This is a genomic window from Pseudomonas sp. ADAK7, from assembly GCF_012935675.1.
Lineage (GTDB): Bacteria > Pseudomonadota > Gammaproteobacteria > Pseudomonadales > Pseudomonadaceae > Aquipseudomonas.
The window spans coordinates 5,150,986-5,265,168 of sequence record NZ_CP052861.1 but is presented as its reverse complement, the minus strand read 5'-3'; the positions used below and the strand labels follow the sequence as shown (position 1 = coordinate 5,265,168).

General features: G+C 57.9%; 111 protein-coding genes, 6 tRNA genes and 3 rRNA genes (2 of these 120 cut by a window edge). 37 read left to right on the top strand and 83 right to left on the bottom strand.

What is annotated here, in order from left to right; translation table 11 throughout:
• A protein-coding gene (locus HKK53_RS24180) for a mechanosensitive ion channel family protein (RefSeq protein WP_169372863.1) crosses the window boundary here: on the bottom strand, positions 1-1,981 show its 5' portion. It extends 140 nt beyond the left edge of the window; only the first 1,981 of its 2,121 coding nucleotides appear in the window; the start codon lies at positions 1,979-1,981; its stop codon lies off the left edge, out of view.
• Positions 1,982-2,251: 270 nt separating this feature from the next.
• Between HKK53_RS24180 and HKK53_RS24175 the strand changes: the two genes are divergently transcribed.
• The 5 genes from HKK53_RS24175 (at position 2,252) to HKK53_RS24155 (ending at position 7,634) form a co-directional block, all read left to right on the top strand.
• Complete coding sequence (locus HKK53_RS24175) at positions 2,252-3,454, top strand: MFS transporter (RefSeq protein ID WP_169372862.1); 1,203 nt, start codon at positions 2,252-2,254, stop codon at positions 3,452-3,454.
• Positions 3,455-3,651: 197 nt separating this feature from the next.
• On the top strand, positions 3,652-4,578 hold the full coding sequence (locus HKK53_RS24170) for a DUF72 domain-containing protein (protein ID WP_169372861.1): 927 nt from the start codon (positions 3,652-3,654) through the stop codon (positions 4,576-4,578).
• Entirely contained in the window at positions 4,575-5,372 is a 798-nt protein-coding gene (locus HKK53_RS24165; RefSeq protein ID WP_169372860.1) for an endonuclease/exonuclease/phosphatase family protein, read from the top strand. Before HKK53_RS24170 ends, HKK53_RS24165 begins: the two co-directional genes overlap by 4 nt.
• Complete coding sequence (gene clsB, locus HKK53_RS24160; RefSeq protein ID WP_169372859.1) at positions 5,369-6,661, top strand: cardiolipin synthase ClsB; 1,293 nt, start codon at positions 5,369-5,371, stop codon at positions 6,659-6,661. Before HKK53_RS24165 ends, clsB begins: the two co-directional genes overlap by 4 nt.
• Positions 6,648-7,634: a lysylphosphatidylglycerol synthase domain-containing protein gene (locus HKK53_RS24155; protein WP_169372858.1), complete on the top strand. Its 987-nt coding sequence runs from the start codon at positions 6,648-6,650 to the stop codon at positions 7,632-7,634. The genes clsB and HKK53_RS24155 overlap by 14 nt, the downstream gene beginning before the upstream one ends.
• A 138-nt stretch (positions 7,635-7,772) precedes the next feature.
• Here HKK53_RS24155 and HKK53_RS24150 read toward each other — a convergent pair whose 3' ends face one another.
• From HKK53_RS24150 to HKK53_RS24140, 3 genes are all read right to left on the bottom strand, one after another.
• Positions 7,773-8,531 carry an alpha/beta hydrolase family protein gene (locus HKK53_RS24150; protein ID WP_169372857.1) on the bottom strand — a complete coding sequence of 253 codons (759 nt, stop codon included), beginning with the start codon at positions 8,529-8,531 and terminating at the stop codon, positions 7,773-7,775.
• Positions 8,521-9,630 (bottom strand): DUF3182 family protein, encoded by a 1,110-nt coding sequence (locus HKK53_RS24145; protein WP_169372856.1) that lies wholly within the window; start codon positions 9,628-9,630, stop codon positions 8,521-8,523. The genes HKK53_RS24150 and HKK53_RS24145 overlap by 11 nt, the downstream gene beginning before the upstream one ends.
• 273 nt (positions 9,631-9,903) lie before the next feature.
• Positions 9,904-10,899: a GlxA family transcriptional regulator gene (locus HKK53_RS24140; RefSeq protein ID WP_169372855.1), complete on the bottom strand. Its 996-nt coding sequence runs from the start codon at positions 10,897-10,899 to the stop codon at positions 9,904-9,906.
• A gap of 101 nt (positions 10,900-11,000) precedes the next feature.
• On the opposite strand from HKK53_RS24140, the gene HKK53_RS24135 reads away from it, so the two are divergent.
• The 10 genes from HKK53_RS24135 (at position 11,001) to HKK53_RS24090 (ending at position 20,224) form a co-directional block, all read left to right on the top strand.
• Positions 11,001-11,549 (top strand): cysteine hydrolase family protein, encoded by a 549-nt coding sequence (locus HKK53_RS24135; RefSeq protein WP_169372854.1) that lies wholly within the window; start codon positions 11,001-11,003, stop codon positions 11,547-11,549.
• A 269-nt stretch (positions 11,550-11,818) separates the two neighbouring features.
• Positions 11,819-12,400 (top strand): YjfI family protein, encoded by a 582-nt coding sequence (locus HKK53_RS24130; protein WP_149660967.1) that lies wholly within the window; start codon positions 11,819-11,821, stop codon positions 12,398-12,400.
• Between the two features lie 24 nt (positions 12,401-12,424).
• Positions 12,425-13,123 (top strand): PspA/IM30 family protein, encoded by a 699-nt coding sequence (locus tag HKK53_RS24125; protein WP_169372852.1) that lies wholly within the window; start codon positions 12,425-12,427, stop codon positions 13,121-13,123.
• Positions 13,124-13,192: 69 nt separating this feature from the next.
• Positions 13,193-13,756 (top strand): rhomboid family intramembrane serine protease, encoded by a 564-nt coding sequence (locus HKK53_RS24120; RefSeq protein WP_169372851.1) that lies wholly within the window; start codon positions 13,193-13,195, stop codon positions 13,754-13,756.
• Positions 13,757-13,816: 60 nt separating this feature from the next.
• Complete coding sequence (locus tag HKK53_RS24115) at positions 13,817-14,851, top strand: ion channel (protein WP_169372850.1); 1,035 nt, start codon at positions 13,817-13,819, stop codon at positions 14,849-14,851.
• Positions 14,838-15,512 (top strand): DUF2491 family protein, encoded by a 675-nt coding sequence (locus HKK53_RS24110; RefSeq protein WP_169372849.1) that lies wholly within the window; start codon positions 14,838-14,840, stop codon positions 15,510-15,512. The genes HKK53_RS24115 and HKK53_RS24110 overlap by 14 nt, the downstream gene beginning before the upstream one ends.
• Before the next feature lie 15 nt (positions 15,513-15,527).
• Positions 15,528-15,956, top strand: a complete 429-nt coding sequence (locus tag HKK53_RS24105) for a DUF350 domain-containing protein (RefSeq protein WP_169372848.1) — start codon at positions 15,528-15,530, stop codon at positions 15,954-15,956.
• A 20-nt stretch (positions 15,957-15,976) separates the two neighbouring features.
• Positions 15,977-16,705, top strand: coding sequence for a DUF1190 domain-containing protein (locus HKK53_RS24100; protein ID WP_169372847.1), 729 nt, complete (start codon positions 15,977-15,979; stop codon positions 16,703-16,705).
• Between the two features lie 12 nt (positions 16,706-16,717).
• Positions 16,718-17,875 (top strand): glutathionylspermidine synthase family protein, encoded by a 1,158-nt coding sequence (locus HKK53_RS24095; RefSeq protein WP_169372846.1) that lies wholly within the window; start codon positions 16,718-16,720, stop codon positions 17,873-17,875.
• Positions 17,876-18,019: 144 nt separating this feature from the next.
• A complete protein-coding gene (locus HKK53_RS24090) occupies positions 18,020-20,224 on the top strand; it encodes an OsmC domain/YcaO domain-containing protein (RefSeq protein WP_169372845.1) in 2,205 nt (734 codons plus the stop codon).
• A gap of 70 nt (positions 20,225-20,294) precedes the next feature.
• Here HKK53_RS24090 and HKK53_RS24085 read toward each other — a convergent pair whose 3' ends face one another.
• Positions 20,295-20,825 (bottom strand): single-stranded DNA-binding protein, encoded by a 531-nt coding sequence (locus HKK53_RS24085; protein ID WP_123404375.1) that lies wholly within the window; start codon positions 20,823-20,825, stop codon positions 20,295-20,297.
• 9 nt (positions 20,826-20,834) lie between these two features.
• On the bottom strand, positions 20,835-22,232 hold the full coding sequence (locus tag HKK53_RS24080) for an MFS transporter (protein ID WP_133840619.1): 1,398 nt from the start codon (positions 22,230-22,232) through the stop codon (positions 20,835-20,837).
• A gap of 191 nt (positions 22,233-22,423) precedes the next feature.
• On the opposite strand from HKK53_RS24080, the gene uvrA reads away from it, so the two are divergent.
• On the top strand, positions 22,424-25,258 hold the full coding sequence (uvrA, locus tag HKK53_RS24075; protein ID WP_169372844.1) for an excinuclease ABC subunit UvrA: 2,835 nt from the start codon (positions 22,424-22,426) through the stop codon (positions 25,256-25,258).
• 77 nt (positions 25,259-25,335) lie between these two features.
• Here uvrA and bfr read toward each other — a convergent pair whose 3' ends face one another.
• The 56 genes from bfr to tyrS form a co-directional block, all read right to left on the bottom strand.
• Positions 25,336-25,800, bottom strand: a complete 465-nt coding sequence (gene bfr, locus HKK53_RS24070; protein ID WP_169372843.1) for a bacterioferritin — start codon at positions 25,798-25,800, stop codon at positions 25,336-25,338.
• Between the two features lie 155 nt (positions 25,801-25,955).
• Positions 25,956-27,404, bottom strand: a complete 1,449-nt coding sequence (locus HKK53_RS24065) for a catalase (RefSeq protein ID WP_169372842.1) — start codon at positions 27,402-27,404, stop codon at positions 25,956-25,958.
• 241 nt (positions 27,405-27,645) lie between these two features.
• Positions 27,646-28,032 carry a 50S ribosomal protein L17 gene (gene rplQ / locus HKK53_RS24060; RefSeq protein ID WP_007896790.1) on the bottom strand — a complete coding sequence of 129 codons (387 nt, stop codon included), beginning with the start codon at positions 28,030-28,032 and terminating at the stop codon, positions 27,646-27,648.
• Between the two features lie 42 nt (positions 28,033-28,074).
• The gene (locus HKK53_RS24055) at positions 28,075-29,076 is read right to left on the bottom strand and encodes a DNA-directed RNA polymerase subunit alpha (RefSeq protein ID WP_003186012.1); all 1,002 of its coding nucleotides are present in this window, start codon (positions 29,074-29,076) and stop codon (positions 28,075-28,077) included.
• A 22-nt stretch (positions 29,077-29,098) separates the two neighbouring features.
• Positions 29,099-29,719: a 30S ribosomal protein S4 gene (gene rpsD, locus HKK53_RS24050; protein WP_003210056.1), complete on the bottom strand. Its 621-nt coding sequence runs from the start codon at positions 29,717-29,719 to the stop codon at positions 29,099-29,101.
• Positions 29,720-29,737: 18 nt separating this feature from the next.
• A complete protein-coding gene (gene rpsK / locus HKK53_RS24045; RefSeq protein ID WP_002555466.1) occupies positions 29,738-30,127 on the bottom strand; it encodes a 30S ribosomal protein S11 in 390 nt (129 codons plus the stop codon).
• 30 nt (positions 30,128-30,157) lie between these two features.
• Positions 30,158-30,514, bottom strand: coding sequence for a 30S ribosomal protein S13 (rpsM, locus tag HKK53_RS24040; RefSeq protein ID WP_003186020.1), 357 nt, complete (start codon positions 30,512-30,514; stop codon positions 30,158-30,160).
• A gap of 130 nt (positions 30,515-30,644) precedes the next feature.
• Complete coding sequence (gene rpmJ / locus HKK53_RS24035) at positions 30,645-30,761, bottom strand: 50S ribosomal protein L36 (RefSeq protein WP_002555468.1); 117 nt, start codon at positions 30,759-30,761, stop codon at positions 30,645-30,647.
• A gap of 28 nt (positions 30,762-30,789) precedes the next feature.
• Positions 30,790-32,118, bottom strand: a complete 1,329-nt coding sequence (gene secY, locus HKK53_RS24030) for a preprotein translocase subunit SecY (RefSeq protein WP_077574735.1) — start codon at positions 32,116-32,118, stop codon at positions 30,790-30,792.
• Positions 32,119-32,556, bottom strand: coding sequence for a 50S ribosomal protein L15 (rplO, locus tag HKK53_RS24025; protein WP_007896782.1), 438 nt, complete (start codon positions 32,554-32,556; stop codon positions 32,119-32,121).
• A gap of 3 nt (positions 32,557-32,559) precedes the next feature.
• The gene (rpmD, locus tag HKK53_RS24020) at positions 32,560-32,736 is read right to left on the bottom strand and encodes a 50S ribosomal protein L30 (protein WP_003186033.1); all 177 of its coding nucleotides are present in this window, start codon (positions 32,734-32,736) and stop codon (positions 32,560-32,562) included.
• Between the two features lie 2 nt (positions 32,737-32,738).
• Positions 32,739-33,239 carry a 30S ribosomal protein S5 gene (gene rpsE / locus HKK53_RS24015; RefSeq protein ID WP_007943782.1) on the bottom strand — a complete coding sequence of 167 codons (501 nt, stop codon included), beginning with the start codon at positions 33,237-33,239 and terminating at the stop codon, positions 32,739-32,741.
• A gap of 3 nt (positions 33,240-33,242) precedes the next feature.
• Positions 33,243-33,593 (bottom strand): 50S ribosomal protein L18, encoded by a 351-nt coding sequence (gene rplR / locus HKK53_RS24010; RefSeq protein WP_003186037.1) that lies wholly within the window; start codon positions 33,591-33,593, stop codon positions 33,243-33,245.
• 10 nt (positions 33,594-33,603) lie between these two features.
• The gene (rplF, locus tag HKK53_RS24005; protein ID WP_003176412.1) at positions 33,604-34,137 is read right to left on the bottom strand and encodes a 50S ribosomal protein L6; all 534 of its coding nucleotides are present in this window, start codon (positions 34,135-34,137) and stop codon (positions 33,604-33,606) included.
• Between the two features lie 12 nt (positions 34,138-34,149).
• Complete coding sequence (gene rpsH / locus HKK53_RS24000) at positions 34,150-34,542, bottom strand: 30S ribosomal protein S8 (RefSeq protein WP_003186040.1); 393 nt, start codon at positions 34,540-34,542, stop codon at positions 34,150-34,152.
• 209 nt (positions 34,543-34,751) lie between these two features.
• Entirely contained in the window at positions 34,752-35,057 is a 306-nt protein-coding gene (gene rpsN / locus HKK53_RS23995) for a 30S ribosomal protein S14 (protein WP_003176414.1), read from the bottom strand.
• Positions 35,058-35,070: 13 nt separating this feature from the next.
• Positions 35,071-35,610 (bottom strand): 50S ribosomal protein L5, encoded by a 540-nt coding sequence (gene rplE / locus HKK53_RS23990; RefSeq protein WP_003176415.1) that lies wholly within the window; start codon positions 35,608-35,610, stop codon positions 35,071-35,073.
• A gap of 20 nt (positions 35,611-35,630) precedes the next feature.
• Entirely contained in the window at positions 35,631-35,945 is a 315-nt protein-coding gene (gene rplX / locus HKK53_RS23985) for a 50S ribosomal protein L24 (RefSeq protein ID WP_003176416.1), read from the bottom strand.
• Positions 35,946-35,956: 11 nt separating this feature from the next.
• Positions 35,957-36,325: a 50S ribosomal protein L14 gene (rplN, locus tag HKK53_RS23980; RefSeq protein WP_002555479.1), complete on the bottom strand. Its 369-nt coding sequence runs from the start codon at positions 36,323-36,325 to the stop codon at positions 35,957-35,959.
• Between the two features lie 23 nt (positions 36,326-36,348).
• Positions 36,349-36,615 (bottom strand): 30S ribosomal protein S17, encoded by a 267-nt coding sequence (gene rpsQ / locus HKK53_RS23975; protein ID WP_003176419.1) that lies wholly within the window; start codon positions 36,613-36,615, stop codon positions 36,349-36,351.
• Positions 36,616-36,617: 2 nt separating this feature from the next.
• The gene (rpmC, locus tag HKK53_RS23970; protein WP_008030901.1) at positions 36,618-36,809 is read right to left on the bottom strand and encodes a 50S ribosomal protein L29; all 192 of its coding nucleotides are present in this window, start codon (positions 36,807-36,809) and stop codon (positions 36,618-36,620) included.
• On the bottom strand, positions 36,809-37,222 hold the full coding sequence (gene rplP, locus HKK53_RS23965) for a 50S ribosomal protein L16 (protein WP_008145497.1): 414 nt from the start codon (positions 37,220-37,222) through the stop codon (positions 36,809-36,811). Before rplP ends, rpmC begins: the two co-directional genes overlap by 1 nt.
• 12 nt (positions 37,223-37,234) lie before the next feature.
• Positions 37,235-37,921 carry a 30S ribosomal protein S3 gene (rpsC, locus tag HKK53_RS23960; protein WP_003176422.1) on the bottom strand — a complete coding sequence of 229 codons (687 nt, stop codon included), beginning with the start codon at positions 37,919-37,921 and terminating at the stop codon, positions 37,235-37,237.
• Positions 37,922-37,934: 13 nt separating this feature from the next.
• A complete protein-coding gene (gene rplV / locus HKK53_RS23955) occupies positions 37,935-38,267 on the bottom strand; it encodes a 50S ribosomal protein L22 (RefSeq protein WP_003103908.1) in 333 nt (110 codons plus the stop codon).
• A 13-nt stretch (positions 38,268-38,280) separates the two neighbouring features.
• Positions 38,281-38,556 carry a 30S ribosomal protein S19 gene (gene rpsS / locus HKK53_RS23950; RefSeq protein WP_002555486.1) on the bottom strand — a complete coding sequence of 92 codons (276 nt, stop codon included), beginning with the start codon at positions 38,554-38,556 and terminating at the stop codon, positions 38,281-38,283.
• Between the two features lie 16 nt (positions 38,557-38,572).
• Complete coding sequence (gene rplB, locus HKK53_RS23945; RefSeq protein WP_003176423.1) at positions 38,573-39,397, bottom strand: 50S ribosomal protein L2; 825 nt, start codon at positions 39,395-39,397, stop codon at positions 38,573-38,575.
• A gap of 14 nt (positions 39,398-39,411) precedes the next feature.
• Positions 39,412-39,711: a 50S ribosomal protein L23 gene (rplW, locus tag HKK53_RS23940; protein WP_002555488.1), complete on the bottom strand. Its 300-nt coding sequence runs from the start codon at positions 39,709-39,711 to the stop codon at positions 39,412-39,414.
• A complete protein-coding gene (gene rplD, locus HKK53_RS23935; RefSeq protein WP_007896707.1) occupies positions 39,708-40,310 on the bottom strand; it encodes a 50S ribosomal protein L4 in 603 nt (200 codons plus the stop codon). Before rplD ends, rplW begins: the two co-directional genes overlap by 4 nt.
• A gap of 12 nt (positions 40,311-40,322) precedes the next feature.
• Complete coding sequence (gene rplC, locus HKK53_RS23930) at positions 40,323-40,958, bottom strand: 50S ribosomal protein L3 (protein WP_003186059.1); 636 nt, start codon at positions 40,956-40,958, stop codon at positions 40,323-40,325.
• A gap of 80 nt (positions 40,959-41,038) precedes the next feature.
• Positions 41,039-41,350, bottom strand: a complete 312-nt coding sequence (rpsJ, locus tag HKK53_RS23925; protein WP_003186070.1) for a 30S ribosomal protein S10 — start codon at positions 41,348-41,350, stop codon at positions 41,039-41,041.
• Between the two features lie 141 nt (positions 41,351-41,491).
• Positions 41,492-42,685, bottom strand: a complete 1,194-nt coding sequence (gene tuf / locus HKK53_RS23920) for an elongation factor Tu (protein WP_008145495.1) — start codon at positions 42,683-42,685, stop codon at positions 41,492-41,494.
• A gap of 31 nt (positions 42,686-42,716) precedes the next feature.
• Positions 42,717-44,822: an elongation factor G gene (gene fusA / locus HKK53_RS23915; protein WP_008145494.1), complete on the bottom strand. Its 2,106-nt coding sequence runs from the start codon at positions 44,820-44,822 to the stop codon at positions 42,717-42,719.
• A gap of 30 nt (positions 44,823-44,852) precedes the next feature.
• Positions 44,853-45,323 (bottom strand): 30S ribosomal protein S7, encoded by a 471-nt coding sequence (gene rpsG, locus HKK53_RS23910; protein WP_002555493.1) that lies wholly within the window; start codon positions 45,321-45,323, stop codon positions 44,853-44,855.
• A gap of 118 nt (positions 45,324-45,441) precedes the next feature.
• On the bottom strand, positions 45,442-45,813 hold the full coding sequence (rpsL, locus tag HKK53_RS23905) for a 30S ribosomal protein S12 (protein ID WP_002555494.1): 372 nt from the start codon (positions 45,811-45,813) through the stop codon (positions 45,442-45,444).
• A gap of 216 nt (positions 45,814-46,029) precedes the next feature.
• Positions 46,030-50,229, bottom strand: a complete 4,200-nt coding sequence (gene rpoC / locus HKK53_RS23900; RefSeq protein WP_133840544.1) for a DNA-directed RNA polymerase subunit beta' — start codon at positions 50,227-50,229, stop codon at positions 46,030-46,032.
• A gap of 64 nt (positions 50,230-50,293) precedes the next feature.
• The gene (gene rpoB / locus HKK53_RS23895) at positions 50,294-54,367 is read right to left on the bottom strand and encodes a DNA-directed RNA polymerase subunit beta (RefSeq protein WP_054052241.1); all 4,074 of its coding nucleotides are present in this window, start codon (positions 54,365-54,367) and stop codon (positions 50,294-50,296) included.
• A 220-nt stretch (positions 54,368-54,587) separates the two neighbouring features.
• Positions 54,588-54,953, bottom strand: a complete 366-nt coding sequence (gene rplL / locus HKK53_RS23890; protein ID WP_010467258.1) for a 50S ribosomal protein L7/L12 — start codon at positions 54,951-54,953, stop codon at positions 54,588-54,590.
• 80 nt (positions 54,954-55,033) lie between these two features.
• Positions 55,034-55,534: a 50S ribosomal protein L10 gene (rplJ, locus tag HKK53_RS23885; protein WP_010467255.1), complete on the bottom strand. Its 501-nt coding sequence runs from the start codon at positions 55,532-55,534 to the stop codon at positions 55,034-55,036.
• A gap of 198 nt (positions 55,535-55,732) precedes the next feature.
• Positions 55,733-56,428, bottom strand: coding sequence for a 50S ribosomal protein L1 (rplA, locus tag HKK53_RS23880; RefSeq protein ID WP_169372841.1), 696 nt, complete (start codon positions 56,426-56,428; stop codon positions 55,733-55,735).
• Positions 56,428-56,859, bottom strand: coding sequence for a 50S ribosomal protein L11 (rplK, locus tag HKK53_RS23875; RefSeq protein WP_003228756.1), 432 nt, complete (start codon positions 56,857-56,859; stop codon positions 56,428-56,430). The genes rplA and rplK overlap by 1 nt, the downstream gene beginning before the upstream one ends.
• Positions 56,860-56,975: 116 nt before the next feature.
• Positions 56,976-57,509, bottom strand: coding sequence for a transcription termination/antitermination protein NusG (nusG, locus tag HKK53_RS23870; protein WP_007896622.1), 534 nt, complete (start codon positions 57,507-57,509; stop codon positions 56,976-56,978).
• Between the two features lie 9 nt (positions 57,510-57,518).
• Positions 57,519-57,887 (bottom strand): preprotein translocase subunit SecE, encoded by a 369-nt coding sequence (gene secE / locus HKK53_RS23865; RefSeq protein ID WP_008145488.1) that lies wholly within the window; start codon positions 57,885-57,887, stop codon positions 57,519-57,521.
• A 45-nt stretch (positions 57,888-57,932) separates the two neighbouring features.
• A tRNA-Trp gene (locus tag HKK53_RS23860) sits at positions 57,933-58,008 on the bottom strand.
• 53 nt (positions 58,009-58,061) lie between these two features.
• The gene (gene tuf / locus HKK53_RS23855; protein ID WP_007896619.1) at positions 58,062-59,255 is read right to left on the bottom strand and encodes an elongation factor Tu; all 1,194 of its coding nucleotides are present in this window, start codon (positions 59,253-59,255) and stop codon (positions 58,062-58,064) included.
• A gap of 84 nt (positions 59,256-59,339) precedes the next feature.
• Positions 59,340-59,415 (bottom strand) — tRNA-Thr (locus HKK53_RS23850).
• 26 nt (positions 59,416-59,441) lie between these two features.
• Positions 59,442-59,515, bottom strand: a tRNA-Gly gene (locus tag HKK53_RS23845).
• 24 nt (positions 59,516-59,539) lie between these two features.
• Positions 59,540-59,624: transfer RNA gene (locus HKK53_RS23840), tRNA-Tyr, on the bottom strand.
• 142 nt (positions 59,625-59,766) lie between these two features.
• The gene (locus tag HKK53_RS23835) at positions 59,767-60,207 is read right to left on the bottom strand and encodes a hypothetical protein (RefSeq protein WP_169372840.1); all 441 of its coding nucleotides are present in this window, start codon (positions 60,205-60,207) and stop codon (positions 59,767-59,769) included.
• A gap of 7 nt (positions 60,208-60,214) precedes the next feature.
• Entirely contained in the window at positions 60,215-60,964 is a 750-nt protein-coding gene (locus HKK53_RS23830; protein WP_169372839.1) for a pantothenate kinase, read from the bottom strand.
• Positions 60,954-61,913: a bifunctional biotin--[acetyl-CoA-carboxylase] ligase/biotin operon repressor BirA gene (gene birA, locus HKK53_RS23825; protein WP_169372838.1), complete on the bottom strand. Its 960-nt coding sequence runs from the start codon at positions 61,911-61,913 to the stop codon at positions 60,954-60,956. Before birA ends, HKK53_RS23830 begins: the two co-directional genes overlap by 11 nt.
• 136 nt (positions 61,914-62,049) lie before the next feature.
• A 5S ribosomal RNA gene (gene rrf / locus HKK53_RS23820) occupies positions 62,050-62,165 on the bottom strand.
• Between the two features lie 158 nt (positions 62,166-62,323).
• Positions 62,324-65,213 (bottom strand): 23S ribosomal RNA (locus HKK53_RS23815).
• Between the two features lie 234 nt (positions 65,214-65,447).
• Positions 65,448-65,523, bottom strand: a tRNA-Ala gene (locus HKK53_RS23810).
• Between the two features lie 34 nt (positions 65,524-65,557).
• Positions 65,558-65,634, bottom strand: a tRNA-Ile gene (locus HKK53_RS23805).
• An 83-nt stretch (positions 65,635-65,717) separates the two neighbouring features.
• Positions 65,718-67,256, bottom strand: a 16S ribosomal RNA gene (locus HKK53_RS23800).
• The 16S, 23S and 5S rRNA genes sit together here with 2 tRNA genes alongside, the layout of an rRNA operon.
• A gap of 552 nt (positions 67,257-67,808) precedes the next feature.
• Positions 67,809-69,008, bottom strand: a complete 1,200-nt coding sequence (tyrS, locus tag HKK53_RS23795) for a tyrosine--tRNA ligase (protein ID WP_169372837.1) — start codon at positions 69,006-69,008, stop codon at positions 67,809-67,811.
• Between the two features lie 211 nt (positions 69,009-69,219).
• Between tyrS and HKK53_RS23790 the strand changes: the two genes are divergently transcribed.
• The gene (locus HKK53_RS23790; protein ID WP_169372836.1) at positions 69,220-70,638 is read left to right on the top strand and encodes a peptidoglycan DD-metalloendopeptidase family protein; all 1,419 of its coding nucleotides are present in this window, start codon (positions 69,220-69,222) and stop codon (positions 70,636-70,638) included.
• Between the two features lie 2 nt (positions 70,639-70,640).
• Positions 70,641-71,732, top strand: a complete 1,092-nt coding sequence (locus HKK53_RS23785) for an anhydro-N-acetylmuramic acid kinase (protein WP_169372835.1) — start codon at positions 70,641-70,643, stop codon at positions 71,730-71,732.
• A 67-nt stretch (positions 71,733-71,799) separates the two neighbouring features.
• Here HKK53_RS23785 and erpA read toward each other — a convergent pair whose 3' ends face one another.
• Together erpA and argC are read right to left on the bottom strand one after the other, a co-directional pair.
• Entirely contained in the window at positions 71,800-72,150 is a 351-nt protein-coding gene (gene erpA / locus HKK53_RS23780; RefSeq protein ID WP_007947969.1) for an iron-sulfur cluster insertion protein ErpA, read from the bottom strand.
• Positions 72,151-72,317: 167 nt separating this feature from the next.
• Positions 72,318-73,352 (bottom strand): N-acetyl-gamma-glutamyl-phosphate reductase, encoded by a 1,035-nt coding sequence (gene argC, locus HKK53_RS23775; RefSeq protein WP_123512992.1) that lies wholly within the window; start codon positions 73,350-73,352, stop codon positions 72,318-72,320.
• A 135-nt stretch (positions 73,353-73,487) separates the two neighbouring features.
• Between argC and hemJ the strand changes: the two genes are divergently transcribed.
• The 6 genes from hemJ (at position 73,488) to coq7 (ending at position 78,106) form a co-directional block, all read left to right on the top strand.
• Entirely contained in the window at positions 73,488-73,916 is a 429-nt protein-coding gene (gene hemJ / locus HKK53_RS23770; protein WP_169372834.1) for a protoporphyrinogen oxidase HemJ, read from the top strand.
• Positions 73,917-73,949: 33 nt separating this feature from the next.
• Positions 73,950-74,918, top strand: a complete 969-nt coding sequence (locus tag HKK53_RS23765) for an NAD(P)H-dependent flavin oxidoreductase (RefSeq protein WP_169372833.1) — start codon at positions 73,950-73,952, stop codon at positions 74,916-74,918.
• Between the two features lie 92 nt (positions 74,919-75,010).
• Positions 75,011-75,988, top strand: a complete 978-nt coding sequence (locus HKK53_RS23760) for a DUF805 domain-containing protein (protein WP_169372832.1) — start codon at positions 75,011-75,013, stop codon at positions 75,986-75,988.
• Between the two features lie 62 nt (positions 75,989-76,050).
• Positions 76,051-76,839 (top strand): SDR family NAD(P)-dependent oxidoreductase, encoded by a 789-nt coding sequence (locus tag HKK53_RS23755; protein WP_169372831.1) that lies wholly within the window; start codon positions 76,051-76,053, stop codon positions 76,837-76,839.
• A gap of 80 nt (positions 76,840-76,919) precedes the next feature.
• A complete protein-coding gene (locus tag HKK53_RS23750) occupies positions 76,920-77,258 on the top strand; it encodes a histidine triad nucleotide-binding protein (RefSeq protein ID WP_169372830.1) in 339 nt (112 codons plus the stop codon).
• A 200-nt stretch (positions 77,259-77,458) separates the two neighbouring features.
• Complete coding sequence (coq7, locus tag HKK53_RS23745) at positions 77,459-78,106, top strand: 2-polyprenyl-3-methyl-6-methoxy-1,4-benzoquinone monooxygenase (protein ID WP_169372829.1); 648 nt, start codon at positions 77,459-77,461, stop codon at positions 78,104-78,106.
• Positions 78,107-78,173: 67 nt separating this feature from the next.
• Here coq7 and speD read toward each other — a convergent pair whose 3' ends face one another.
• Both speD and HKK53_RS23735 read right to left on the bottom strand, forming a co-directional pair.
• Complete coding sequence (gene speD, locus HKK53_RS23740) at positions 78,174-78,968, bottom strand: adenosylmethionine decarboxylase (protein WP_092277355.1); 795 nt, start codon at positions 78,966-78,968, stop codon at positions 78,174-78,176.
• 239 nt (positions 78,969-79,207) lie between these two features.
• Positions 79,208-79,630, bottom strand: coding sequence for an OsmC family protein (locus HKK53_RS23735; RefSeq protein WP_007941657.1), 423 nt, complete (start codon positions 79,628-79,630; stop codon positions 79,208-79,210).
• A gap of 236 nt (positions 79,631-79,866) precedes the next feature.
• On the opposite strand from HKK53_RS23735, the gene crp reads away from it, so the two are divergent.
• Complete coding sequence (gene crp / locus HKK53_RS23730; protein WP_169372828.1) at positions 79,867-80,511, top strand: cAMP-activated global transcriptional regulator CRP; 645 nt, start codon at positions 79,867-79,869, stop codon at positions 80,509-80,511.
• Here crp and HKK53_RS23725 read toward each other — a convergent pair.
• From HKK53_RS23725 to HKK53_RS23710, 4 genes are all read right to left on the bottom strand, one after another.
• Positions 80,508-81,209, bottom strand: a complete 702-nt coding sequence (locus HKK53_RS23725) for a lipoate--protein ligase family protein (RefSeq protein WP_169372827.1) — start codon at positions 81,207-81,209, stop codon at positions 80,508-80,510. The two genes, crp and HKK53_RS23725, sit on opposite strands and share 4 nt — an antisense overlap.
• 68 nt (positions 81,210-81,277) lie before the next feature.
• Complete coding sequence (gene trpC / locus HKK53_RS23720; protein ID WP_169372826.1) at positions 81,278-82,114, bottom strand: indole-3-glycerol phosphate synthase TrpC; 837 nt, start codon at positions 82,112-82,114, stop codon at positions 81,278-81,280.
• Complete coding sequence (gene trpD / locus HKK53_RS23715; RefSeq protein WP_123410517.1) at positions 82,111-83,160, bottom strand: anthranilate phosphoribosyltransferase; 1,050 nt, start codon at positions 83,158-83,160, stop codon at positions 82,111-82,113. Before trpD ends, trpC begins: the two co-directional genes overlap by 4 nt.
• A 9-nt stretch (positions 83,161-83,169) precedes the next feature.
• Positions 83,170-83,763: an aminodeoxychorismate/anthranilate synthase component II gene (locus HKK53_RS23710; protein WP_169372825.1), complete on the bottom strand. Its 594-nt coding sequence runs from the start codon at positions 83,761-83,763 to the stop codon at positions 83,170-83,172.
• A gap of 408 nt (positions 83,764-84,171) precedes the next feature.
• Between HKK53_RS23710 and estP the strand changes: the two genes are divergently transcribed.
• Positions 84,172-86,082 (top strand): esterase EstP, encoded by a 1,911-nt coding sequence (gene estP, locus HKK53_RS23705; RefSeq protein WP_169372824.1) that lies wholly within the window; start codon positions 84,172-84,174, stop codon positions 86,080-86,082.
• A 74-nt stretch (positions 86,083-86,156) separates the two neighbouring features.
• Here estP and trpE read toward each other — a convergent pair whose 3' ends face one another.
• The 10 genes from trpE to HKK53_RS23655 form a co-directional block, all read right to left on the bottom strand.
• Positions 86,157-87,638, bottom strand: coding sequence for an anthranilate synthase component I (trpE, locus tag HKK53_RS23700; RefSeq protein ID WP_169372823.1), 1,482 nt, complete (start codon positions 87,636-87,638; stop codon positions 86,157-86,159).
• Between the two features lie 71 nt (positions 87,639-87,709).
• Entirely contained in the window at positions 87,710-88,528 is an 819-nt protein-coding gene (locus tag HKK53_RS23695) for a phosphoglycolate phosphatase (protein ID WP_169372822.1), read from the bottom strand.
• The gene (gene rpe, locus HKK53_RS23690; RefSeq protein ID WP_092277324.1) at positions 88,525-89,199 is read right to left on the bottom strand and encodes a ribulose-phosphate 3-epimerase; all 675 of its coding nucleotides are present in this window, start codon (positions 89,197-89,199) and stop codon (positions 88,525-88,527) included. The genes HKK53_RS23695 and rpe overlap by 4 nt, the downstream gene beginning before the upstream one ends.
• A 117-nt stretch (positions 89,200-89,316) precedes the next feature.
• Positions 89,317-90,465 (bottom strand): iron-containing alcohol dehydrogenase, encoded by a 1,149-nt coding sequence (locus HKK53_RS23685; RefSeq protein WP_169372821.1) that lies wholly within the window; start codon positions 90,463-90,465, stop codon positions 89,317-89,319.
• Between the two features lie 209 nt (positions 90,466-90,674).
• A complete protein-coding gene (locus HKK53_RS23680) occupies positions 90,675-91,499 on the bottom strand; it encodes an ABC transporter permease (protein ID WP_169372820.1) in 825 nt (274 codons plus the stop codon).
• A 12-nt stretch (positions 91,500-91,511) separates the two neighbouring features.
• Positions 91,512-92,759: an ABC transporter permease gene (locus tag HKK53_RS23675; RefSeq protein WP_169372819.1), complete on the bottom strand. Its 1,248-nt coding sequence runs from the start codon at positions 92,757-92,759 to the stop codon at positions 91,512-91,514.
• Positions 92,760-92,952: 193 nt separating this feature from the next.
• Positions 92,953-93,996: an ABC transporter substrate-binding protein gene (locus tag HKK53_RS23670; protein WP_123513023.1), complete on the bottom strand. Its 1,044-nt coding sequence runs from the start codon at positions 93,994-93,996 to the stop codon at positions 92,953-92,955.
• Between the two features lie 49 nt (positions 93,997-94,045).
• Positions 94,046-95,170, bottom strand: coding sequence for an ABC transporter ATP-binding protein (locus tag HKK53_RS23665; RefSeq protein ID WP_149659561.1), 1,125 nt, complete (start codon positions 95,168-95,170; stop codon positions 94,046-94,048).
• A gap of 329 nt (positions 95,171-95,499) precedes the next feature.
• The gene (locus HKK53_RS23660; RefSeq protein WP_169372818.1) at positions 95,500-96,129 is read right to left on the bottom strand and encodes a response regulator; all 630 of its coding nucleotides are present in this window, start codon (positions 96,127-96,129) and stop codon (positions 95,500-95,502) included.
• Entirely contained in the window at positions 96,130-98,529 is a 2,400-nt protein-coding gene (locus HKK53_RS23655) for a PAS domain-containing sensor histidine kinase (RefSeq protein WP_169372817.1), read from the bottom strand.
• Between the two features lie 73 nt (positions 98,530-98,602).
• Here HKK53_RS23655 and HKK53_RS23650 point away from each other — a divergent pair, with 73 nt between their 5' ends.
• Complete coding sequence (locus HKK53_RS23650) at positions 98,603-99,595, top strand: alpha/beta hydrolase family protein (protein WP_169372816.1); 993 nt, start codon at positions 98,603-98,605, stop codon at positions 99,593-99,595.
• Positions 99,596-99,733: 138 nt separating this feature from the next.
• Here the strand turns inward: HKK53_RS23650 and HKK53_RS23645 are convergent, their stop codons facing one another.
• Genes HKK53_RS23645 through HKK53_RS23635 form a run of 3 tightly spaced genes read right to left on the bottom strand, consistent with a single transcriptional unit; the run spans position 99,734 to position 102,190 of the window.
• Positions 99,734-100,501 (bottom strand): TerB family tellurite resistance protein, encoded by a 768-nt coding sequence (locus HKK53_RS23645; RefSeq protein ID WP_169372815.1) that lies wholly within the window; start codon positions 100,499-100,501, stop codon positions 99,734-99,736.
• A gap of 1 nt (position 100,502) precedes the next feature.
• Complete coding sequence (gene murU, locus HKK53_RS23640; protein ID WP_169372814.1) at positions 100,503-101,174, bottom strand: N-acetylmuramate alpha-1-phosphate uridylyltransferase MurU; 672 nt, start codon at positions 101,172-101,174, stop codon at positions 100,503-100,505.
• Positions 101,171-102,190 (bottom strand): aminoglycoside phosphotransferase family protein, encoded by a 1,020-nt coding sequence (locus HKK53_RS23635; RefSeq protein ID WP_169372813.1) that lies wholly within the window; start codon positions 102,188-102,190, stop codon positions 101,171-101,173. Before HKK53_RS23635 ends, murU begins: the two co-directional genes overlap by 4 nt.
• Before the next feature lie 131 nt (positions 102,191-102,321).
• On the opposite strand from HKK53_RS23635, the gene HKK53_RS23630 reads away from it, so the two are divergent.
• The 10 genes from HKK53_RS23630 to HKK53_RS23585 all read left to right on the top strand — a co-directional run.
• Positions 102,322-105,126, top strand: a complete 2,805-nt coding sequence (locus HKK53_RS23630) for an LPS-assembly protein LptD (RefSeq protein ID WP_169372812.1) — start codon at positions 102,322-102,324, stop codon at positions 105,124-105,126.
• Positions 105,107-106,423: a peptidylprolyl isomerase SurA gene (gene surA, locus HKK53_RS23625; protein WP_169372811.1), complete on the top strand. Its 1,317-nt coding sequence runs from the start codon at positions 105,107-105,109 to the stop codon at positions 106,421-106,423. The genes HKK53_RS23630 and surA overlap by 20 nt, the downstream gene beginning before the upstream one ends.
• On the top strand, positions 106,420-107,409 hold the full coding sequence (gene pdxA / locus HKK53_RS23620; protein ID WP_169372810.1) for a 4-hydroxythreonine-4-phosphate dehydrogenase PdxA: 990 nt from the start codon (positions 106,420-106,422) through the stop codon (positions 107,407-107,409). Before surA ends, pdxA begins: the two co-directional genes overlap by 4 nt.
• Positions 107,406-108,224: a 16S rRNA (adenine(1518)-N(6)/adenine(1519)-N(6))-dimethyltransferase RsmA gene (gene rsmA, locus HKK53_RS23615; RefSeq protein WP_123513043.1), complete on the top strand. Its 819-nt coding sequence runs from the start codon at positions 107,406-107,408 to the stop codon at positions 108,222-108,224. The genes pdxA and rsmA overlap by 4 nt, the downstream gene beginning before the upstream one ends.
• Positions 108,225-108,347: 123 nt before the next feature.
• Positions 108,348-108,728 (top strand): Co2+/Mg2+ efflux protein ApaG, encoded by a 381-nt coding sequence (gene apaG, locus HKK53_RS23610; protein WP_169372809.1) that lies wholly within the window; start codon positions 108,348-108,350, stop codon positions 108,726-108,728.
• Positions 108,728-109,609 (top strand): symmetrical bis(5'-nucleosyl)-tetraphosphatase, encoded by an 882-nt coding sequence (locus HKK53_RS23605; RefSeq protein ID WP_169372808.1) that lies wholly within the window; start codon positions 108,728-108,730, stop codon positions 109,607-109,609. The genes apaG and HKK53_RS23605 overlap by 1 nt, the downstream gene beginning before the upstream one ends.
• Positions 109,610-109,642: 33 nt before the next feature.
• Entirely contained in the window at positions 109,643-109,972 is a 330-nt protein-coding gene (gene glpE / locus HKK53_RS23600; RefSeq protein WP_149659573.1) for a thiosulfate sulfurtransferase GlpE, read from the top strand.
• Between the two features lie 296 nt (positions 109,973-110,268).
• Positions 110,269-112,191, top strand: coding sequence for a PrkA family serine protein kinase (locus tag HKK53_RS23595; protein WP_054044143.1), 1,923 nt, complete (start codon positions 110,269-110,271; stop codon positions 112,189-112,191).
• 205 nt (positions 112,192-112,396) lie between these two features.
• On the top strand, positions 112,397-113,668 hold the full coding sequence (locus HKK53_RS23590; RefSeq protein WP_169372807.1) for a YeaH/YhbH family protein: 1,272 nt from the start codon (positions 112,397-112,399) through the stop codon (positions 113,666-113,668).
• A protein-coding gene (locus HKK53_RS23585; protein WP_123513053.1) for a SpoVR family protein crosses the window boundary here: on the top strand, positions 113,665-114,183 show its start. 1,044 nt of this gene lie beyond the right edge of the window; the window shows 519 of its 1,563 coding nt (coding positions 1-519); its start codon is at positions 113,665-113,667; the stop codon falls past the right edge of the window. Before HKK53_RS23590 ends, HKK53_RS23585 begins: the two co-directional genes overlap by 4 nt.

The window sequence follows — 114,183 nt, the reverse complement described above, 5'->3', positions numbered from 1 at the left end:
TATCCACAAGCTTTTTCAGCCGCTGGTTAAACGCCCGACTTACCGCATATTGCCCACCCGACACGGTGCGGAACTGCGCCGTCAGCACCACGCCGTTGAGGTCCATCTTGTCGACGCCGAAGACGTCGAGCGGCCCTTGCAGGTTGTACTTGAGGAACGCATCGTCGCGGATCGAATCCCCCGCCTCGCGGATCAGCTCGATGGCCTTGTCCACATCGGTGTCGTAGGTGAACTGCACCGAGAAGAACGCATAGGCAAATTGCCGCGATTGATTGGTCACGGCCTTGATCTGCCCGAACGGCACCGAGTGCACGAAACCCTTGCCGTCGCGCAGGCGTAAGGTGCGGATGGTCAGGCCTTCGACCGTACCGGCGTGGCCGGAGTCGAGCACCACCCAGTCGCCGATCGACAGGGTGTCTTCGATGATGATGAACAGCCCGGTGATCACATCCTGCACCAACTGCTGGGACCCGAAACCGATGGCCAGACCGACCACCCCGGCACCGGCCAGCAGCGGTGCGACGTTGATCCCCAGATTGGCCATGGTGGTGATCGCGCAAATCACCACCAGGATGATTTTGATCGCGTTGCGCAGCAGCGGCAGGATGGTTTTGACCCGGGTACTCGGCTGGCGCGCCGAGCGTTTGCTGACCGGGGGTTTCAACGCTTCCTGAATCGCCGTGTCGAGCACCACCCACAGCAGCCAGGTCACGAGGAAGATCAAACCGATGCTGCTCAGCGAATTGCTGATCGCGCGTCCCACCGAATTCTGCTCGGCGAACTCGAATAGCGAAATGCCCCAGATCCGTCCGAGGATTTCGATGAACGCCACGGCCATGACGATGCGCAATAAGGCGTGCAGCAAGCTGAGAAAGCGATCCTTGTAGGCGCTGCTGCGCTGGAGCCTTTCGACTTTTCGCGATTTGAACAGGTGCTGGAAAATCGTGCTCAGGAACACCGTAGCGATCAGCAGGATCGTGGTGAACAACGCGCAACGCAGGGCTTTTTGATTGTCCTCGCCGACGCCGATCAGGTTGATCGCCGAGACCATCACCATCAACAGGATCGGCCAGTACCAGAGCCCGGAAAAGATCCGCAGGGATTCTTGCAGCGAAGGTTGCTTGAGGCGCTGGGTCAAGGGGCGGTTGCGGATCAGATGCGCCACCGGCCGGCGCAGACGGATGACCAGGTAACCGAAGATGATCGAGGCAAACAGTCCGGTGAATACCGCGACGCTGCTGGTGATATTGCCCCCCAGTTGCCGGGCGATCTGCGGGCTGGTCAAGGCATCGCTGAGCGCTGCGAGGAAGCCGATCAGAAACAGCGGCTTGGGGCAGTAGTCACGGATGATCTGCACCGCCGGGCGCTTGTGGCCGGTGTTGAACATGACAATCACGCAGAGCAGCATCGAGGTCGAGAAAATGCCGCTGCTGGTGGCGTAGGCGAAACACAGCGCCAGCGCCCTCCCCGCCGAGGCTTGCAGGAAATGGCTGACGTAGAGGGTCAGTGGCAGGCTGGCGATCGCCGGCAGTGTGTACGGCATCAGATAACCGAGCAGGTCCTGACTGCGTTGGCGGGTGCTTAGCCAACGGCCCAGGATCAGGCGTTTGGCCGCCAGACCACCGAGCACCGTGAGCAAAGCAAAAGTGCCGAGCCAGACGCCGGACAGCATCAGGAAATCGCCAGTCACACTCCAGCCGGAACGCGCCGAGGGCTGGTTGACCAGTTTGTCGACTTCATCGGCCGCCCGATCCGCCCGCAGGCGCCAGGCGTCCACCAGATTTTCGTTGAGGTCGAGTTTGTCCTGCACGTCGTCGATGCTGGAACTGATCGCCCCGAGCAAGCCGCCCTGGACCAGCGGCTCGGGTTTCGCGGCCTCCTCGGTTGCGGCGGGAACACCCGGCAGCGTCACGGCTTCCAGCTCGCTACTGCCTAGAATCAGCAACGCCCCCAGTAGTATCGCGGTCTTGAACTTGAGCAAAACGCGGAGCTCCTTGCGAAGGGTCTGTAAGGAACTGATCGGCAAATGCCCGGCAAGTTCGGTTTTGGGCGCGAGATAACTCCACAACCTGATGGTTCCGACGCTCTGCGTCCGCATTGGGACGCGGAGCGTTCCAGGCTGCATTCCCACACAGAGCGCGGGAACGATCTTTGCGCACAGATCAAATATCAAATGCCCATCCCTGTATTTTTCCACACGCCCCAAACCCCGACACTGCGCTCCATCAAATAACCCACCGGAGTTGCAGTCATGCCCATTGCCTTGCTCGCGCTGACCCTCAGCGCCTTCGCCATCGGGACGACCGAGTTCGTCATCGTTGGCCTGTTACCCACCATCGGCGCCGACCTCGGGGTCAGTCTGCCGTCCGCCGGTCTGCTGGTCAGCCTCTACGCCCTGGGCGTGGCCATCGGCGCGCCGGTGCTGACCGCCCTCACCGGCAAAGTCCCGCGCAAATTACTCCTGTTGTCGCTGATGGTGCTGTTCACCCTCGGCAACCTGCTGGCCTGGAAAGCCCCTAGTTATGAGTCACTGATCATCGCGCGGATCGTCACCGGCCTGGCCCACGGGGTGTTTTTCTCGATTGGTTCGACCATCGCCACCAGCCTGGTGCCGAAGGAAAAAGCCGCCAGCGCGATTGCGATCATGTTTACCGGCCTGACCGTGGCGCTGGTCACCGGCGTGCCGTTGGGGACCTTCATCGGCCAGCATTTCGGCTGGCGTGAAACCTTCCTCGCCGTGTCGGCGCTGGGTGTGATCGCCTTTATCGGCAGCCTGATCTACGTGCCGAAAAACATCGCCCACAGCAAACCCGCGTCGCTGTTGCAGCAATTGCAGGTGCTCAAACAACCGCGTTTGCTGCTGGTGTACGCCATGACCGCAGTGGGTTACGGCGGCTCGTTCATCGCCTTCACCTTCCTGGCCCCGATTCTTCAGGACATCTCCGGCTTCAGCGCCAGCACCGTCAGCCTGGTGTTGCTGGTGTACGGCCTCTCGGTGGCGGTCGGGAATATCTGGGGCGGCAAACTGGCGGACAAACGCGGCCCGATCAGTGCCCTGAAAATCATCTTCGCCCTGCTCGCTGCGGTGTTGTTCGTGCTGACCTTCACCGCCGGCAATCCATGGCTGGCCCTGGCCACCGTGCTGGTCTGGGGTGCAGTGGCGTTCGGCAACGTGCCGGGGTTGCAGGTTTATGTGGTGCGTCAGGCCGAGCATCACACCCCGCAGGCGGTGGACGTGGCGTCGGGGCTCAACATCGCAGCGTTTAACCTCGGGATTGCCGGCGGCGCATGGGGCGGCGGGTTGATCGTCGCGCACATGGGACTGATTCACACGGCGTGGATTGGCGGGCTGGTGGTGTTGGTGGCCCTGGCGTTGACGATGTGGAGTGGTCGACTTGACCGTCTCGGGCCGGTGTATGCCGAGTCTTCAACGCGGGTCGTTGCCGGTCACTGATCGCTTCTGTAGGAGCATGGCTTGCCCGCGATGACGGCAGTACATCCAACAGCGATGTGACCGATCAACCGCTATCGCGAGCAAGCTTTGCTCCTACGGGGGTGACTTGTAGTGTGTTTACCGTCCGTAGCCCCGTCGAAACTTTCTCGTTTGCCCGACAGTCATCAAAAGATGGAGGGCATTCGACGGGAGGACACATGGCGGCGATTCATATCGGTATTTCCGGCTGGCGCTACACACCGTGGCGCGGGGGATTCTATCCAAAAGGCCTGACCCAGAAGCGCGAATTGCAGTTCGCCTCGCGGGCGGTCAACAGCATCGAAATCAATGGATCGTTCTACGCCTTGCAACGGCCAGAACGCTATCTGCAGTGGTACGACGAAACCCCGCCGGGCTTTGTTTTCAGCGTCAAAGCCCCGCGTTTTATCACTCATATCAAGCGCCTGCGGGACATCCACAAACCCATGGCGAATTTCTTTGCCTCCGGGGTGCTGGAGCTCAAGGACAAACTCGGCCCGATCCTCTGGCAATTCCCGCCCAGCTTCAAATTCGACGCCGAACTGTTTGAACACTTCCTCGAACAACTGCCCCATAACACCGAACAGGCCGCCGCCCTCGCCCGTCAACACGACGCCCATGTGAACGGCCACGCCAGCCTGAAGGCCCACGGCAAAAAACCGTTGCGCCACGCCGTGGAAATTCGTCACGAGAGCTTCGTCGACCCGGCCTTCACCCGTCTGCTGCGGCGCTACAACACCGCTCTGGTGATCGCCGACACCGCCGGCAAATGGCCGTACCGCGAAGACCTCACCAGCGATTTCGTCTACCTGCGCCTGCACGGTGCCGAAGAACTCTACGCCAGCGGCTACACGCCCCAGGCGCTGAAACGCTGGGGCGACCGGATCGAGGCGTGGAACCATGGCCAACAATCGACCGACCCGCAATTGATCGCGCCACGACAAAGACCCAAAGTGCGCAAGTCCCGAGAAGTGTTCTGCTATTTCGATAACGACATCAAGGTCCGCGCGCCCTTCGACGCCCGCAGCCTGTTGGAGCGTTTCGATCTGGACAAGGACCTCGCCACCCGCCCCGGCGAGCCCGCCGCCGAAGGAGTGCTGCCATGAGCATTTCCGAACCGGTCGGCACCACTGACGAGCAGCAAACCATCGTCACCGCGGTGCGCCGCTTTACCGTGCTGACGGTCAACACCCACAAGGGTTTCACCGCGCTCAACCGGCGCTTCATCCTGCCCGAACTGCGCGAAGCGGTGCGCAGTGTCTCCGCTGACGTGGTGTTTTTGCAGGAAGTCCACGGCACCCACGAGCAGCATCCCCAGCGCTACAGCAATTGGCCGACAATGCCGCAATACGAGTTCCTCGCCGACACCCTGTGGCCGCAGTTCGCCTATGGACGCAACGCGGTGTACCCGGCAGGCGATCATGGCAATGCGTTGCTGTCGAAATTCCAGATCATCCGCCACGACAACCTCGACGTGTCCATCAGCGGCCACGAGAACCGCGGCATCCTGCATTGCGTGCTGCGCCTGCCGGGTGACGGCCAGGAAGTGCACGCGATTTGCGTCCACCTCGGCCTGCGGGAAACCCATCGCACGGAACAACTGAAGTTGCTGGCCGAACGCCTGGAAGGCTTGCCGAGCGATGCGCCGGTGATCCTCGCCGGCGACTTCAACGATTGGCGCCAGCGTGCCGATGCGCTGCTCAAACCCTGTGGTTTGCGCGAGGTGTTCGCCGAACACCACGGCAAACCGGCGCGCAGTTTTCCGGCGCGCTGGCCGGCGCTGCGCCTGGACCGCATCTACGTGCGCAACCTCAAGGCCAGCCGTCCGCAGGTATTGGCGGCGCGGCCCTGGTCACACCTTTCCGACCATGCACCGCTGTCGGTGGAGATCGAGCTATGAGCAGCCCACCGATGGAGAAAACCACCGTGGAACAAATTGCCGTGCCCCCGATGGGCGAGCCCGCAGCGGTGGACGTCGAATATGCCTGGCAAGGCAACAACCGCGTCGAGCTGCTGGAAAACGGTGAAGCCTATTTCCCTCGGGTGTTCGAGGCCATGCGCCAGGCCAGGACGGAAATCCTCCTGGAAACCTTCATCGTGTTTGAAGACAAGGTCGGCAATGAGCTGCAGCAAGTGCTCATCGAAGCGGCGCAAAGAGGCGTGCGCGTCACGGCCAGCCTCGACGGTTTCGGTTGTGGCGAGCTGACCACCGCCTATCTCGCCGCCCTGAACGAGGCCGGCGTGCACATTCAAATGTTCGACCCGGCGCCCAAGCATCTGGGGATCCGCACCAACTGGTTCCGGCGCCTGCACCGCAAGATCGTGGTGGTCGACGGCACGATTGCGTTCCTCGGCGGGATCAACTTTTCCGCCGACCATCTGGCCGACTTCGGCCCCGAGGCCAAGCAGGATTACTCGGTTGAAGTGCAGGGTCCCGCGGTGGCTGACATTCATCACTTCGCGCTCCTGCAAAGCGGTCGTCCGGCCCGGGCCAAATACTGGTGGCAGCGCCGCCGGCAACGACGTTCGGAACTGGCGTTCAGCGACCATGACGGCCAGGTGCGGCTGGTGTACCGCGACAACGGCGACCATCGCACCGACATCGAGGAGGTTTACCGGCAAGTACTGCGCAGCGCTCAGCGCCGGGTGGTGATTGCCAACGCCTACTTCTTTCCCGGTTATCGCCTGCTGCGCGAGATCCGCAACGCGGCGCGCCGTGGCGTGGAGGTGCGGCTGATCCTGCAAGGCCAGCCGGACATGCTGGTGGCCAAGCTCGCGGCGCGCATGACCTATGACTATTTGCTCAAGGCCGGGGTGCAGATCTACGAATATTGCGACCGCCCGCTGCACGGCAAAGTGGCGCTGGTGGACGAGGACTGGAGCACCGTCGGGTCGAGCAACCTCGATCCTTTGAGCCTGTCGATGAACCTGGAAGCCAACGTATTGATCCGCGACCGAGCCTTCAACCATGAGTTGTTCGAACGCCTGGAAGAGTTGAGTAACCACCACTGCAAGGCCATGTCCCCGGACAAGGCGCCGCGCGGGCGGGTCTGGCACATGACCGTCGGCTTCCTGGTGTTCCACTTCCTGCGACATTTTCCGGCGTGGGCCGGTTGGTTGCCGGCGCACAAGCCGCGCCTGAAACCTTTCATTCATCCGGCCGGGAGCGACCACCATGAGCCACTCTGACGCCCCCTCCGCCACCCATGCCGACAGCCCGGCTAAATCACGTTGGAGCCGCTGGAAAAAACCGCTGACGATGCTGTTTTTCCTGGCGCTGATTGTGCTGTTCTCGATGCTGGCCCAGCGCATCGAATGGAACGAAGTATTCGACACCCTGGCCGATTTCAAGGTGCGCACATTGAACATTGCCTCGGCGATAACGCTGGTGAGCTTTCTGGTCTACGCCTGTTTCGATCTGATCGGTCGCACCTACATCCGCCAGGACCTGACCTGGAAGCAGATCCTGCCGGTGGGGATCATCAGCTACGCCTTCAACCTCAACCTGAGCGCCTGGGTTGGCGGTATCGCCATGCGTTATCGGCTTTATTCACGGCTTGGCGTGAGCAAAAGCAACATCGCGAAAATCCTCGGCCTGAGCCTGGCGACGAATTGGTTTGGCTACATGGTGATTGCCGGCGCCATTTTCAGCAGCGGCCTGGTGCGCATGCCACCGGGCTGGAAGCTGAGCAGCGATGCGTTGCAAGGCGTCGGCGTGCTGTTGCTGGTGGTGAGCGCGGGGTATCTGGCGGCGTGCCGGTTTTCCAAACGTCGGGAATGGGCGATTCGCGGGGTGGAAATCGACTTGCCGTCGCTGCGCATGGCGGTGCTGCAACTGGCGCTCGGGGCGTTGAACTGGTCGTTGATGGCAGCGGTGATTTTCACTCTGCTGCCAAGCAAGCTCGACTATCCGCTGGTGCTGGGGGTGTTGTTGATCAGTGCGATTGCCGGGGTCATCACCCACATTCCGGCGGGGCTTGGGGTGCTGGAGGCGGTGTTCGTGGCACTGCTGCAACATGAGGCATCGCGGGGCAGCCTGGTGGCGGGGTTGCTGGCGTATCGGGCGATTTATTTCATCTTGCCGTTGTTGATTGCGTTGGTGATGTATCTGGTGGTGGAGGCGAAGGCCAAGTCATTGCGGATTGCGAAGAAACCTTCTTGAGATTAGCGGTGATGCGGAGGACGCCTTCGCGGGCAAGCGTCGCTCCTACGGGGCTCGTGTTGAATGGCGATTTCGCGAACGACACATCACCTGTAGGAGCGAGGCTTGCCCGCGAATGATCTCAAATCCACCCCCTATTCAACTGGACTGAATAATGCTCAACCGCTCACCCACCACCATTTCCGTGATCCAGTCCACGAGGATCGAGGTGTAGGCCTGTTGTGCAACGGGGTCGCTCAATGCGTGGTCGGCGCCGTCGATGATGCGGTGGGTCAAGGAGTGGGTCTGCTGGCACGCCGCGCGGTAACTCATGATCGTCGCATGGGGAATGTGATCGTCCGTCTCCGATTCCACCAGCAACACATCCCCGGTAAACGCCGCGCAGGCATGCAGCGCCCGGTTATTCGCGGAATTCACCAGCGTGCTGCGGTAATCGAGCAAATCCACCTTGTCCAGTTCACGCTTGGGCGTGTGCCATTGTTCGTCGCGGTACAGTGCCGGCACCCGCAGCGCCAGCCAGCGCACCGGGCGCAAGGACGTGAGGATCGCCGCCAGGTAACCGCCATAGCTGGTGCCAACCACCGCAATCGCCGAGGTATCGAGCGCCGGGTGTGCGAGCAGGCGATCGTACGCCGCCAGCAAGTCGCGCAAGTTGTCTTCCCGAGTCACCTGGGATAACGCGATGCCAGTGCCGCCGGTATGCCCGCGCAAGTCGAAGGTCAGGCAGACACAACCCAGACCGGCGATGCCTTTGGCCCGTTCCAGATCCCGTTCCTGACTGCCGCCCCAGCCATGCACGAACAACACGCCGGGGACTTTCGATTTGGGGCTGAGGAAATGCCCGGTCATCTGTTCGCCGTCGATGTCGATTTCAATGGTTTCGCTTCTAGCCGTCATAGGATTTGACCGTTACGTACTTGAGAAGAAAGTCACTGTCTTGCGCCGGGCCGCGGTACACCTCGATGGCGTCCGCCGGCAGCGGCTGGTCGATGTAGGTTTCCACCGACGACACACGAATCGCACGCATCCCCGGATCGTTGACGAAGCTTTGCAGCGCCGCGATTTCAGCGCTGCTGGCACCGCCCATGCGCCAGGATTGTTCGAGCACGCCGCTGCGCTGTTTGCCACTGCTGTCCAGGCCCTGGGCTATGTCGTAGTTGCGCCGCGAGGCATAGAAACCGGGGTAAGCCTCGTCCGCCGCGCTGTCGAACACCTGGGCTTGCTGAATCGCCAGGCGCACGTCCTCGGGCAGGTCCAGTTCCAGCAGGTCCTCGTAGTAACCCTGGACCACCAGCAGATTGGAACCTCCATAAACCTGCTCGCCCTGACCGTCTTCGGTCAAGTATTGATCACCACAGTAACTCAGCACCTTATCGCCGATAAACGCCTGGCCGACGCTGTGGGTGATGACCTGGTCGAGATCCTGCTCCAGCACCACGCCTTCGGTGAACAACTGCTCGGCGTCGGGTCGGGCAAGGATGGCATCGAACTGATCAAGGCCCTTGATCACTTCCTGGCCGCGCCCGGCACAGGCATGAATGGGTTTGAGGCGGATCGGGCCGCTGTAGAGCAAGTGCTCCGCCGCTGGCCGCGCATCCTCCAGTGAAAACACGCTGAGGCCGTCGAGCACGACACTGCGTACCCGTTCGGAAAACAGTGGCGACCAGCCTTCGGGAGCGAACGCATCGCGGTTGAGCAAACCGTGGCTGATGGCTTTGGTGCAGATAAAGTCGTAGTCGACATAACCGCCCCACAGATCTTCCGGTCCTTTGACGCCAAACTGCAGCGCTGCGGCGGCACCGACCAGCGTCTGGGTCGGCAACAGGTACAGGTCACGGCCGTTGTGCAATTGGGCGTCGTAGCTGCCGCCGTATTTGAGCCCGAGTATCTGCGCCAGCCATCGGGCCAGCGCGCGATTGGTTTCGACTTCGTGCAGCGGGGCTTCAGGCCGCACGGAATGAGCGACGACCAGTTTTTTGCGGTTTGTTGGGGTCATGCATCCCCCTTCAATCTGCGCTTGATGAATGTAGCTTGGTGGTGCAGAGATCAAGCCAACGGTGGCAGAACAGAAACGGCTTTGAGATCAGTCGTTTGCTGTTGCCGTGATGGCACTGAGCCTGTTTTATTCTGCACGACCTGTTCCCGGACCCCGGCATTCTGCACGACGACCATTCCTGTAGGAGCATAGCTTGCTCGCGATGGCGGCGGCACATTCAGCACTGAGGTGACTGAACGAACGCTATCGCGAGCAAGCTTTGCTCCTACGGGTTTAGCGCGTCAGTGCGGCGGGCGGCGTTACCCCGAACCGGGCCCGATAATCACTCGGCGCCAGCCCGGTGATTTTCTTGAACGTGGCGCGAAACGCGCTCGGGTCCTGATAACCCACGGTCCAAGCGATGTGATCGATGGTGCCGTTGGTGAACTCCAGCATTTCCCGGGCCTTGCCGACCCGCAGGTGCTGACAGTACTCGGTAGGTTTGAGCCCGGTCGCCGCGCGGAACCGGCGCAGGAAGGTGCGCTCTTCCAGCGCTGCCCGTTCGGCCATCGCGGTCAGCGATACGTCGGTCGCGCCGGTGCTTTGCAACCAATGCTGGACCTTGAGGATCGACGCATCGCCATGGCTGAGAATCGGCGCGAAGTTGCTGCCGCACTGGCTCGCGCTGTCGCTGTGCTCGATCACCAGAAACCGCGCAGTGCTGGCGGCAATGCTCGGCCCGAGCAAGCGGTCGACCATGCGCAAGCCCAGCTCGGACCAGGCCATCAGGCCGGCCGTGGTGATCAAGTCGCCGTCATCGACGATGGGCGTATCAGCCAGGAGCTTGATCGCCGGGTAACGTTCGGCAAAGGCCTTGGCCGAGGTCCAGTGGGTGGTGGCGCTACGGCCATCAAGCAAGCCGCTTTCGGCCAGCAGGATCGAACCGACGCACACGCCCCCCAGCGTCGCGCCCTGCGCATGTTGCTGACGAATCCAGCGCAGCAGCCCTTTCGGCGCCTGGCTCTCGGAAAAGCCGCCAATCGACGGCGGGATCATCACCGCCACCAACGCGCTGTCCGGGCCGGGATGACTGTCATACACCCGCTCGGGCACCTGATCGCCCTCGGCCTGCCAGTGACTGACCCGCAGCAACGGCAACTGCGCCGCCTGATGCTCGGCGGCGATCCGGTTGGCGACCCCGAACAGGTCCGTCAACCCATGCACCGCCGCCATTTGCGCGCCGGGATAGATCAGCACACCCAGTTCGGCGACTGCCCTTTCTACGCCCATTGTCAGTTTTCCCCCTTCTATTGTCGGTGCGGCCAATCCTCGGAGGGTCGGCCAGCGCCAATACTTGATTCCACACCTACACACACTTCGAGGAAACACCCATGGCCAAGCAAGCGCTCATCGTAGTTGATATCCAGAACGACTACTTCCCCCAAGGCAAGTGGCCGTTGGTCGGCGCCGAGGCGGCGGCGGACAACGCCGTGCGCCTGATTCAGGCCTTTCGTGATGCCGGTAATCCGGTGGTGCATATCCGCCACGAATTCACCTCCGACGCCGCGCCGTTTTTCACCCCGGGCTCCGATGGCGCGAAGCTGCACCCCAAAGTCCTTAACCGCGCCGACGAACCGGTGGTGCTCAAGCATTTCGTCAATTCATTCCGCGAAACCGAATTGGAAGCCATCCTCGATGAACAAGACGTCGAGAATCTGGTGGTCGTCGGCAGCATGAGCCATATGTGCGTCGATGGCATTACCCGCGCGGCTGCCGACTTGGGCTACACCATGACTGTGATCCACGACGCCTGCGCCACTCGCGATCTGGAGTTCAATGGCGTTACGGTGCCGGCCATCCAGGTGCATGCGGCGTTCATGGCGTCGCTGGCGTTTGCTTATGCGAGCGTGGTGTCTGCTGACGAATTCCTCGCCAGCTGACACTATCGAAACAACTGGATAAACAAAAAGGCCCGCAGTGTTCTCACGCTGCGGGCTTTTGTATTTCCGCTGGTAAAAAATCTCACGCGTGAGCTATTGAGGGGCGCAAAAAATCACTGTAGTGTTTCTCACGCGTGAGATTTCACAACGGAGTCACCAGTATGAAAAGCAGCTCTCCATCAGGTCCGCCTGCCGATCCTGTTACCGATACAGCGAGCCGCAAGGGAGAGCGCTCGAAACCCTCCGCGAAAAAACCGTCGAGTTTCTACATGAAGCAGATGCGCGCGGGCCTGGGTGCCGCCGGTTATGTGAAACACGAGACTTGGGTGCTTCCCGAAAACCGAAGCCTGCTCAAGCAGATGGAGAAACAGCTACGCCAACCGATCCTGGCTGGCTCATTCATGTCGGAGAATTTCATGAGCGCAGGTAACAACTGGAACATCGACCGCCTCTTCAGCGCCCTCCAGGCCCTTGATGACGTGGTATCCAACGACATCACCCTTTCCCTCGTTCAAGGCTCCGAATCCAGCATCAAGCTGGAAATGAACGACTTTGGCGGCTTGCCGATTTACATCGCGGTCGTGGGCGAGCAGATCATCGTCGACACCGTGCTGGTGGACGTCGAGTCGATCAAGGACGTCGCGGCCTTCAACGACGCCGTGCTGCGCAGCCGTGAGCTGTTCCCGCTGTCCTCGATCGGTATCGAGTCGATGCCGAACGGCCAGGTCGTCTACAACATGTTCGGCGCGCTGAGCTCCGATTCGAGCCTGACCAACGTCGTGACCGAGGTCAAAACCCTCGTCGACAATGTGCAGCGCGCCAGCGAAGCCTTTGAACGTTTCTTCCATTAATTATTCAGCCATAGGGCATATCCAATGACTCAGTCCATCTGGAGCAAATTGTTCACCGCGCTGCGCGGCGGCGCCAGTGAAGTCGGCGAAGCCATCGTCGACCAACAGGCCCTGCGCATCCTCGACCAGGAAATCCGCGATGCTGACACCGCCCTGGCCAACGCCAAGCGCGAGCTGGTCACCATCATGGCCAAGCACAAACTGTCGGCTGATCGCGTGGCCGAGTACAACGCCAAGATCCAGGACCTGGAAACCAAGGCCATGGCCGCGATCCAGGCCAACCGCGAAGACCTGGCGCTGGAAGTGGCCGAAGCCATTTCGACCCTGACCAACGAACTCGAGGTCGAGCAAAAGCAGGCCGCCGAATTCGGCGGTTACGCGGACAACATGCGCAAAGACATCACCAAGGCCGAAAACCGCATCAAGAGCCTGCGCCAGCAAGTGGACATGGCCAAGGCTCGCGAAAGCGTACAGAAAGCTCAGGTCAGCGCTTCGATCGCCAGTGGCGGCGCCAACGGCAAGCTGGAAACCGCCGTCGGCACGCTGAACCGTTTGCAGGCCAAGCAGCAGCAACGCGCTGCCGAACTGCAAGCCCAGGATGAACTGGCCGACGCCTCGACCGGCACGGATCTGGAGCGCAAACTGCGCGAAGCCGGCATCACCCCGGATTCGGGCAGTGCCAATGCGATCCTGGATCGCCTGAAGAAAAAATCGGCCGAGTAACCGGTCCGGGCGGTACCTGAACAGGAAGGGCATCGTGCCCTTCCTTTTTTTGTCGAATCGAGGTCAAGGATGGATGCCCTGAAGGGTTTCAAGACAATCGCCGGCCTGGCCATTTTCATGGTGGCGCTGCAGGTGCTCAACGTCGTGAGCGGCTACAGCCTGCTTTCATTCGGCCTGGTCCCGCGAACACTCTACGGACTGCCCGGCATCCTCACTTCGCCTTTCCTCCACGCCTCGTTCGCGCACCTGAGCGCCAATCTGATTCCCTTTCTGATCCTCGGCACCCTGGTCAGCGTCGACGGACTCAACCGGTTTCTGGCCGTCAGCGCGATCATCATTGGCCTGGGCGGCTTGCTGGTCTGGCTGTTCGGTTTTTCCGGCCTGCACATCGGCGCCAGCGGCTGGGTGTTCGGGTTGTGGGCGTACATCCTGTCCCGCGCCTGGTTCCAGCACAGTTGGGGCAACCTGATTACCGCCGCGGTCGTCGCCTTGCTGTATGGCGGACTGGTGTTTGGCTTCCTGCCGCGCCAGGGGGTTTCCTTCGAAGGCCATATCGCCGGCGCATTCGCCGGATTTATTGCGGCAAAGGTACTTCTCTCGGCGCCCGGCAACAGGTTTAATGCCGCCCGGTAAATGCGGATTCGAGCCACGCCTTTTGCCTGGAACGAGTTTTCCCAAGGAGTCAGGGACGCCATGTCGATTTTTCTTCTATTACGCGTGTACGCCGCGACCTTCTTCCACCGTTTCGGCTGGGCCGGACTGGCGATTGCCTTGGGCATCCACCTGAGCACGGCTTACCTCGGCCTGGTGCTTCTGGGCGAACAACACCTCACCGCCCCCGCTACGTTTACCTACTTCTATCTCACCACCACGCTGACGGTCGGCTACGGCGATCTCGCGCCGCAAACCGCGGCGGGACGGGTTTTCGTGGCCACGTGGGTCATGCTTGGCGGCATTGCGCTGCTGACGGCAGCCATCGGCAAAACCACCAGCAGCGTCATCGATGTATGGAGAAAAGGCATGAAGGGCAAAGGCGATTTCACCGGCAAGTCCGGCCACACGGTGCTGATTGGCTGGGAAGGTTCGTCCAGCGAGCGGGTCATCGAGTTGCTGCTGGAGGATGAAACTTCCAACGACAACCTGATCGTCATTTGCGATTGCGACCTCGAAGAAAACCCGATGCCGGGCAAAGCCGCCTTCATCAAAGGTGAAAGCCTGTCCTCCAGCGCGCTGTTAGTGCGGGCCGGCGTGCCGGGTGCCGAGCGCGTGCTGGTGCGCACCCATTCCGACGACCTGACCCTGGCCACCGTGCTCGCGGTCAATCAACTGAACCCGGTCGGGCACGTGGTAGCGCATTTCAACGAAAGCGAAATCGCCGCCCTCGCCAGCTCTTACGCGCCCAGCCTGGAATGCACCTCAAGCATGGCCATCGAGATGCTGGTGCGCGCGTCGCAGGATCCGGGCTCGTCCGTGGTCATCAACGAGTTGTTGTGCGTGGGCCAGGGCGCCACTCAATACTTGATGAAACTGCCGCAGGACTATGTGGCAACATTCGGCGAGCTGTACGCGCGCATGAAAGAACGCCACAACGCGACCCTCATCGGCTATCGCGCCAAGGGTGCCCAGCAACCCTCGATCAATCCGCCCAACGCCACGCGCATTGAGGGCGGTGAACTCTTCTACATCGCCTCCACTCGCCTCAAGGAAATCTCCAATGGGATGGTTTAAACAGTTGATGGGGCTTGAGGCCCCGGCCCCGAAAGCGGACCCGACGTGGACAGCCAATGCCAGCCAACAGGCGGTCGGCCCGCTGGGCCTGGCGCTGGGCAAAGGCGTGATGTTCGACAGCACGCTCAAATTGCTGCTCGACGAAAAAACCGCCGTGACCATCCCCGGCTCCCAGCAGATCTGGTGCGCCGGCACTGTCGATCTCGGGCAGTCGAACTGGCTGTCACGCTATTACATGAACGACGAAGATTACTGGCTGCAAGTGCACACCACTGGCGATGTCGCCGGGCAGGTCGAGTCGGTCATCCTGTTCAACTACCTCAGCTACGTGACCATCAACAGTGAAGCGGAATTGAGCCGGCTGGCCGGCCCGCAAAGCCTGATCGGCCTGCCCTACTACGCCCACAAAGGCGTCGAATTCACCCGCGAATGGGGCACCGAGAACGGACAAACCGAGCTGGTCGCCCTGACCGAACACCTGAAAAACCCGAACGAGTCCTACACCATCGAGCACCGTTCAATGCTGTACGCCCGCGAAACCGGCCTGACCGATCGACGGGAGTTCCTGCTGTTTTCCGTCGAAGAGGACGCCGAAGGCACCATCAGCTTGAGCACATCGCTGGGCATTTCGCTGTACACAACCGATCTGAACCCCATTTAAAAAAGGAAGAATGCCATGCTAGAAGCGCTCTCTATCTCCCTGAACAAAGCCGCCGTGCTCGGGTTTGTCACCTATATCATCGGCGCTGCCGTGCTGTTCGGGTTGTTCCAGTTCATCTATACCCGCATCACCCCGCACAAAGAGTTCGAACTGATCCGCTCAGGCAACGTGGCGGCGGCGATTGCCTTGGGCGGCGCGATCATCGGCTTCGCTATTCCGGCCAGTAACGTGATTGCCTACTCGATCAGCATCCTCGATTTCGTGGTCTGGGCGGTCATTGCCGCGTTCGTCCAACTGCTGGCGTTCCTGATGACCAGCCTGGTACTCAAGGGCACGTCCGAGCGCATCCGCAACGGTGAAATCGCAGCCGGCATCTACGTGGCAGCCGTGGCCATCAGCGTCGGCATGCTCAACGCCGCGTGCATGACCCCGTCCCAGAACTGATCGCACAAACGGAGATTGTGATGAAACGAAGCAAGTACGTTCAGCTCTCCCTGGCCGCGTCGGTTGCCATGGCGATCTCAGGCTGCGGGCCATCGGAAAAAACCTACGAGATACACAAGAAGTACAACTTCCAGTCCGTGCAGCAGTGCGCCGATGAAAAACTGCCGGTCGACATCTGTTCCGACGCCTACATGAAGGCCATGGCTGAGCACCGTCGCATTGCGCCGGTCTACGACAGCAAGACCGATTGCGATGCCGACTTTGTCGCCGACTGGTGCCAACAGGATTCCGCCGGCAAGTTCATCCCCAAGCTCGGCGGTTTCGAACTGAACGCCGATGGCGAGGTGACGCAAGCCGAAGTGGACGCGGCCAAGGCGAAACTGCCGGCGTCGGAAGCGAGCGCCGTCGGTGATTCCGGATTTTCCGGCAGCAGCCTGCTGATGGGAATGTTGGTCGGCAACATGCTCAGCGGCAACCGCAGCAGCTACTACTCCGAACCGGTCTACCGCTACCGCGATGATCGCGGCAGCTACTCGAACTCGACGCTCAGCCAGCGGGTCTCCAGCGGTTCGACCTTCAACCGGTCCAATCAGGCGCGGTACGGCAGCAGCAATTACACCGACACCGTCAGCCGCAGCAAGGCGGCGACTGTTTCCTCAGCGACCTCTCGCGGCGGCTTCGGCAGCCAGGCCAGCGCACGCAGTGGCTGGGGCGGTTCGGGCAAGAGTTCGGGCGGCTCAAGCAGCTAAGGGAACAGGGCCATGAAGAAGATCCTTTGCGCAGAACGTCATGACTGGAAACAGACCGCGGAAAGTCTCGGCTTTCTGTTCCACACCATCGACGACGAACCTTATTGGGACGAGAGCGCGTATTACCAGTTCACGCTCAAACAGATCGAAGATGATCTGGAAGACCCGACCACCGAGCTGCATGAGATGTGCATGGACTTGGTGGCCCGCGTGGTGCAGAGCGAGGAATTGCTGGAGCGCCTGAGCATTCCCGCGCCGTTCTTCGACCTGGTCCGCACTTCATGGCTCGAAGGCCATCCGCACCTTTATGGGCGGATGGACTTCTCCTACAACGGCAGTGGCCCGGCCAAGTTGCTGGAACTCAACTACGACACGCCGACCAGCTTGTATGAAGCGGCGGCGTTTCAGTGGGGTTGGCTGGAGCAATGCATCGAACGCGGCCTGCTGCCCAAGCATGCCGACCAGTTCAACAGCATCGACACCAAGCTGCACCAGGCCTTTGCCCAACTGCAACTCAAGCAGCCGTTCTATTTCGCCTCGATGAAAGGTTCGGTCGAAGACAAAGGCACCACCGACTACCTGCGCCTGATTGCGGAAAAGGTCGGCATCGAATCACGCCACATTGATCTTGAAGACATCGGCCTGACCAGTGACGGACGTTTCGTCGATCTGGAGGATCGCTGGATTCCGCACCTGTTCAAGCTGCACGCTTGGGAGTTCATCTTCCACGAGCCGTTTGGCGCCGCGATTGCCCAGAGCGACACGCAGTTTTTCGAGCCGGCCTGGAAAGCGATCATCTCCAACAAAGGCATCCTGCCGCTGTTGTGGGAGTTCAACAAAGGTCACCCGAACCTGCTGGCGGCGCACGTGGATACCGACCCGAGTAAAGCCGTGCCGAAAGGCTGGGTGCGCAAACCCTACTTCTCCCGGGAAGGCGCCAACATCGAGTTGCAAACGGCCGACGGTCTGATCGTGAAAGAGGACGGGCCCTACACGGATGCGCCGTTTATCCTTCAAGAGTTTGCCCCGCTGCCGAAGTTTGGCGACAGCTTCGCGCTGGTCGGTTCGTGGGTGATTGGCGACCAGGCGGCCGGCATTGGCGTGCGGGAAGACAACAGTTTGATTACCAAGGACTCGAGCCGGTTTTTGCCGCACCTGATTCTTGATTGATCGGTACTTCTCTTTTAAAAAAGCCCGGTGCCGTGCATCGGGCTTTCGGGTGAAACAGGCTCTGGACCCGACAACGACAAGACATACGTCTGAAAAGCCGGATAATGGCGGCCAATTCGTCTGCCGTTATGCTGGTAATCCCCCATGGAAATCAAGGTCAACTTTCTCGACAACCTTCGACTTGAAGCCAAGTTCGACGACTTCACGGTGGTGGCCGATCAACCTATCCGCTACAAGGGCGATGGCTCGGCACCGGGTCCGTTCGATTACTTTCTGGCTTCGTCGGCGTTGTGTGCGGCTTATTTCGTGAAGTTGTACTGCGACACTCGCAGCATTCCCACCGAAAACATCCGCCTGTCGCAGAACAACATTGTTGATCCGGAAAACCGCTACAACCAGATTTTCAAGATTCAGGTTGAACTGCCTGCGGACATTTCCGACAAGGACCGCCAGGGCATCCTGCGCTCCATCGACCGCTGCACCGTGAAAAAAGTGGTGCAAGCCGGACCTGAGTTTGTCATCGAAGAAGTGGAAAACCTCGACGCCGATGCCCAGGCGTTGTTGATGCCGGCGTCCAGTTCCGAGGCGAGCACTTATATCGCCGGCAAGGACCTGCCGCTGGAGCAGACCATCGCCAATATGTCGGCCATTCTGGCTGACCTGGGCATGAAGATTGAAATCGCTTCGTGGCGCAATATCGTGCCCAATGTGTGGTCGCTGCACATTCGCGACGCGCACTCGCCGATGTGTTTCACCAATGGCAAAGGCGCGACCAAAGAAGGCGCGCTGGCGTCGGCGCTGGGCGAGTTTATCGAGCGACTCAACTGCAACTTCTTCTACAACGACCAGTTCTGGGGCGAAGACATCGCCAACGCGCCGTTTGTGCATTACCCGGACGAGCGCTGGTTCAAGCCTGGCCGCAAAGATGCACTGCCGAGCGAAATTCTCGACGAGTACTGCCTGAAGATTTACAACCGCGACGGCGAGCTGCGTGGCTCTCACTTGATCGACACCAACTCGGGCAATGAAGAGCGCGGCATCTGCTCGCTGCCGTTCGTGCGCCAGTCGGATGGGGAGGTGGTGTATTTCCCGTCGAACCTGATCGAAAACCTGTTCCTGAGCAACGGCATGAGTGCCGGCAACACCCTGGCCGAAGCCCAAGTGCAGTGCCTGTCGGAAATCTTCGAGCGCGCGGTCAAACGCGAAATCATCGAAGGCGAATTCGCCCTGCCGGATGTGCCAGCCGAAGTATTGGCGAAGTACCCTGGGATCCTGGCCGGTATTCAGGCGCTGGAAGAACAAGGGTTCCCGGTGTTGGTGAAGGATGCGTCCCTGGGCGGTGAATTCCCGGTGATGTGCGTCACGTTGATGAACCCGCGCACCGGCGGCGTGTTCGCCTCGTTCGGCGCGCACCCGAGCCTGGAAGTGGCGTTGGAACGCAGCCTCACCGAATTGCTCCAGGGTCGCAGCTTCGAAGGCCTCAACGACCTGCCGCAGCCGACGTTTGAAGGCCATGCGGTGACCGAGCCGAATAACTTCGTCGAGCACTTTATCGACTCCAGCGGCATCGTGTCGTGGCGCTTCTTCAGCTCCAAGTCGGATTACGAATTCGTCGAGTGGGACTTCTCCGGCCAGAGTGAAAACTCGAATGCCGAGGAAGCCGCGACTTTGTTCGGCATTCTCAAAGGCATGGGTAAAGAAGCGTACATGGCGGTCTACGAGCATATCGGCGCAACGGCGTGCCGCATCCTCGTGCCGGACTATTCGGAAATCTATCCCGCGGACGATCTGATCTGGGATAACACCAACAAAGCGCTGTTCTTCCGCGCTGACATCCTCAACCTGCATCGCCTGGACGAAGACGAACTGCGCGCGTTGGTTGAGCGTCTGGTGGAAAGTGAGCTGGACGACTACACCGACATCACCAGCCTGATCGGCATCGAATTTGACGACAACACGGCTTGGGGTCAGCTGACGATCCTGGAGTTGAAACTGCTGATCTACCTCGCCTTGCAGCAATATGAAGAGGCGAAAGAGGCGGTAGAAATGTTCCTGCAGTACAACGACAACACGGTTGAGCGCGGCTTGTTCTACCAAGCGGTCAATGTGGTGCTGGAGATGAAACTGGACGAAGACCTGGAGCTGGAAGACTACGAGGCCAACTTCCGCCGGATGTTTGGCAACGAGCGCACGGATGCAGCGATCGGCTCGGTGGACGGCAGCGTACGCTTCCATGGTTTGGCGCCGACCAGCATGAAACTGGAGGGGCTCGACCGGCACCTGCGGTTGATCGAAAGTTACAAGAAGCTGCACACGGCCCGTGCCAATGTGACCGCTTCAACCCGTTAAACAGCGCCCACAAAAAAGCGAAGCCAGATGGCTTCGCTTTTTTTGTTTACGGTTCTGAGAAAGCTACAAATCAGAACGGGATATCGTCATCAAAGCTGTCGAAATCCGGAGCCGGTTGCGGCGCTGCCTGCTGTGGAGGCGGAGCCTGGCGCGACTGTTGCGGTGCCGACTGCTGCGGGCGCGGAGCCTGCTGCTGACGTGGGGCCGGAGCGGACTGCTGGTAGTTGTTGCCCCCGCCTTGTTGGTCGCCCTGTTGAGGACGGCCGCCCAGCAGTTGCATGGTGCCTTGCATGTCGACCACGATTTCAGTGGTGTAACGCTTGATACCGTCTTTTTCCCACTCGCGGGTCTGCAGCTTGCCTTCGATGTAAACCTGCGAACCTTTACGCAGGTACTCGCCGGCGATCTCGGCAACCTTGCCGAACATCGACACACGGTGCCATTCAGTCTTCTCGACCTTCTGACCGGTTTGCTTGTCGGTCCACTGTTCGCTGGTCGCCAGACTCAGGTTGGTCACGGCGTTACCGTTAGGCAAGTAGCGAACTTCGGGATCCTGGCCGCAAGTGCCGACCAATATGACTTTGTTAACCCCACGGGCCATAACGTTCTCCTAGGCTACGCACGCTGCCTCGGCCGGGTTGTTCACCAGGCGCTCAAGGGTCGTGCGATCCAATAGTTCTGTGTCCAATTTGATGTAAATCGCCGCTTCGTCTGCGACGACCACTGCATCTGTTACCCCTACGACGGCCTTCAGGCGCTCGACCAGACCCGCTTCGCGGATCGCCTCGGGCGACAGCGGCAAGCGCAAGCTCGTCACGTAAGGTGGTTCGCGCATGGTAACAGCAAAGGCCAGCCAGAGGGCAGCCAGGCCGGCGCATCCGAGGAAGACAACCGACAAACCGCCATGCTGGAACAGCCAACCGCCGAGGATCCCGCCCAACGCCGAACCGAGGAACTGGCTGGTGGAATAAACCCCCATCGCCGTGCCCTTGCCGCCCGCCGGTGAAACCTTGCTGATCAGCGATGGCAAGGAAGCTTCCAGCAGATTGAACGCGGTGAAAAACACCACCGTCCCGATCACCAGGGCTCGCAAGCTGTCGCCGAACTGCCAGAAGAATAGCTCAGTGAGCATCAGCGTCGCGACGGCGCCCAGCAAAACTCGTTTCATTTTGCGTCGCTTCTCGCCGTAGATGATGAACGGGATCATCGCGAAGAAGGAAATCAGCAGCGCGGTCAGGTACACCCACCAGTGCTGCTCTTTCGGCAGCCCGGCTTTTTCCACCAGGGCCAGGGGCAATGCGACGAAGCTCGACATCAACATCGCGTGCAACACAAAAATGCCCAGGTCCAGGCGCAACAGGTCCGGGTGCTTGAGCGTCGGGATCAGCGCCTGGCGCGCCACGCCGGATTCGCGGTGCTGCAATGGCCCGGTGGCGCGCGGCACCATGAACATCACGATGACGATGCCGAACAGCGCCATGCCGCCCGTCGCCAGGAACAGCCCGGACAGGCCGAAGGCGCGGGTCAGCAAGGGGCCGACGACCATGGCGACAGCGAACGACAGACCGATCGTCATGCCGATCATGGCCATGGCTTTGGTCCGATGCTGTTCCCGGGTCAGGTCCGACAGCAACGCCATGACCGCTGCGGAAATCGCCCCAGCGCCTTGCAGGACTCGCCCGGCGATGACGCCCCAGATCGAATCGGCATTGGCTGCCAGCAGGCTGCCGAGGGCGAAAACGATCAGCCCCAGGTAAATCACCGGGCGCCGACCGATACGGTCGGAAATGAAACCGAACGGAATCTGGAACAGCGCCTGGGTCAGGCCGTAAGCGCCAATCGCCAGCCCGATCAGGGCCGGGGTCGCTCCCGCCAGGTCCATGCCATAGGTCGCCAGTACCGGCAACACCATGAACATGCCAAGCATACGGAAGGCGAACACCAGGGCCAGACCGCTGGCTGCGCGGGTCTCACTGCCACTCATGCGTTCGCTGTGGGGATCGTGCATGGAAAAACCTCATGTGAACCGGCGGCGATTCTACCAGTCCCATCGATTGACGGGGTATATCGCGACGCTATGACGCGCATAGATGACGCAGTCTTCATGTAAGCCTGCGCGCCCCGCATTTGATAGTGTGCATCCATCCAGTATTTGGCCGTATACTCCTACGTTTTCGACGCCCGCCGAGCGAGGCCACTTTGGACAAGATCCTGATTCGTGGGGCCCGAACCCACAACCTGAAGAACATCGACCTGACCCTGCCACGGGACAAACTGATCGTCATCACCGGCCTGTCCGGATCCGGCAAGTCGTCCCTGGCTTTCGACACGCTGTACGCCGAAGGCCAGCGCCGCTATGTCGAATCGCTGTCGGCCTACGCCCGGCAGTTCCTGTCGATGATGGAAAAACCTGACGTCGACACCATCGAAGGCCTGTCGCCGGCGATTTCCATCGAACAGAAGTCGACCTCGCATAACCCGCGTTCGACGGTCGGCACCATCACCGAAATCTACGACTACCTGCGCCTGCTGTACGCCCGCGTCGGTATTCCGCGCTGCCCGGATCACGACATTCCGCTGGAAGCCCAGACCGTCAGCCAGATGGTCGACCTCGTTCTCGCCCAACCGGAAGGCAGCAAATTGATGCTGCTGGCGCCGGTGATTCGCGAGCGTAAAGGCGAGCATCTGTCAGTCTTCGAAGAACTGCGCGCCCAGGGTTTTGTGCGTGCGCGGGTCAACGGCCGGCTCTGCGAGCTGGACGAGTTGCCGAAACTGGATAAACAGAAGAAGCATTCGATTGATGTGGTGGTCGACCGCTTCAAGGTCCGCGCCGATCTGCAACAGCGCCTGGCCGAATCCTTCGAGACCGCGCTGAAACTGGCGGACGGTATCGCCTTGGTGGCACCAATGGACGACGAGCCGGGCGAAGAGATGATCTTCTCTGCGCGCTTCGCCTGCCCGATCTGCGGCCACGCCATCAGCGAGCTCGAGCCCAAACTCTTCTCCTTCAACAACCCGGCCGGCGCCTGCCCGACCTGCGATGGCCTGGGCGTTAAACAGTTCTTCGATATCAAGCGACTGGTGAACGGTGAACTGACCCTGGCCGAAGGCGCGATACGCGGCTGGGACAGGCGCAACGTCTATTACTTCCAGATGCTCGGGTCGCTGGCGTCCCACTACAAGTTCAGCCTGGAAGTGCCGTTCAACGACCTGCCGGCCGATCAGCAGAAATTTATCCTGCACGGCAGCGGTTCGCAGAACGTCGACTTCAAATACCTGAACGACCGTGGCGACATCGTCAAGCGCTCGCACCCGTTCGAAGGCATCGTGCCGAACCTGGAACGTCGCTACCGCGAAACCGAGTCCGCCTCGGTTCGTGAAGAACTGGCCAAGTTCCTCAGCACCCAGCCTTGCCCGGATTGCCGTGGCACGCGTCTGCGTCGCGAGGCGCGGCACGTGTGGGTCGGCGAGAAGACCTTGCCGGCGGTGACCAATCTGCCGATTGGCGACGCCTGTGAATATTTCGGCGTGTTGAAACTTACTGGCCGTCGCGGTGAAATTGCCGACAAGATCCTCAAGGAAATCCGCGAGCGTCTGCAGTTTCTGGTCAACGTGGGTCTCGATTATTTATCGCTGGATCGCAGTGCCGATACGTTGTCTGGCGGTGAGGCTCAGCGTATTCGCCTGGCCAGTCAGATCGGCGCCGGCTTGGTGGGGGTTCTGTATATCCTCGATGAACCGTCGATTGGCCTGCACCAGCGGGACAACGATCGGCTGCTCGGCACCCTCAAGCACCTGCGGGACATCGGCAACACGGTGATCGTGGTCGAGCACGACGAAGATGCGATTCGTCTGGCGGACTACGTGGTGGACATCGGCCCTGGTGCCGGCGTACACGGCGGTCATATCGTCGCTGAAGGTACTCCGGCGGAAGTCATGGCTCACCCGGACTCGCTGACCGGCAAGTACCTGTCGGGCCGCGTGAAGATTGCCGTGCCGGCCAAGCGTACACCGCGCAACAAGAAGATGACCCTGTCGCTGAAAGGTGCTCGCGGCAACAACCTGCGCAATGTCGATCTGGAAATTCCGTTGGGTCTGCTGACCTGTGTGACTGGCGTGTCGGGTTCGGGAAAATCGACACTGATCAACAACACTCTGTTCCCGTTGAGCGCTACGGCACTCAATGGCGCGACGACGCTTGAAGCTGCCGCTCACGACAGCATCAAGGGCCTGGAGCATCTGGACAAGGTTGTGGATATCGACCAGAGCCCGATCGGTCGCACACCGCGCTCGAACCCGGCGACCTACACCGGGTTGTTCACGCCGATTCGCGAACTGTTCGCGGGCGTACCGGAGTCGCGCTCTCGTGGTTACGGCCCGGGGCGCTTTTCCTTCAACGTGAAGGGCGGACGCTGCGAAGCCTGTCAGGGCGATGGCTTGATCAAGGTGGAAATGCACTTCCTGCCGGACATCTATGTGCCGTGCGACGTCTGCAAGAGCAAGCGCTACAACCGCGAAACCCTGGAGATCAAGTACAAGGGCAAGAGCATCCACGAAACCCTCGAGATGACCATCGAGGAAGCGCGGGTGTTCTTCGACGCGGTGCCGGCACTGGCGCGCAAGCTGCAAACGCTGATGGACGTCGGTCTGTCGTACATCAAGCTCGGGCAGTCAGCGACGACGTTGTCCGGCGGTGAAGCCCAGCGGGTGAAATTGTCCCGTGAGCTGTCCAAGCGCGATACCGGCAAGACCCTGTATATCCTCGATGAGCCGACCACCGGCTTGCACTTCGCGGATATCCAGCAATTGCTCGACGTGCTGCATCGCCTGCGCGACCACGGCAACACCGTGGTAGTGATCGAGCACAATCTTGACGTGATCAAGACCGCCGACTGGTTGGTGGATCTTGGGCCGGAAGGTGGCTCCAAAGGTGGGCAGATCATTGCCGTCGGTACGCCAGAGGAAGTCTCGGAGATGAAACAATCTCACACCGGCTTCTACCTCAAACCGCTGCTGGCTCGCGACAAGGCCTGATCAAGGCCCATGAAAAAGCCCCTGTCACTTCATCAGTGACAGGGGCTTTTTTGTGTCCGAGGCTTCTTATCCGAAAATCAGAACTGCGATTGCAGGTAATTCTCCAGACCGATCAACTTGATCAGGCCCAACTGCTTCTCCAGCCAGTAGGTGTGATCTTCTTCGGTGTCGTTCAGCTGAATGCGCAGCATCTCACGGCTGACGTAGTCCTTGTGCTGCTCGCAGAGCTCGATGCCCTTGCAGAGTGCGGCGCGGACTTTGTATTCCAGTCGCAGGTCGGCAGCGAGCATGTCAGGCACCGTGGTGCCGACATCCAGGTCGTCCGGACGCATGCGTGGTGTGCCTTCGAGCATCAGGATCCGACGCATCAGCGCATCAGCGTGCTGCGCCTCTTCTTCCATCTCGTGGTTGATACGTTCGTAGAGCTCGGTGAAACCCCAGTCCTCATACATCCGCGAATGAACGAAATATTGATCACGCGCGGCCAGCTCGCCGGTCAGCAACGTGTTGAGGTAATCGATTACGTCTGGGTGGCCTTGCATCGCCCTACATCTCCCTGCTTGAAAGTCTGTAGTTTGAACCAAGCCGACTGTTTGGTCACGCCGAATGCGCGATAAAAGCGAAGATATTCTGAGAAAAGTGGTTTAAATAACGCAAAAACCGCCCAAATGAGGGCGGTTCTGCTTCTCGTTTAGACTTAGTTAAGCTGTACGCCCAACGCCTTTGCGATTGCTTCTCCGTACGCTGGGTCAGCCTTGTAGAAGTGCTGCAACTGGCGATCGACTACATCGCCGGAAACCCCGGCCATCGCGCCGGCAATATTGTTGATCAGCAGGGTTTTCTGCTCATCGCTCATCAAACGGAACAGTGCACCGGCGTGGCTGTAGTAATCAGTGTCTTCGCGGTGATCGTAACGATCCGCCGCACCGCTCAAGACCAGCGCAGGTTCGGCGTAACGCGGCGCTTGTTTCGGCGACTCCACGTAGCTGTTCGGCTCGTAGTTGGGTGCAGCGCCACCGTTGCTGCCGAACGCCATGGAACCATCACGCTGGTAGCTGTTGACTGGATTGCGTGGCGCATTCACCGGCAGTTGCTGGTGATTGGTGCCGATACGGTAGCGGTGAGCATCAGCGTACGCGAACACGCGACCTTGCAGCATGCGATCCGGCGACAGGCCCACGCCTGGAACCATATTGCTCGGACCGAAGGCCGCTTGCTCTACTTCAGCGAAGTAGTTCTGCGGATTGCGGTTGAGCTCCAGTTCGCCGACTTCGATCAGCGGGAACTCTTTCTGCGACCAGGTCTTGGTGACGTCAAACGGGTTCTCATAGTGCGCAGCAGCTTGGGCCTCGGTCATGATTTGGATGCACACGCGCCATTTCGGGAAGTCACCGCGCTCGATGGCACCGAACAGATCGCGCTGAGCGTAATCCGGATCGGTACCGGCCAGGCGTGCGGCGTCTGCCGGCGCCAGGTTCTTGATCCCCTGCTGAGTCTTGTAGTGCCATTTCACCCAGTGACGCTCGCCTGTGGCGCTGATCAGGCTGTAAGTGTGGCTGCCGAAGCCGTGCATGTGACGGTAGCCGTCAGGAATGCCACGGTCCGAGAACAAGATGGTGACCTGGTGCAGCGCCTCTGGAGAGTGCGACCAGAAGTCCCACATCATTTGTGCACTTTTCAGGTTGCTTTGCGGCAGGCGCTTTTGCGTGTGGATAAAGTCAGGGAATTTCAGCGGATCGCGAATGAAGAACACCGGAGTGTTGTTGCCAACGATGTCCCAGTTGCCTTCTTCGGTATAGAACTTGAGGGCGAAACCCCGTGGATCACGCTCGGTATCGGCCGAACCGCGCTCGCCGCCCACGGTGGAAAACCGCAGGAACGTTGGGGTCTGCTTACCGACGGACTCGAACAGCTTGGCGCTGGTGTACTCGGTGATGTCACGGGTCACGGTGAACGTACCGTAGGCACCCGATCCTTTGGCGTGCACGCGACGCTCTGGAATGTTTTCACGGTTGAAGTGGGCAAGCTTCTCGATCAGGTGAAAATCGTCGAGGAGCAGCGGGCCACGAGGGCCAGCGGAGCGAGAATTTTGGTTGTCGGCGACAGGAGCGCCACTGGCGGTCGTAAGCGTTTTGTTTTGGCTCATGCGATCTTCTTCCTCTGTCAGTTTTGGAACTGCCGGCTAATCGGCTTGGGACGGAGTATTGACCATTGATCAGGAAGGCTACAAATTCATTAATTTGTGACGATCAATAGAAAAATACTACCAACGAATCCCGTTCGCATCATGACGGCGTGAACCGCAGGGAAGCTTGTATAAACAGCGCATTTCTTACAGACACAAAAAACCGGGCACTAGGCCCGGTTCTTCGTTTCAGACTGACGTCTTACTCAGCGGATACAGCTTCACCGCCAACTGGACGATCAACCAACTCGACGTACGCCATAGGCGCGTTGTCGCCAGTGCGGAAGCCGCACTTGAGGATGCGCAGGTAGCCACCCTCACGGGTAGCGTAACGCTTGCCCAGGTCGTTGAAGAGCTTGCCAACGATAGCTTTCGAACGAGTACGGTCGAAAGCCAGACGGCGGTTAGCCAGGCTATCTGTCTTGGCCAAAGTGATCAGCGGCTCAGCAACGCGACGCAGTTCTTTAGCTTTCGGCAGTGTAGTTTTGATCAGCTCGTGCTCGAACAGCGACACTGCCATGTTTTGAAACATGGCCTTGCGGTGCGAGCTAGTGCGGCTCAGGTGACGACCACTTTTACGATGACGCATGGTTCATTCCTTACCAAACACAACGTTCGGTGATTACGACGATCAGGCAGTCGCCTTGTCGTCCTTCTTAAGACTTGCAGGCGGCCAGTTGTCGAGGCGCATGCCGAGGGACAGACCGCGGGAGGCCAGAACGTCCTTGATTTCAGTCAAGGATTTCTTGCCAAGGTTCGGAGTCTTCAACAGCTCTACTTCGGTACGCTGAATCAGGTCACCGATGTAGTAGATGTTTTCCGCCTTAAGGCAGTTAGCCGAACGTACAGTCAGTTCCAGATCGTCAACCGGGCGAAGCAGGATCGGATCGATCTCGTCTTCCTGCTCGACAACCACTGGCTCACTATCACCTTTGAGATCGACGAACGCAGCCAACTGCTGTTGCAGGATGGTTGCAGCACGACGGATAGCCTCTTCAGGATCCAGGGTACCGTTGGTTTCCAGATCAATAACCAGCTTGTCCAGGTTAGTACGCTGCTCGACACGGGCGTTTTCCACCACGTATGCGATACGGCGAACCGGGCTGAACGAAGAGTCAAGCTGCAAGCGACCAATGCTGCGGCTTTCGTCTTCATCGCTCTGACGCGAGTCTGCCGGTTCATAACCACGACCACGAGCTACGGTGAGCTTCATGTTCAGGGCGCCGTTAGACGCCAGGTTAGCGATTACGTGATCGGGGTTAACGATCTCGACATCATGATCCAGCTGAATATCGGCAGCGGTAACCACCCCCGAACCCTTCTTCGACAAGGTCAGCGTAACTTCGTCACGGCCGTGCAGCTTGATAGCCAGACCTTTAAGGTTCAACAGGATTTCAATTACGTCTTCCTGTACACCTTCGATGGCGCTGTACTCGTGGAGCACACCGTCAATCTCGGCCTCGACTACTGCACAGCCGGGCATTGAGGACAACAGGATGCGTCGCAGCGCGTTGCCCAGGGTGTGGCCGAAACCACGCTCGAGAGGCTCGAGTGTGATCTTGGCGCGGGTTGGACTGACAACCTGCACATCAATATGGCGGGGTGTCAGGAACTCATTTACCGAAATCTGCATGGATGCACCTATTTTCTAGCCCTTACTTGGAGTAGAGCTCGACAATCAGGCTTTCGTTGATGTCGGCGGACAGATCACTGCGAGCAGGAACGTTCTTGAAAACGCCCGACTTCTTCTCAGTGTCTACTTCTACCCATTCTACGCGGCCACGTTGGGCACACAGATCGAGAGCTTGGACAATGCGAAGTTGGTTCTTTGCTTTCTCGCGAATCGCGACCACGTCACCAGCACGAACCTGGTACGACGGCACGTTTACGGTCTGACCGTTAACGCTTACGGATTTGTGCGATACCAGCTGACGGGATTCGGCACGAGTAGAGCCAAAACCCATACGGTATACAACGTTGTCCAGACGGCATTCGAGCAGCTGCAACAGGTTTTCGCCAGTTGCGCCTTTCTTGCCAGCAGCTTCTTTGTAGTAGCCGCTGAATTGACGCTCGAGAACGCCGTAGATACGACGGACCTTCTGCTTTTCACGCAGTTGGGTGCCGTAATCGGACTGGCGACCGCGGCGTTGGCCGTGGATACCAGGTGCTGCTTCAATGTTGCACTTCGATTCGATCGCGCGCACGCCGCTCTTCAGAAAGAGATCGGTGCCTTCACGACGAGCGAGTTTGCATTTTGGACCAATGTAACGAGCCATTCTTTACAATCTCCTGGATTACACGCGGCGCTTCTTCGGCGGACGGCACCCGTTGTGCGGGATTGGCGTCACGTCGGTGATGCTGGCGATCTTGTAGCCACAGCCGTTCAAAGCGCGGACTGCGGATTCACGACCTGGGCCTGGACCTTTGACGTTAACGTCGAGGTTTTTCAGACCGTATTCCAGCGCAGCTTGACCAGCACGTTCAGCAGCTACTTGAGCAGCAAACGGCGTGGACTTGCGGGAACCGCGGAAACCCGAACCACCGGAGGTAGCCCAGGAAAGAGCGTTGCCTTGACGGTCGGTGATGGTCACGATTGTGTTGTTAAACGACGCGTGGATGTGGGCGATGCCATCAACCACTGTCTTTTTAACTTTTTTACGAGGACGAGCAGCAGGTTTAGCCATGATTAATTTCCTGTCGATTCGCTGGGGCGATTACTTGCGGATCGGCTTACGCGGACCTTTACGGGTACGCGCGTTAGTCTTGGTACGCTGACCGCGCACTGGAAGACCACGACGATGACGCAGACCGCGATAGCAACCGAGGTCCATCAAACGCTTGATTTTCATGTTGATTTCGCGACGCAGGTCACCTTCAGTGGTGAACTTCGCCACTTCGCCACGCAGCTGTTCAATCTGCTCGTCGCTCAGATCTTTGATCTTTGCGGCTGGGTTTACCCCAGTCACTGCACAAATCTTCTGTGCAGTAGTGCGACCAACACCATAGATGTAGGTCAGCGAGATAACAGTATGCTTGTTATCTGGAATGTTAACGCCTGCAATACGGGCCATTCAGTGGGACTCCAATTGACAGCTACCTACGCCCCGGAAGCCAAGAAATAGGGCGCGAGATAATATCGCTGTAATAACAAATAATCAACCCGGCAGCGCACTAGCTGCCGGGCTTGAAGCACAATCACACTCAGCCTTGGCGCTGTTTGTGACGCGGTTCCGCGCTGCAAATTACTCGAACAACACCTTCGCGGCGAATAATCTTGCAGTTACGGCACAGCTTTTTCACCGATGCACGAACTTTCATCACCAACTCCTCGAACCTTATGGGTACCTCAGCGCAACATGCCGCTGCCGTAACCCTTCAGGTTGGCTTTCTTCATCAGGGATTCGTACTGGTGCGAAACGAGGTGCGATTGTACTTGGGACATGAAGTCCATCACAACCACGACGACGATCAGCAACGAGGTCCCGCCAAGGTAGAACGGTACGTTTGCTGCAACCACCAGGAACTGGGGCAGCAGGCACACGGCCGTCATGTAAAGAGCACCGAACATGGTCAAACGAGTCAGAACGCCATCAATGTAGCGCGCAGACTGCTCGCCTGGACGGATGCCCGGAATAAAGGCACCGGACTTCTTCAGGTTTTCCGCTACGTCTTTCGGATTGAACATCAACGCCGTATAGAAGAAGCAGAAGAAAATAATCCCTGCACTAAACAGCAGAATATTCAACGGCTGACCAGGAGCGATCGACTGCGAGATGTCCTGCAACCAGCCCATACCTTCAGACTGACCGAACCAGGCACCCAACGAAGCCGGGAACAGCAAAATGCTGCTCGCGAAAATAGCCGGAATAACACCGGCCATGTTCACCTTCAGCGGCAAGTGGCTAGTCTGCGCAGCAAAGACCTTGCGGCCCTGCTGACGCTTGGCGTAGTGAACAGCAATACGACGCTGACCACGCTCAATGAACACCACGAAACCGATAATCGCTACTGCCAGCAAACCGATGGCTACCAGGGCGAAGATGTTGATATCACCCTGCCGCGCAGACTCGAAAGACTGCCCGATCGCTCTCGGAAGACCGGCGACGATACCCGAAAAAATCAACATCGAGATACCGTTGCCAACACCACGCTCAGTAATCTGCTCACCCAGCCACATCATGAACATCGCACCAGCCACAAAAGTGGATACCGCGACGAAATGGAAGCCAAAGTCACCAGTGAACGCAACACCCTGCCCTGCCAGACCAATGGACATGCCAATAGCCTGAACGAGAGCGAGGATGACAGTGCCGTAGCGGGTGTACTGGCTGATCTTGCGACGGCCAGCTTCACCTTCCTTCTTCAACTGCTCCAGCTGCGGGCTGACGGCTGTCATCAGTTGCATGATGATCGATGCCGAAATATACGGCATGATCCCCAGTGCAAAGATGCTCATCCGCTCCAGCGCGCCGCCGGAAAACATGTTGAACAAGCTAAGAATGGTCCCCTCATTCTGTCGAAACAGGTCCGCGAGTCGGTCCGGGTTAATACCTGGAACCGGGATGTGTGCGCCTATTCGGTAGACGATAATCGCCAGGAACAGAAAACGCAGACGAGCCCAGAGTTCAGACATACCGCCTTTGCCGAGCGCAGAGAGAGCACCTTGCTTAGCCATTTATTCCTCGAACTTGCCGCCAGCTGCTTCGATAGCCGCACGCGCACCTTTGGTGGCGCCGATTCCCTTTCCGATGGTGACAGCGCGAGTAACTTCGCCGGACAGCATGATTTTCACACGCTGTACGTTGACGTTAATCACGTTGGCATCTTTCAGGGACTGCACGGTGACGATGTCGCCTTCCACTTTGGCCAGCTCGGACAAACGCACTTCTGCGCGATCCATGGCTTTCAGGGAAACGAAACCGAACTTCGGCAGGCGACGATGCAGCGGCTGTTGACCGCCTTCAAAGCCTGGAGCAATGGTGCCACCGGAGCGGGAGGACTGACCTTTGTGGCCACGGCCACCGGTCTTGCCCAAACCACTACCGATACCACGGCCCGGACGATGCTTTTCGCGACGGGAACCCGGCGCTGGACTCAGATCATTGAGTTTCATCGATTAACCCTCGACACGCAGCATGTAGTAAGCCTTGTTGATCATCCCGCGATTCTCGGGAGTATCAAGTACTTCTACAGTGTGACCGATGCGACGCAGACCCAGACCCTTAACGCACAGTTTGTGGTTAGGGATGCGGCCGGTCATGCTTTTGATCAGCGTAACTTTAACGGTAGCCATGATCAGAAGATCTCCTTGACGCTTTTGCCACGCTTGGCGGCAATGGATTCAGGAGACTGCATAGCTTTCAAACCTTTGAAAGTGGCGTGAACCACGTTTACCGGGTTAGTCGAGCCGTAGCATTTGGCCAGAACGTTCTGAACGCCAGCAACTTCGAGGACAGCACGCATAGCGCCGCCAGCGATGATACCGGTACCTTCAGAAGCAGGCTGCATGTACACCTTCGAAGCGCCGTGACCGGACTTCATTGCGTACTGCAGAGTGGTGCCGTTCAGATCAACTTGGATCATGTTGCGACGAGCAGCTTCCATTGCCTTCTGGATCGCGGCAGGCACTTCACGTGACTTGCCACGGCCGAAGCCAACACGCCCTTTACCATCACCAACCACGGTCAACGCGGTGAAAGTGAAGATACGGCCGCCTTTTACGGTTTTGGCTACGCGGTTAACTTGAACCAGCTTCTCAATGTAGCCTTCGTCGCGCTTTTGGTCGTTATTTGACATAACTTAGAACTCCAGCCCAGCTTCACGAGCAGCATCAGCCAGCGCCTTGACGCGGCCATGGTACTTGAAGCCAGAGCGGTCGAAAGCCACCTGCGAGACGCCAGCGGCTTTAGCACGCGTAGCGACCAGCTGGCCAACCTTAGTGGCCGCGTCGATGTTGCCAGTGGCGCCATCACGCAGTTCTTTATCCAAAGTCGAGGCAGATGCCAGGACTTTGTTGCCGTCGGCCGAAATGACCTGGGCGTAGATGTGCTGCGACGAGCGGAACACGCAGAGACGCACGACTTCGAGTTCGTGCATTTTCAGGCGTGCTTTGCGAGCGCGACGCAGTCGAGTAACTTTTTTGTCGGTCATTTGCTATGCCCTACTTCTTCTTGGCTTCTTTACGACGGACGACTTCGTCCGCGTAGCGCACACCTTTGCCTTTGTACGGCTCTGGTGGACGGAAGTCGCGGATCTCGGCGGCCACTTGACCTACCAGCTGCTTATCGATGCCCTTGATCAGGATATCGGTCTGGCTAGGAGTCTCAGCGGTGATGCCTTCCGGCAGTTCATAATCCACTGGGTGCGAGAAGCCAAGAGCCAGGTTCAGCACTGTGCCTTTTGCTTGCGCCTTGTAACCAACACCGACCAGCTGGAGCTTGCGCTCGAAGCCTTGGCTTACGCCTTGGACCATGTTGTTTACCAACGCACGAGTGGTACCAGCCATTGCGCGAGTTTGTTGATCGCCATTGCGAGCAGCGAAACGCAGCTCACCAGCTTCTTCAACGATCTCAACGGACGAATGGATGTTCAGTTCGAGAGTGCCCTTGGCACCCTTCACCGAAAGCTGTTGGCCTGCGAATTTGACTTCGACACCGGCTGGCAGCTTAACGGGGTTCTTAGCGACGCGTGACATGCTTATCCCCCCTTAGAACACAGTGCAAAGAACTTCGCCGCCGACACCGGCAGCGCGCGCAGCACGATCCGTCATCACACCTTTGTTGGTGGAGACGATAGACACACCGAGACCGCCACGAACTTTTGGCAGATCATCGACGGACTTGTACTGACGCAGGCCTGGACGGCTAACGCGCTTCACTTCCTCGATGACCGGACGGCCTTCGAAGTACTTCAGCTCGATGGACAGCAGTGGTTTGATTTCGCTGCTGATCTGATAACCCGCAATGTAACCTTCGTCCTTCAGGACTTTGGCAACAGCTACCTTCAAAGTAGAAGATGGCATGCTTACGACGGACTTTTCAGCCATCTGGGCATTACGGATTCGAGTTAGCATGTCCGCTAACGGGTCCTGCATACTCATGGGCTAGACGCTCCTAATACAAAAAAATTAGCCTTGCGGCTACTACTTGTCGCCGAGGTCATCCATGCGGAAAAAGCACGGGCTCAGGCGAGCCGGGTATTCTAGACACACCCCACAAATGAATCAAGCCCCAAAAGGGGCTTGATTCAAGTTCAAGGTCACCGGCGGTCAGGATCTTGCGATCCCGAACACCGAGACTTTGACAGTGCTTACCAGCTGGCTTTAACCAGACCAGGTACGTCACCACGCATTGCAGCTTCACGCAATTTGTTACGGCCGAGGCCGAACTTGCGGTAAACGCCGTGTGGACGACCGGTCAGGCGGCAGCGGTTACGCATGCGCGAAGCGCTTGCGTCACGTGGCTGCTTCTGCAGAGCTACTGTAGCTTCCCAACGTGCTTCTGGACTTGCGTTCAGATCAACGATGATAGCTTTCAGTGCTGCACGCTTTTTGGCGTACTTGGCAACCGTGAGCTGACGCTTCAGCTCGCGGTTTTTCATGCTCATCTTGGCCATTTTCCTACTCCAATCAGTTGCGGAACGGGAATTTGAAAGCACGCAGCAGCGCGCGACCTTCATCATCGTTCTTGGCAGTGGTGGTCAGGGTAATGTCCAGACCGCGGAGAGCATCGATCTTGTCGTAGTCGATTTCCGGGAAGATGATCTGCTCTTTAACGCCCATGCTGTAGTTACCACGACCATCGAAGGACTTGGCATTCAGGCCGCGGAAGTCGCGAACCCGAGGCAGGGAGATCGACAGCAGACGATCCAGGAATTCATACATACGCTCACGGCGCAGAGTCACTTTGACGCCGATCGGCCAACCTTCACGGACTTTAAAGCCAGCGATGGATTTCCGAGCGTAAGTCACAACGACTTTCTGACCGGTGATCTTTTCCAGGTCAGCAACAGCGTGCTCGATGACTTTTTTGTCACCGACCGCTTCGCCCAGACCCATGTTCAGGGTGATCTTTGTAACGCGTGGAACTTCCATCACGTTCGAAAGCTTAAGTTCTTCCTTAAGCTTCGGTGCGATTTCCTTCCAGTAAATCTCTTTTAGTCGTGCCATGGTCTTCTACCTAGCAGTGTTCAAGCATCAACCGCTTTTTGGGTCGACTTGAAGACACGAATTTTCTTGCCGTCTTCTACTTTGAAACCAACGCGATCAGCCTTGTTGGTTTCGCCGTTGAAAATGGCGACGTTAGAAGCGTCCAGTGGAGCTTCTTTTTCGACGATACCGCCTTGTACGCCCGACATCGGGTTAGGCTTGGTATGACGCTTAACCAGGTTCAGACCACCAATAACCAGACGGTTATTAGCGAGAACCTTAAGCACCTTACCGCGCTTACCTTTGTCTTTGCCGGCGATCACGATGATCTCGTCGTCACGACGAATCTTTTGCATGTCGGATCTCCTTACAGCACTTCTGGGGCGAGCGAGACGATCTTCATGAACTTCTCAGTACGAAGTTCACGGGTCACTGGCCCAAAGATACGGGTGCCGATCGGCTCTTGCTTGTTGTTCAGAAGAACAGCAGCGTTGCCATCAAAGCGGATAATGGAGCCATCGGCACGGCGTACGCCGTGACGAGTGCGGACTACAACAGCAGTCATCACTTGGCCTTTTTTCACTTTACCGCGAGGAATTGCTTCCTTAACGGTAACTTTGATGATGTCACCGATACCAGCGTAACGACGATGGGAGCCACCCAGCACCTTGATGCACATAACGCGGCGTGCGCCGCTGTTATCGGCCACATCGAGCATGGATTGAGTCTGAATCATATAATTTCTCCGACCCCTAGTCCTTAGACTTCCACAGCGCGTTCGAGAACATCAACCAGCGCCCAAGACTTAGTCTTGGCCAAAGGACGAGTTTCACGAATAGTGACTTTGTCGCCGATGTGGCACTGATTGGTTTCGTCGTGCGCGTGCAGCTTAGTCGAACGCTTAACGTATTTACCGTAGATCGGGTGCTTTACGCGACGCTCGATCAGAACGGTGATGGTCTTGTCCATTTTGTCGCTGACAACACGGCCAGTCAGCGTACGGACGGTTTTTTCGGCTTCAGCCATGATTACTTACCTGCCTGCTGTTTGAGCACAGTCTTCACGCGAGCGATGTCACGCTTAACTTGCCGGAGCAGGTGAGACTGCCCCAACTGGCCAGTTGCTTTCTGCATACGCAGATTGAACTGGTCGCGCAGCAGGCCGAGCAGTTGCTCGTTAAGCTGCGGCGCGTCTTTTTCACGAAGTTCGTTCGCTTTCATCACATCACCGTCCGTTTAACAAAGGCGGTGGCGAGCGGCAGCTTTGCAGCAGCCAGGGCAAAAGCCTCACGCGCCAGCTCTTCAGTAACGCCCTCGATTTCATACAGGACTTTGCCTGGCTGAATCTGGGCAACCCAGTACTCCACACTACCCTTACCTTTACCCATCCGAACTTCGAGTGGCTTTTTGGAAATAGGCTTGTCCGGGAATACACGGATCCAGATCTTGCCGCCACGTTTAACGTGACGGGTCAGAGCACGACGCGCTGACTCGATCTGACGAGCGGTGAGACGACCACGAGCTACAGACTTCAGCGCGAACTCGCCGAAGCTGACTTTGCTACCGCGCTGAGCCAGACCACGGTTGTGGCCTGTCATCTGCTTGCGGAACTTCGTACGCTTTGGTTGCAACATTTGGCGTACCCCTTACTTAGCAGCTTTTTTACGAGGCGCTGGTGCTTGTGGTTTCAGTTCTTCTTGGCGACCACCAATTACTTCGCCTTTGAAGATCCAAACCTTTACACCGATCACACCGTAAGTGGTGTGAGCTTCGTAGTTGGCATAGTCGATGTCGGCACGCAGGGTGTGCAGTGGCACACGACCTTCGCGATACCATTCAGTACGTGCGATTTCAGCACCGCCGAGACGACCGCTCACTTGGATTTTGATGCCTTTGGCACCAATGCGCATGGCGTTCTGTACAGCGCGCTTCATAGCGCGACGGAACATTACGCGACGCTCCAGCTGCTGAGCTACGCTCTGCGCAACCAACATACCGTCGAGTTCCGGCTTGCGGATTTCTTCGATATTGATGTGCACAGGCACACCCATTTGTTTGGTCAGGTCCTGACGCAGTTTCTCAACATCTTCACCTTTCTTCCCGATAACGATACCTGGACGAGCAGTGTGGATGGTGATACGTGCAGTTTGGGCCGGACGATGGATATCGATACGGCTTACGGACGCGCTTTTTAGTTTGTCTTGGAGATACTCGCGCACCTTCAGATCAGCGAACAAATAGTCCGCATAAGTCCGACCGTCTGCGTACCAGACGGAGGTGTGCTCCTTGACGATTCCCAGGCGAATGCCAATGGGATGTACTTTCTGACCCATCTCTTCGACTCCGTTACTTGTCAGCAACCTTGACAGTGATATGGCAAGACCGCTTGACGATGCGATCAGCACGGCCTTTGGCACGTGGCATGATTCGCTTCAGCGAACGCCCTTCGTTGACGAAAACGGTGCTGACTTTAAGGTCATCAACGTCTGCGCCTTCGTTATGCTCGGCGTTGGCTACGGCCGACTCCAGCACTTTCTTCATGATCTCGGCGGCTTTCTTACTGCTGAAAGCCAACAGGTTGAGCGCTTCGCCCACCTTCTTCCCGCGGATCTGGTCGGCGACCAAGCGGGCTTTCTGGGCGGAGATTCGAGCGCCCGACAACTTAGCGGCTACTTCCATCGTTCCTTACCCCTTAACGCTTGGCTTTCTTGTCTGCCACGTGCCCACGATATGTGCGGGTACCGGCAAACTCGCCTAGTTTGTGGCCGACCATGTCTTCGTTCACGAGAACTGGAACATGTTGACGACCGTTATGCACAGCAATGGTCAAACCGACCATTTGTGGCAGGATCATAGAACGGCGCGACCAGGTCTTAACTGGTTTGCGATCGTTCTTTTCCGCCGCCACTTCGATCTTCTTCAGTAGGTGAAGATCAATAAAAGGACCTTTTTTCAGAGAACGTGGCACTGTCGTATCCCTCTATTTACTTGCGACGACGGACGATCATTTTGTCGGTACGCTTATTACCACGAGTCTTCGCGCCCTTAGTCGGGAAGCCCCATGGCGATACCGGATGACGACCACCAGAGGTACGACCTTCACCACCACCATGTGGGTGGTCAACCGGGTTCATGGCAACACCACGAACGGTTGGGCGAACGCCACGCCAGCGTTTGGCACCAGCTTTACCCAGCGAACGCAGGCTGTGCTCGGAGTTCGAGACTTCACCCAGGGTCGCGCGGCATTCAGCCAGCACTTTACGCATCTCACCAGAACGCAGACGCAGGGTCACGTAGACACCTTCACGAGCGATCAGCTGAGCCGAAGCACCAGCGGAACGAGCGATTTGCGCGCCTTTACCTGGCTTCAATTCGATGCCGTGTACGGTGCTACCAACTGGAATGTTACGCAGTTGCAGAGCGTTGCCCGGCTTGATCGGCGCCAAAGCACCTGCGATCAGCTGGTCGCCAGCACTCACGCCTTTAGGGGCGATGATGTAGCGGCGCTCGCCATCTGCGTACAGCAGCAGAGCGATGTGAGCAGTACGGTTTGGATCGTATTCAATACGCTCGACAGTGGCAGAAATGCCATCTTTGTCGTTGCGACGGAAATCGACCAGACGATAATGCTGCTTATGGCCACCACCGATGTGACGAGTGGTAATGCGACCATTGTTGTTACGACCACCAGTCTTCGATTTTTTCTCGAGCAGCGGTGCGTGAGGAGCGCCTTTATGCAGCTCCTGGTTGACCACCTTGACCACAAAACGGCGGCCAGGGGAAGTCGGTTTGCATTTAACGATTGCCATGATGCACCCCTTCCTTACTCAGCACTGCTGCTGAAATCGAGATCTTGGCCTGGCTGAAGGGAGATAACTGCCTTCTTCCAGTCATTACGCTTGCCCAGACCGCGAGCAGTGCGCTTGCTCTTACCCAGAACATTCAGGGTAGTAACACGCTCTACTTTCACGCTGAACAGGCTTTCGACGGCCTTCTTGATTTCCAGCTTGGTTGCGTCAGTTGCAACCTTGAAAACGAACTGGCCTTTCTTGTCAGCCAGAACCGTAGCCTTTTCGGAAACGTGCGGGCCAAGCAGAACTTTAAATACGCGTTCCTGGTTCATCCCAGCAGCTCCTCGAATTTCTTCACGGCCGACACGGTGATCAACACCTTGTCGTATGCGATCAGACTAACTGGATCGGAACCTTGAACGTCACGTACATCAACGTGTGGCAGGTTACGAGCAGCCAGGTACAGGTTCTGATCAACTACTTCAGACACGATCAAGACGTCAGTCAGGCCCATGCCAGTCAGTTTGTTCAGCAGATCTTTGGTCTTCGGTGCATCAACAGCGAAGTCCTGAACCACGACCAGACGATCAGTACGCACCAGCTCAGCAAGGATGGAACGCATTGCTGCGCGATACATCTTCTTGTTCAGCTTCTGGGTGTGATCCTGAGGACGAGCTGCGAAAGTGGTACCGCCGCCGCGCCAGATTGGGCTACGGATAGTACCGGCACGAGCACGGCCAGTACCTTTCTGACGCCAAGGGCGCTTACCGCCACCACGAACGTCGGAACGGGTCTTTTGCTGCTTGCTACCTTGACGGCCGCCGGCCATGTAGGCCACGACTGCTTGGTGAACCAGCGTCTCGTTGAATTCGCCGCCAAATGTCAGTTCGGAAACTTCGATCGCTTGAGCGTCATTTACATTTAATTGCATGTCAGCTTCCCCTTAACCGCGAGCCTTGGCTGCTGGACGTACAACCAAGTTGCCGCCAGTAGCGCCAGGAACAGCACCCTTGACCAACAACAGATTGCGTTCAGCGTCCACGCGCACTACTTCCAGGGACTGCACGGTCACGCGCTCAGCGCCCATATGACCGGACATTTTTTTGCCCTTGAATACACGACCAGGAGTCTGGCACTGGCCGATAGAGCCTGGAACGCGGTGGGACACGGAGTTACCGTGGGTATTATCTTGCCCGCGGAAGTTCCAACGCTTGATCGTACCCTGGAAGCCTTTACCTTTGGACTGACCGGTTACATCAACCAGTTGACCAGCGGCGAAGATTTCAGCGTTGATCAGATCGCCGGCCTGGTACTCGCCTTCTTCAAGGCGGAATTCCATTACGGTACGACCAGCGGCAACGTTCGCTTTAGCGAAGTGGCCAGCTTGAGCAGCTGTAACACGCGAAGCACGACGCTCACCTACAGTGACTTGCACTGCACGATAGCCATCGGTCTCTTCAGTTTTGAACTGGGTGACGCGATTCGGTTCGATCTCAATGACCGTGACCGGAATGGAGACACCTTCTTCGGTGAAAATACGGGTCATACCGCATTTACGACCGACTACACCAATAGTCATGTTGTAAACCTCATGAGTGTACGGGGCTTTCACCCGCTATGGCCGCCCATTTCAGAGCGTTACACGACTAAGACCGAGTCTTAGCCGAGGCTGATCTGCACTTCCACACCGGCCGCAAGATCAAGCTTCATAAGAGCATCAACGGTTTTATCCGTTGGCTGGACGATGTCCAGAACGCGCTTATGAGTACGGATCTCGTACTGGTCACGCGCGTCTTTGTTGACGTGCGGGGAGACCAGAACGGTGAACCGCTCTTTACGGGTAGGCAGTGGAATTGGACCACGCACTTGAGCACCAGTACGTTTCGCGGTTTCCACGATTTCCTGGGTGGATTGGTCGATCAGGCGATGGTCAAAAGCCTTCAACCTGATACGGATTTGCTGATTTTGCATTGGATTTCAGACTCCGGCTGCTATTCCCAGCGAGCGCAATACGCCCGTTAAAAGGAGGCGCAATTCTATAGACGGGTTTCTACAGTGTCAACCCAATAAAAAAGCCCCCGCTAGGCGGGGGCTTTTTCAAGTCATCACTTATTAAGCGATGATTTTGGCTACGACGCCAGCGCCGACGGTACGACCGCCTTCACGAATAGCGAAACGCAGACCATCTTCCATTGCGATGGTTTTGATCAGGGTGACAACCATTTTGATGTTGTCGCCTGGCATTACCATTTCAACGCCTTCCGGCAGTTCGCAGTTACCGGTCACGTCAGTGGTCCGGAAGTAGAACTGTGGACGGTAGCCTTTGAAGAACGGAGTGTGGCGACCGCCTTCTTCTTTGCTCAACACGTACACTTCAGCTTCGAAGGTAGTGTGCGGCTTAACCGAACCTGGCTTGACCAGAACCTGGCCACGCTCAACGTCGTCACGCTTGGTGCCGCGCAGCAGCACGCCGCAGTTCTCGCCAGCACGACCTTCGTCGAGCAGCTTACGGAACATTTCAACACCGGTGCAGGTGGTGACGGTAGTGTCACGCAGACCAACGATTTCCAGTGGATCCTGAACCTTGACGATACCGCGCTCGATACGGCCAGTTACAACAGTACCGCGACCGGAGATCGAGAATACGTCTTCGATTGGCATCAGGAACGGCTTGTCGATAACACGGACTGGATCTGGGATGTAGCTGTCCAGAGTCTCAACCAGTTTACGAACGGCAGTGGTGCCCATTTCGTTGTCGTCTTGGCCGTTCAGAGCCATCAGAGCCGAACCGATGATGATCGGAGTGTCGTCACCTGGGAAGTCGTAAGTGCTCAGCAGATCGCGCACTTCCATCTCAACCAGTTCCAGCAGCTCAGCGTCGTCTACCATGTCAGCCTTGTTCAGGAAGACAACGATGTACGGAACGCCAACCTGACGGGACAGCAGGATGTGCTCACGGGTTTGTGGCATCGGACCATCAGCGGCCGAACAAACCAGGATAGCGCCGTCCATTTGAGCAGCACCGGTGATCATGTTCTTCACATAGTCAGCGTGACCTGGGCAGTCAACGTGAGCGTAGTGACGGATCAGCGAGTTGTATTCAACGTGAGCGGTGTTGATGGTGATACCACGAGCCTTTTCTTCTGGAGCGCTGTCGATTTTATCGAAAGCAACTACAGCGGAACCGAAAACTTCGGAGCAGACGCGAGTCAGAGCAGCGGTCAGCGTGGTTTTACCGTGGTCGACGTGACCGATGGTGCCAACGTTGACGTGCGGGAGGGTACGGTCAAATTTTTCTTTAGCCACGACAATTAACTCCTAGCCTAAAGGGGCTGAATCAGCCTTGTTTTTTGGTAACGGTTTCGACGATGTGCGACGGAGCCGTATTGTATTTTTTGAATTCCATAGAGTAGCTTGCGCGACCTTGGGACATGGAACGAACGTCGGTTGCGTAACCGAACATCTCACCCAACGGAACCTCGGCGCGAATCACTTTGCCGGAGACCGTGTCTTCCATACCCAGGATCATGCCGCGACGACGGTTAAGGTCGCCCATCACGTCACCCATATAGTCTTCAGGCGTAACAACCTCTACCGCCATGATCGGCTCAAGCAACTCACCACCGCCCTTCTGGGCCAGTTGCTTGGTCGCCATGGAAGCAGCCACCTTAAACGCCATCTCGTTGGAGTCGACGTCGTGGTAGGAACCATCAAACACGGTAGCCTTCAGGCCGATCAGCGGATAGCCGGCGACAACGCCGTTCTTCATCTGCTCTTCGATACCCTTCTGGATAGCCGGGATGTATTCCTTAGGAACCACACCACCCACTACTTCGTTCAAGAATTGCAGACCTTCCTGACCTTCGTCAGCAGGAGCAAAACGAATCCAGCAATGACCGAACTGGCCACGACCGCCGGACTGACGAACGAACTTGCCTTCGATTTCGCAACTCTTCGTGATGCGCTCACGGTACGAAACTTGAGGCTTACCGATGTTGGCTTCGACGTTGAACTCACGGCGCATCCGGTCAACCAGGATGTCCAGGTGCAACTCGCCCATGCCGGAGATGATCGTTTGACCAGTCTCTTCATCAGTCTTGACGCGGAAAGACGGGTCTTCCTGAGCAAGTTTGCCCAGAGCGATACCCATTTTTTCCTGGTCGTCCTTGGTCTTAGGCTCTACGGCAACCGAAATAACCGGCTCCGGGAAGTCCATGCGAACCAGGATGATTGGCTTGTCAGCGTTGCACAAAGTCTCACCAGTGGTGACGTCCTTCATGCCGATCAAGGCCGCGATGTCACCAGCGCGCACTTCCTTGATTTCTTCACGGGCGTTTGCGTGCATTTGCACCATACGACCCACGCGCTCTTTCTTGCCTTTAACCGAGTTGATCACGCCGTCGCCGGAGGCCAACACGCCCGAGTAAACTCGAACGAAGGTCAAGGTACCCACGAATGGGTCGGTAGCGATCTTGAACGCCAGAGCCGAGAACGGCTCGCTGTCGTCTGCGTGACGCTCCATTTCCTTGGTCTCGTCATCCGGGTCAGTACCCTTGATGGCAGGAATGTCGGTTGGAGCAGGCAGGTAGTCGATAACGGCGTCGAGAACCAGGGGAACACCCTTGTTCTTGAAGGAAGAACCGCAAACAGCCAGAACGATCTCACCAGCGATAGTACGCTGACGCAGAGCGGCCTTGATTTCCGCGTTGGTGAGTTCTTCACCTTCGAGGTACTTGTTCATCAGCTCTTCGCTGGCTTCGGCCGCAGCCTCAACCATGTTACCGCGCCACTCGTCAGCCAGTTCCTGCAGTTCTGCAGGGATAGGCTTACGAACAGGAACCATACCTTTGTCAGCGTCATTCCAGTAAACAGCTTCCATGGCCAACAGATCGATCTGACCCTGGAAGTTGTCTTCGGAACCGATAGCCAACTGGATTGGCACCGGAGTGTGACCCAGACGCTGTTTGATCTGACCGATCACACGCAGGAAGTTCGCACCAGCACGGTCCATCTTGTTTACGTAAACAAGACGTGGAACACCGTACTTGTTGGCTTGACGCCATACGGTTTCCGACTGAGGCTCAACACCCGAGGTACCGCAGAACACAACGACCGCGCCATCGAGAACACGCAGGGAACGCTCAACTTCAATAGTGAAGTCAACGTGGCCCGGGGTGTCGATGACGTTGAAACGGTATTGGTCCTTGTGCTGCTTCTCGGAACCCTGCCAGAAGGCGGTAATAGCAGCAGAAGTAATGGTAATACCACGCTCCTGCTCCTGCACCATCCAGTCTGTGGTCGCGGCGCCGTCATGCACCTCGCCCATTTTGTGACTTTTGCCAGTGTAAAAAAGGACGCGCTCGGTGGTGGTGGTTTTACCAGCATCCACGTGAGCAACGATACCAATGTTACGGTAGCGATTAATCGGTGTAGTACGAGCCATAAAGCCCTCGCAAAATTAGTGACGCTAAAATTAGAAGCGGTAGTGCGAGAAAGCCTTGTTGGCTTCAGCCATACGGTGCACGTCTTCACGCTTCTTAACTGCAGCACCTTTACCTTCAGCGGCATCCAACAGTTCGCCAGCCAAACGCAGAGCCATAGACTTCTCGCCGCGCTTGCGGGCGAAGTCTACCAACCAGCGCATTGCCAGGGCGTTACGACGGGACGGGCGAACTTCGACCGGAACCTGGTAAGTAGCACCGCCTACACGGCGCGACTTCACTTCGACCAGCGGAGCGATGGCGTCGAGAGCTTTCTCGAAGATTTCCAGGGGATCGCTGTTCTTGCGTTCTTTAACCTTTTCCAGCGCGCCATAAACGATACGCTCGGCAACGGCTTTCTTGCCGCTTTCCATAACGTGGTTCATGAACTTGGCCAGGATTTGGCTTCCGTATTTTGGATCGTCAAGCACTTCGCGCTTGGCTGCTACGCGTCTTCTTGGCATGGATAAGCCCTCAAACGGTCTTCAGGTTCGCTCGGAATCGGTGCCCTTTCGGGACGCCTCCGACCTTACTCTTATCGACTCAGAAAAATAGAAAATCAGTTTTTACAAAAAGCCACTACTACTTAGGCTTTTTGGTACCGTACTTCGAACGACCCTGGTTACGACCTTTAACGCCGGAAGTATCCAAAGAACCGCGTACGGTGTGATAACGAACACCTGGCAAGTCTTTTACACGACCGCCGCGGATCAGTACCACGCTGTGCTCTTGCAGGTTGTGGCCTTCACCGCCGATGTACGAGGAAACCTCGAAACCGTTGGTCAGACGCACACGGCATACTTTACGCAGTGCCGAGTTAGGTTTTTTCGGCGTGGTGGTATACACACGGGTGCATACGCCACGACGTTGCGGGCAGTTCTGCAGCGCAGGTACGTCGGATTTCTCGACGATACGCTTACGCGGCTGACGTACCAGCTGGTTGATAGTTGCCATCTACTAGCTCCACTGTTGTCTTGCGACGCTATTGTCTTGCAAGAAAAGCAAAATGGCAGGAACGAATTCCCGCCAAATTTAGGGGTACAAGAGTCTAAAGAGGATCTTGTCCCCAGTCAAGGCAAGGCCCCGACCTCCCCGCTCATCCAACCTCGACAAATTGTCTCGATTCGATGAACGGAACGACCGGGGCCCCACGCTCATTTACCGCAGAACTCAGTTACCGCTCGAGTTCAGTGCTTCGGTCAGTGCAGCTTCCACTTCACTGGCGCTTACGCGCAACGGTTTGTCAGCATCACGGCGACGCTTACGCTCGCTGTGATAAGCCAGACCGGTACCAGCCGGGATCAAACGACCCACGACTACGTTTTCTTTCAGGCCGCGCAAGTAATCGCGCTTGCCGGTTACCGCCGCTTCGGTCAGTACACGAGTGGTTTCCTGGAAGGAAGCCGCCGAGATGAACGATTCGGTGGACAACGACGCCTTGGTGATACCCAACAGCACGCGAGTGAACTTGGAAACGAATTTCTCGTCGCCAGCCAGACGCTCGTTCTCTACCAGAACGTGAGTCAATTCCATCTGGTCGCCCTTGATGAAACTGGAATCGCCGGATTCAGCGATTTCAACTTTACGCAGCATCTGACGCAGGATGGTCTCGATGTGCTTATCGTTGATCTTCACGCCTTGCAGACGATAAACGTCCTGGATCTCGTTCACGATGTACTTGGCCAGCGCACTCACACCCAGCAGACGCAGGATGTCGTGTGGATCGCTCGGGCCGTCGGAGATAACTTCGCCGCGGTTTACCTGTTCGCCTTCGAAGACGTTCAGGTGACGCCACTTCGGAATCAGCTCTTCGTACGGATCGCTACCGTCGTTCGGGGTAATGACCAGACGGCGCTTGCCTTTGGTCTCTTTACCGAACGCGATGGTGCCGCTGACTTCAGCCAGAATCGAGGCTTCTTTCGGACGACGGGCTTCGAACAAGTCGGCAACACGCGGCAGACCACCGGTGATGTCACGGGTTTTCGAAGTTTCTTGCGGGATACGGGCGATAACATCACCGATCGCAACCTGCACACCATCCGCTACACCGACCAGGGCGTTAGCCGGCAGGAAGTACTGAGCCGGTACGTCAGTACCTGGCAGCAGCAGATCCTTGCCATCGACACCGACCATCTTAACGGCAGGACGGATGTCCTTACCGGCAGCTGGACGGTCTTTGGCGTCGAGTACTTCAATGTTGGTCATACCGGTCAATTCGTCAGTCTGACGCTTGATCGTGATGCCTTCTTCCATGCCCACGTAGGTCACGGTACCTTTCATTTCGGTAACGATTGGGTGAGTGTGCGGATCCCACTTGGCCACGATTGCGCCGGCGTCGACCTTGTCACCTTCTTTAACCGAAATCACAGCACCGTACGGCAGCTTGTAACGCTCGCGCTCACGACCGAAGTCATCAGCGATTGCCAGCTCACCGGAACGGGACACAGCAACCAGGCAACCATCCACTCGCTCAACGTGCTTCAGGTTGTGCAGACGGACGGTACCGCCATTTTTCACCTGAACACTGTCGGCTGCGGAGGTCCGGCTTGCCGCACCACCAATGTGGAACGTACGCATGGTCAGCTGGGTACCCGGCTCACCGATGGACTGGGCGGCAATAACGCCGACCGCTTCACCGATGTTCACCTGGTGACCACGAGCCAAATCACGGCCGTAGCACTTGGCGCAAATGCCGTAGCGGGTTTCGCAGCTGATCGGCGAACGCACGATCACTTCGTCGATGCTGTTCAGCTCGATGAATTCGACCCACTTCTCGTCTACCAATGTACCGGCAGGAACGATGATTTCTTCGCTACCCGGCTTGAACACGTCACGGGCAATAACACGACCCAATACGCGCTCACCCAGCGGCTCAACAACGTCACCGCCTTCAATGTGCGGAGTCATTACCAGGCCATGCTCGGTGCCGCAATCGATCTCGGTCACAACCAGATCCTGCGCCACGTCTACCAGACGACGAGTCAGGTAACCGGAGTTCGCAGTTTTCAACGCGGTATCCGCCAAACCTTTACGAGCACCGTGAGTAGAGATGAAGTACTGAAGTACGCTCAAACCTTCACGGAAGTTCGCAGTAATCGGCGTTTCGATGATGGAACCGTCCGGCTTGGCCATCAGGCCACGCATACCGGCGAGCTGACGGATCTGCGCAGCAGAACCCCGTGCGCCCGAGTCGGCCATCATGTACATCGAGTTGAAGGATTCCTGGTCGACTTCGACGCCATGACGGTCGATGACTTTCTCTTTCGAGAGGTTGGCCATCATCGCCTTGGAAACTTCGTCGTTCGCCTTGGACCAAAGGTCGATCACTTTGTTGTACTTCTCGCCCTGGGTTACCAGGCCGGAGGCGTACTGACTCTCGATCTCTTTCACTTCGTCGGTAGCAGCACCGATGATGCGGGCTTTTTCATCCGGGATAACGAAGTCGTTAACACCGATGGAAACGCCGGAAATGGTCGAATAGGCAAAACCGGTGTACATCAACTGGTCAGCGAAGATCACGGTCTCCTTCAAACCAACCACGCGGTAGCACTGGTTGATCAGCTTGGAGATCGCCTTTTTCTTCATCGGCTGGTTGACGACGTCGTACGACAGGCCAGGTGGAACAACCTGGAACAACAGCGCACGGCCGACAGTGGTGTCGACGATACGGGTGTTCTTGACGCTGCCGCCATCACGATCATTGACGGTTTCGTGGATCCGCACTTTGACTTTAGCGTGCAGTGCGGCTTCGCCGGCACGGAACACACGGTCAACTTCTTGCAGATCCGCGAACACACGACCTTCGCCCTTGGCGTTGATCGCTTCACGAGTCATGTAGTACAGACCCAATACAACGTCCTGCGATGGAACGATGATTGGCTCACCGTTGGCTGGCGACAGAATGTTGTTGGTCGACATCATCAACGCACGCGCTTCCAACTGGGCTTCCAGTGTCAGCGGTACGTGCACGGCCATTTGGTCGCCGTCGAAGTCGGCGTTGTACGCAGCACAGACCAGAGGGTGCAGCTGGATAGCCTTACCTTCGATCAGTACCGGTTCAAATGCCTGGATACCCAGACGGTGAAGGGTCGGTGCACGGTTGAGGAGAACCGGGTGTTCACGGATCACTTCTGCGAGAACGTCCCAAACCTCTGGCAGCTCGCGCTCAACCATTTTCTTGGCAGCTTTAATGGTGGTAGCGAGACCACGCATTTCCAGCTTGCCGAAAATGAACGGCTTGAACAGCTCGAGGGCCATTTTCTTCGGCAGACCGCACTGGTGCAGACGCAGGGTCGGACCTACGGTAATTACCGAACGACCGGAGTAGTCAACGCGCTTACCGAGCAAGTTCTGACGGAAACGACCTTGCTTACCCTTGATCATGTCAGCCAGGGATTTCAGAGGACGCTTGTTCGAACCGGTGATAGCGCGGCCACGACGACCGTTGTCGAGCAGTGCATCGACAGCTTCCTGCAACATACGCTTTTCGTTGCGCACGATGATGTCCGGAGCGGACAGATCGAGCAGACGCTTCAAGCGGTTGTTACGGTTGATCACTCGACGATACAGATCGTTGAGGTCGGAAGTCGCGAAGCGACCGCCATCCAGCGGGACCAGTGGACGCAGATCTGGCGGCAGAACCGGCAGAACGGTCAGCACCATCCATTCTGGAAGGTTGCCGGAACCCTGGAAGGCTTCCATCAACTTCAGACGCTTGGACAGCTTCTTGATTTTGGTTTCGGAGTTGGTTTGCGGAATTTCTTCGCGCAGACGGCCAATCTCGTGTTCCAGGTCGATAGCGTGCAGCAGTTCACGGACAGCTTCGGCACCCATGCGGGCATCGAAATCGTCGCCGAACTCTTCCAGCGCTTCGAAGTACTGCTCGTCGTTCAGCAGCTGACCTTTTTCAAGGGTGGTCATGCCCGGGTCGATAACGACATAGCTCTCGAAGTAGAGAACGCGTTCGATATCACGCAGGGTCATATCCATCAGCAAGCCGATACGTGACGGCAGCGATTTCAGGAACCAGATGTGGGCAACCGGCGAAGCCAGTTCGATGTGCGCCATGCGCTCACGACGAACTTTAGCCAGCGCGACTTCAACGCCGCACTTCTCGCAGATCACGCCGCGGTGCTTCAAGCGCTTGTACTTACCGCACAGGCACTCGTAATCCTTTACCGGGCCAAAGATCTTGGCGCAGAACAGGCCGTCACGCTCAGGTTTGAACGTACGGTAGTTGATGGTTTCCGGCTTTTTAACTTCACCGAACGACCACGAACGGATCATCTCAGGCGATGCCAATCCAATACGGATGGCGTCGAACTCTTCGACTTGACCCTGGTTTTTCAGCAAATTCAGTAGGTCTTTCAAGGCCTTTCCTCCTGGCGGAGCAGAGAGCGGGCAATCCTGCCCCGCTCTCGATTCGCGTCACGTGTTATTCGGTTTCCAGATCGATATCGATGCCGAGGGAACGAATTTCCTTGATCAACACGTTGAAAGACTCGGGCATGCCCGGCTCCATACGGTGATCGCCATCCACGATGTTTTTGTACATCTTGGTACGGCCGTTCACATCGTCCGACTTCACTGTGAGCATTTCTTGCAGAGTGTAAGCGGCACCGTATGCTTCCAGTGCCCAGACCTCCATCTCCCCGAAACGCTGACCACCGAACTGTGCCTTACCACCCAGCGGCTGCTGGGTAACCAGGCTGTACGAACCGGTAGAACGAGCGTGCATCTTGTCGTCTACCAAGTGGTTCAGCTTCAGCATGTACATGTAGCCAACAGTAACCGGGCGCTCGAACTTGTTGCCGGTACGGCCGTCGGTCAGCTGCATCTGGCCGCTTTCTGGCAGGTCTGCCAGTTTCAGCATGGCCTTGATTTCGCTTTCCTTGGCACCGTCGAACACTGGAGTGGCCATTGGAACGCCGCCACGCAGGTTCTTCGCCAGATCCAGGATTTCCTGGTCGGAGAAGCTATCCAGATCTTCGTTACGACCGCCGATCTGGTTGTAGATCTCGTCGAGGAATTTACGAAGCTCGGCGACTTTGCGCTGCTCTTCGATCATCCGGTTGATCTTCTCGCCCAGACCTTTAGCCGCGAGGCCGAGGTGGGTTTCAAGGATCTGACCAACGTTCATACGCGAAGGTACGCCCAACGGGTTGAGGACGACGTCGACCGGGGTGCCATTGGCATCGTGCGGCATGTCTTCAACCGGCATGATCACGGAGACCACACCTTTGTTACCGTGACGACCGGCCATCTTGTCGCCCGGCTGGATGCGGCGACGGATTGCCAGGTAAACCTTGACGATTTTCAGCACGCCTGGAGCCAGGTCATCGCCCTGCTGCAGTTTGCGCTTCTTGTCTTCGAACTTGTCGTCCAGCAGACGGCGACGATCAACGATGTAGGCCTGGGCCTTCTCGAGCTGCTCGTTCAGAGCATCTTCAGTCATGCGCAGTTTGAACCACTGACCATGCTCAAGACCGTCGAGTACTTCGTCGGTGATGTCCTGACCTTTCTTCAGGCCGGCGCCGCCTTCGGCTTTGTGGCCGACCAGAGCGGAACGCAGACGTTCGAAAGTTGCGCCTTCAACAATACGGAACTCTTCGTTCAGATCCTTACGGATCTCGTCGAGTTGAGTCTTCTCGATGGACAGAGCCCGAGCATCACGCTCAACGCCGTCACGAGTGAAGACCTGTACGTCGATGACGGTACCCTTGGTGCCGGTAGGCACGCGCAGGGAGGTGTCTTTAACGTCGCTGGCTTTTTCACCGAAGATGGCACGCAACAGCTTCTCTTCCGGAGTCAGTTGGGTCTCGCCTTTCGGAGTGACCTTACCAACCAGGATGTCGCCTGCGCCAACTTCAGCACCTACGTAAACGATACCGGCTTCGTCCAGCTTGTTCAGTGCAGCTTCACCCACGTTCGGGATGTCTGCAGTGATTTCCTCTGGCCCAAGCTTGGTGTCACGCGCCACACAGGTCAGTTCCTGAATGTGGATCGTGGTGAAGCGATCTTCTTGAACAACTCGTTCCGACAGGCAGATGGAGTCTTCGAAGTTGTAACCGTTCCAGGCCATGAACGCGATACGCATGTTCTGACCCAGCGCCAGTTCACCCATGTCGGTGGACGGGCCGTCAGCCATGATGTCGCTGCGCTGAACCCGATCACCTTTACGCACCAGCGGACGCTGGTTGATGCAGGTGTTCTGGTTGGAGCGGGTGTATTTGGTCAGGTTGTAGATGTCGACACCAGCTTCACCGGTTTCAACTTCGTCATCAGCAACACGAACCACGATACGGCTGGCATCAACGGAGTCGATCACGCCGCCACGACGAGCCACGACGCAAACGCCGGAGTCACGGGCTACGTTACGCTCCATGCCGGTACCCACCAGCGGCTTGTCAGCGCGCAGTGTTGGTACAGCTTGACGCTGCATGTTCGAACCCATCAACGCACGGTTGGCGTCATCGTGCTCGAGGAACGGGATCAGCGACGCAGCAACCGAAACTACCTGCTTCGGCGATACGTCCATCAAGGTGACGTCTTCCGGCGCCTTGACGGTGAACTCGTTCAAGTGACGAACAGCTACCAGTTCGTCGATCAGCATTTTCTTGTCGTTCATCGTGGCCGAAGCCTGAGCGATCACGTGATCAGCTTCTTCGATGGCGGACAGGAACACGATCTCGTCGGTGACCAGAGCGTCTTTCACCACGCGGTACGGGCTTTCGAGGAAGCCGTACTGGTTGGTGCGCGCATAAGCGGCCAGGGAGTTGATCAGGCCGATGTTCGGACCTTCCGGCGTTTCAATCGGGCATACACGACCGTAGTGAGTCGGGTGTACGTCACGCACTTCAAAGCCAGCACGCTCACGAGTCAAACCGCCAGGGCCGAGTGCAGACACACGACGCTTGTGAGTGATCTCGGACAGCGGGTTGTTCTGGTCCATGAACTGGGACAGCTGGCTGGAACCGAAGAACTCTTTCACCGCCGCAGCCACTGGCTTGGCGTTGATCAGGTCTTGCGGCATCAGGCCTTCGCTTTCAGCCATCGACAGACGCTCTTTGACCGCACGCTCAACACGTACCAGGCCAACGCGGAACTGGTTTTCAGCCATTTCGCCTACGCAGCGAACACGACGGTTACCCAGGTGGTCGATGTCATCGACGATGCCTTTACCGTTACGGATGTCGACCAGAGTCTTCAGAACCGCAACGATGTCTTCTTTGCACAACACGCCCGAACCTTCGATCTCGGTACGACCGATACGACGGTTGAACTTCATCCGGCCGACCGCAGACAGGTCATAGCGCTCAGGGCTGAAGAACAGGTTGTTGAACAGAGTCTCGGCAGCGTCTTTGGTTGGCGGCTCGCCTGGACGCATCATGCGATAGATCTCGACCAGCGCTTCCAATTGGTTGCTGGTGGAGTCGATCTTCAGCGTGTCGGAGACGAACGGACCGCAGTCGATATCGTTGGTGTACAGAGTTTCGATGCGAACAACCTGGGCCTTGGCGATTTTTGCCAGGATCTCGGTGTTCAGTTCGGTGTTGCACTCTGCCAGGATTTCGCCGGTTGCCGGATGCACGATGGCCTTGGCGGTAGTGCGACCCAGGACGTAGTCCAGAGGCACTTCCAGGGTCTTGAGACCGGCTTTTTCGATCTGGTTGATATGGCGCGCAGTAATACGACGACCCGCCTCAACGATGACTTTGCCCTTCTCGTCCTGAATGTCAAGAACAGCAATTTCACCACGCAGACGCGAAGCAATCAGTTCCAGACTGAGGGTTTCGCCGCTCAGGTGGAAAACGTTGGTGGTGTAGAACGCGTCCAGCACTTCTTCAGTGGTATAGCCGAGCGCGCGCAGCAATACCGATGCAGGCAGCTTGCGACGACGGTCGATACGCACGAATACGCAGTCTTTCGGATCGAACTCGAAGTCCAACCACGAACCGCGGTAAGGAATGATGCGCGCGGAGTACAGCAGTTTACCGGAGCTGTGCGTCTTGCCACGGTCGTGGTCGAAGAACACGCCCGGGGAACGGTGCAGCTGGGAAACGATTACACGCTCGGTACCGTTGATTACGAAGGTACCGTTCTCAGTCATCAGGGGGATTTCACCCATGTAGACTTCTTGCTCTTTGATGTCCTTGATCGCTTTGTTCGACGATTCTTTGTCGAAAATGATCAGGCGCACTTTTACCCGCAACGGTACGGCGTAAGTTACACCGCGCAATACGCATTCTTTGACATCAAATGCCGGTTCGCCCAGGCGATAACCGACGTACTCCAGCGCAGCATTGCCGGAGTAGCTGATGATCGGGAAAACGGATTTGAAGGCCGCATGCAGGCCCACGTCGCGGAACTGATCTTTAGTCGCTCCCGCTTGCAAGAATTCACGATACGAATCCAGCTGGATGGCCAGGAGGTACGGCACATCCATGACGTCCGGCAACTTGCTAAAGTCCTTGCGGATACGTTTTTTCTCAGTATATGAGTAAGCCATCAGCGTTCCCCAGCTTGGTCACCTGCTTGTTTGGCCCCTCCCGACGGGAGCAGCCAGAAAATCGTGCAAACCCCATGGTTTGCTCCACCGCATCGGGTGGTTACAGCTCGTTACCGGCACCGACCCAGTCGGCTGCCAATAACGGAAAAAGGCCGGTGGCAAGAGCCACCAGCCATCAGCCTTTCGCTTAACGCTCGGGCTGGAGACGCAAAGTCGATGCTTACTTCAGCTCGACTTTAGCGCCTGCTTCTTCCAGAGTGGCTTTGGCTTTGTCAGCTGCGTCTTTCGATACAGCTTCCAGAACCATGCCAGGAGCGCCGTCAACTACAGCCTTGGCTTCTTTCAAGCCCAGACCGGTCAGTTCACGTACTGCCTTGATCACGTTAACTTTCTTCTCGCCAGCTTCCAGCAGCATGACGTTGAATTCAGTTTGTTCTTCAACAACAGCAGCGACAGCAGCTGGACCAGCGGAAGCAGCGGCAGCGGAAACGCCGAACTTCTCTTCCATGGCCTTGATCAGCTCAACGATTTCCAGAACGGATTTTTCGCCGATTGCTTCGATGATTTGGTCGTTAGTCAGAGACATGACTATAAATTCCTGTATTGGGATGACAGCCTACGCGGCCATCGAAATAAACAATAAACGCTGAAAGGAGTCGCTCAGCCTTAGGCTGCGGCAGCTTCTTTCTGGTCGCGAAGAGCCGCCAGAGTACGAGCCAATTTGCTGGTTGCGCCTTGAATCACGCTCATCAGCTGAGAAATTGCTTCGTCACGGGTCGGCAGGCTTGCCAGTACGTCGATCTGATTAGCTGCGAGGAACTTGCCCTCGAACGCAGCTGCCTTGATCTCGAACTTATCCTGACCTTTTGCGAACTCTTTGAAGATACGAGCAGCAGCGCCCGGATGTTCTTTGGAGAATGCAATCAAGGTCGGGCCAGTGAACACGTCGTTGAGCACGTCATATTGAGTGCCAGCAACGGCGCGCTTGAGCAGGGTGTTACGTACAACACGTACGTAAACGCCAGCTTCACGAGCCTCTTTACGGAGTCCGGTCATAGCGCCTACTGTTACGCCACGGGCATCAGCCACGACAGCGGACAGAGCAACTTGGGCAGCCTTGTTGACTTCAGCGACGATGGCCTTCTTGTCTTCAAGTTTAATTGCCACGGGAAAAACTCCTGCTTGTTACCGTTTCATCCAACCGAGGCCAGATGTCGTTTTGGTGTCTGATTCGGTAAGGAACCGGGAGCACCATCTGCGTAGGCTTGGGGTTTAAGACTTGCGTCGCCTACGGTCTTGGATAGCCCCCGCCAGGCAGGGACCCCAATCTTTCAATTGGCGCAATCGCTTGCGCCAATCTATGTCTTACGCGTCGAGCGAGCCTTGGTCGATGACCAGGCCTGGACCCATGGTGGTGCTCAGGGTAACGCGCTTGACGTAAATACCTTTCGAGGAAGCAGGCTTGATACGCTTCAGATCAGCGATCAGGGCTTCAACGTTTTCCTTCAGCTTGACGGCGTCGAAACCGACCTTGCCAACGGAGGTGTGGATGATGCCGTTTTTGTCGGTGCGATAACGAACCTGACCAGCCTTGGCGTTTTTAACCGCGGTAGCTACGTCTGGGGTTACGGTGCCAACTTTAGGGTTAGGCATCAGGCCGCGCGGGCCCAGGATCTGACCCAACTGACCAACAACGCGCATTGCATCCGGGGATGCGATAACTACGTCATAGTTCAGGTCGCCGCCTTTCATTTCGGCAGCCAGATCGTCCATACCTACACGGTCAGCGCCGGCAGCCAGAGCGGCCTCAGCGGCTGGACCCTGGGTGAACACAGCAACGCGAACAGTCTTGCCAGTGCCGTGTGGCAGCACAGTAGCGCTACGAACGACCTGGTCGGATTTACGCGGGTCAACACCCAGGTTTACAGCAACGTCGAACGACTCGCTGAACTTGACAGTCGACAGCTCGGCCAGCAGGGAAGCAGCGTCTACAAAGTTGTAGGACTTGCCTGCTTCGATTTTGCCGGCGATAGCCTTTTGACGCTTGGTCAACTTAGCCATTACACACCCTCCACGTTAAGGCCCATGCTACGAGCAGAACCGGCGATAGTACGCACGGCTGCGTCCATATCAGCTGCAGTCAGATCCGCGTTTTTGGTTTTCGCGATTTCTTCCAGCTGAGCACGGGTCACGGTGCCAACCTTAACGGTGTTCGGACGAGCAGAACCGCTAGTCAGACCAGCAGCCTTCTTCAGCAGAACCGAAGCAGGTGTGGATTTGGTTTCGAAAGTGAAGCTACGATCGCTGTAGACAGTGATGATCACTGGAGTCGGCAGACCAGCTTCAAGACCCTGAGTACGGGCGTTGAAAGCCTTGCAGAATTCCATGATGTTCACGCCGTGCTGACCCAGTGCAGGACCAACAGGTGGGCTTGGGTTAGCCTGAGCGGCCTTCACTTGCAGCTTGATGTAAGCGGTAATCTTCTTGGCCATGAGGCACTCCAATTACGGGTTCGAACGCCTCGAAAGGCTCCCCGGTTACTTGCGCGTTTATCCCAGTGACGACAAAACCCCACAGCCTAGGCTGCGGGGTTGGGATGCTTGTTCAGCTAGACCTTTTCGACCTGGCTAAACTCCAGCTCTACCGGAGTAGAGCGACCGAAAATGAGCACTGCCACTTGGATCCGGCTCTTTTCGTAGTTAACTTCTTCGACCGTGCCAGTGAAATCAGCAAACGGCCCATCGTTGACACGTACCGATTCGCCTGGCTCGAAGAGTGTCTTCGGCTTCGGCTTGTCGCTACCATCAGCAACGCGACGCAGAATCGCTTCTGCCTCTTTATCTGTGATTGGCGCAGGCTTATCAGCAGTACCGCCGATAAAACCCATCACCCGAGGAGTATCCTTGACCAAGTGCCAAGTACCCTCATTCATGTCCATCTGAACCAGCACATAACCTGGGAAGAACTTGCGCTCGCTTTTGCGTTTCTGGCCATTACGCATTTCAACCACTTCTTCAGTGGGAACCAGAATTTCGCCGAAGCCATCTTCCATGCCAGCCAGCTTTACGCGCTCTACTAACGAGCGCATGACATGCTTCTCGTAACCGGAGTAAGCATGCACAACGTACCAACGCTTAGCCACGGGACACCCTTAGCCGACAATCAAGGAAACAAGCCAGCCGAGGAGGGAATCAAGCCCCCACAACAGCAACGCCATAACCAGAACAACAGCCACAACAATCAACGTGGTCTGCGTGGTTTCTTGGCGAGTTGGCCATACGACTTTACGAATCTCGGTGCGAGCTTCCTTAACCAGTACAAAGAAAGACTTGCCCTTGACTGTCTGCAGGCCTACAAAGGCAGCTACAGCAGCAATGGCGAGCAAAGCTAGCACGCGGTACAGGATCGGCGAAGCAGAGTAATACTGATTGCCAACAACGCCAACAACCACCAAAGCGACTACTACTAGCCACTTGAGCAGATCGAAGCGAGAGCCTTGAGCTTCAGCTTTAGGAGTCATCTATGAAGATCCTGTGAAAAGAAAGCCAGACACACCAAGTGAATCTGGCAGGTCAGGAGGGAATCGAACCCCCAACCTACGGTTTTGGAGACCGTCGCTCTGCCAATTGAGCTACTGACCTAAAACAAAATCAGGCCGACCATTATGCCGGCCTGAAAAAGACATTACAACAACTTACTCGATGACTTTAGCCACGACACCAGCGCCGACGGTACGACCGCCCTCACGGATAGCGAAACGAAGACCATCTTCCATCGCAATGGTTTTGATCAGCGTAACGGTCATCTGAACGTTATCACCAGGCATAACCATTTCAACGCCTTCTGGCAATTCGCAGTTACCGGTCACATCCGTAGTACGGAAGTAGAACTGTGGACGGTAACCCTTGAAGAACGGCGTATGACGACCACCTTCTTCCTTGCTCAGAACGTAAACCTCTGCAGTGAACTTGGTGTGAGGCTTGACAGTACCCGGCTTGACCAGCACCTGGCCACGCTCAACATCATCACGCTTGGTACCGCGCAGCAGCACACCACAGTTCTCGCCAGCACGACCTTCGTCGAGCAGCTTGCGGAACATCTCTACACCAGTGCAAGTAGTTTTGACCGTGTCGCGAAGACCAACAATCTCAACCTCTTCCTGAATGCGGACGATGCCACGCTCAACACGACCAGTCACAACCGTACCGCGACCAGAGATCGAGAACACATCCTCGATCGGCATCAGGAACGGCTTGTCGATCGCACGCTCAGGCTGCGGAATGTAGCTATCCAGGGTCTCGACCAACTTCTTGACGGCAGTCGTGCCCATCTCATTGTCGTCCTGACCGTTCAACGCCATCAGCGCAGAACCAATGATGATCGGAGTGTCATCACCTGGGAAATCATAAGTGCTCAGCAGATCACGCACTTCCATCTCAACCAGCTCCAGCAGCTCCGCGTCATCCACCATGTCAGCCTTGTTCAGGAAGACAACGATATACGGAACGCCAACCTGGCGAGAGAGCAAGATGTGCTCACGGGTTTGCGGCATCGGACCATCAGCGGCCGAGCAAACCAGAATCGCGCCATCCATCTGAGCAGCACCGGTGATCATGTTTTTTACATAATCGGCGTGACCTGGACAGTCAACGTGTGCGTAGTGACGCACGGCCGAATCGTATTCAACGTGAGCGGTGTTGATGGTGATACCACGAGCTTTTTCTTCTGGGGCGCTATCGATCTTGTCGAAGTCGACCTTTGCCGAACCGAAAACTTCGGAGCAGACACGGGTCAGGGCTGCGGTCAGAGTAGTTTTGCCATGGTCTACGTGACCAATGGTGCCTACGTTGACGTGCGGCTTATTACGTTCGAACTTTTCCTTAGCCATCGAAACAACCCCCAGCAGAAGAATTGAGCAAGTAACATCAGCCATTAAAACAAAGGCAGATATTTTCATATCTGCCTTGTTATATGGAGCTCTTGAGCGGATTTGAACCGCTGACCTCACCCTTACCAAGGGTGTGCTCTACCAACTGAGCTACAAGAGCGCAACACTTTGCAGGATCTGCAAACTTGGAGCGGGTAGCGGGAATCGAACCCGCATCATCAGCTTGGAAGGCTGAGGTTCTACCACTAAACTATACCCGCGGAGCTTGCAGCTCTCGCTAAAAATGGTGGAGGGGGAAGGATTCGAACCTTCGAAGTCGTAGACGTCAGATTTACAGTCTGATCCCTTTGGCCGCTCGGGAACCCCTCCTAAGCGAGCCGGCATTCTATATCATGCCAGCCTTCTGTCAAGCATTTTCTCATTAAAAACCTGAGGTTAGCTGCGTTGACGTCGTTTCACACTGCTTACCGTTAAAGGTCTTCACTGCGAAGCGGGCGCCATTCTATTCAAACTACTCGGCGGGTGCAACCCCCTCGCACGGCATTATTTTATGTTTTAACTCATTGAATTCTCTAGAAAGGTTTTGCAACTTCGAGTCATCCAGCAAACGCCGGCTTTCAGGGGCAACACGAAGCCAGAATCCTCCAAGTTCAGGGCCGTCCTTAGGCAATACCTGACCCCTGACATCCATACCACTCAACCGACGCTCAGCTGTCTGCGCAGTTTCTTGCCGAGCGAAACCTCCCACATAGAGACAATCACCGTCCACCTGGAGTGGCTTTCCTTTATCGCGAGCAACGTCAGTCGCCTCGCTCAACAAGCGAATGTCCTGCTGTGAGCCTCGATACAGACTCAAAGGCGTCACATCTTTCGCACGAAGAGGCGCCTCCTGTTGATGCCAGACGTAATAAAAAACATTGAGAACGAGCAACAGCAGAAACAACCAACGCATAAAAACCTCAAGGCAAGGGACACGCCATAGCCAAACCTACAAACACCAGATCAGGAACGACTTTGGCATCAGGTACGATCCCGGCAACCAGGTCAGCATCACCGCCAGTAAGGAAGACTGTGAAACCATCCCCCCAGTAGCTGCGCGCCAACTGGAGCTGAGTCAGGACAAACCCCTGAAGCATCAAGGAACATCCTCTCTCAACTGCCTCGACAGTTGTGCGGCCCGGAGCAAGACTTTCAAGTGCGCGCTCAGCCGCAAGATCGCCATAGCGGATTCGCCGGGTGTGGGTGCGCAGCTGATTGCGCATCAAAGGCATTCCCGGACAAATGAATCCCCCTAGATGCTCTCCGTCGCCCGCTATAAAGTCAGCAGTGACCGCCGTACCGAAATCCAATACAAGACAGGCACCCGAGGCCAGGTGGAACCCACCGAGCATCGCAAGCCAGCGATCAAGACCAAGCCTTTCGTAATCTTCATAGCCATTGCGCACACCGGATATTTCACGGGCTGACACCGCGCAAACAACGGACACCCCAAATGCGCCAATCAAAAGGGAAGTCAGGGCGCTGGTCTCTTCAGCAGTCCTGACACTTACCAATCGACAATGCTTCAGAGCCAACCCGCTGAGCTGCTTCAAACCTTCCAGTAACGCAATATCCGAATCGACAACACCTTCTGCGACCACCAGCCGGACGTCCGCACCGAGCACTCGCCACTTTATAAAGCTATTACCGCAGTCGAGCTCAAGAATCATCACGCAACCTCAAACTGAGCTCACCGCCACTAAAGACCTTTTCCACTCCATCCACCTTCAAGCGCAAGGCACCCTGACTATCGATACCCATTACAACGCCATCTATCTGGTTGACGCCGGCAATCAACGAGACAGCCCGCCCTTGCCACAGATGATTTTGCTCCCACTCAGCATGGATAGCTGAAAATCCATCGCGCTGATGACGATTCAAGTACGCCTGGAGCATCAACCCCAACTCCACCGCCAAGAGATTGCGGTCAAAGACCCTGCCAGACTCAAGCCACATGGACGTCCACTGCTGATCAACCTCGTCGGCGACCTGCATGTTTACGTTGATTCCGACACCCAACACCACGTGACACACATCCGCAGGATCGCCCACCAACTCAAGGAGTATGCCGGCGATCTTTTTCTGGCCAACAAGAAGATCATTGGGCCATTTCAGCCCTACCCCAGAAACGCCCTGCTTGCGCAAGGCGTGCATTACCGCAAGCCCCACGACCAAACTCAAACCTTCCAGCTGCCGCATTCCACCCTCTATGCGAAGCACAAGGCTGTAGTAGAGGTTTTCTGCAAATGGACTCACCCACTTGCGACCTCGCCTTCCGCGGCCGGCAGTCTGTCGCTCTGCAAGCACCAGGAATGGCGCAGCCTGACCCCGCTCGATAGCGCGCAAGGCCTCTGCGTTAGTAGAGTCGATGGAATCAAAGACATGGGCGGACCAACCGCAAATAGAAGACTTGCCATCTATTTCCACAGGATCAAGCAACGTCAATGGCGCAGCCAATTGATAACCGCGACCGCGCACCTTATGAATTGACAGCCCCAACTCAGCCTCTAAATGCTGAAGTTGCTTCCATACAGCACTTCGGCTGACACCCAGGGCAATGCCCAAGGCTTCGCCTGAATGGAATCGGCCATCCTTTAGAAGCTTTAACAACGTCAGCATGCAAGTCTCGCCTCACAATGAGGCCCGAATGATAGCCATGCCCCGAGCCGTTGCATAGAAACCCTACGGGGCGGATTTTTCTTCGGACAAAACAAAACCCCTACCTGCATACGCAGATAGGGGTTTCGGAATTTAATCTTGACGATGACCTACTCTCACATGGGGAAACCCCACACTACCATCGGCGATGCATCGTTTCACTGCTGAGTTCGGGATGGGATCAGGTGGTTCCAATGCTCTATGGTCGTCAAGAAATTCGGTAGCCAGCTCGTTTGCCTTTTCAGGTTCACGCTCCAGCGAATGGGTATGCGATAGATTTGTGTGTTTTTTTGCTGCGAACTTTCGGTTCATTGCGTCTTCACACACCGCAATCTGGTCTCTCTCGAGTTCACAAATTGCTTGGGTGTTATATGGTCAAGCCTCACGGGCAATTAGTATTGGTTAGCTCAACGCCTCACAGCGCTTACACACCCAACCTATCAACGTCGTAGTCTTCGACGGCCCTTCAGGGGACTCAAGGTCCCAGTGAGATCTCATCTTGAGGCTAGTTTCCCGCTTAGATGCTTTCAGCGGTTATCTATTCCGAACATAGCTACCCGGCAATGCCACTGGCGTGACAACCGGAACACCAGAGGTTCGTCCACTCCGGTCCTCTCGTACTAGGAGCAGCCCCTCTCAAATCTCAAACGTCCACGGCAGATAGGGACCGAACTGTCTCACGACGTTCTAAACCCAGCTCGCGTACCACTTTAAATGGCGAACAGCCATACCCTTGGGACCGGCTTCAGCCCCAGGATGTGATGAGCCGACATCGAGGTGCCAAACACCGCCGTCGATATGAACTCTTGGGCGGTATCAGCCTGTTATCCCCGGAGTACCTTTTATCCGTTGAGCGATGGCCCTTCCATACAGAACCACCGGATCACTAAGACCTACTTTCGTACCTGCTCGACGTGTCTGTCTCGCAGTCAAGCGCGCTTTTGCCTTTATACTCTACGACCGATTTCCGACCGGTCTGAGCGCACCTTCGTACTCCTCCGTTACTCTTTAGGAGGAGACCGCCCCAGTCAAACTACCCACCATACACTGTCCTCGATCCGGATAACGGACCTGAGTTAGAACCTCAAAGTTGCCAGGGTGGTATTTCAAGGTTGGCTCCACGCGAACTGGCGTCCACGCTTCAAAGCCTCCCACCTATCCTACACAAGCAAATTCAAAGTCCAGTGCAAAGCTATAGTAAAGGTTCACGGGGTCTTTCCGTCTAGCCGCGGATACACTGCATCTTCACAGCGATTTCAATTTCACTGAGTCTCGGGTGGAGACAGCGCCGCCATCGTTACGCCATTCGTGCAGGTCGGAACTTACCCGACAAGGAATTTCGCTACCTTAGGACCGTTATAGTTACGGCCGCCGTTTACCGGGGCTTCGATCAAGAGCTTCGCGTTAGCTAACCCCATCAATTAACCTTCCGGCACCGGGCAGGCGTCACACCCTATACGTCCACTTTCGTGTTTGCAGAGTGCTGTGTTTTTAATAAACAGTCGCAGCGGCCTGGTATCTTCGACCGGCATGGGCTTACGCAGTAAATGCTTCACCCTCACCGGCGCACCTTCTCCCGAAGTTACGGTGCCATTTTGCCTAGTTCCTTCACCCGAGTTCTCTCAAGCGCCTTGGTATTCTCTACCCAACCACCTGTGTCGGTTTGGGGTACGGTTCCTGGTTACCTGAAGCTTAGAAGCTTTTCTTGGAAGCATGGCATCAACCACTTCGTGTTCTAAAAGAACACTCGTCATCAGCTCTCGGCCTTAGAATCCCGGATTTACCTAAGATTCCAGCCTACCACCTTAAACTTGGACAACCAACGCCAAGCTGGCCTAGCCTTCTCCGTCCCTCCATCGCAATAACCAGAAGTACAGGAATATTAACCTGTTTTCCATCGACTACGCTTTTCAGCCTCGCCTTAGGGACCGACTAACCCTGCGTCGATTAACGTTGCGCAGGAAACCTTGGTCTTTCGGCGTGGGTGTTTTTCACACCCATTGTCGTTACTCATGTCAGCATTCGCACTTCTGATACCTCCAGCAAGCTTCTCAACTCACCTTCACAGGCTTACAGAACGCTCCTCTACCGCATCACCTAAGTGATACCCGTAGCTTCGGTGTATGGTTTGAGCCCCGTTACATCTTCCGCGCAGGCCGACTCGACTAGTGAGCTATTACGCTTTCTTTAAAGGGTGGCTGCTTCTAAGCCAACCTCCTAGCTGTCTAAGCCTTCCCACATCGTTTCCCACTTAACCATAACTTTGGGACCTTAGCTGACGGTCTGGGTTGTTTCCCTTTTCACGACGGACGTTAGCACCCGCCGTGTGTCTCCCATGCTCGGCACTTGTAGGTATTCGGAGTTTGCATCGGTTTGGTAAGTCGGGATGACCCCCTAGCCGAAACAGTGCTCTACCCCTACAGTGATACATGAGGCGCTACCTAAATAGCTTTCGAGGAGAACCAGCTATCTCCGAGCTTGATTAGCCTTTCACTCCGATCCACAGGTCATCCGCTAACTTTTCAACGGTAGTCGGTTCGGTCCTCCAGTTAGTGTTACCCAACCTTCAACCTGCCCATGGATAGATCGCCCGGTTTCGGGTCTATTCCCAGCGACTAGACGCCCTATTAAGACTCGCTTTCGCTACGCCTCCCCTATTCGGTTAAGCTCGCCACTGAAAATAAGTCGCTGACCCATTATACAAAGGTACGCAGTCACCCAACAAAGTGGGCTCCCACTGCTTGTACGCATACGGTTTCAGGATCTATTTCACTCCCCTCTCCGGGGTTCTTTTCGCCTTTCCCTCACGGTACTAGTTCACTATCGGTCAGTCAGTAGTATTTAGCCTTGGAGGATGGTCCCCCCATATTCAGACAAAGTTTCTCGTGCTCCGTCCTACTCGATTTCATGACTAAGAGATTTTCGCGTACAGGGCTATCACCCACTATGGCCGTACTTTCCAGAACGTTCCGCTAATCTCAAAGCCACTTAAGGGCTAGTCCCCGTTCGCTCGCCACTACTAAGGGAATCTCGGTTGATTTCTTTTCCTCAGGGTACTTAGATGTTTCAGTTCCCCTGGTTCGCTTCTTAAGCCTATGTATTCAGCTTAAGATACCTAACTTATGTTAGGTGGGTTCCCCCATTCAGACATCTCCGGATCAAAGTCTGTTTGCCGACTCCCCGAAGCTTTTCGCAGGCTACCACGTCTTTCATCGCCTCTGACTGCCAAGGCATCCACCGTATGCGCTTCTTCACTTGACCATATAACCCCAAGCAATCTGGTTATACTGTGAAGACGACATTCGCCGAAAATTCGCAATTACTCACAAATTTTACCTTAGCCTGATCCGTTACCAGTGAAAGTAACGTTCAGTCTATCTTTCTATCACATACCCAAATTTTTAAAGAACGATCTAATCAAAGACTAGAAATCAACATTCATCACCGTCTTGGTGGAATGCTCATTTCTAAGCTTTCAACAAACAGAAGCAGTAGTGGTGGAGCCAAACGGGATCGAACCGTTGACCTCCTGCGTGCAAGGCAGGCGCTCTCCCAGCTGAGCTATGGCCCCGTATTTCTACAGGCGTTTCCCACACAAGCAAAATTGGTGGGTCTGGGCAGATTCGAACTGCCGACCTCACCCTTATCAGGGGTGCGCTCTAACCAACTGAGCTACAGACCCAATTTCGGGCTGCTTCTTTATCGTCTTCTTCAATGAATCAAGCAATTCGTGTGGGAACTTATGGAGCAGCTGATGTCGTCGATTAAGGAGGTGATCCAGCCGCAGGTTCCCCTACGGCTACCTTGTTACGACTTCACCCCAGTCATGAATCACACCGTGGTAACCGTCCTCCCGAAGGTTAGACTAGCTACTTCTGGTGCAACCCACTCCCATGGTGTGACGGGCGGTGTGTACAAGGCCCGGGAACGTATTCACCGCGACATTCTGATTCGCGATTACTAGCGATTCCGACTTCACGCAGTCGAGTTGCAGACTGCGATCCGGACTACGATCGGTTTTCTGGGATTAGCTCCACCTCGCGGCTTGGCAACCCTCTGTACCGACCATTGTAGCACGTGTGTAGCCCAGGCCGTAAGGGCCATGATGACTTGACGTCATCCCCACCTTCCTCCGGTTTGTCACCGGCAGTCTCCTTAGAGTGCCCACCATAACGTGCTGGTAACTAAGGACAAGGGTTGCGCTCGTTACGGGACTTAACCCAACATCTCACGACACGAGCTGACGACAGCCATGCAGCACCTGTCTCAATGTTCCCGAAGGCACCAATCCATCTCTGGAAAGTTCATTGGATGTCAAGGCCTGGTAAGGTTCTTCGCGTTGCTTCGAATTAAACCACATGCTCCACCGCTTGTGCGGGCCCCCGTCAATTCATTTGAGTTTTAACCTTGCGGCCGTACTCCCCAGGCGGTCAACTTAATGCGTTAGCTGCGCCACTAAGAGCTCAAGGCTCCCAACGGCTAGTTGACATCGTTTACGGCGTGGACTACCAGGGTATCTAATCCTGTTTGCTCCCCACGCTTTCGCACCTCAGTGTCAGTATCAGTCCAGGTGGTCGCCTTCGCCACTGGTGTTCCTTCCTATATCTACGCATTTCACCGCTACACAGGAAATTCCACCACCCTCTACCATACTCTAGCTCGACAGTTTTGAATGCAGTTCCCAGGTTGAGCCCGGGGATTTCACATCCAACTTAACGAACCACCTACGCGCGCTTTACGCCCAGTAATTCCGATTAACGCTTGCACCCTCTGTATTACCGCGGCTGCTGGCACAGAGTTAGCCGGTGCTTATTCTGTCGGTAACGTCAAAACACTTACGTATTAGGTAAATGCCCTTCCTCCCAACTTAAAGTGCTTTACAATCCGAAGACCTTCTTCACACACGCGGCATGGCTGGATCAGGCTTTCGCCCATTGTCCAATATTCCCCACTGCTGCCTCCCGTAGGAGTCTGGACCGTGTCTCAGTTCCAGTGTGACTGATCATCCTCTCAGACCAGTTACGGATCGTCGCCTTGGTGAGCCATTACCTCACCAACTAGCTAATCCGACCTAGGCTCATCTGATAGCGCAAGGCCCGAAGGTCCCCTGCTTTCTCCCGTAGGACGTATGCGGTATTAGCGTCCGTTTCCGAGCGTTATCCCCCACTACCAGGCAGATTCCTAGGCATTACTCACCCGTCCGCCGCTCGCCACCAAGTACAAGTACCCGTGCTGCCGCTCGACTTGCATGTGTTAGGCCTGCCGCCAGCGTTCAATCTGAGCCATGATCAAACTCTTCAGTTCAAACATCTTTGGGTTTTTAAGAAACCCTAAACTTGGCTCAGCAATCGTTGGTTACATCTTTGATTTCTCGCGGAGTAACTTGTGACGCTGATAATCTTGTTGACTATCAGTCTGACGCCACAAGCACCCACACGAATTGCTTGATTCAGTTGTTAAAGAGCGGTGGGTTAAGATCTTTCGTCTCAACCGAGGCGCGCATTCTACAGCAGCGCCAGTTACTGTCAAGCGGTTATTTTCAGAAGTTTTCAAAGTTTCCTTTGCAACTTCAACCACTTGCGCTTCCGATCTCTCGTTAGCGGGAGGCGAATTCTACAGCGTTACTCGCTGCTGTCAACACCTCTTTTGTTCCGCTTTCGACCGAGAAGATCGAACCGTCAATCAAGCCAAACAACGCCGCTCAACCAACTCCTTCTGGGCTTCGATGACCTGAAGCAACTCGCTGTCGAAAACCGCGTAACTCTTTGTTTACCAAGGAGTTTTCCGTTTCGACTGCGCCGGAAGTGGGGCGAATTATAGACTTCCAGAATCTGCCGTCAAGCACTGATTTCAGCTTTATTCGGATTTGAGCGTAATACGCGCAAATGCCTTCTTCCCAGCCTGACAAACATGGGTCGCGCCCAGTACGTATATAAAGGTGCGATCGACAACCTCACCATCTATACGCACGCCACCCGAATTCAGGAGGTCGCGCGCCACTGCTGAGTTCTTCACCAGGCCTGCCTTATTAAGGACAGCAGCAATCGGCATATCTTCAGCAGCAGTCAGCTCGATCTCTGGCAGATCATCTGGCAGCTCGCCTTCCTTCATACGGTTACCCGCCGCACGGTGAGCATTGGCCGCAGCCTCTTCACCATGAAAGCGCGCAACGATCTCTTCGGCGAGCTTGATTTTGATGTCCCGCGGATTGGCGCCTGCCTCGACATCAGCACGAAACGCATTGATCTCATCCATGGAACGGAAGCTGAGCAATTCGAAATAGCGCCACATCAGCACATCCGGAATAGAAACCAGCTTGCTGTACATGACACCCGGCGCTTCCTGAATACCGACGTAGTTGCCCAGCGACTTGGACATCTTCTTCACGCCGTCCAGACCTTCGAGCAACGGCATGGTCAGAATGCACTGAGGCTCCTGACCATAACCACGCTGCAGCTCACGCCCCATCAGCAGGTTGAATTTCTGATCAGTACCGCCCAGCTCGACATCCGCGCGCAAGGCAACCGAGTCATAACCCTGAACCAGCGGATAGAGAAACTCGTGAATCGCGATCGGCTGATTGGTGGTGTAGCGCTTGTCGAAGTCATCGCGCTCAAGCATACGAGCCACGGTGTACTGCGAAGTCAGGCGAATGAAGTCGGCGGGCCCCATCTGATCCATCCAGGTGGAGTTGAACGCCACTTCGGTTTTGGCCGGATCAAGGATCTTGAAAACCTGAGTCTTGTAGGTCTCGGCATTCTCGAGCACCTGCTCGCGGGTCAGCGGAGGGCGGGTGGCACTCTTGCCACTCGGATCGCCGATCATCCCGGTGAAGTCTCCTATAAGGAAGATCACCTGGTGGCCCAGCTCCTGGAACTGACGCAGCTTATTAATAAGCACCGTATGGCCCAGGTGCAAATCTGGCGCGGTCGGATCGAAGCCCGCCTTAATACGTAGCGGCTGGCCACGCTTGAGCTTTTCGATCAACTCGGACTCGACCAACAGTTCTTCTGCACCACGTTTGATCAGCGCTAGCTGCTCTTCAACCGACTTCATAACAGACCCGCAAGGCTCAGATTCAAAGGGAACCAACCATACAAGATCGCGCACCAAATACAAGTTTTGCCCAGCGCACGCACGCCAATCCACGGACGGAGCATCCGCAGGCTTGCTTCAGAGATGATTTGGTTATATTTTATACAGTTATTTCATCTTCATCATGTCATTCATCTTTTCCAATTCATCTTCTCAAAGTCAAAAATTACCTATGACCACAGAACCGTCTAAAGCGCCGCCGCTTTACCCGAAGACCCACCTGCTCGCCGCAAGTGGGATCGCCGCTCTTCTCAGCCTGGCACTCCTGGTATTCCCTTCCAGTGATGTTGAAGCCAAAAAGACGACCCTGAGCCTTGAACTGGAAAGTCCTGCTGAACAACTGACACAAGATCAAGACGCTGCCGAGGCCGTTCAAGCCACAAATGAACCGGCAGCCTCCCCTTTCGCGCAGATCGAAGACAGCGCCGAAGACACCAAGGAAACCGCTCAGGCCGCCCCTGTGCCAGCGGTCGAACCCAAGAAAGCACCCAACCATAAAGAAGTCATTGTTGGCAAAGGCGACACCCTCTCTACCCTGTTTGCAAAGGTCGGCCTGCCAGCCGCCTCGGTGCATGAAATCCTGGCCAGCGACAAGCAAGCCAAGCAGTTCAGCCAACTCAAGCATGGCCAGAAGCTCGAATTCGAACTGAACCCTGAAGGCCAGTTGACCAACCTGCACAGCAAGGTCAGCGACCTCGAAAGCATCACCCTGACCAAGAATGACAAGGGTTATGTGTTCAACCGAATTACCGCCAAACCGACCGTGCGCTCTGCCTATGTTCACGGCGTGATCAATAGCTCACTGTCGCAGTCCGCTGCCCGCGCCGGCCTGTCCCACAGCCTGACCATGGACATGGCCAGCGTGTTTGGCTACGACGTCGACTTCGCCCAGGACATTCGCCAGGGTGACGAATTCGATGTGATCTACGAACAGAAAGTCGTCAACGGCAAGGCTGTCGGTACCGGCCCGATCCTGTCCGCACGCTTCACCAACCGCGGCAAGACCTACACCGCCGTGCGTTACATCAACAAACAAGGCAACAGCAGCTATTACACGGCCGACGGCAACAGCATGCGCAAAGCATTCATCCGTACGCCGGTAGACTTCGCCCGCATCAGCTCGAAATTCTCCATGGGCCGCAAGCACCCGATCCTGAACAAGATCCGCGCGCACAAAGGTGTCGATTACGCAGCACCACGCGGTACGCCGATCAAGGCTACCGGCGACGGCAAAGTCTTGCTGGCCGGTCGCCGCGGCGGTTATGGCAACACCATCATCATCCAGCACGGCAACACCTACCGTACGTTGTACGGCCACATGCAAGGTTTCGCCAAAGGCGTGCAGACTGGCGGCAGCGTCAAACAAGGCCAGGTGATCGGCTACATCGGCACCACCGGCCTGTCCACCGGCCCGCACTTGCACTATGAATTCCAGGTTAATGGCGTGCACGTCGATCCACTGGGTCAGAAATTGCCGATGGCTGACCCGATTGCCAAAGGCGAGCGCTCGCGGTTCCTCGCGCAAAGCCAGCCGTTGATGGCTCGGATGGACCAAGAGAAGGCCACCATGCTCGCGTCGAGCAAACGCTAAGTATGGCGCTCTATATAGGCGTGATGTCCGGGACCAGCCTCGATGGCCTGGACATTGCGCTGATCGAGCAAACCTCGGCGATCAAACTGATCGCCACGCACTACATTCCCATGCCTGAATCCCTGCGCGCCGAGCTGCTTGGCTTGTGCGCCAGTGGTCCGGACGAGATTGCCCGCTCCGCCATTGCCCAGCAGAACTGGGTGACACTGGCGGCACAGGGCATTCACACCCTCCTTGATCAACAAAACCTGAAAGCCGAAGACATTCGCGCGATTGGCAGCCATGGCCAGACCATTCGCCACGAACCGGCACGCGGGTTCACTGTACAAATCGGCAACCCTGCCCTGCTGACCGAGTTGACAGGCATCACCGTCGTCGGTGATTTCCGCAGCCGCGACGTCGCCGCCGGTGGCCAGGGGGCACCACTGGTCCCCGCCTTCCACGAAGCCTTGTTTGAAGAACGACCAGGTAACCGCGCTGTATTGAATGTCGGCGGTTTCAGCAATCTCAGCCTGATTGAGCCTGGTAAACCTGTCGCCGGTTTCGACTGCGGCCCGGGGAATGTCCTGCTGGACGCCTGGATTCACCAGCAACGTGGCGATAATTTTGATCGTGACGGCCAATGGGCAGCCAGCGGCAAGGTTGAGCCAACTCTGCTAAACGAGCTACTCAGCGATCCATTCTTCGTGACCAAAGGCCCCAAGAGCACCGGCCGCGAAGTGTTCAACCTGCCCTGGCTAATACAGCATCTGTCGCACTTGCCCGTCTTCGCGCCTGAAGACGTGCAGGCGACCCTGCTCGAATTGACCGCCCTGACTATCGTCGAGTCACTGCAAAGTGCGCAGTCGGAAACCCGGGAGTTGCTGGTCTGCGGCGGCGGCGCGCATAACGCCACACTAATGGCCCGTTTAGCGAGCTTGCTGCCAAATGCCAAGGTCAGCAGCACGATGGCTTATGGCGTAGACCCGGACTGGGTCGAAGCGATGGCCTTCGCCTGGCTGGCCCATTGCTGCCTCGAAGGCATCGCTGCCAACCGCCCCAGCGTCACCGGTGCCCGCGGCTTGCGCATCCTCGGCGCCATCTACCCCGCTTGAATCACAGACAGCAAAACGCCGCAGAACTGTGAAACCCTGCGGCGCTTTGTAATTCGGTGACGCGCGATCAGATCGAGAACGAAGAACCGCAGCCACAGGTCGTGCTGGCATTCGGATTCTTGATCACGAAACGCGAGCCTTCCAGGCCTTCCTGATAATCCACTTCGGCACCTGCCAGGTACTGGAAGCTCATCGGATCGACCACCAGACTCACACCTTCGCGCTCGACAATGGTGTCGTCATCGGCCACTTCCTCATCGAAGGTGAAGCCGTACTGAAAACCTGAACAACCACCGCCCGTAACGAATACGCGCAGCTTCAAGCGATCATTCCCCTCTTCATCGACCAGGCTCTTCACCTTGTGCGCGGCACCGTGGGTGAATTGCAAAGCCGTGGGGGTGAAGGATTCGACGCTCATGCTAACTATCTCCCGGCGTTACGCCGCCATATGCGTGATGACGGGCATTATCCGCTTCTCCTAGAAAATTGGTCAACTATTGTTACGGTATATCAATCAATCCAATTGTCAGACCAAAATGCAAAAAGGCCCATTTAATGGGCCTTTTTGCTGAGAGCAATAAAACCTTACGGCAGCATGCCCGCGTGGGACAGCCCCAGGCGCTCATCCAGCCCGAACAAGATGTTCAGGTTCTGCACCGCCTGCCCCGACGCACCCTTGACCAGGTTATCGATCACCGACAACACCACTACAAGGTCACCGTCCTGTGGACGATGCACGGCGATTCGGCAAACGTTGGCACCACGCACGCTGCGGGTTTCCGGATGGCTACCGGCCGGCATGACATCGACGAACGGTTCGTTGGCATAACGTTTTTCAAACAGCGCCTGCAGATCGACTGAACGATCGACGACGGTCGCGTACAGCGTCGAGTGAATGCCACGAATCATCGGCGTCAGGTGCGGAACGAAGGTCAGGCCAACGTCCTTGCCTGATGCGCGACGCAGCCCCTGGCGAATTTCCGGCAGGTGGCGATGCCCTTTGACCGCATAGGCCTTCATGCTTTCCGACGTTTCGGAGTACAGCGAACCTACAGCAGCACCACGACCGGCACCGCTGACACCGGATTTGCAGTCAGCGATCAAACGGGACGTATCCGCCAGACCTGCCTCGAGCAATGGCAGGAAACCCAACTGGGTTGCGGTTGGATAGCAACCCGGCACGGCGATCAGGCGCGCTTGCTTGATCTGCTCGCGATTGACTTCCGGCAGGCCGTAGACCGCCTCCTCCAGCAACTCTGGCGCACCGTGCGGCTGGCCGTACCACTTGGCCCATTCATCAGCGTCTTGCAGGCGGAAGTCCGCCGACAGATCGATGACCTTGGTCCCGGCAGCCAGTAGCTCACCGGCCAGGGCATGGGCAACACCGTGCGGCGTGGCGAAGAACACCACGTCGCAGGCGCCCAGGGTCTTGATGTCCGGAACGCTGAACGCCAGGCCGTCGTAATGGCCTCGCAGGTTCGGGTACATGTCAGCGACGGCCAGACCGGCCTCGGATCGGGAAGTGATCACTACCACTTCAGCTTGCGGATGCTGTGCCAACAGACGCAGCAGTTCGACACCGGTGTAACCCGTGCCGCCGACGATACCGACCTTGACCATAAACCTGCCCTCAACGAACCCACTGGAAAGCCGTCGATAATAGGGCCCGCATCGTCCTGCGACAACCGGCAAGGTGACGTGCGGACGCTCAAGCCTCTACTATCCGGGCTACCGTGAACCTGGGAATAACTAAAAATGCTTTATCTGTGGCTCAAAGCGCTTCACATCGTCAGCATGGTCTGCTGGTTTGCCGGCCTGTTTTACCTGCCGCGACTGTTCGTCTATCACGCACAAAGCGAAGACACTGTCAGCAAGGAACGCTTCAGCATCATGGAGCGCAAGTTGTACCGAGGCATCATGGGCCCGGCGATGATCGCCACCCTGATCTTCGGTATTGCCCTGATCTACCTCAACCCGAGCATCTTCAGCCAGGGCGCGTGGATCCACGCCAAACTGACCCTCGTCGTCTTCCTGATCGGCTACCACCACATGTGCGGCGCACAGGTAAAACGTTTTGCCCGTGGCGAAAACACCCGCAGCCATGTCTTTTATCGCTGGTTCAATGAAGTGCCGGTTCTGATATTGCTGGCTATCGTAATTCTGGTCGTCGTTCGGCCGTTCTAATCCAATAAGCAAACATCTATCGGGGTACTTCCAATGTCGCTGCCCGCTCTGCTCGAACAACATCTGCGCCTGCCGGTAGTGGCCGCGCCGATGTTCTTGATTTCCAATCCTCAGTTGGTGCTGGCCTGCTGCCAGAATGGCGTGGTGGGCAGCTTTCCAGCGCTGAACCAGCGCGAGAGCAGCGGCTTCAAGGCCTGGCTGGAAGAGATCGAGGCAGGCTTGGCGACGCTGGAGAACCCGGCGCCTTACGCAGTGAACCTGATCGTCCACAACAGCAATCCGCGGCTGCAAGCTGACCTGGATATCTGCATCGAGCACAAAGTGCCGATCGTGATCACCAGCCTCGGTGCCGTGAAAGAGCTGGTGGACGCAGTACACAGTTACGGCGGCCTGGTGTTTCACGACGTGACGACTCGCCGCCACGCGGAGAAAGCCGCCGAGGCGGGCGTCGACGGTTTGATCGCCGTCGCTGCGGGAGCCGGCGGACACGCCGGAACCTGGAGCCCGTTTTCGCTGATTGCCGAGATTCGCCAGTTCTTCGATAAGACCTTGCTGCTGGCCGGCTGCCTGAACCACGGCCACGAGATTCTGGCTGCACAATTGCTCGGTGCGGATTTGGCCTACTTTGGTACGCGATTTATCGGCACCACAGAAAGTCACGCACCTGACGCCTACAAGGAGATGTTGCTGACATCCAGAGCGGCGGACATTGTTCATACTCCAGCGGTGTCGGGCGTACCGGCGAGTTTCATGCGCCAGAGCCTGGAAGCCGCCGGTTTCGACACGGCAGCCTTGCAAGGCAAGGGCGAAGTGAACTTCGGTTCCAAGCTCAAACCTATCAGTGATGAAGCCAAAGCCTGGAAAACCGTGTGGTCTGCCGGCCAGGGCGTCGGGGAGATCGATGACTTACCGAGTGTCGACCAATTGGTCGCGCGACTGGACGCGGAATACCGAAAGGCCCTGGAACAGGCCGCACAATTGCAAAAACGCTGGCCGCGCTGAGATGAAAGTTTGGCCAGCCCCACCCGGCTGGCTTTACACTCCACACCTGTAACGTTTTCTAACTTAATTTTTCGCGACAAGGATGCCTCGCAATGAGCGACAACCGTTTCAAGATCGTTTTCGACGGCGCTCTGCTGCCAGGTGTTGATGTCACCACTGCCAAGCTCAATCTCGCCGAGCTGTATAAAAGCGAAGTGTTTGCTGTTGAACGGCTGTTCACCGGCAAGACAGTCACGCTCAAACAAGGCTTGTCGCAGACCGACGCGCAAACCTATCTGCAGGCGCTGACGAAAACCGGCATCGATGCCCGAATCGAAAGCGAACCGTCGATAGAGCTGAATCTGGCCGATGCTCACGAGCATGTGCCCGCCAGCAGCCAACCTGTATTTACCGAGCCTTCCTCCCCTTACGCGCCGCCCCGAGCCGCTGTCGGCGAATACCTGCCGGCGTTTTCCACGCTCAAGCCCTTCGGCGTCGAAGGCCGCATCGGCCGCCTGCGTTATCTCGCGTGGACGATGACCCTGACGCTGGTCATGCTGGCCGCCGGTACGGTAGCGGCCGTACTGGCCATCGCGATCATCAGTGCCGATTCGACAGCAGGCCTTATTATTGGCGGCCTGGTAGCGTTCCTCCTATGCATCGCCGTCGCCGTCGTCAGTATTCAGATCAGCGTCCAGCGCCTGCACGACATCGGCTGGTCCGGCTGGACCTGGCTACTGAACCTTGTGCCGCTTCTGGGCAGTTTCTTCCCGTTCGTGATCATGGCGGTGCCGGGCAGCAACATTGCCAACCAATACGGCCCACCTCCTCCGCCGAATACCACGGCGGTCAAGGTGCTGGCTTCGCTCTGGGTTGTGTTTACAGCGATCGTCTTCATAACTTTGCTGGCGGGCGGTTTCAACGCTATCCAGCAAGAATACGAAAATGCGGCGGAAACCAGCTACGACAGCGGTTCGGTGACCACCGACGAAGTCGAAGCCGAGCCCGCCGACGAGGCTGAGCAAGCACCCGATTCCGCAGACGATGAAGCCGAAGAAGCCCCGGCCCCTGTAGACTCTGCGAAAGAATGAACAGCGCTCCCCGCCCGTGACACCTGCGTCGCCGGCGCGGAGCTGTTGCGATGGAGAACTGCATGACCCGTTACGCTCTGATCACTGGCGCTTCCAGCGGCATCGGCCTGGCGATGGCCGAGGCGCTGGCCCGCCGCGGCCACAGCCTGATTCTGGTGGCCCGACAGCGTGATCAGCTGGAAAGCATTGCGATTGAACTGACTCAGCGTTTTGGCGTTGAAGTGCTATTCCGCGCCTGCGACCTGGGCGAACCGTTAAGGCTGTCCGGTTTTTTGCTGGAACTGGAAGAAGGTGATCGCCAGATCGACCTGCTGGTCAACTGCGCCGGAATCGGTACGTGCGGCCCGTTCCTGGCCCAGGACTGGATGACCGAGCAGGACTTGATCGAGGTGAACATCCTCGCCCTCACCCGCCTGTGCCACGCCATTGGTAACAGCATGGCGTTGCAGGGCGGCGGGCAGATTCTGAATGTCGCCTCGGTGGCGGCCTTCCATCCCGGGCCGTGGATGAGCACTTATTACGCGAGCAAGGCGTATGTGCTGCACTTTTCCGAAGGCTTGCGTGTCGAGTTGAAGAAATGCGCGGTCAAGGTGTCGGTGCTGTGCCCAGGCCCCACGCGTACGGCGTTTTTCCACACGGCGCAACTGGACACCGTCAAAGTCACCGACAGTAGACTGCTGATGAGTCCGGAAGAAGTGGCGCTGTACACCGTGCGGGCCCTGGCAAAAAATCGCGCCATCATTATTCCTGGCCGGCTGAATCGCTGGCTCGCCTTCCTGCCACGATTCGGTTCGCGATGGCTGACCCGGACAATCGCCGGTATGGTCAACAAGGCCTACTGCCCGCGCTAATACCCTTGAAGGTAAAAGGCTGGGCTCGGGTCTACCCCATGGGTACACTCAGGCCAGCCCAAACAACGGAGAAAACAGCTGTGGATACTCTGTTCACCAAGATCATCAACCGGGAAATCCCGGCCAAGATCATCTACGAGGACGACCAGGTACTGGCCTTCCACGACATCGCCCCACAGGCACCGGTGCATTTTCTGGTCATTCCGAAAAAAGCGGTGCGCACGCTCAATGACCTGACCGAAGAGGACAAGGCATTGGCCGGGCATATCCTGTTCACCGCCCAACGCCTGGCGCTGGAGCTGGGTTGCGAAAAGGGCTTCCGCGTTGTCATGAACTGCAATGAAGAAGGTGGGCAGACTGTCTATCACATTCATATGCATGTACTGGGTCAGCGCCAGATGACTTGGCCGCCGGGTTAATCCGCCTGCCTGCCCTTTGTTGGAGCGAGGCTTGCCCGCGAAATGGTCGACGCGGTCATCCAGATAGACCGCGTTATCGTTCTTCGCGGGCAAGCCTCGCTCCTACGGGTTCAGTGGTGATCCCGCCACAATGACCCAGCGCAAACCTTCCCCGGCCGATTCGGTTAAACTGGCCGCCGAGATTCCTCCCGGAGGTCAGCATGACTACCCAGCGTCACTACTCGCCGATTGACCGTCTTCTGCTGCAAGCCGATGCCGCGATGCGTACCCTGCTGCCTTTCAGTGGCCAGCCGTACCGTCCGTCGCCAGCCATCGTGCAGCCGGAAACGCAAATGAGCGACGAAGACACCCGACACGTCGCCGGCCTTATGCGCATTAACCATACCGGCGAAGTCTGCGCCCAGGCGCTGTACCAGGGCCAGGCCCTGACTGCCAAGCTGCCGCACGTGCGCGCCGCCATGGAACATGCCGCCGAAGAAGAAATCGACCACCTGGTCTGGTGCGAACAGCGCATCCAGCAGTTGGGCAGTCACACCAGCATTCTCAATCCGCTGTTTTATGGCATGTCGTTCGGGATTGGCGCTGTGGCCGGGTTGATCAGCGACAAGGTCAGCCTGGGGTTTGTGGCGGCTACCGAGCATCAGGTGTGCAAACACTTGAACGAGCATCTTGAACAACTGCCGGCCGAGGACGAAAAGTCACGGGCGATTCTTGAGCAGATGCGCATTGATGAAGAACACCATGCGGAGAGCGCACTGGACGCTGGCGGTTTCCGCTTCCCGGCGCCGGTGAAGTTCGGGATGAGTCTGTTGGCCAAGGTGATGACCAAGAGTACGTATCGGATTTGACCCCTGCAGAAACCCATAAAAAAGGCGACTACCCCGAGGTAGTCGCCTTTTTTTGTACTCGAAAATCTTAGGTCGGCATGTTTCGCGCGTAGAAGATTTCCAGCATTTCGTGTTTCACCCGATCGGTCACCTGGGCACGTTGCTCAGAGGACAGGCTGTTGGTCGCATCGCCGAACAGGTAGTCGTCCAGTTCGAAGTTCTTCAGCAGCATTTTGGTGTGGAACAGGTTTTCCTGGTACACGTTCACGTCAGTCATCTGGTAACTGTCGCGGGTGTCTTCGGAGAGGTAGTTCTGGATCGAGTTGATCTCGTGGTCGATGAAGTGCTTTTTGCCTTCAACGTCACGGGTGAACCCGCGCACGCGATAATCCACGGTCACGATGTCCGAATCGAACTGGTGAATCAGGAAGTTGAGCGCTTTAAGCGGTGAAATGACGCCGCAGGTCGACACGTCAATGTCCACACGGAATGTCGCAATACCGTCCACCGGATGGATTTCCGGGTAGGTGTGCACCGTGATGTGGCTCTTGTCGAGGTGGGCCAGGATAATCTCGGGCAACGGGCCCGGGGACTCTTCGATCTGGCTGTCGGTCGGGGTTACCGGCTCTTCAGAGATCAGAATCGTGACGCTGGCGCCCTGTGGATCATAGTCCTGACTGGCGATGTTCAGGATGTTGGCACCAATGATATCGACAACTTCCGTGAGGATCTGCGTCAGGCGTTTCGCGTTGTACTCTTCATTGATGTACTCGACGTAAGCCTGCTGGTCTTGCGGGGTTTCCGCGTAGCAGATGTCATAGATGTTGAAGCTCAAGGTCTTTGTCAGGTTATTGAACCCGTGGAGCTTGAGTTTGCTTTTCACCGTTAAAAACTCTCTATGTATTGCGGCCCGGGCCGCGTGATCAAGCATGCCCGTCAGATGCGAACAACGCAGCTGCGTAGGACGGTTAACACCTCTTCGCGATGGCGATTTTGGTTGTCTGTTCGGATCGGCGGCCTGTCGGTTGACGGGCCACGACCCTGAAAAAAGTGGCGCATTATGCAGACGTCAGCTATGGATCGCCAGAGTCTGCACTGCTTTTATGATAGTTGAATGTCGAATCAACCGAGTTCGATGATCTCGTAGTCGTGGGTAATCGCCACGCCAGCCGCGCCGAGCATGATCGAGGCCGAGCAATACTTCTCGGCGGACAGTTCGATGGCGCGTTTGACCTGGGCTTCTTTCAGGCCCCGGCCCTTGACCACGAAGTGCATGTGGATCTTGGTGAAGACTTTTGGATCTTCGGTCGCGCGCTCGGCTTCGAGGAAGGCTTCGCAGCTTTCAACGGCCTGCCGGGACTTCTTGAGGATGCTGACCACATCGAAATTGCTGCAACCGCCGACACCCAGCAGGAGCATTTCCATCGGGCGTACACCCAGGTTGCGACCACCGGCGTCCGGCGGACCGTCCATGACCACGACATGACCGCTGCCGGACTCACCGAGGAACATGGCTTCGCCAGCCCATTGGATGCGTGCCTTCATCGCCAAGACTCCACTGTATAAAAAAGGGTCGCCAGCTTAGCACAGGGGCCCGTAATGACAGCGCCTCGCCTTTCTAGGACGGACGTGCCAATCTCCCGCGTAAATTCTCGAATCCTGAAGGAATGTGTCTGTTAAGCTGGCGCCAATTCGCTGGCGCTTAGCCAGCCCTGCAGCGCCCGTCATCAGTAATTCATAAAAAAACCAACCACACCGTGCAGTCTTTTCGGGATACAACCATGGTTGCTATTACCCCAACACCCAAAATCAAGAACCTCGACAAGCTGTTGATGCATTGCCAGCGCCATCGTTATGCGGCCAAGAGCAACATCATCTGTGCTGGCGATCGTTCCGATACGCTGTTCTTCATCATCAAGGGCTCGGTCACCATCCTGATCGAGGATGACGACGGCCGCGAGATGATCATCTCCTATCTGAACGCCGGGGATTTCTTCGGCGAGCTCGGGTTGTTTGAACAGGCCGGGATGGAACAGGAACGCAGTGCCTGGGTACGCGCCAAGGTCGAATGCGAAGTCGCGGAAATCAGCTACGCCAAGTTCCGCGAACTGTCCCAGCAAGATCCAGACATTCTTTACGTACTCAGCGGACAAATCGCACAACGCCTGCGCAATACCACGCGCAAGGTCGGCGACCTGGCCTTCTTTGATGTGACCGGGCGTGTTGCCCGCTGCCTGCTGGAACTGTGCAAGCAGCCAGACGCCATGACCCACCCGGACGGCATGCAGATCAAGGTGACCCGTCAGGAGATCGGGCGGATTGTCGGGTGTTCCCGGGAGATGGTCGGTCGCGTACTCAAGGATCTGGAAGAACGCAACCTGGTGGACGTCAAAGGCAAGACCATGGTGGTCTTCGGTACGCGTTAAGCGTCGAACATCCCTGCCAGCAACTGGCGGTACAGCGCATGGAGGCGCTCCAGCGCATCAGGCGCGGCGAACTTTTCATGCAAGGCAATGTGGCTTTCGGCGCGAACCCGCTGTTCCAGGCCGCACACTTCATTGAAGCGGTTGACTGCCGCGACCATCGATTCCCGTTCGTTATCCAGCAACAACGCCCCGTGCACCAACCCTACCGGACGCGTTCCGCCCTTGCTCTGGCGCCAGCGCTGAGCGGTGCCGACCATCTTGCGCCCGTCGAGGTTGACGTTGAAGCGGCCATCACAGAACGCGCCTTCGACTTCCCCCAATGATGAAACACCGCCCAACTCATCAAGCAGCTGACAAATCGGGTCGCAGAGTCGACGGTAAGCGGTTTCGATTCGATTCTGGTCACCTTCGCTGCGCGGAGCTGCGTAGACCAGGGCAATGTTGATGGTTGCCGCCGACTGCGGGACCGGTTCACCGCCGGTTTCGCGCAACAGTACCGGCCAACCCGCAGCAGCCGACACCTCACAGGCTGCGTCGAAACCCGGAAGACGATTCAACCGACGCGGCATGACCAGCGCCCGGTCGCTTGGCTGCCAAAACAACAGGCCAAACTCCGAATCGCCGGTGCACACCTGCGCCAACAGATCCTGCTCGGCAATCAGGCCAGCTTCGACAGTCAGGGCAACGGGCTGGGTCATGGCAGTAAAAATCCTTGGTCGTGGGCTACAAAAAAGCCGGCATCGCCGGCTTCTTCATTGAATCAGATTCAGTCGAGTGTAGAACCGCTCACCGCAGTGCCGCGCTCTGGAAAGAACAAACGCTGCAGTTCAGTGCCAGGGCTTTCGGCACGCATGAACGCTTCGCCGACCAGGAATGCGTACACGTCGCTGATTTCCATCAACTCGACATCGGCGCGATTGAAAATGCCACTCTCGGTAATCACCAGGCGATCGCGGGGGATGCGCGGCAACAGGTCGAGGGTGGTTTCCAGGTTGACGTCGAAGGTGTGCAGGTTGCGGTTGTTCACACCCACTAACGGCGTGTCGAGGGTTTTCAAGGCCCGCTCCAGCTCGTTGCCATCGTGGACTTCCACCAGCACATCGAGGCCGACGCTTTTGGCCACGGCGGCCAGTTCGGCCATCTTCACGTCGTCCAGCGCGGAGACGATCAACAGCACGCAGTCGGCGCCCAGGGCACGGGCTTCAACGATCTGGTACGGATCGATCATGAAGTCCTTGCGGATCACCGGCAGTTTGCACGCGGCGCGCGCCTGTTGCAGGTAGGCATCGGCGCCCTGGAAGTAATCGATATCGGTAAGTACGGAGAGGCAAGTGGCGCCGCCCTTCTCGTAACTCTTGGCGATGTCGGCCGGCACGAAGTTCTCGCGAATCACGCCTTTGCTCGGTGAAGCTTTTTTGATCTCGGCAATCACCGCCGGGTGCTTGAGCTTGGCCTGGGCAATCAGGGCCTGGGCAAAACCACGGGGTGCATCGGCAGCCTTGGCCAGGCTTTCCAGTTCGGCCAGGCTGACACGAGCGCTACGCTCGGCAACTTCCTGGACCTTGCGGGCCAGAATGTTTTCCAGAACCGTCGGTACACTCATCCCTCATTCTCCACTCGAAATACCGCGGTAAACGCACCCAACTCCTCGAGTTTCTCCCGAGCGAGGCCGGTGTGCAGCGCGTCGTGCGCCAGGGCAACGCCCTCTTTCAAACTTGTTGCGTGGTCGGCGGCATACAGCGCGGCACCGGCATTGAGCACAATCATCTCGGCGGCTTTCTGGCCGTTCTCGGTCTTGCGCTTGCCCAGGGCATCGCGAATCAGTTCGAGGGATGCAGCCGGGCTGTCCACCGCCAGACCGTGCAGGCTCTGGCTCTTCATGCCCAAGTCTTCCGGCTCGACCCAATACTCGGTGATCTGATCGTTCTTCAGTTCCGCGACAAACGTTGGCGCGGCGAGGCTGAACTCGTCCAGGCCATCCTTCGAGTGCACCACCAACACATGTTTGCTGCCCAGACGCTGCAAGACTTCGGCCAGTGGCCGGCACAGCGCCGGGTTGAACACGCCCACCACCTGATGTTTCACGCCGGCCGGATTCGTAAGCGGGCCGAGCATGTTGAACAGGGTGCGCAGGCCAAGGTCCTTGCGCGGACCGGCGGCGTACTTCATGGCGCTGTGATGAGTCTGGGCGAACATGAAACCGATGCCGACGTTATCGATGCAGCGTGCGACCTGGACCGGCGTCAGGTTCAGGTAAATCCCGGCCGCCTCCAGCAAGTCCGCGCTGCCGCTTTTGCCCGAGACCGCACGGTTACCGTGTTTGGCCACGGTGCACCCGGCCGCCGCGACCACGAAGGAAGAAGCGGTCGAGACGTTGAAAATATTTGCACCATCACCACCGGTGCCGACCACATCGACCACGCCGTCGAGAGTCTTGAGCTCGACCTTGTCCGCCAGCTCGCGCATGACCGACACCGCGCCGACGATTTCGTCGATGCTCTCGCTCTTCATGCGCATGGCCATCATGAACGCGCCGATCTGCGCGTCCGAGCATTGCCCGGTCATGATTTCGCGCATCACATCGCGCATTTCATCGGTGCTGAGGTCGAGGTGATCGACGATACGGCTCAGGGCTGTCTTGATGTTCATGAAAAGTCCTTAGCGCGTGCCGCCGGTTTGTTTGAGGAAGTTGGCGAACAGCTCGTGGCCCTGCTCGGTGAGGATCGATTCAGGGTGAAATTGCACACCCTCGATGTTCAGCGTCTTGTGGCGCAGGCCCATGATTTCGTCGACCGAGCCGTCTTCGAGTTGGGTCCAGGCGGTCAGCTCCAGGCAGTCGGGCAAGGTTTCACGTTTGACGATCAGCGAGTGGTAGCGGGTGACGGTCAACGGACGGTTCAGGCCTTCGAAAACACCCTTGTCCTCGTGGAATACCGGACTAGTCTTACCGTGCATGACCTGACGGGCACGCACCACATCACCACCAAAGGCCTGGCCGATGGACTGGTGACCGAGGCAGACGCCGAGGATCGGCAGCTTGCCGGCGAAGTGCTTGATCGCTGCGATGGAAATGCCGGCTTCGGTCGGCGTGCAAGGACCGGGGGACACCACGATGCGCTCAGGGTTGAGGGCTTCAATTTCAGCAATAGTGAGTTCATCGTTGCGCACGACTTTGACCTGGGAGCCGAGCTCACCAAGGTACTGCACAACGTTGTAGGTAAAAGAGTCGTAGTTATCGATCATCAGCAACATGGCGCTGGGAACCTCTTGAATTCACTGACTTTTAATACAGCCTTCAGATAATTACCCGCAGAGCGCTGCGCTTTGTCAGGTGCTGGAGTGGCGCCAGCAAAGCGGCATTTCAAACAGGTAAAGAAGGCGAAGCGGGTACAGGTCCGGCGTGGCCGGCAAAAGAATTCAGGCGCGCCAACGCCAGCGGGCGTGTGCCTTGATGACTTGATCCAGGAGTTTGCTGATGATCAACACGGGAAAGGTCTCATTCATACGTCTTGGCACAGTAACTTAGCTGGGCAGAGCGTGCAATATGGCGCACACGAAGGGTTGCGAAACAATCGAAGGGTTCGCGACAGATGGCAAAAGGCCGGAAGTTTTTGGTACTGTCGTTTCGTTCACTACAACAATAAATAAACGGACTTGCTCATGATCAAACAGACGTTGTTTGTACCGCTCGCCGGTTGCCTGCTCGCCATGGCCTGCGCCCAGGCGAATGCGGCGCCCAACCCTTACTCGAGCTTCGTGGTCTTCGGCGACAGCCTCAACGACGCCGGGACGTTTGCCGACACCGGCGGGCCTGCCGGGGCGACCCAGCGTTTCACCAACCGTACCGGTCCGGTCTACCTCGACGGCAGCGGTGAAAACCGCTCGCTCAACGCCACGCAAATTCTCGGCGGGAAGCTGGGGTACTCAGCGGATCAGACGGCGTCTTCATCCTCGGCGGTCCGCGCCAACGAAGGCCTGCCCGATGGCAACAACTGGGCAGTCGGCGGCTATCGCACCGACCAGATTCTCGATTCGATCACCAGCACTTCCGCTACCGGCGAACGCACGCGCGCGGGTTATCTGCCGTCGAACAACTTTCGCGCCGACCCGAATGCGCTGTATTACCTCTCGGGTGGTGGTAACGACTTCCTGCAAGGTCGCGTGACCAGCCTGCCTCAGGCCAGCGCCGCCGCCGATCGCCTGGCCAGCAGCGCGCAAGTCCTGCAACAGGCCGGCGCCCGCTACATCATGGTCTGGCTGCTGCCGGACATTGGCTTTACCCCGGCGTTCAATGGCTCGCCGCTACAAGCGTTCACCTCCCAGCTGAGCAACCAGTTCAACACCGAACTGGTGAGCCAACTGCAAAGCATCAATGCCAACATCATCCCGCTGAACATCCCGGTCCTGCTCAAAGAGACGTTTGCCAACCCCGGGCAGTTCGGCCTGGCCACCGACCAGAACCTGAGCGCCACTTGCTTCAGCGGCAACAGTTGCACCGAGAACGCCCGCTACGGGATCAACAGTGCAACGCCGGACCCGACCAAGCTGATCTACAACGACTCGGTGCACCCGACCGAAGCCGGGCAGCGCCTGATTGCCGATTACGCCTACTCGCTGCTGTCCGCGCCATGGGAAGCGACCCTGTTGCCGCAAATGGCCCAAGGCACATTGCGCTCGCATCAGGATGAGTTGCGTAACCAATGGCTGGCGGATTGGGAAAACTGGCAAGGCGTGGGTCAATGGCGGGCGATTGTCGCCGCTGGCGGCCAACATCAGGACTTCGACAGCCAGCGCAGTGGCGCCAGTGCTGACGGCAATGGTGCCAACCTGAACATCGGTGGCAGCTACCGGTTGAATGACGCATGGCGCGTGGGCCTGGCCGCTGGTTTCTACAATCAGAAACTCGAAGCCGGCGACAACGATTCGGACTACAAGCTCAACACCTACATGGGCACAGCGTTCGCCCAGTATCAGCAGAACCGCTGGTGGGGTGATGCGGCCGTGACGGCCGGGCATCTGGACTACGACAGCCTCAAACGCAAATTCCAGTTGGGGGTCAACGAACGCGGGGAGAAAGGCGATACCGACGGCTACCTGGTGGCCTTCAGTGGCCGCGTAGGTTACGACATCGCGCCGCTGGCGAGCAGCCCGTGGCACCTGTCGCCGTTTGTGAGTGCTGATTTCGCCAAGGTTGAGGTCGACGGTTACTCGGAAGATGGCGCCGACTCTACTGCGCTGACGTTCGATGACCAGTCGCGCATCTCCCGGCGTCTTGGCATAGGCCTCCAGGGCAAATACCAGATCACTTCGCAGACCCAGGTGTTCGGCGAACTGGCTCACGAGCGTGAGTACAACGACGATACCCAGGACGTGACCATGAACCTCAACAGCCTGCCGGGCAACCGCTACACCCTGGCCGGCTACACTCCGCAGACCAACCTGAACCGTTTGAACCTGGGCATAAGCCATAACCTCACCAAGGATTTGGCGCTGCGGGCCAGTTATGACATTCGCAAGGACGATGACTTTACCCAGCAGGGCGTCAATGTTGGCGTCAGCTTGGACTTCTAAATCGCAGGCATAAAAAACGCGGCGCCCTCACAGACGCCGCGTTTTTTTTATGCTGAACACTTATAGTGGCGAGCTCAAACGTCCGGCGTTTGCTCGGCCAGAGCCACGGCGCGGAACATCGCACGGCGCTTGTTCAAGGTTTCTTCCCATTCCAGCGCCGGCACCGAGTCGGCGACGATGCCGCCACCGGCCTGCACATGCAGTTCGCCGTCCTTGATCACCGCGGTGCGGATCGCAATTGCGGTGTCCATGTTGCCGTTCCAGGCGAAGTAACCGACCGCCCCGCCGTAGACCCCACGCTTGACCGGTTCCAGCTCGTCGATGATTTCCATCGCGCGAATCTTCGGTGCGCCGGACAAGGTGCCCGCCGGCAGAATCGCCCGCAATGCATCCATCGCCGTCAGCCCGGCCTTCAATTGCCCGGTGACGTTGGAGACGATGTGCATCACGTTGGAATAGCGCTCGATGACCATCTTCTCGGTGAGCTTCACCGAGCCGATTTCCGAAACCCGACCGGTGTCGTTACGGCCAAGGTCAATCAACATCAAGTGCTCGGCGATTTCCTTGTCGTCGGACAGCAGGTCTTTTTCGAGCGCCAGATCCGCTTCTTCGTTGGCCCCGCGTGGGCGGGTGCCGGCAATCGGGCGCACGGTGATCAGATTGTCTTCGACCCGCACCAGCACTTCCGGCGAACTGCCGACAACATGGAAGTCGCCGAAGTTGAAGAAGTACATGTAAGGCGTCGGGTTGAAGCAGCGCAGCGCTCGGTACAGATCAATCGGCGCAGCCTTGAAGTCGATCGACATGCGCTGGGACGGCACGACCTGCATGCAGTCACCGGCCAGGATGTATTCCTTGATGGTGTCGACGGCTTTTTCGTAATCGTCCTGGGTGAAACTGGAGCGGAATACCGGATCAGCCGATTGCTGTTTGCTGAAATCCAGGCCGCGACGCGGAGTGATCGGCTGGCGCAGTTTCTCCAGCAGCTCTTCCAAGCGCGCCTGACCTTGCTCGAAGGCATCGGCCTGCGCCGGATCAGCGAGGACAATCGCGTGCATCTTGCCGGCGAGGTTGTCGAACACCACCACCGCGTCGGACACCATCAGCAGAATGTCCGGCACGCCCAGCGGGTCCGGGTTCGGGCACTTGCCCAGACGCTTCTCCACATAACGCACGCAGTCATAACCGAAATAACCCACCAGGCCGCCATTGAAGCGCGGCAGGCCAGGGATGGTCGGGACGTTGTAGCGGGCTTTGAATTCTTCGACGAAGGCCAATGGATCTTCGGCCTCAAGGCTTTCGATCTCGACGCCGTCGTGGGTCACGCTGATGTGGTGATCGTGAACCCGCAATACGGTGCGGCACGGCAGGCCGATGATCGAGTAACGGCCCCACTTCTCCCCGCCCTGCACCGATTCCAGCAAGTAGGAATTCGGCTCGTCGGCCAGTTTCAGGTAGATCGACAGCGGCGTGTCGAAGTCGGCCAGGGTTTCGCAGGCCATCGGGATACGGTTATAGCCGGCAGCGGCCAAACGCAGGAATTCTTCGCGGATCATGGGGTAGCCTCGTGGCTTGAGGGTCTAACAGTCAGGTATGCAAACGCGCCGGCAGGCCGGCCAGGAACAAGTCAGGCGCGCCAACGCCAGCGGGCCAGGGCCTTGATGACTTTCATCCAGAGTTTGCGAGTGACCACCACGATGGCGTTTCCAGAAGGGGGTTGAACAGCGTCGGGCAACGTTATCTCAGCCGTCAGATCCAGGCAACCGGGAATTAGCTTGCGCAGATCGTCGATCACCAGCGCCGGCGACTCTTCGGCAATCGGCCGGCCATGGTTGTAGCCATAACTCAGCGCTACGCACTTGACCCCCGCCGCTTTCGCCGCCAAGACATCACTGCGCGAATCGCCGACAAACAACGATTGCGACGCCGGGATATTGGCCATTTTCATGACGAAGAACAGCGCGGCCGGATCGGGTTTCTTCTGCGGCAGGGTGTCGCCGCCGATGATCCATTTGAAGTAGCGGCCGATTTTCATCTGATCCAGCAGCGGCGCGACAAAGCGCTCCGGCTTGTTGGTGATCAGCGCCATCTCGACGCCCTGCTTGTGCAGCCACTTCAGGGTGTCGCGTACGCCGGGATAGACCACGGTCAGCTCATGGCTTTCGCTATAAGCCTCCATGAATATCTCCAACGCGCCTTCGGCCTCGCCATCATCGACTGCCGAATGCTCGATGCCCCCGGCCAGCGCGCGGCGAACCAGCACCGGCGCGCCGTTGCCAACCCACTTGCGCACCGACTCGAGGCCCGCCGGTTCGCGGCCCAGTTTGAGCAGCATGTTATCCACGGCAACCGCGAGGTCGGGGACCGAATCGATCAGCGTGCCATCCAGATCGAACATCACCAGCCGCGGCAGACGCCCCGGGAACAGCTGCTCAAAGCCACTCATGGACGAGCCAGCGCCAGTTCGGAACGCATCTTCTCGATCACTTCCTGGTAGTTCGGCGCATTGAAGATCGCCGAGCCGGCCACGAAGGTGTCGGCGCCGGCGGCGGCGATTTCACGAATGTTGTTCACGTTGACCCCGCCGTCGATTTCCAGGCGAATGTCACGGCCGGACGCATCGATCAGCGCACGGGCCTGACGCAGTTTGTCGAGGGTGCCGGGAATGAACTTCTGCCCACCGAAGCCAGGGTTGACGCTCATCAGCAAGATCATGTCGACCTTGTCCATCACGTACTCGAGCACGCTCAGCGGCGTCGCCGGGTTGAACACCAGGCCTGCCTTGCAACCGCCCTCGCGGATCAGTTGCAGGGAACGGTCGACGTGTTGTGTGGCTTCCGGGTGGAAGGTGATGTAGGTCGCGCCAGCCTCGATGAAGTCCCCGACGATGCGATCCACCGGGCTGACCATCAAATGGGCGTCGATCGGCGCGGTCACGCCGTACTTGCGCAATGCCGCGCAGACCATCGGGCCGATGGTCAGGTTGGGCACGTAGTGATTGTCCATGACATCGAAGTGCACGAAGTCGGCGCCAGCGGCCAGGACGTTGTCCACTTCTTCGCCCAGGCGGGCGAAGTCAGCGGAGAGAATCGACGGAGCAATTACGAAGGGCTGCATGACGCACCTTTTTTGAGCAGAATCACGATGGCGCGCATTGTATACCTCATGCTTTGACGCGCGCACTGTGACCGCGATGATTGGGCCTGCCTTCAATCGATAATCGGCCGCGAGGCTCTAGTACGCCGCCCGGTAGATCTTCTCGATATCGACGGCGCTCAACTTGCGCGGATTGTTGCGCATCAGGCGCTCGATCCCCGCCGCTTCCACGGCCATGGCCGGGATCGCATCCTCGGGCACGCCGAAGCTGCGCAGGCCGAGGGGAATCTCCACCGCCAGGCACAACGCGGTCATCGCCTCCACGGCTTTGTCCGCCGCATCGGTGGCGCTCAGGTGCGCGGTCTTCACGCCCATGGCCTCGGCAATATCCTGCATGCGCTCGACGCAGGCCAGCTTGTTCCAGGTCATCACATACGGCAGCAGCAACGCGTTACTGACGCCATGGGCAATGTTGTAGCGCCCGCCCAGCGGATACGCCAGCGCATGCACCGCGCCGACCCCGGCATTGCCGAACGCCATGCCGGCCATCAGGCTGGCGGTGGCCATGTCTTCGCGGGCTTGCAGGTTGGAGGGGTTGGCGTAGGCCTTGGGCAGTGCCTGGGTAATCAGCTTGATCGCGCCAATCGCCAGGGCATCGGTGATCGCCGAGGCGTTCAGCGACAGGTAGGACTCGACCGCATGCACCAGCGCATCGACGCCACTGGCGGCGGTGACACTGCGCGGGCAGGTCAGGGTCATTTGCGGGCTGACCAGTGCCACGTCCGGCAATAGATAGTCGCTGACGATGCCTTTCTTCAACTGCGCGACCTTGTCCGAGAGGATGGCCACGTTGGTGACTTCCGAACCGGTGCCGGCGGTGGTCGGGATGGCGATCAGCGGCGGGCCTTTGCGCGGTACCTGATCGACGCCGAACAAATCTTCCAGTGCGCCGTGATAACCGGCATAAGCGGCCACGCTTTTGGCGATATCGATGGCGCTGCCGCCGCCGAGGCCGATCAACCCGTCATGCCCGCCTTCGCGGTAGACGCGCATGCAGTCTTCGACGATGGCGATTTCCGGGTCGGGCAGGACCCGATCGAAAACCTCATAGGTGCGATCGCCCAGATGCGCCAGCGCCAGCTCGACCGTGCCGGACTTGACCAGGGCGGCATCGGTGACGATTAGCGGGTTATCGACATCCAGGCGGGTCAGCTCGGCGGCCAGTTGCTCGATGGCACCGGCGCCGGTGATCAGTTTGTGGGCAATTTTGAAAGAGGAAAGACTCATGTGCGCAGCCTCTTATCGTTAGGGGAGCTGGGCACAATAGTAGCTGGGGATTGGGGTTTGTCTGTTATTCAGGCAGTGAATACCCGGAGATGATCGTTCCCACGCTCCGCGTGGGAATGCAGCCAGGGACGCTCTGCGTCCCAAGAGCGGACGCGGAGCGTCCGGTGAGGCATTCCCACGCAGAGCATGGGAACGATCAGCGGTGCAGGTCAGACCTGCGCGGTACGCAGTTTCTCGCTACGCCCACGCAACCATTCCAGGGTCAGCAGCAGGATCACCGAGAACGCAATCAGCAACGTCGCGGCGGCGGCAATCGTCGGGCTGAGGTTTTCGCGGATGCCGCTGAACATCTGCCGTGGCAGGGTCGCTTGCTCAGGGCCGGCGAGGAACAGCGTCACCACCACTTCATCGAACGAAGTGGCGAAGGCAAACAGCGCACCCGAGATCACACCCGGTGCGATCAACGGCAAGGTCACCCGACGGAACGCGGTCAACGGCGAAGCACCGAGGCTGGCAGCCGCCCGCACCAGATTGTGGTTAAACCCCTGCAACGTGGCTGACACCGTGATGATCACAAACGGCACACCCAACACTGCATGCACCACGATCAACGAGAAGAAGCTGTTGCCCAGGCCCAACGGCGCGAAGAACAGATAACTCGCCACACCAATGATCACCACCGGCACCACCATCGGCGAAATCACCAGCGCCATCACCAGCGCCTTGCCCGGGAAGTCACCACGGGTCAGGCCAATCGCCGCCAGCGTGCCGAAGATCATCGCCAGAACCGTGGCCGCCGGGGCAACGATGATGCTGTTCTTCAACGAGCGCATCCATTCCGCCGAGGCAAAGAAGTCCTGATACCAGTGCAGCGAGAAACCTTGCAGCGGGTACACCAGGAAACTCCCGGAGTTGAACGACAACGGAATGATCACCAGCACCGGCAGAATCAGGAACAACAGCACCAACCCGCAGAGAATCCGCAAACTGTAGAACCACACCCGCTCGATGGGCGACATATAAGGACTCAGCATTTCATTCTCCCCTTAGCTCAGGCGCAGGCGACTGGCGCCCACCAGCCAGCTGTAAATCAGATAAAGCACCACGGTCGCCAACAGCAGCAACCCACCGAGTGCGGTCGCCATGCCCCAGTTGATGCTGGTGTTGGTGTAGAAGGCGACGAAGTAGCTGACCATCTGATCGTTCGGGCTGCCCAGCAACGCCGGAGTGATGTAGTAGCCGATGGCAAGAATGAACACCAACAGGCAACCGGCGCCGACACCGGCATAGGTCTGCGGGAAGTACACCCGCCAGAAACTGGCGAACGGGTGGCAACCGAGGGAAATCGCGGCACGCATGTAGGTCGGTGAGATGCCTTTCATCACGCTGTAGATCGGCAAAATCATGAATGGCAGCAGGATGTGCACCATCGAGATATAGACCCCGGTGCGGTTGAACACCAATTCCAGCGGCTTATCGATGATGCCCATGGCCATCAGGCCGCTGTTGATCAGCCCGCCGGATTGCAGCAACACGATCCACGCGGCGACGCGCACCAGGATTGAGGTCCAGAACGGTAGCAGCACCAGAATCATCAACAGGTTGCTTTGCCGTGATGGCAGGTTCGCCAGCAGATACGCCAATGGGTACGCCAGCACCAGGCAAATCAGGGTGATGATCAGGCCCATCCAGAACGTGCGGGCAAAGATATCGAGGTAGATCGCTTGATCGGGGGTGGCCGGGGCCACTTCGCCGAGGTCGTCGATCCGGTGATCGACCGCCGCCAGCAAGTAATACGGCGTGATGCTGCTGGTGTTGCGCCGCACGGCCTGCCAATAGGCCGGATCGCCCCAGCGTTCGTCGAGCGCTTCCAGCGCTTCTTTATAAGAGGCCGGTTCAGTGGCGAACGGCAAGGCGCGGGCGGTTTTGGTCAGCAGGCTGCGATAGCCGGCCAACTCCATGTTCAAGCGCTTGGACAAGTCGCCCAAGGTCTGGTTTTTGCGCGCTTCAGCGAGGTCTTCGCTGGCGGCTTTGTAAACCGGTTCAGCGGGCAGGCCGCGACCATCCCAACTGGCGATAGCCGTCACGGTGCGCGGCATGCCGCCGACCACTTCCGGGTTACCGACACTTTTGTAGAGCAGCGCCACAATCGGCACCAGGAACACCAGCAACAGAAACAGCACCAGCGGTGCAATCAAGGCCTGGGCCTTCCAGCGATTGATTCGCTCGGCGTGCCTGAGCCGCTGCTTCAAGGTGGGGTCAGTGCCCGCGTTCAGGGGAACGGCGATAGCCATGGCGTACTCCGGAAATCTTTGATCGTTACAGAGGAAGACAGGCAACCTCTGATCTTGATAACTACATACTGATCGTTCCCACGCTCTGCGTGGGAATGCCGCCCGTGACGCTCCGCGTCCCTGTGACGCAGAGCGTCACAGGATGCGTTCCCACGCAGAGCGTGGGAACGATCATTAGCCCACAGGGTTGTGGTTACTTCGCAGCCCAGGAATTGAAGCGCTGCTCCAGTTGCTCGCCGTTGTCAGCCCAGAAGCTGACGTCGATCTGCACCTGATTGGCGATGTTTTCCGGGGTGGTCGGCATGTCTTTCAACACATCCTTGGCCAGCAACGGTACGGCTTGGGTGTTGGCCGGACCGTAGGCGATGTTTTCCGAGTAGGTCTTCTGCTGCTGCGGCATGACCGAGTAAGCGATGAATTTCTTCGCTGCTTCGGCACGGGTTTTATCCAGGCCTTTTGGAATCGCCCACGCGTCGAAGTCGTAGATCCCGCCGTTCCACACCACTTTCAGGTTGCTTTCTTTCTGTACCGCAGCGATCCGGCCGTTGTAGGCCGAGCTCATGACCACGTCACCGGAGGCGAGGTATTGCGGCGGCTGTGCGCCGGCTTCCCACCACTGAATGCTTGGTTTCAGCTCATCAAGTTTCTTGAACGCGCGGTCCTGGCCATCCTTGCCGGCCAGCACTTTGTAGACGTCTTTCGGCGCAACGCCGTCGGCCATCAGAGCGAATTCCAGGGTGTACTTGGCGCCTTTACGCAGGCCACGCTTGCCGGGGAATTTCTTGGTGTCCCAGAAATCGACCCAGCTAGTCGGTGCGGAGGCCAGTTTGTCGGCGTTGTAGGCCAACACCGTCGACCACACGAAGAAGCCCACGCCGCATGGCTGGATCGCGCCTTTGACGTAGTCTTCGGACTTGCCGAACAGCTTCGGATCGAGCTGCTCGAACATGTCTTCGTCGCAACCACGGGACAATTCTGGCGATTCAACTTCTACCAGGTCCCAGGACACGCTCTTGGTATCGACCATGGCTTTGACCTTGGCCATCTCGCCGTTGTATTCGCCGGCGACGATCTTGCCGTTGCCCGCCGCTTCCCACGGTGCGTAGAAAGCCTTGGTCTGAGCGGCCTTGTTCGCCCCGCCGAAGGACACCACGGTCAGGTCCGGGCCCGCCGCCATCGCGTGTGCCGCACCGATCATGCCCATGACCAAAGCGGTGAATTTCAGGGATCTCAACATTTATTGTTCTCTCCACGTGCAGGGTTGGTGTTGGTATTGCGGGGGGCGATCAATGCGCCTCTAGAAGTGGATCGAGCGCGCGAACGTGCTCAACCTGCCAGCCAAGTGGTACCACGTCGCCAACCGCCAGTTCGGGATCGAGCTCGGCAATCGGTTGTTTCACGAAGAAATCGGTCTTGCCGCAGACTTCCAGGCGCACCCGGACGTGGTCGCCCAGATAGATGAATTCCGCCACCCGCCCTGAGAAGCGGTTGACGCAGGATTCGCTCGAACCATTGAGGCTCACGCGTTCCGGGCGAATCGACAGCGTGACGGGTTCGCCGGTCTGGCCGACGTTGACCGCCAGGGCTTCAACCTTTTCACCGCGCCCCAGCTCGACAATGCAGCGGTCGCCGGTGTGGCTGTGCAAGCGGCCGTTGAGGCGGTTGTTCTCGCCGATGAAGTTGGCGACGAAGGTATTTTTCGGTTCCTCGTAGAGGGTGCGCGGCGGGGCGATTTGCTGGATTTCGCCCTGGTGGAACACCGCCACGCGGTCGGACATGGTCAGGGCTTCACCCTGGTCGTGGGTCACGTAGACCACGGTCACACCGAGGCGCTGGTGCAGGTGTTTGATTTCCATCTGCATGTGTTCGCGCAGTTGTTTATCCAGCGCGCCGAGAGGTTCGTCCATCAACACCAGTTGCGGTTCGAACACCAACGCACGGGCCAGCGCCACACGCTGTTGCTGACCACCGGACAGTTGCGCCGGGTAGCGCTGGGCGAACGCATCGAGCTGGACCATGCTCAGGACTTTCTTGACCTTGTCGCTGACGTCGCTCTTGTTCAAGCCGCGCACGGTCAGCGGGAAGGCCAGGTTCTCGGACACGGTCATGTGCGGGAACAGCGCGTAGTTCTGGAACACCATGCCGATGTCGCGCTTGTGCGGCGGCACGTTGTTGATGGAGCGCCCGGCCAGCAGGATTTCGCCGGCGGTCGGGGTTTCGAAACCGGCGAGCATCATCAGGCTGGTGGTCTTGCCGGAGCCGGACGGCCCGAGCAAGGTGAGGAATTCGCCTTTGCGAATGTCCAGGTTGAGGTCTTTGACGATCAGGTTCTCGCCGTCGTAGCTTTTTTGCACTCCACGAAAGCTGACCAGAATGTCATTGGCCCCTGCACTTGAATCGACCTGGCTCATACCCACACCTTTGTTGTTGATGACTGCTTGTGGGCTAAGCCTAGTGGACGCTGGGGACCACGCAAATCGGGGCGCAGGAGAGAATCGCCTCAGCCGGGTGGAAGGTTGGGGGTAGGGATTGCCCTACAAGGATGGCGCGTTTGGGCAAACGCAGCGGTGAGCAGTCAGCGATAAGCCGCAAGGACAAGCAAAAGCGCTTTTGCAGGCATGTCGCAAATAGATATGCCGACACAATCCCTGTAGGAGCGAGGCTTGCCCGCGAAGCTTTTAGCGCCTGTGAGGACGCCTTCGCGGGCAAGCCTCGCTCCTACAGGGGATCGCGTTCTTTATTAGAGAAGTTTGTGTTCCATCGCGTACTTCACCAGTTCCGCCAGGGACGTGATGTTGAGCTTTTGCATCAGCCGCGCCTTGTGGGTGCTGATGGTTTTGCTGCTCAGGGCCAGTTGCTGGGCGATGTCGTTGACGTTGGCGCCCCGGGCCAGGCGCTCGAACACCGAGAATTCACGCTCCGACAATAAGGAGTGCAACGGCCGTGAATCGGTCAGGCCGACTTCGAAGACCATGCGGTCGGCCAGGTCCGGGTCGATGTAGCGCCCGCCCGCCGCGACTTTGCGGATCGCCGTCAGCAACAACGCCGGATCGCTGTCCTTGGTCGCATAGCCCGCAGCACCGATCTTCAACGCCCGGGCGGCCATTTGCGCCTCGTCGTGCATCGACAGCACCAGGATCGCCGGCGGGTTGTTCAGAGCGCGGATCCGTGGAATCGCTTCCAAGCCATTGACCCCGGGCATGGAGATGTCCAGCAACACCACTTCGCAGGGCACGTGACGCAGGGTTTCGAGCAACTGCTCGCCATTGCTCGCCTCCCCCACCACCAGCAAGTCCTTGGCCAGGCCGATCAATTGCTTGATGCCTTCGCGGACGATGGTGTGGTCTTCGGCTACCAGTACACGGATCACTTACTTCTCCTCATCCAGCGGCACTCGCACACTCAGGGTCGTGCCTTCACCCGGCTCACTTTCAAGCAATAACTGCCCACCCATGATCAGCACCCGTTCGCGCATTCCGACGACGCCAAAGGATGTCGGCCGGCCAGTGGTGGGAACAAATCCTACGCCATCATCGCTGACGGTCAGGCACAACTCGTCGCCTTCCAGCGCCAGTGTCAGTTCGACAGTATGCGCCTGGGCATGGCGCATGACATTGGTCAGCGCTTCCTGAAGAATGCGGAACAAGCCAATCGCCTTGGCATCGCTGAGCACCGGCAGATTCTCCGGCACCTGCACCAGGCACGGAATCTGTGTACGCGCCTCGAAACGGCGGGCCTGCCACTCGATGGCCGAAGCGATCCCGGCATCGAGAATCGGTGGCCGCAGCGCCGTAGCCACATCCCGCACCAGTTGGAACAGTTGAGCGATCAAGCGCTTCATGCTGTTCAGCCTTTCCTGCAAGCCGGGATCAAGCTGGGCGTAGGCCAGTTCGCACATGGAGGTTTCCAGTTTCAACACGGTCAGCATCTGCCCCAACTCATCGTGTACTTCCCGGGCGATACGGGCCTTTTCCTCTTCCCGCACGCTTTCCAGGTGTGCCGACAATTCGCGCAGTTGCTCCCGGGAACTGGCCAGTTCCAGTTCGATGCGCTTGCTTTCGCTGATGTCCCAGACAATCCCGTCCCAGACATAGGCGCCATCCTCCAGGCGCCGGGTGATGGCCTTGATCTCGGCCCAGCGCTGCTCGCCCGAACGGGTCAGGATTCGTCCCTGCCATGACCAGTCACTGTCAGTGTCCAGCGCATGATCCTGGGTCCGGTGATAACTGGCCTTGTCGTCCGGGTGCACCAGGCTGCGCAGACCTTTATCTCGATGGGCCAACGTCGCCGGCGAGTAGCCGACCAGGCTCTCGCTGCCTTCACTGATGTAGGCAAAGTCAATTTGCCCGGTCACCGGCGCCCGTTCCAGGCGAAAGACCAATCCGGGCACGTTGGCGGCGATCCCTTGCAACCGCGCCTCGCTTTCCTGCAACGCAGCCAGGGCACGGCGGCGTTCGGTGACGTCATTCAGGTACACGACCAGGTATTCGCCGTCGCGAAAACGCAGGAAGCTCAACGAAACATCCGCGGGCAGGACGCTGCCGTCGGCGCGAACGCAATTGGTTTCGAAGCTTTGCGGCCCTTCTTCACTGGCCCGGGCGCGTTTCCACAGGTTGAGCCAGCGGTCCATGTGCAGACCGGGTTCGAAGTCGATCAACGGACGGTCGATGATCCCGCCGGACGGATAACCGAGCATGGTTTCGGCGGCACGGTTGGCGTAACGCACGTGGCTGTCCCAATTGACCCACAGGATGCCGACGGTGCTTTGATCGATGGAAAACTGGGTCAGGCGCAGGGCTTCTTCACTGGCCTGGCGCAGGGCGATGTCTTGCCGCGCCGCCAGCAGCCGTTGCTCCAGGCTGTGTTGCTGGCGTCGCTGCCAGAGCACGATGGCGATGCTGCTCAGCAGCAACATCGCCAACAGCAGGCAAAGGTTTTGCCAGAATCCCGGGGACTCGGACAATCGCGGGTATTTGGGTTGCAGCCATTGGTTGTGCAGTTGCTCCAGATCCTTGGCCGGGATCGCCCGCAACGCGCTTTCGACGATACCCGCCAGCTCCGGCCAGTCCCGGCGCGTGGCCACGCGCAGCAACTGCGGCAAGCCGATGTCGCCCACCACGACCAATCCGGCAAATTCAGGCTCGGCGGACAAACGTCCCAGTTGCGCCTCATCGACCACGGCGTACCCGGCCTGCTGGCTCAACAGCAACTGCAACGCCTGACGCTCGATCGGCACGCCTTGCAGGTTCAGATGGGGAAAATTGCTGCGCAGGTAATCGGCGGTGACGCTGGGCATGCGCACGGCGACGCGGGTCTGGCTGTCGAGTTTTTCCAGCTCTACGACGCCGGCGCCCTTCTGGTCGCTGACCACCAGTTGCGGCACGCGCATGTACGGGTCGGAAAACTGCCAGAGCCGCAGCCCGCCGGGAGTTTGGGTCAGCCCCGGGGCGATATCGACTTCGCCCTCGCGTACGGCTTGTTCCAGCTGTTCGACGTCGGGGAAATTGCGCCAGCTCAGCTCGACCTTGAGCGACGTGGCCAGCCACTTCATCAGCTCGACGTTGACCCCGGACAAGCGCTGCAAGCGGCGATCGTATTGCGCATACGGCGCCTGCAACACCAGACCAACGCGCAATTCGCCATGCTGTGCCAGCCATTGCTGCTGGGCCGTCGACAATTGCGCAACGTGCGCCGGTGGCGCGGGCGCCGCCCAACTCATCAAGGGAAACCACAAACAGCCGATAACCCACAGGCAGCGAAAACGCATCATTGAAGTCCCACACACTGACAAATACTGACCAACCCATTAGGCTGCCGGAATAACTTCTGGCCTGGAATATCCGATGCCCCCTGTCTACCGCCTGGCACTGCCAGCATTGTGCCTGTCGCTGATCCTGCCTTGCGCCTTTTCCGTCGAAGCCGCCGACCCTGCTCCTGCCACGGAAAAACCTGCCGAAGCAAAACCGGTCGAACGCCAGCCGCTGCTTGAGCGTAGTCAGGAAGAAGCGACCGCACTTGAGCGACAAATCCCCGCCCAGGAACAGCAACAGCTCCAGGCTGGCGCCGACACATTTCTCGCCCTGTGGAAGCCGGCCAACACCGCCGAACCCAAGGGCGCGGTGATTATCATCCCCGGCGCCGGCGAGACCGTTGACTGGCCGCAAGCAATCAGCCCTTTGCGCAACAAATTGCCGGACGCCGAGTGGAGCAGCCTGAGTATCACCTTGCCGGACCTGCAAAGCGATGCCATTGCGCCACGCGTCGCCGAAGTACCGCCGACGATCAAAGCCCCTGAGACTGGCAGCAAAGACTCGACCACCGCGACGCCCATCGAGCAAGCGGCCAGCGGTGAAGCGGACGTCGCCGATAAAGCGGTCGTGGAAACCACCGAAGAACAGTCCAAGGCTGATGCCGAGCGAATCTTTGCGCGCATCGACGCGGCCATCGCCTATGCCGAGCAGCAAAGTGCGCGCCGCATCGTCGTGCTGGGTCATGGCACCGGCGCTTACTGGGCCGCACGCTACCTCAGCGAGAAGCAGCCTTCGCAAGTGGAGAAATTCGTGATGGTCGCGGCGCAGACGCCGCCGGCGGGTAAACCGGAGCTGGTAGAGCTGACGCCAACCCTCAAGCTGCCGACTGCCGATCTCTTCTATATGGACAAACCACTGGATCGCAATGCCGCACTTGCGCGCTTGCAAGCCAGCAAACGCCTGAAAACGTCTGCGTTCAGCCAGGTGTCGCTCAAGGCATTGCCGGGCAATACCAAGGCTGAGCAAGAGCAGTTGTTTCGCCGGGTGCGCGGGTGGTTGAATCCGCAGCCTGTGGCGGAGCAGTAGACCGCATCGCGTCCATTCGCGGGCAAGCCTCGCTCCTACAGGGTTTGTGTCGCTCACCGAAAATGGGAGCGACCAAACCCTGTAGGAGCGAGGCTTGCCCGCGAAGGCGGCTTCACTAACAACACAAACTAGATGCTGCTAACGAAAATCCCGCCGCGCCTTGATCAACGTATAGGCGTTATGCAATTCGCGCGTCTTGTCCGTCGCCTCGCGCACCTGCAACGCCGTCGCCCCCGAACCGGCAATCTTGTCCGGATGATGACGACTGAGCAGACGCCGATAAGCCCGCTTGATCTGCGCCGGCTCGCTGGTCGCCGACACCCCCAATAGCCGCATGGCGTCCTGATAAGTCACGGCGCTGCTCACTTGAGGGCGTTTATGCGGTTCATAGTCGTGCGCCAGCGCCAACACCTGCTGCGACGTCCAGCCCAACCATTTGCCCCATTGCGCCAGCAATTCACGTTCACTGCTGCCCGCGCGACCATCGGCCCAGACCATCCGCCAACAGGCGCGCAGCACGCCTTCGGCCGCATGGGGCTGGACACTCAAGCGCCGCAGATAGCCACGCAACCGGTCATGCCCGGTTTTGCCTCGATTGAACGCGGCAATCGCGCGCCGTTGCGCCGATTCGGTCATGTCCAGCGAACGCATCTCCTGACGCGCCTGCTGGATATGGCCATCCACCACGCGCCCGTCGCACTTGGCCAACCGGCCCAGCAACACGAACAACAGTTCATCATTACGCAGCGCCGGTCGGCCGCCGAGTTTTTCCCGCAAATGCGCCCAGCTCTGCAAGTGCAGGCGCCGGTCCAGCGCCTGCCCCAACAAGGCGCCGAGCATGGCCCCCGGAATGCTGGCTATGGCAAAGCCCGCTCCGGCTCCGATCAGAGTCCCTGGCCACAACATGTCAGCGTCTCGCTTCTATCAGGGTTTCGGCTTCGGCCAGACGTTCGTACGTGCCGACATCCACCCAATGCCCAGCCAGGTGTTCGCCGGTCACTTGCCCTGCGGCCATGGCCTGGCGAAACAGCGGCGCGAGCTTGAACGCCCCGGCCGAGCAGCCTTCGAACAGCTTCGGGTGCAGCACCGCGATGCCGCTGTAGGTCAGTGTCTCGGCATCCGCTTGCCCGTCGCGTACCTGGCCATCCACCAGAACGAAATCGCCGGTCGGGTGATGAGCCGGGTTGTCCGCCAGCACCAGGTGAGCCAACCCGGCAATGGGTTGGCGCAGCGCGCGGAAGTCGTAATCGGTCCAGATATCACCGTTGACCACCACAAACGCTTCGTCACCCAGCAACGGCAAGGCACGGAAAATCCCGCCACCGGTCTCCAGTGGTTCACCTTCCGGCGAATACTGAATACTGAGGCCGTAACGCGAACCATCACCCAAGTAGTCTTCGATCTGCTGGCCAAGCCAGGCGTGGTTGATCACGATCTCGGTAAACCCGGCCGCCGCCAGCGCGCGCAGGTGATACTCGATCAACGGCACACCGCCGGCACGCACCAGCGGCTTGGGGGTGGTCAGGGTCAGCGGACGCATGCGCTCGCCTTTGCCCGCCGCGAGAATCATTGCCTTCATGCCGGACCTCCAGCACGCAAACTGGCCAGCAACACATCCAGCTCCGCCAGTTCGGGACGACGGGCGATCACTGCGTCTATATAAGTAAAGAAACGCGGCACATCGGCGAGGTAGCGCGGCTTGCCGTCGCGGTGGCAGATACGGGCGAAGATGCCGATCACTTTCAAGTGACGCTGCACGCCCATCAGGTCGCTGGCACGGTGGAACTCTTCGAAGTCAGGCTGCACCGGAATGCCCAGCGCGCCGGCCTGCTGCCAGTAATCCTGCAGCCAGGCGAGCACGCGTTCTTCGGGCCAACTGAGGAATGCGTCCTTGAACAGGCAGGTCACGTCGTAAGTCACCGGGCCATAGACCGCGTCCTGGAAATCCAGCACGCCAGGATTCGGCTCGCTGAGCATCAGGTTGCGCGGCATGTAGTCGCGGTGCACCAACACGGTCGGCTGGGCCAGGGCGCTGTCGATCAACAGATCGCTGGCCTGTTGCCAGAGCATTTGCTGGGCAGCGTCAAACTCGATGCCCAGTTCATGCTTGACGTACCACTCAGGGAACAATTCCAGCTCGCGACGCAGCAATGCCACGTCGTAACTTGGCAACGGCGCCACCATCGGCAATTGCTGAAAAGCCAACAGCGCCTGCAGGGCATCCTTGAACAAATCGTCGGCATTTTCGCTGTCGATCACGTCCAGATACGTCTTGCTGCCCAGGTCATTGAGCAAAAGAAATCCGCGATCGAGGTCTTCGGCATAAATTTTCGGCACATTTATTCCGGATTTCGCCAGCAAAAAAGCCATGTCCACAAAGGGTTTGCAGTTTTCCTGGGGCGGTGGAGCGTCCATCACGATGAAACTTTTGCCCTCGCCTTCCCAGCGGAAATAGCGCCGGAAACTCGCGTCGCTACTGGCCGCGGTCAACGTGGCCGGGGGCACGGCGCCCCAGCCTTGCTCGGCAAAGAGGGTCGCCAACTGTTCGTCGAGCCAAACTTTCAGGTGTTGCAAGCGTACATCTTGGTCAGGCATTACAAGGGTCTCCGACGGCGCTAGCCGTCAAGCGGGTCATGCTTTATTATCCAGCATCTTTTTCAGACCATCGAGAGGCGTGCGGCCCACCACCGCGGGCAGATGGCACGCAGGAAGCCCGGACTAATAAGATGGCATTGAAATCCCCCGCGTTTCGTAAAAAATTTCCGTTGTTGGTTACCGGCAGTCTGCTGGCCCTGCAACCCCTAGCCACTTCCTACGTGGTCGCCGCGGAACAGTATGACTGCTCAGTCTCTGCTTCGGGTGCCTGGGACTGTGCGCCCAAGTCGCCGGCAGCAGCCTTGCCGCCGCGACCCGTCCATGACGGCAGCGCAACAGCCACCGCGAACGGCGAAGCTCCAGCCCAGAACGGCTCCAGCGAAGACACCGGCGCCAAGCCTGTACTCGTTACCGAGTCCAAGGGCCGTGGCCTGAAGTCCCGTAGCGCAGACTACAGTCACCTCGACTGGGTTCCGCGCGAGAAGCTCACTGCTGCGCAGTTGGCCGAAACCGGTCCTTACTGCTCTGGTTCCTATATCGAACCCATTCGTCCTGGCATGAATGACAAGACGAATAAAAGTGACGCTCCGACCTTTATCGGCGCGAAAGCTTCGCGCTATAACACCGAAGATCAGGTCGGCACGCTGGCCGGTGACGTGGTTTTGCGTCAGGGCAGCATGCAGGCCGAAGCCGACGAAGCCAGTCTGTACCAGGCCGAGAGCCGTGGCGAACTGAGCGGTAACGTGCGCATTCGCGACAACGGCGCATTGATCGTCGGCGACCACGCCGACGTGCAGCTCGACACCGGTGAAGCCAAGGTCGACAACGCCGAATACGTGATGCACAAATCCCGTATCCGCGGTAACGCGCTGTACGCCAAGCGTGCCGAGAACGCGATCATCCGCCTCAAGGATGGTACGTACACCACGTGCGAACCGAACAGCAACGCCTGGCAACTCAAGGGCAACAACATCACCTTGAACCCGGCCACCGGCTTCGGTACCGCGACCAACGTGACACTGCGGGTCAAGGACATTCCGGTCCTGTACACGCCGTACATCTACTTCCCGATCGACGACCGTCGCCAATCCGGTTTCCTGCCGCCGACCATCGGCACCGGCAGCGATACCGGTTTCATGCTGGTCACCCCGTACTACTTCAACCTGGCACCGAACTACGATGCCACGTTGTACCCGCGCTACATGAGCAAGCGTGGCATGTTGGTGGAAGGCGAGTTCCGTTACCTGACCAAGTCCAGCGAAGGTCAGTTCGGCGCCGCGTACCTCAACGACGACAACACCGATCGCAGCAAGCAGACCGATTACGAAAAAACCCGCTACATGTACAACTGGCAGCACAAGGGTGGCCTCGACTCGCGTGTGCTCACGCAGGTCGACTACACCAAGATCAGCGATCCGTACTACTTCCAGGATCTGCAGACTGACCAGATTGGCGTGAAAAGCGCAGATTACGTGAATCAGCAGGCTTCCGTAACGTACCGTGGCGATAGCTATACCGCAGCGGTAAACGCCCAGGCTTATCAGCTGGCGACCGTTTCGAACATCACGCCATACGATCGTTTGCCGCAGATCACCTTCAATGGCCAGCTGCCTTATCATCCGGAAGGTCTGGACTTCGATTACGAGACAGAACTTGTCCGTTTCGACCGAGACCTGAAAGACGGCACCTTCACCAATGAAGACGGCACGACCGTTGAGCCGCGCCTTGATAACAACGTGACCGGTCTCGCTCGCGCGAACGGCGATCGCTTGAACCTCAAGCCAGGTGTCAGCCTGCCGATGAATTGGACCTACGGGTTCTTGAAGCCATCGCTCAAGTACCAGTACACCCAGTATCAGCTGGATCTGGACGGCACCGGCAAGAACACCATCGCCAATCAGACTGCTGAGCAAAACAGGGTCAACGGCACTTTCGGCAGCAGCCAAAACCGCGGCGTTCCGATTGCCAGCATCGACAGCGGCCTGTACTTCGACCGCAATACCCAGTGGTTCGGCAAGAATTACCGCCAGACCCTGGAACCGCGCCTGTTCTACCTCTATGTACCTGAGGAAGACCAGAAAGATATTCCGGTATTCGACACCAGCGAATACACCTTCAACTATGCGTCGCTGTTCCGCGACAACCGCTTCTCCGGCTCCGACCGTGTCGGTGACGAGAACAAATTGTCCCTGGGCGTGACCAACCGCTGGATCGAAGACGACGGTTTCGAACGTCAACGCATCAGTGTCGGCCAGGCCTTGTACTTCAAGGACCGCGAAGTCCAGTTGCCGGGCATCGACGCGAAAACCCGCGACGACGCACACGCCAACGTTTCACCGTATGCGCTGGAATACGAATATCGCTGGAACCGCGATTGGCGCACCACCGCCGATTACAACTGGGACCCGGACAGTCGCAGCCCTCGCTCGGGTAGCGCAATGTTCCACTACCAGCCTGAAGACAATCCGAACAAGATCATCAACGCCGGCTATCGCTATCGCAATGACCAGGTCCGTTACGACCAGAACACCGGTAAATGGTCGGTGGGCGGAGGTGACTACGGCACCCCGGGACAACCTGGCTACGTGAAGGACTACTACAAGATCCAACAGCACGACTTCTCGGTGATGTGGCCGATCGTGCCGCACTGGAACGCCATCAGCCGCTGGCAGTATGACTACAACCGCAACCGTACCCTGGAAGCCTTCGGTGGTTTCGAGTACGACAACTGCTGCTGGAAACTGCGCCTGATCAACCGTTACTGGGTCAGCTATGACGAATTCAGTCAAAACGCGCCAGAAAACGAAAAAGGCGACCATGGCGTCTTCCTCCAAATTGTTCTGAAGGGACTCGGCGGCCTCACCGGCGCCAAGGTAGAGAGCTTCCTCGACAAAGGCATTCAAGGTTATCGTGAACGTGAAGACCAAGCTTTCTGATTGTCTGCGCCCGCTAGTGCTGGGCGCGCTGTTCCTGGGTACCGCGGCTAACGCCGCGGTACAGTCCATCGACAAAGTGGTGGCCATCGTCGACAACGACGTGGTCATGCAGAGCCAACTGGACCAACGGGTCCACGAAGTTCAGCAAACCATCGCCAAACGCGGTACTGCCGTGCCGCCGGCCAGCGTGCTGGATCAGCAGGTACTGGAGCGCCTGATCGTCGAAAACCTGCAATTGCAGATCGGCGAACGTTCCGGCATCCGCATTACCGATGAAGAACTGAACCAGGCCGTCGGCACCATTGCCCAGCGCAACAACATGTCGATCGATCAATTCCGCGCCGCCCTGGCCCACGACGGTCTGTCTTACGACGACGCCCGTGACCAGATTCGCCGCGAGATGATCATCAGCCGTGTGCGTCAGCGCCGGGTAGCCGAGCGCATCCAGGTGTCCGAGCAGGAAGTGAAGAACTTCCTCGCGTCCGACCTGGGCAAAATGCAGCTGTCCGAAGAATTCCGTTTGGCCAACATCCTGATTCCTACGCCGGAAAGCGCCAACTCCGATGCGATTCAGGCTGCAGCCAAACAAGCGGACGCGGTGTATCAGCAACTCAAGCAAGGCGCTGACTTCGGTCAGTTGGCAATCGCCAAATCCGCCAGCGAAACCGCACTGGAAGGCGGCGACATGGGCTTCCGCAAAGCGGCCCAGTTGCCACCTCCGTTCGATCGCATGCTGAGCACCATGGCTGTCGGCGACATCACTCAGCCAATGCGCACCCCGGGCGGCTTCATCATTCTGAAGATCCTCGACAAGCGTGGCGGCGAGACCCAGGTGCGTGACGAAGTGCACGTGCGTCACATCCTGGTCAAACCTAGCCCGATCCGTGACGAAGCTAAAACCAAGGCTTTGGCCCAGTCGCTCTACACCCGAATCGAAGCGGGCGAAGATTTCGGCGAACTGGCGAAAAGCTTCTCGGAAGATCCGGGTTCCGCCCTCAACGGCGGCGACCTGAACTGGATCGACCCGAACGCATTGGTGCCCGAGTTCCGCGAAGTGATGGCCAAGACCCCGCAAGGTCAGCTGTCCAAGCCGTTCCAGACCCAATATGGCTGGCACGTCCTGGAAGTCCTTGGCCGTCGCGCTACCGACAGCACCAGCCAGGCCCGCGAGCAGCAAGCAATGACCGTACTGCGTAACCGCAAATACGACGAAGAGCTGCAAACCTGGCTGCGTCAGATCCGTGACGAAGCGTACGTAGAGATCAAACTCCCTGGTGCAGACCAGGCAGCGCAGTGAAACCGAAGCGTTTCGCGCTGACACCCGGCGAACCGGCCGGCATAGGTCCCGACCTGTGTCTGCTGCTCGCCTCGCAAGCCCAGCCACATCCCCTGATTGCCATTACCAGCCGCGACCTGCTCATCGAGCGGGCCGCGCAGCTGGGCGTGGTCGTCGACATGCTGCCGGTCACCCCGGGCAATTGGCCGGATGCTCCGGCTCCGGCCAACAGCCTGTATGTCTGGGATACCCCGCTCAACGCCAAGGTCACGGCCGGGCAACTGGACAAGGCCAATGCGGCGTTCGTCCTGGAAACCCTGACGCGCGCGGGCCAAGGCTGCATGGACGGGCATTTCGCCGGGATGATCACCGCACCAGTGCACAAGGGCGTGATCAACGAGTCCGGGATCGCTTTTTCCGGACACACGGAATTCCTCGCCGACCTGACCCACACCGCGCAAGTGGTGATGATGCTGGCCACCCGCGGATTGCGCGTGGCGCTGGTCACCACTCACCTGCCGCTGCGCGAGATTGCCGATGCAATCACCCCGGAGCGCCTGGAACGGGTCACGCGGATTCTGTACACCGACCTGCAAGAAAAATTCGGCATTGCCCAGCCGCGTATCCTGGTGTGCGGGCTCAACCCCCACGCCGGAGAAGGCGGACACTTGGGCCATGAAGAAATCGACATCATCGAACCCACCTTAGAGCGCCTGCGCGGCGAGGGCATGGACCTTCGCGGTCCCCTGCCCGCCGACACTCTGTTTACCCCCAAATATCTGGAGCACTGCGACGCGGTGCTGGCGATGTACCACGACCAGGGCCTGCCGGTGCTGAAGTACAAAGGCTTCGGCGCGGCAGTCAACGTGACCCTCGGCTTGCCAATCATCCGCACATCGGTGGACCACGGCACAGCCCTGGACCTGGCCGGTAGCGGAAAAATCGACACCGGCAGCCTGCAAGTCGCCCTGGAAACCGCCTACCAGATGGCCGAGACCCGTTTATGACCGAGCATTACCAACACAAGGCGCGCAAACGCTTTGGCCAGAACTTCCTGCACGATGCCGGCGTTATCGACCGCATCCTGCGCGCCATCCGCGCCAAACCCGAAGACCGCCTGCTGGAAATCGGCCCGGGCCAGGGTGCCCTGACCCAAGGCCTGCTCAACAGCGGTGCGCAATTGGACGTGGTGGAACTGGACAAGGACCTGATCCCGATCCTCAACCAGCAATTCGCCGGTAAGGACAACTTCAACCTGCACCAGGGCGACGCGCTGAAGTTCGACTTCAACAGCCTCAATGCCGCGCCGAACAGCCTGCGTGTGGTCGGTAACCTGCCGTACAACATCTCGACCCCACTGATTTTCCACCTGCTGAACAACGCCGGCATCATTCGCGACATGCACTTCATGCTGCAGAAAGAAGTGGTCGAGCGTCTGGCGGCAGGGCCTGGCGGCGGTGACTGGGGTCGTCTGTCGATCATGGTTCAGTACCACTGCCGGGTCGAACACCTGTTCAACGTCGGACCTGGCGCGTTTAATCCGCCGCCGAAAGTCGACTCGGCCATCGTGCGCCTGGTGCCTCACGACGTACTGCCGCACCCGGCGAAGGATCACAAGCTGCTGGAGCGCGTCGTGCGCGAAGCCTTCAACCAGCGCCGCAAGACCCTGCGCAACACCCTCAAATTGCTGCTGAGCAACGACGAGATCGAAGCCGCCGGCGTCGATGGCAGCCTGCGTCCCGAGCAACTCGACCTAGCCGCTTTCGTGCGCCTGGCCGACAAGCTCAGCGAACAAGTCCTGCAGGCTCCTGCTGCCGACTGACAGGCGATGAGCGTGATCGGGTAGGACGCCGGACGCGATGTCTGGTTTACTACCCGATACTTGGCCTAGACTGAATCCCATCAGCTACGCCCCGCGTCCCGCTCCGTTTTTAAGGCCTCTTGCATGTCCGATCCTCGTTATCAGGTCGACGTCAGCGTCGTCACCCGCTATCTGGCAGAACAATCGCAACCCGAGCACAACCGCTTTGCCTTCGCCTACACCATCACCGTTCACAACAATGGCGAGCTACCGGCCAAATTGTTGTCGCGGCACTGGGTGATCACCGACGGTGACGGGCATGTGGAAGAGGTTCGCGGTGCGGGCGTCGTGGGATTGCAGCCGCTGATCCCGGCTGGAGAAAGCCATACCTACAGCAGCGGCACGGTGATGACCACCAAGGTCGGCACCATGCAAGGCACCTATCAGATGATTGCCGACGACGATAAGCACTTCGACGCCGTGATCGCCCCGTTCCGGCTGGCGGTGCCCGGAGCCCTGCACTGATGGCAACGTACGCCGTCGGCGACCTGCAAGGCTGCCTCGAACCGTTGCAATGCCTGCTCAAACAAGTGGCCTTCGACCCTGCCCGGGACACACTGTGGCTGGTGGGCGATCTGGTCAACCGCGGCCCGCAGTCACTGGAAACCTTGCGCTTCCTCTATAGCCTCCGCGAATCGCTGGTGTGCGTGCTCGGTAACCATGACCTGCACTTGCTGGCCGCCGGGCACAACATCGAGCGCCTGAAGAAAAACGACACTTTGCGCGAAATCCTCGAAGCGCCTGATCGCGCGGAACTGCTGGAGTGGCTGCGCCAGCAAAAACTCATGCACTACGACGAACAGCGCGACATCGCCCTGGTCCACGCCGGCATACCGCCACAATGGTCGCTGCGCAAAGCCTTGAAGTGTGCCGGTGAAGTCGAAGCCGCCCTGCGCGACGACAACCTGTTCCCGCCCTATCTGGATGGCATGTACGGCAATGAGCCGAGCAAATGGAACAGTGACCTCACCGGTGTTGAACGCTTGCGAGTCATCACCAACTATTTCACCCGCATGCGCTTCTGCACCAGCGAAGGCAAGCTCGACCTCAAGGGCAAGGAAGGCGCCGACACCGCGCCACCGGGTTATGCCCCGTGGTTCAAGTACAAGGAGCGCAAGACCAAAGGCCTGAAGATTATCTTCGGCCATTGGGCAGCCCTTGAAGGCAAGTGCGATGAGCCAGGCGTCTTCGCCCTCGACACCGGTTGCGTCTGGGGCGGTGCCTTGACCCTGATGAACGTCGACACCCTCGAGCGCCTGAGCTGCAAATGCGACGAGCAAGGTAACGCCAAGCCGTCAGTCGCCCCACCCATTCCCGAACAAACGTCAGCCAGCGCCCAGCGCTAGACTGCGCTTTCAGCCGAGCCACAGGAGCCCGCCATGAGCGAATTCAAACGTATCCCCCCAGAACAGGCCCAGGCCCTGCGCGAGCAAGGCGCAGTGGTGGTCGATGTCCGCGATCCGCAAACCTATGCCGCGCTGCACATCGCCGGCTCCAAGCATCTGGACAACGTTTCCATCTCGGATTTCATCCGCGCCGCCGACCTTGATGCACCGACGGTCGTGGTCTGCTATCACGGTAATTCCAGCCAGAGCGCCGCGGCGTACCTGATCAGCCAGGGCTTCTCCGACGTCTACAGCATGGATGGCGGTTTTGAGCTGTGGCGCACGACTTATCCTTCGGAAACGGCGCAAGGCACCTCCGAATAATTTTTTTGTAACGCGCAAGCCCCGGCCCCCGCGGGCTCGCGCGGTGGCAGACGAACGGTCTGCCACAACTAATTACGTATCTCGCCTTTACCTCCCGAATAAGCAACTATCCTTAAGCGCAGGCCATCCAAAACAGGGGAGAGCCGGTACACCGGCGCGCGGGTCATCGGGAGTAGCTTTCGGGGCGGTCAGCTGCGAAAGAGTTCTGGGGGGTAAACAGCGACTGCATATCCAGTGGCTGCCAGCATCGACTGAATGATCCGGCGTCGGCTCCACGTATCGAGCGAGGTGACGTCATGAGTATCTTTAGCCACTTCCAACAACGCTTCGAGTCCACACGCCAGGAAGAACTCTCGCTGCAAGAGTACCTGGAGCTGTGTAAAAAGGACCGCAGCGCCTACGTTTCCGCCGCCGAGCGCTTGCTGCTGGCCATCGGAGAACCGGAGCTGCTCGACACCTCGGCCAACTCGAGACTGTCGCGAATCTTTTCCAACAAGGTGATACGCCGCTATCCGGCCTTTGAAGACTTCCACGGGATGGAAGAATGCATCGACCAGATCGTGTCGTATTTCCGCCATGCCGCCCAGGGCCTGGAAGAGAAGAAACAAATTCTCTATCTGCTCGGTCCCGTCGGTGGCGGTAAATCGTCCCTGGCCGAGAAGCTCAAGCAGCTGATCGAGAAAGTGCCCTTCTACGCGATCAAGGGCTCCCCGGTATTCGAATCGCCCTTGGGTCTGTTCAACGCCACTGAAGATGGCGCGATCCTCGAGGAAGACTTCGGCATTCCACGGCGCTATGTGAACACCATCATGTCGCCATGGGCGACCAAACGCCTGGCCGAATTCGGCGGCGACATCAGCCAGTTCCGGGTGGTGAAACTCTATCCATCGATCCTCAACCAGATCGCCGTGGCCAAGACCGAACCTGGGGATGAAAACAACCAGGACATCTCGGCGCTGGTGGGCAAGGTCGATATCCGCAAACTGGAAGAATTCCCGCAAAACGACGCTGACGCCTACAGCTACTCGGGTGCGCTGTGCCGGGCCAACCAGGGCCTGATGGAATTCGTCGAAATGTTCAAGGCGCCGATCAAGGTGCTGCACCCCTTGCTGACCGCCACTCAGGAAGGTAACTACAACAGTACCGAAGGCCTGGGCGCGATTCCGTTCACCGGGATCCTGCTGGCTCACTCCAACGAATCGGAGTGGCACACCTTCCGCAACAACAAGAACAACGAAGCGTTCATCGACCGGATCTACATCGTCAAAGTGCCGTACTGCCTGCGGGTCAGCGACGAAGTGAAGATCTACGACAAACTGCTGTTCAACAGTTCGCTGGCCAAGGCCCATTGCGCGCCCGACACCCTGAAAATGCTCGCCCAGTTCACCGTGCTCTCGCGTCTCAAGGAGCCGGAAAACTCCAACATCTACTCCAAGATGCGCGTGTATGACGGCGAGAACCTCAAGGACACCGACCCGAAAGCCAAGTCGATCCAGGAATACCGCGACAACGCCGGCGTGGATGAAGGCATGAACGGCCTGTCGACCCGGTTCGCGTTCAAGATCCTGTCGAAAGTCTTCAACTTCGACCCGCACGAAATCGCCGCCAACCCGGTGCACCTGCTCTACGTGCTGGAACAACAGATCGAACAGGAACAATTCCAGGCCGAGACCCGCGAACGCTATCTGCGCTTCCTGAAAGAGTACCTGGCGCCGCGTTATATCGAATTCATCGGCAAGGAAATCCAGACTGCCTACCTCGAGTCTTACAGCGAGTACGGCCAGAACATCTTCGATCGCTACGTGCTGTACGCCGACTTCTGGATCCAGGACCAGGAATACCGCGACCCGGAAACCGGCGAAATCCTCAACCGCGTAGCGCTGAACGAAGAACTGGAGAAAATCGAAAAACCGGCCGGCATCAGCAATCCGAAGGATTTCCGCAACGAAATCGTCAACTTCGTGTTGCGCGCCCGCGCCAACAACAATGGCAAGAACCCAACCTGGCTCAGCTACGAAAAACTGCGGGTGGTCATCGAGAAGAAAATGTTCTCCAACACCGAGGACCTGCTGCCGGTCATCAGCTTCAATGCCAAGGCCAGCAAAGAGGACCAGCAGAAGCACAACGACTTTGTCACAAGGATGGTGGAGCGCGGCTACACCGACAAACAGGTACGACTGCTATCCGAGTGGTACCTGCGGGTCAGAAAATCACAGTAACCCGCGCTGCCGGTCAGACCGGTTGTCGTCAGCCAGAGGCCTGTGCACGGTTTTTCTGTTACACAGACCTCTGGAAGGTGTTCGAAAGTCGGTAACGAGGTTCAGGCAGCATCCAAAAGCGCTTGGGGGAGCGTGAACATCCCTTCGCACGGTCGATGCTGCAATAACCGCTCGCCCCTTTCAGGACAGCTTCTAAGGAGCAGTCATGAGCTATGTGATCGACCGACGTCTCAATGGCAAGAACAAGAGCACGGTGAACCGCCAGCGGTTCCTGCGGCGTTACCGTGATCACATCAAAAAGGCCGTCGAAGAGGCGGTCAGCCGGCGTTCCATTACCGATATGGAACATGGCGAGCAGATCAGCATTCCCGGCCGCGACATCGACGAGCCGGTGCTTCACCACGGCCGAGGCGGCAAGCAGACCGTCGTACACCCCGGCAACAAGGAATTCACCAGCGGCGAGCACATTGCCCGGCCACCCGGTGGTGGCGGCGGCAGAGGCCCCGGCAAGGCCGGTAATTCCGGCGAAGGGATGGACGAATTCGTCTTCCAGATCACCCAGGAGGAATTTCTCGAATTCATGTTCGAGGACCTCGAACTGCCGAACCTGGTCAAGCGCAACCTGACCGGCACCGACACCTTCAAGACCGTTCGCGCCGGTATCAGCAACGAGGGCAACCCGTCGCGGATCAACATCATCCGCACCCTGCGCTCGGCCCATGCCCGACGCATTGCCCTGTCCGGCAGCAGCCGGGCACGACTGCGCGACGCCAAAGAGGAACTGGCGCGACTTAAGCGGGAAGAACCAGACAACTTCGGCGATATTCAGGAAATCGAAGCGGAAATCGAGAAACTCAGCGCACGGATTCATCGGGTGCCGTTCCTCGACACCTTCGACCTCAAGTACAACTTGCTCATCAAGCAGCCCAACCCCAGTTCCAAAGCGGTGATGTTCTGCCTGATGGACGTATCCGGCTCGATGACCCAGGCGACCAAGGACATCGCCAAGCGTTTCTTTATCCTGCTGTACCTCTTTCTCAAGCGTAACTACGACAAGATCGACGTCGTGTTCATCCGCCACCACACCAGTGCCCGGGAAGTGGACGAGGAAGAGTTCTTCTACTCGAGGGAAACCGGCGGCACCATCGTCTCCAGCGCCTTGAAACTGATGCAGGAGATCATGGCCGAGCGTTATCCGAGCAACGAGTGGAACATCTATGCCGCCCAGGCTTCCGACGGCGACAACTGGAACGACGACTCGCCGATCTGCCGCGACATCCTGATCAACCAGATCATGCCGTTTGTGCAGTACTACACTTACGTGGAGATCACCCCGCGCGAACACCAGGCCCTGTGGTTCGAATACGAACGCATCGCCGACGCCTTCTCTGACACTTTTGCCCAGCAGCAACTGGTCTCGGCCGGGGATATTTACCCGGTCTTCCGTGAACTCTTCCAGCGCAGGTTAGTGACATGACCGCCAAAGAGCAGAAGCGCCAACCCATTTCCACCGGCTCCGAATGGACATTCGAGTTGATCCAGGCCTATGACAAGGAAATCAGTCGCCTGGCGGCCCGCTATGCCCTGGATACCTATCCCAACCAGATCGAAGTGATCACCGCCGAGCAGATGATGGACGCCTACGCCTCCGTCGGCATGCCTCTGGGTTATCACCATTGGTCCTACGGTAAACACTTCCTCAGCACCGAGAAATCCTACACCCGCGGGCAGATGGGCCTGGCTTACGAGATCGTGATCAACTCGGACCCGTGCATCGCCTACCTGATGGAAGAAAACACCATCTGCATGCAGGCGCTGGTGGTGGCTCATGCCTGCTATGGCCACAACAGCTTCTTCAAGGGTAATTACCTGTTCCGCACCTGGACCGACGCCAGTTCGATCATCGATTATCTGGTGTTCGCCAAGCAGTACATCATGCAGTGCGAAGAGCGTCACGGCATCGACGCGGTGGAAGACCTGCTCGATTCCTGC

What these genes read in the sequence shown, in the direction of transcription:
- HKK53_RS24175 (WP_169372862.1), top strand. Translation starts at nt 2,252, where the DNA reads ATGCCCATTGCCTTGCTCGCGCTGACCCTCAGCGCCTTCGCCATCGGG.
- HKK53_RS24170 (WP_169372861.1), top strand. Translation starts at nt 3,652, where the DNA reads ATGGCGGCGATTCATATCGGTATTTCCGGCTGGCGCTACACACCGTGG.
- HKK53_RS24165 (WP_169372860.1), top strand. Translation starts at nt 4,575, where the DNA reads ATGAGCATTTCCGAACCGGTCGGCACCACTGACGAGCAGCAAACCATC.
- clsB (WP_169372859.1), top strand. Translation starts at nt 5,369, where the DNA reads ATGAGCAGCCCACCGATGGAGAAAACCACCGTGGAACAAATTGCCGTG.
- HKK53_RS24155 (WP_169372858.1), top strand. Translation starts at nt 6,648, where the DNA reads ATGAGCCACTCTGACGCCCCCTCCGCCACCCATGCCGACAGCCCGGCT.
- HKK53_RS24150 (WP_169372857.1), bottom strand. Translation starts at nt 8,531, where the DNA reads ATGACGGCTAGAAGCGAAACCATTGAAATCGACATCGACGGCGAACAG.
- HKK53_RS24145 (WP_169372856.1), bottom strand. Translation starts at nt 9,630, where the DNA reads ATGACCCCAACAAACCGCAAAAAACTGGTCGTCGCTCATTCCGTGCGG.
- HKK53_RS24140 (WP_169372855.1), bottom strand. Translation starts at nt 10,899, where the DNA reads ATGGGCGTAGAAAGGGCAGTCGCCGAACTGGGTGTGCTGATCTATCCC.
- HKK53_RS24135 (WP_169372854.1), top strand. Translation starts at nt 11,001, where the DNA reads ATGGCCAAGCAAGCGCTCATCGTAGTTGATATCCAGAACGACTACTTC.
- HKK53_RS24130 (WP_149660967.1), top strand. Translation starts at nt 11,819, where the DNA reads ATGAAGCAGATGCGCGCGGGCCTGGGTGCCGCCGGTTATGTGAAACAC.
- HKK53_RS24125 (WP_169372852.1), top strand. Translation starts at nt 12,425, where the DNA reads ATGACTCAGTCCATCTGGAGCAAATTGTTCACCGCGCTGCGCGGCGGC.
- HKK53_RS24120 (WP_169372851.1), top strand. Translation starts at nt 13,193, where the DNA reads ATGGATGCCCTGAAGGGTTTCAAGACAATCGCCGGCCTGGCCATTTTC.
- HKK53_RS24115 (WP_169372850.1), top strand. Translation starts at nt 13,817, where the DNA reads ATGTCGATTTTTCTTCTATTACGCGTGTACGCCGCGACCTTCTTCCAC.
- HKK53_RS24110 (WP_169372849.1), top strand. Translation starts at nt 14,838, where the DNA reads ATGGGATGGTTTAAACAGTTGATGGGGCTTGAGGCCCCGGCCCCGAAA.
- HKK53_RS24105 (WP_169372848.1), top strand. Translation starts at nt 15,528, where the DNA reads ATGCTAGAAGCGCTCTCTATCTCCCTGAACAAAGCCGCCGTGCTCGGG.
- HKK53_RS24100 (WP_169372847.1), top strand. Translation starts at nt 15,977, where the DNA reads ATGAAACGAAGCAAGTACGTTCAGCTCTCCCTGGCCGCGTCGGTTGCC.
- HKK53_RS24095 (WP_169372846.1), top strand. Translation starts at nt 16,718, where the DNA reads ATGAAGAAGATCCTTTGCGCAGAACGTCATGACTGGAAACAGACCGCG.
- HKK53_RS24090 (WP_169372845.1), top strand. Translation starts at nt 18,020, where the DNA reads ATGGAAATCAAGGTCAACTTTCTCGACAACCTTCGACTTGAAGCCAAG.
- HKK53_RS24085 (WP_123404375.1), bottom strand. Translation starts at nt 20,825, where the DNA reads ATGGCCCGTGGGGTTAACAAAGTCATATTGGTCGGCACTTGCGGCCAG.
- HKK53_RS24080 (WP_133840619.1), bottom strand. Translation starts at nt 22,232, where the DNA reads ATGCACGATCCCCACAGCGAACGCATGAGTGGCAGTGAGACCCGCGCA.
- bfr (WP_169372843.1), bottom strand. Translation starts at nt 25,800, where the DNA reads ATGCAAGGCCACCCAGACGTAATCGATTACCTCAACACGTTGCTGACC.
- HKK53_RS24065 (WP_169372842.1), bottom strand. Translation starts at nt 27,404, where the DNA reads ATGAGCCAAAACAAAACGCTTACGACCGCCAGTGGCGCTCCTGTCGCC.
- rplQ (WP_007896790.1), bottom strand. Translation starts at nt 28,032, where the DNA reads ATGCGTCATCGTAAAAGTGGTCGTCACCTGAGCCGCACTAGCTCGCAC.
- HKK53_RS24055 (WP_003186012.1), bottom strand. Translation starts at nt 29,076, where the DNA reads ATGCAGATTTCGGTAAATGAGTTCCTGACACCCCGCCATATTGATGTG.
- rpsD (WP_003210056.1), bottom strand. Translation starts at nt 29,719, where the DNA reads ATGGCTCGTTACATTGGTCCAAAATGCAAACTCGCTCGTCGTGAAGGC.
- rpsK (WP_002555466.1), bottom strand. Translation starts at nt 30,127, where the DNA reads ATGGCTAAACCTGCTGCTCGTCCTCGTAAAAAAGTTAAAAAGACAGTG.
- rpsM (WP_003186020.1), bottom strand. Translation starts at nt 30,514, where the DNA reads ATGGCCCGTATTGCAGGCGTTAACATTCCAGATAACAAGCATACTGTT.
- rpmJ (WP_002555468.1), bottom strand. Translation starts at nt 30,761, where the DNA reads ATGAAAGTTCGTGCATCGGTGAAAAAGCTGTGCCGTAACTGCAAGATT.
- secY (WP_077574735.1), bottom strand. Translation starts at nt 32,118, where the DNA reads ATGGCTAAGCAAGGTGCTCTCTCTGCGCTCGGCAAAGGCGGTATGTCT.
- rplO (WP_007896782.1), bottom strand. Translation starts at nt 32,556, where the DNA reads ATGAAACTCAATGATCTGAGTCCAGCGCCGGGTTCCCGTCGCGAAAAG.
- rpmD (WP_003186033.1), bottom strand. Translation starts at nt 32,736, where the DNA reads ATGGCTACCGTTAAAGTTACGCTGATCAAAAGCATGACCGGCCGCATC.
- rpsE (WP_007943782.1), bottom strand. Translation starts at nt 33,239, where the DNA reads ATGTCAAATAACGACCAAAAGCGCGACGAAGGCTACATTGAGAAGCTG.
- rplR (WP_003186037.1), bottom strand. Translation starts at nt 33,593, where the DNA reads ATGACCGACAAAAAAGTTACTCGACTGCGTCGCGCTCGCAAAGCACGC.
- rplF (WP_003176412.1), bottom strand. Translation starts at nt 34,137, where the DNA reads ATGTCACGCGTCGCTAAGAACCCCGTTAAGCTGCCAGCCGGTGTCGAA.
- rpsH (WP_003186040.1), bottom strand. Translation starts at nt 34,542, where the DNA reads ATGAGTATGCAGGACCCGTTAGCGGACATGCTAACTCGAATCCGTAAT.
- rpsN (WP_003176414.1), bottom strand. Translation starts at nt 35,057, where the DNA reads ATGGCCAAGATGAGCATGAAAAACCGCGAGCTGAAGCGTCAGCTCACG.
- rplE (WP_003176415.1), bottom strand. Translation starts at nt 35,610, where the DNA reads ATGGCACGACTAAAAGAGATTTACTGGAAGGAAATCGCACCGAAGCTT.
- rplX (WP_003176416.1), bottom strand. Translation starts at nt 35,945, where the DNA reads ATGCAAAAGATTCGTCGTGACGACGAGATCATCGTGATCGCCGGCAAA.
- rplN (WP_002555479.1), bottom strand. Translation starts at nt 36,325, where the DNA reads ATGATTCAGACTCAATCCATGCTCGATGTGGCCGATAACAGCGGCGCA.
- rpsQ (WP_003176419.1), bottom strand. Translation starts at nt 36,615, where the DNA reads ATGGCTGAAGCCGAAAAAACCGTCCGTACGCTGACTGGCCGTGTTGTC.
- rpmC (WP_008030901.1), bottom strand. Translation starts at nt 36,809, where the DNA reads ATGAAAGCGAACGAACTTCGTGAAAAAGACGCGCCGCAGCTTAACGAG.
- rplP (WP_008145497.1), bottom strand. Translation starts at nt 37,222, where the DNA reads ATGTTGCAACCAAAGCGTACGAAGTTCCGCAAGCAGATGACAGGCCAC.
- rpsC (WP_003176422.1), bottom strand. Translation starts at nt 37,921, where the DNA reads ATGGGTCAGAAAGTACATCCCATTGGCATTCGCCTGGGAATCGTCAAG.
- rplV (WP_003103908.1), bottom strand. Translation starts at nt 38,267, where the DNA reads ATGGAAGTAGCCGCTAAGTTGTCGGGCGCTCGAATCTCCGCCCAGAAA.
- rplB (WP_003176423.1), bottom strand. Translation starts at nt 39,397, where the DNA reads ATGGCAATCGTTAAATGCAAACCGACTTCCCCTGGCCGCCGTTTTGTG.
- rplW (WP_002555488.1), bottom strand. Translation starts at nt 39,711, where the DNA reads ATGAACCAGGAACGCGTATTTAAAGTTCTGCTTGGCCCGCACGTTTCC.
- rplD (WP_007896707.1), bottom strand. Translation starts at nt 40,310, where the DNA reads ATGCAATTAAATGTAAATGACGCTCAAGCGATCGAAGTTTCCGAACTG.
- rplC (WP_003186059.1), bottom strand. Translation starts at nt 40,958, where the DNA reads ATGACTATTGGTGTAGTCGGTCGTAAATGCGGTATGACCCGTATTTTC.
- rpsJ (WP_003186070.1), bottom strand. Translation starts at nt 41,350, where the DNA reads ATGCAAAATCAGCAAATCCGTATCAGGTTGAAGGCTTTTGACCATCGC.
- fusA (WP_008145494.1), bottom strand. Translation starts at nt 44,822, where the DNA reads ATGGCTCGTACTACACCGATTAATCGCTACCGTAACATTGGTATCGTT.
- rpsG (WP_002555493.1), bottom strand. Translation starts at nt 45,323, where the DNA reads ATGCCAAGAAGACGCGTAGCAGCCAAGCGCGAAGTGCTTGACGATCCA.
- rpsL (WP_002555494.1), bottom strand. Translation starts at nt 45,813, where the DNA reads ATGGCAACTATCAACCAGCTGGTACGTCAGCCGCGTAAGCGTATCGTC.
- rpoB (WP_054052241.1), bottom strand. Translation starts at nt 54,367, where the DNA reads ATGGCTTACTCATATACTGAGAAAAAACGTATCCGCAAGGACTTTAGC.
- rplL (WP_010467258.1), bottom strand. Translation starts at nt 54,953, where the DNA reads ATGTCTCTGACTAACGACCAAATCATCGAAGCAATCGGCGAAAAATCC.
- rplA (WP_169372841.1), bottom strand. Translation starts at nt 56,428, where the DNA reads ATGGCTAAGTTGACCAAGCGTCAAAAGGCTATCGCCGGCAAAATCGAA.
- rplK (WP_003228756.1), bottom strand. Translation starts at nt 56,859, where the DNA reads ATGGCCAAGAAGATTACCGCTTACATCAAGCTGCAAGTGAAGGCCGCT.
- secE (WP_008145488.1), bottom strand. Translation starts at nt 57,887, where the DNA reads ATGACTCCTAAAGCTGAAGCTCAAGGCTCTCGCTTCGATCTGCTCAAG.
- tuf (WP_007896619.1), bottom strand. Translation starts at nt 59,255, where the DNA reads ATGGCTAAGGAAAAGTTCGAACGTAATAAGCCGCACGTCAACGTAGGC.
- HKK53_RS23835 (WP_169372840.1), bottom strand. Translation starts at nt 60,207, where the DNA reads ATGCGTTGGTTGTTTCTGCTGTTGCTCGTTCTCAATGTTTTTTATTAC.
- HKK53_RS23830 (WP_169372839.1), bottom strand. Translation starts at nt 60,964, where the DNA reads ATGATTCTTGAGCTCGACTGCGGTAATAGCTTTATAAAGTGGCGAGTG.
- birA (WP_169372838.1), bottom strand. Translation starts at nt 61,913, where the DNA reads ATGCTGACGTTGTTAAAGCTTCTAAAGGATGGCCGATTCCATTCAGGC.
- tyrS (WP_169372837.1), bottom strand. Translation starts at nt 69,008, where the DNA reads ATGAAGTCGGTTGAAGAGCAGCTAGCGCTGATCAAACGTGGTGCAGAA.
- HKK53_RS23790 (WP_169372836.1), top strand. Translation starts at nt 69,220, where the DNA reads ATGACCACAGAACCGTCTAAAGCGCCGCCGCTTTACCCGAAGACCCAC.
- HKK53_RS23785 (WP_169372835.1), top strand. Translation starts at nt 70,641, where the DNA reads ATGGCGCTCTATATAGGCGTGATGTCCGGGACCAGCCTCGATGGCCTG.
- erpA (WP_007947969.1), bottom strand. Translation starts at nt 72,150, where the DNA reads ATGAGCGTCGAATCCTTCACCCCCACGGCTTTGCAATTCACCCACGGT.
- argC (WP_123512992.1), bottom strand. Translation starts at nt 73,352, where the DNA reads ATGGTCAAGGTCGGTATCGTCGGCGGCACGGGTTACACCGGTGTCGAA.
- hemJ (WP_169372834.1), top strand. Translation starts at nt 73,488, where the DNA reads ATGCTTTATCTGTGGCTCAAAGCGCTTCACATCGTCAGCATGGTCTGC.
- HKK53_RS23765 (WP_169372833.1), top strand. Translation starts at nt 73,950, where the DNA reads ATGTCGCTGCCCGCTCTGCTCGAACAACATCTGCGCCTGCCGGTAGTG.
- HKK53_RS23760 (WP_169372832.1), top strand. Translation starts at nt 75,011, where the DNA reads ATGAGCGACAACCGTTTCAAGATCGTTTTCGACGGCGCTCTGCTGCCA.
- HKK53_RS23755 (WP_169372831.1), top strand. Translation starts at nt 76,051, where the DNA reads ATGACCCGTTACGCTCTGATCACTGGCGCTTCCAGCGGCATCGGCCTG.
- coq7 (WP_169372829.1), top strand. Translation starts at nt 77,459, where the DNA reads ATGACTACCCAGCGTCACTACTCGCCGATTGACCGTCTTCTGCTGCAA.
- HKK53_RS23735 (WP_007941657.1), bottom strand. Translation starts at nt 79,630, where the DNA reads ATGAAGGCACGCATCCAATGGGCTGGCGAAGCCATGTTCCTCGGTGAG.
- crp (WP_169372828.1), top strand. Translation starts at nt 79,867, where the DNA reads ATGGTTGCTATTACCCCAACACCCAAAATCAAGAACCTCGACAAGCTG.
- HKK53_RS23725 (WP_169372827.1), bottom strand. Translation starts at nt 81,209, where the DNA reads ATGACCCAGCCCGTTGCCCTGACTGTCGAAGCTGGCCTGATTGCCGAG.
- trpC (WP_169372826.1), bottom strand. Translation starts at nt 82,114, where the DNA reads ATGAGTGTACCGACGGTTCTGGAAAACATTCTGGCCCGCAAGGTCCAG.
- trpD (WP_123410517.1), bottom strand. Translation starts at nt 83,160, where the DNA reads ATGAACATCAAGACAGCCCTGAGCCGTATCGTCGATCACCTCGACCTC.
- HKK53_RS23710 (WP_169372825.1), bottom strand. Translation starts at nt 83,763, where the DNA reads ATGTTGCTGATGATCGATAACTACGACTCTTTTACCTACAACGTTGTG.
- estP (WP_169372824.1), top strand. Translation starts at nt 84,172, where the DNA reads ATGATCAAACAGACGTTGTTTGTACCGCTCGCCGGTTGCCTGCTCGCC.
- trpE (WP_169372823.1), bottom strand. Translation starts at nt 87,638, where the DNA reads ATGATCCGCGAAGAATTCCTGCGTTTGGCCGCTGCCGGCTATAACCGT.
- HKK53_RS23695 (WP_169372822.1), bottom strand. Translation starts at nt 88,528, where the DNA reads ATGAGTGGCTTTGAGCAGCTGTTCCCGGGGCGTCTGCCGCGGCTGGTG.
- rpe (WP_092277324.1), bottom strand. Translation starts at nt 89,199, where the DNA reads ATGCAGCCCTTCGTAATTGCTCCGTCGATTCTCTCCGCTGACTTCGCC.
- HKK53_RS23685 (WP_169372821.1), bottom strand. Translation starts at nt 90,465, where the DNA reads ATGAGTCTTTCCTCTTTCAAAATTGCCCACAAACTGATCACCGGCGCC.
- HKK53_RS23680 (WP_169372820.1), bottom strand. Translation starts at nt 91,499, where the DNA reads ATGCTGAGTCCTTATATGTCGCCCATCGAGCGGGTGTGGTTCTACAGT.
- HKK53_RS23675 (WP_169372819.1), bottom strand. Translation starts at nt 92,759, where the DNA reads ATGGCTATCGCCGTTCCCCTGAACGCGGGCACTGACCCCACCTTGAAG.
- HKK53_RS23670 (WP_123513023.1), bottom strand. Translation starts at nt 93,996, where the DNA reads ATGTTGAGATCCCTGAAATTCACCGCTTTGGTCATGGGCATGATCGGT.
- HKK53_RS23665 (WP_149659561.1), bottom strand. Translation starts at nt 95,170, where the DNA reads ATGAGCCAGGTCGATTCAAGTGCAGGGGCCAATGACATTCTGGTCAGC.
- HKK53_RS23655 (WP_169372817.1), bottom strand. Translation starts at nt 98,529, where the DNA reads ATGATGCGTTTTCGCTGCCTGTGGGTTATCGGCTGTTTGTGGTTTCCC.
- HKK53_RS23650 (WP_169372816.1), top strand. Translation starts at nt 98,603, where the DNA reads ATGCCCCCTGTCTACCGCCTGGCACTGCCAGCATTGTGCCTGTCGCTG.
- HKK53_RS23645 (WP_169372815.1), bottom strand. Translation starts at nt 100,501, where the DNA reads ATGTTGTGGCCAGGGACTCTGATCGGAGCCGGAGCGGGCTTTGCCATA.
- murU (WP_169372814.1), bottom strand. Translation starts at nt 101,174, where the DNA reads ATGAAGGCAATGATTCTCGCGGCGGGCAAAGGCGAGCGCATGCGTCCG.
- HKK53_RS23635 (WP_169372813.1), bottom strand. Translation starts at nt 102,190, where the DNA reads ATGCCTGACCAAGATGTACGCTTGCAACACCTGAAAGTTTGGCTCGAC.
- HKK53_RS23630 (WP_169372812.1), top strand. Translation starts at nt 102,322, where the DNA reads ATGGCATTGAAATCCCCCGCGTTTCGTAAAAAATTTCCGTTGTTGGTT.
- rsmA (WP_123513043.1), top strand. Translation starts at nt 107,406, where the DNA reads ATGACCGAGCATTACCAACACAAGGCGCGCAAACGCTTTGGCCAGAAC.
- apaG (WP_169372809.1), top strand. Translation starts at nt 108,348, where the DNA reads ATGTCCGATCCTCGTTATCAGGTCGACGTCAGCGTCGTCACCCGCTAT.
- HKK53_RS23605 (WP_169372808.1), top strand. Translation starts at nt 108,728, where the DNA reads ATGGCAACGTACGCCGTCGGCGACCTGCAAGGCTGCCTCGAACCGTTG.
- glpE (WP_149659573.1), top strand. Translation starts at nt 109,643, where the DNA reads ATGAGCGAATTCAAACGTATCCCCCCAGAACAGGCCCAGGCCCTGCGC.
- HKK53_RS23595 (WP_054044143.1), top strand. Translation starts at nt 110,269, where the DNA reads ATGAGTATCTTTAGCCACTTCCAACAACGCTTCGAGTCCACACGCCAG.
- HKK53_RS23590 (WP_169372807.1), top strand. Translation starts at nt 112,397, where the DNA reads ATGAGCTATGTGATCGACCGACGTCTCAATGGCAAGAACAAGAGCACG.